Source organism: Hymenobacter sp. HD11105 (genome assembly GCF_054051685.1).
The window spans coordinates 461,373-576,715 of record NZ_JBSWBR010000003.1 but is presented as its reverse complement, the minus strand read 5'-3'; the positions used below and the strand labels follow the sequence as shown (position 1 = coordinate 576,715).

Genomic DNA, 115,343 nt, shown 5'->3' with positions numbered 1-115,343 from the left:
CGCAGCGGTGTTGCTAAGAGCGGAAGTTTCTTGTCCTACTATGGTGCTACGGCGCTCCAGCAGCACCGTGTCGCGCCACACGCCGGCCAGCTTACCAATCCGTTCGCGCCGGCCCAGCACCCGAAATCCTTGAGTTTCGTGCAGATGCAGGCTAGCAATATTCTCGGGGAAAACGCCCGCCTGTAAGGTCCAGATACCGTTCTTCTCCGATTCTGTCACTAAGGCCGATAGCAACTGCCGACCTACGCCCTGGCCTCGGGCGGCATCGGCCACGTACACGCTCACCTCGGCCACGCCTCCATACACGCACCGACCCGACACCGGCGATAGAGCCGCCCACCCCAACACCCGCCCCGCGTCATCGGTGGCCACCAACCGGGAATGAGCCAGGTGGCCGGCATTCCAAGCCTCCCAAGCTGGCGCCTGAGTTTCGAATGTGGCGTTGCCGGTAACAATTCCTTGCATATAAATTTCCTGAACTTCAGGCCAGTGAGCAGCAGTAAGGGGCAACAGTATCATAGTGGCTAATATAGCGCGTAGTTTCAGTTTGCTTTATCTGCAAATAACCTCGCTAGCCAGAAAAAGCCCCCCAGACTTGGTCTGAGGGGCTTTTTCTAATATCATCTGAACCGTTCTAGCTATTCCTCAGCTCCTAGCTGAGCTCCGGGATTCATGCGCTCATCGGTCATGTCAGATGAGTCCGGGTCGGGAGTGGTGCCTTCCAGGGCTTGGCCGTGCGTGGCAGCATCTAGCATGGCAGCTGAGCCGGCGCTTTCGTCGGAGGCAGCATCTACGCGGGGCGCGTCGGCGGGCTGGGGCGATGCGGGGTTAATCTGTTGCTTACCAGCTTGTTCTTCGGGCGTTTTCATAAGCTAAAGCGTTACTAAATGAAAGCAACAGCCGGGCACCGCACTTGGCGATACCCGGCTGCTGCCGTTGAACAACCGTCAATTAGTTGGCGGCTGGCTTGTATTCTTCGTCGGTATCTATGTCCGATTGTTTGGTGCGATTAGCGGGCTCGGCGGTTTCCCAGTTGCGGGTGCCGCTGCCGTAGCGCGGGTCGTCGAGTTTTTCAGCCGCGCGGCGCTCATCAAACTCCTCGTTCATGGTGGCGCGCACGCCGGCCGTGTTCAGGTTCTGAGGAGCGGAGCCACGTTGGTCGGGTGCGGCTGTAGAAGGGGCCGCTGCGCCCCCGGGGTTCGTGCCAGCAGCCACGGGGCCGTTCATCTCCTCATCGGAAAGAGGCGCGTGGCCAAAGTCACCGTAGTTGGGCGTGCTAGAATTCTGGGATGCCACTTTACGGCCGGCCGGCCGGCCTTGGGTCTGCGAATTGGCATCCTCGTGCGCCAGCTCGGCGCCTATTTTCTCGTTTTCTGCCAACGGACGACTGTTGTCGTCGTCGGTATTGGGTTTATCTGATTGTGTTTTCATAGGAATGGTAGAATGAGGATGAGGGTGGGCCAAGGCTAGAGTCAACAAGTAGCCAGTTGGCTAGTACGCAAAATAGGAGGGTAGTGATTAACAAAATGCCATCCATTTGCCTTCAGTCGCGTAGGGGAATCTTCGCGCCTTGCTCTGTTAACTGCGCATCAAGTCAACTGTTTTCGTTTTATCCTCCACTGCTCATGGCCATCTCCGTTATTCATAACCAGGAAGAACAAGCATTTTATGCCACCGTCAACGGCTACGAAGGCGAGCTGACGTACAGCCAGCCCTCTGATAAAGTCATTGACCTAGCGCACACTTTCGTCGACGAAAACCTGCGTGGACAGGGCGTAGGCGAAGAATTAGCGCGTACCGCCCTCGCCTACGCCCGCGACCAACATTTGCAGGTGCTCACCAGTTGCCGCTTTGTAGCTGCCTTCGTAAAGCGCAACCCAGGCGAGTACGACGACATTCTAGCTAAATAATCGGCACTCTTAACCGGCGGTTTATTCGCCGCGGTTATTGTCTTCGAGGCGGCTCGACTGCGCTATTACGGGGTTTATCACGCTGTCGCTGATGCCTGACTTGCCATCTGGCGCGGGCTCATCGAGGAGTTGGCCGTGTGTTTCGCGGTCCAGCATCGACGTCTCGGTGTCGGCAGGCTCGGTGTGTGGCTTACTCTGCGGCTCGGATGGATTGCGCGGCTGTGGCTCCTGCATTTCGGGCAGCGTATACAGGTTTTCACCGGGCCGATGTTCGTCGGAAGTACCGGGGAAGGCCGCGTTGGGGTCAGCCGTTGTAGCTGGCTGGTTTTGGGTGGTACGACGTGGGGGCTTCTCGTCAGGGTTCTGGGGGGCGTTTTTATTTGAATCTTTCATGCGAAGAGGAATTAGAATTAATATCCCACTCGGGATATGGTGCTCTTTCTACGCAAAAGCTTTCTCAGACAACGACGCCCTACCCGAAAAATATTTTGTGGAGCCTGCTTGTTAGCTTTCCTTTCTACGTCCGCGTGAGAAGCTGAACAGCTAAGTAGCGCGTATGTCGACCAAAGTCAACCGTTACAAGTTCACAAATAAAAAGCCCCCAACATGTGCTGGGGGGCTTTTTATTTAGGCCTGACAACTTCTTACTTCGTCGGCATCAATATGGTGTCGATGACGTGGGTGACGCCATTGCTGGAAATCACGTCAGCAGTGGTTACGGTGGCCATGCCGCCTTTCGCGTCTTTTAGCATCACGCTGTTGCCGTTTTTCATCACGGTTAACGTTTCGCCCTGCACTGTAGTCAGGGTCTGACCATTTTGCAAGTCGGCGGCGCGTACGGCGCCCGGCACTACATGGTAGGTGAGGATAGTAGTGAGCTTGCCCTTGTTCTCAGGCATCACCAAGGTGTTTACCGTGCCGGCGGGCAGCTTATCAAAAGCTGAGTTGGAGGGTGCAAACACTGTGAATGGCCCAGCGCTCTTCAGCGTTTCTACCAAGCCGGCTGCCTTCACGGCCCCTACCAGTGTCGTATGCTCCGACGACATAACAGCGTTGTCGACAATGTCTTTGCTGGGCACCATCATCGCGCCGCCTACCATCACGCCCTCAGTGCTGGTCATCGGCAGGTCGGAGGCGCTTACCATCGTTTGAACTCCTTTTCCGGGCTTGCCTTTGGCTTTCATTTTGTCGCCGGCTTCCGTTTTGCCCTTCATCTTCATTTTTCCATCGTCGGCCATCTTGGTCTTGGTCATTGCGTCGCCTTCCTTGGTTTTAATCTTGTCGGCGTCCGATTTGGTTTTGGCCGTTGTTTGTGCTTGGGCGGGGGTAAGCACAGTCAGGGTTAGGGCAAAAGCCAGAGCGGAAAACAGGGTCTTTTTCATCAATCTAAAAGTTGGGGGGATGTATAGAATGACTTCTATACGACTTCCTGGCAGGTATGGATTGTTGGCCCCAGTTATGGATTATATACTAGCCGCCAGACGAGCTTCAGGCTGTTTTTATATTAGCCCAAAGGTCGACTGACGGTTACCGTTTGCCTCGTAGCGTGCCTCCGTCAGCCTACCATTGCAGAGCTTGCTTCCCTAAGCAGAAACTCTATATTTGTCTCAGAAATACAGTCATTTCTGAGTAACGATAACCGTGGGTAGCACGCAGTATTTAGATAAGCAGAACGGCTTCCCCGACGCGCAATTCTGTCAGGATATAAGCACCTTCAAGGGCCTAGTGCTGGCCTCTGCCTTCCACGATCCGCGAGTGCTCACCTACTCCCGCGACACCGATACCCTGCATTATCTGGGCTACCCAGTACGCCAGATTCACTACCGCTTCTTCGATCAGCAACTCTACCGCATCGACTTGCTCGTTACGGGCACCGATACCATTGCCGGTCTACGCCAGGAGTTTATTCAACTTTATGGCCCACCAACCTTAGGTTTGCTGGGTGAGGAATGGCAAGGTCAGCACATTACGGCCTGCATACTGACCTTCCGTACCCAATCCGAAAACGCCTATTTTACCTTGTATAGTCAGGTGTTGATGAGTGCTGCTACCGAATACGTTTATCACCGTGGGCTGGTAATAAGCAAGTAATATTTGTTTAAGTTAGTCGCCATTAATAGCCCTAGCTGCCCATTTCGTTTCGCTTCCTAAATCGTGTTAGTAATACTTGCTATTGCTTCTTATTTTGGTGGAGTAACCAAAAAAGCGTCGCCGTAATTGGACGAAAGTGATAGGCTTACGTTAGAGTTGGCATTTAGTAATAACCAGCAAAGTATTTATCGTGCAGTTGAGTCATACCTTATTCCGTACTCCACCGTGAAGAAAAGCTACCCTTGTAGTTAGGGTAGCCTATAAGTAAGCACTTACTGCTCTGGAGTAGTGAGGCAGACTCACTGTAGCCAACACTGGCTTGATAGTGAGATATTTATATTCTGTTACTAATTAAGTTCGCAGCGGCCCCAAGTTGTTGCCCTCCGGGTTATGCTTTTTAACTCCTTTGAGTTTTTACTCTTTTTTGTGGTCGTCACGACCCTGTATTATTTGTTGCCTCACCGGTATCGGTGGGTACTGTTGCTAGTTGCCAGCAGTGTGTTTTATATGGCCTTCATTCCGGCCTACATTCTGATTCTGTTTTTCACCATCCTCATCGACTATGTTGCGGGTATTCAAATTGAGAAAGCTACCGGCGCCCGGCGCAAACAGTTTCTGATTCTGAGCTTGGTAGCTAATCTGGGCGTGCTAGCGGTTTTCAAGTACTACAACTTCTTTATCGGCAACGTCGATGCCTTACTCGACTCACTGCACATCACGCGCTACAACCTGCCGTACCTGGATATCATCCTGCCCGTAGGCCTGTCGTTTCATACGTTTCAGGCCATGAGCTATACCATTGAGGTCTACCGGGGCAACTATCCGGCGGAGCGTCATTTGGGGCTCTATTCCCTATACGTGATGTTTTACCCCCAGCTGGTAGCCGGGCCCATCGAGCGGCCTCAGAACGTGCTGCCGCAATTTTATGAGGTCAAGCAATTCGACTTTAATGAGGTGGTAATTGGCTTGCAGCGCATGTTGTGGGGACTAGCCAAAAAAGTTGTGGTTGGCGACGCGTTGGCTGAGTACGTCAACTCAGTGTACAACAATTATGAGATGCACTCGGGCTGGTCTCTATTACTGGCTACCTACGCCTTTGCCATCCAGATCTACTGTGATTTCTCCGGCTACTCCGACATCGCGCTGGGCTCGGCCCAGGTGATGGGCTTTCGGCTCATGGAGAATTTTCGGCTGCCTTACTTTGCCAAGAGCGTTACCGAGTTCTGGCGGCGCTGGCATATTTCCTTATCTACCTGGCTGCGCGACTATTTGTACATCTCGCTAGGCGGAAGCCGGTTGGGAAAGCTGCTCACCTATCGCAACCTGATGCTGACCATGCTGCTGGGGGGGCTTTGGCACGGGGCTTCCTGGAATTTTGTGGTGTGGGGCTTTCTCAATGGCTTGTACCTGAGTGTGGAAAAAATGCTCGGCGTGCGCGTCGATCAACCGCTCAGCTGGCCTGTGAAGCTGGTGCGCGTGCTGCTTACATTCCACCTTATCTGTCTTACTTGGGTGTTTTTTCGGGCTGCTACCTTTGAGCAAGCCTTATATATTGTGAGTCACGCCACCGAGGCACTGTACACAACTCCTCCCATTAATATGGAACTGCTAGGCACATTTATGCCCCGGGTGGCCCTACTATTCTTATTGGAATATGCTTTCCTACGCCGACACACCTTCCAGAGCCTGACGCCTGCTTATGGTTGGAGCCGGCCGCTGGCGGTGTCGCTGGGCTTAGTAGTCGTGCTGCTGTGCTTCGGCGTAACCTCCGGGGGGCAATTTATTTATTTCCAGTTCTAACTTATTGACGGAAATATAGTTGTGAGAAAATTTGGCTACTTTTTCGCTCTCTTTATTGGGGGGCTTTTTATAATAGATCGGGGCGGCGCTTGGGTGCTTGACCACATGTACTCCCAGATTCGGACCGGCCAGCGGGGCGGGTTGCTCAATACCTACTTGGAGATGCCACCGCGTTCTATCGTACTCATGGGTGATTCTCGAGTGGTGTATAATATCAACCCAGATAGTTTGCATCCGCAGGCCTTTAGCTTGGCACACGATGGTACTACCCAAATATTCCAAACGGGCTTGCTCGGCGTGTTGCGCGACAAGCAAAAGCTACCGAAAACTATTCTGTTGCACGTAGATATAGATGAGTTTTTACGGCCCAGTCACCCAGAGGACATCCAGTTGCTCAAGTATTACTATTGGCATGTCCCAGAAGTAACCGCTTATACCAATGATTGGGCTTGGCTGTCACCGCTTAAGTTTAGCTTTGCTCTATATAAGCATAATGGTACACTGGCCAGTCTGGTCAAACAGTACATGCGCCGCAAGCAGGCTGGCCCTCCCACTCAAGGCTATTCGCCTGAGGAGCCTACGCCCCAGGATAGCTTACGCACGCTTTATGGATTGGCAAAGCTGAATGATGAGCCCCCATACCTCAACCGCGGCCACTTGCGTTACCTGCGCGACTTTATTGCTATTTGTAAAAAGGAGAAGGTTGAGTTAATCTGCTTTACGGCTACTTACTACCAGCAGCCGCGCCACTTAGCCGCTACCTCGGCCCTAGTCGATTCGCTACTGCGTGCCGAATCTATTCCTTATATCAACTATGCCCAGCAACCGATTGCGGAGCTTTCCGGCAATGTGCGCTATTGGCACGATGCCACCCACCTGAATGTGCGTGGTATACCGTTGCACAGTCAGGACCTAGCGCGTAGGTTGGAAGCTTTGCGTGCTCAGCGTGCGATGGCAACCAAATAACGTAGCTAGTCGTGCCCTGCTTTAGCCTAGTCCTTGTTCCTCAAAAGGCGCTTGGCGGTGAATAGCTGTAATCTGTAATCCGAGTAGATGTGGGCTGCGGTACTGCTCATAGAGGTCGGCAAACAGCTCATTTAACTCTGCCGTCGTGCTCGACAAATGCTCGTCAATCTGGCGGGTGCTAACCACTCGACCGTACCGAAGGTTAGCCAGCGTAAGTTGATAGCATGCCTATACTGCAGCTCATTTCTCATAATAACTAAGAGGAAACCAGTGACAAAATACAGCTACGAAGCCATTAAAATTAGCAAAACATCCAATATAATTAGTAAATATCCTAAGCGTTTACCAGTTTTCCTCTGCCCAAACTAAAAAAGGCGGCCGCCTCAACTATTAGTCGAGACAGCCGCCTTTCATAATATTCATATGCAAATAATTGACCTTTAATAAGTTATCTGATAGTTAACGTAGCCATTCAATTGCTTCCTGTTCAGTTGTGAAGTATCTATAGCGCAGTCCGACCGATAGATTACTACTGATTGAACGGGCCGCTAGCCGACTTACCGGTGCTTCCGCTTCTACTATCGCGCACCGGTCATAGCCAGCCTCCTTAATGGCGCGTGGTATCCATTGTTGAGCAAGCCAATCCTGTAATTGCGCCGGCATCGGTGGGCGCTCCCCGTGTACACTCATTAGCCGAGTGGTGCCATAATAGAGCATTGCCCGTAGCACATGCTCATAAATTGCCTGTAAGTCGGTGATTGAAACAGCGGCCGACTGCCAAGTAATGCGTATGTAACCCATTTTGTGGTGGGTGATAGCCGCGGCTGCATTGTGGAAATATTGGGCGGTGAGAGTCAAAATGGGAAGAAGTAGGAAGGAGCAGAATAACTTTGGTCGTCTAAAAGCTTAGTAACAGCAAAGTTTGGAAAGCGTGTTGCAAGCGTAAAATTTAGAATCAGACTAAACGCGCGGTTGCGGACAAAGCCTCACGCAATCAGCGGGTTTACAATATAGCTAGTATTTACTTTGGCGCCAGCTTACCCTTCACACCTGATTATGTCCTCTAAGATAGAGCCCTGGAAAACAATCAGTTCCGAGGTAGTATTCAGTCACCGCTGGTACACGCTCCGCCGCGACCACGTAGCGCTACCCGGCGGCCAGGTGCTCGACGATTACTTCGTAAGTGTGCGCTCTAATGTGGTGCTCATTTTTGCTGTAACTGAAGATAACCAGGTGCTACTAGTGCGCCAGTATAAGCATGGTCTCGGCCGTATCACCATTGAGCTTCCCGGCGGGGTGATAGACGCAGGAGAAAAGGCCCCCCAGGAAGCTGCCAAGCGCGAATTACTAGAAGAAACCGGCTATGCCTCCGAAGAGATTGAGTTGCTGCTGGAAGTAAGTGATAACCCCACGAAGGACACCAACACGACTCATTTCTTTCTGATGCGCAACGCGCGCCGGGTAGCGGTGCAGAAGTTGGATGCCACCGAAAATATTGAGGTGCTGACGCTGCCACTGCCCCAGTTGGAAAGTATGGTTCTAAACGGCCAAATTCAGGTAACGGGCTCGGTAGCCCTGTGCCTGTTAGCGTTTCGTAAGCTGCAGTAGCCTCGGGTTAAGGTTGTAGTTGCGCTGGGGGGCATTTTCGCGCCCAACTGGCGGGTGCGGTCCACTGTTTATTGTTAAGTTGCGTCTAGCTTACAGCCACTTAGACTTGTGTGCGAAGCTCGACTACACATGCAATTATGTGGACGGATGTAAGGATGTACGTCGAATTTATTTCTATATTCCCTTATGATTCGCCTATTCGTTGTTGATGACCACGCGCTTATCCGCGATGGTATGCGGGCGCTGCTCAGCGGTATCAAAGGGCTTCAAATCGTAGGTGATGCTGCTAATGGGCAAGAGTTGCTCGATCGGCTGCCCACCACGCCCACCGATGTAGTGCTGCTGGATATGAACATGCCCGTGCTTGATGGGTTTGCCACGTTGCCACTGCTGCGGGAGCGTTTTCCGCAAGTAGGAGTGTTGGTGCTTACTATGCTCGCCCACGAGCGCTATGTAGGGCAGGCTTTCGATGCTGGCGCGGCCGGTTACATACTTAAGAGTACCGATCAGTCCGAAATCATTGCCGCTATTCAAGCTGTGGCAGCAGGTAAGCGCTTTTTGTGCAGCGAAATTGGGCTAAGCCTGCTTCAAAAGATTTTGCACCCAGAAGCCGCCGCAACTGAAGCTAAAAACAGCGAGTCCTTATCTTACCGGGAGCTGGAGGTGCTTCGGCTTATTGGTGAAGGGCTCACCAACAACGCTATAGCCGAGAAGCTCTTTGTCAGCCGGCGTACCGTAGAAACTCATCGCCAAAACATTCTGGAGAAGACCCAGATGAAGAATACCGCGGCGCTGGTGAAATATGCCATGGATCATGGCCTGCTGAACTAAAAATGACTTCCGCCGGCTTCCCGCCCTGAGTGAGGCTGTCATTCGGAGAAGGAGGGCGAAGCTAGAAATAAGTCCATGAGGCCACGCCAACAGACTTTAATGCTGGACTGCTGGGGGGCTTTTTTACTATACTTGAGCCGTTCAGCCCATTGCGGCCGGGCGTTGTAACGGGCTTACCATGCATGAATTCACTGATCCTTCGTTGTCTGAAGCTTTTGAAGCATTGCGCAAACAGGCGCTGGAGCGCTTAGGGTATTCCGGCGATGCGCTGCCTGAATCAGCTGAAGAGCCCAGCGCCGAGCAACTCTACCACATGATGCTGGTTTTGCAGCAGGAGAAACTTCACCTAGCTCAGTCAGAACTAAAGACATTACGAGAGGGCATTACCCAGGCCACTGCTCCCACCACCGACAAGTTTCGTCACTTATTTGAGTACAGTGGCGATGCTCTTTTTTTGCTGCTCGATAACCACTTCGTCGATTGCAACGTCGCTGCGCTGACCTTAGTGGGCGCTACACACAAAGACCAATTGCTTAGTCGGCACGCTGCCGAACTAGCGCCCCTTTATCAGCCTGACGGCCACTACAGCCGCGAACAATCGGACGAGTATTATAACCTAGCGGTAGCCCAAGGACAGTACCGCTACGAGTGGGCAGGCCAACGCTGCACAGGCGAAGAGTTTTGGCTGGAAATTTTGCTTACGTCGGTCGAAGTAAACGGTCAAGTGCACGTGCAGGCGGTATGGCGTGATATTACCGCACTCAAGCTTGCTCAGCAGCAGCACGAGAGCGAGCGAAGCCAGCTCCGGGCCTTGGGAGCTGCCGGGGTTGGAACGCTCATATATACCGGCGCCAATAACATGGTTCTGCTCGACGAATGGGCGTTGGCTATTCTGGATTTGCCCCCCGGCAAGCAGGCCATATCTGCCGATGAGGTTCGACAACGGGTGCATCCGGAGGATATAGTAGCTGTTGAACAAGCCCTGATGTGGGGAGCGAAAACCAGCGAACCATTAGTAGTAGAATGCCGGGTAGTATGGACCGACGGAAGCGTGCATCATGTCCGGTTTCGCGGTGAGATGGAAAAGGATACTCGAGGGCGGCCTGTTCAGCTACTGGGCGTGTTGCGCAACATCAGCGGCCAATATGCAGCCCAACAGGAATTGAGCTACAAAACCCTGCTACTTGAGCAAATTATGCAGCATATGCCGGTGATTTTAAGCCGCCTTACCCCAGAAGGTCTTTATCTGGAGATGGTGGGCATGGGATTGCGGCGCTTAAGTCTGCGGGATAATGAGCTTGTGGGGGCCAATTTATTTGAAGCCTTTCCTAACCTGACCGACCCGTCGCGGCGCCCGCTAGGGAAAGAGTCCGTCAGTTTTGTGGGCTCCACCGATCATGAGGGTGAGCGGGTGTACTTCCATAGTTTTGGCTTCTTTAATGAGCAAAAGCAAGAGTCCATCGTTTTTGCTATCGATGTCACCGAGTCTGAACAGATCAAGGAGACGCTGCGCTTAGAGAAGGAATTTACCAAACACTTGCTGAATCACAGCCTCGACGCCTTCATAGCATTAGATCTACACTTACGCGTAACAGCTTGGAACCGAACCGCTACTCTTTACACCACGCTGCCTGAAGAACAGACGTTAGGCCAAAGCTTTTTCGATTTGCTGCCCCATATAGACACACCCGAAATGCGCCACTTGCTGAGCCGGGTATGTCAGGGTATCGCTACCACGCAACACAATGTGCCGTTTAAGAAACGACCTGGGGTATACGATGTCCACTACGTGCCCATGCGCCGCTCTGATGATGGAGAAATAACGGGCATCCTGATCATCATCCGCGACATAACGGAGCGCAACCGCATGTTGGCCGATGCCGCCCGCCTTCAACGTCAGCAGCAGCAAGTAGTATTTCAAGCTATTTTCACGGCCCAGGAAGCGGAGCGTAAGCGTATGGCCGAAGCTCTGCACAATGGGGTAGGACAGTTGCTTTATGTCACGAAGCTCACCTTAGAAAACCAGACTCATGCTGGTAATCCCCCCGATCCGGCTGTGCTAAGCGTGCTCAATGAAGCCATTAAGGCAACTCGCTCTGTTTCGCACCAGCTAACACCTGGCATCCTGGAAGATTTTGGCTTGCAGGTAGCCTTACAGGAGCTCAGCAAGCACATTCCGCCAGAAAAGCTGCGAGTACACCTCCACCTAACGGGACTGCACGAGCTACGTCCCTTGCTACTCGACTTAGCTGTTTATCGCATTGTTCAAGAACTTCTTAGCAACGTCATCAAGCACGCGCAGGCCCGAGAGGTGCACGTGCAAGTAGAGCACGACGATGACCAAATAGTGCTCAGTGTGCAAGATGATGGTGTAGGGTTGCCAGCCTCCTCCGCACCGGCCACCATGCCCGGAATGGGTCTGGCTAGCATCCGCAACCGCGCCGATTTATTAGGCGGGCGCTTTGCCTTGGAGTCGCGCCCTGGCCAAGGAACCGTCGTGCGCGTCGCTCTCCCTATCAATCCAGAAGTGAGTATCTGATCAACCGTTTAACCGTTTGCTCACGCAAATTGCGTCTGGTTGCTCAAAGACCAAAATCTTTAGAAATCCTTTGATTGAGTATAAGTACGTAGAACTGAGGCAACGAATGCGAGAGCAATAGCAGCTTCTATGAGCCCGCTGTCTATACTTTTATACCCGTTTCTAAATCTTTAGTGCTCTTATTGTTCGGGACAAAATTGGCAGCCGTTCTATGTTTATCCCACTCTTGCGTTTCCCATCTCCGCAGGATGGCATTTACTATCAAAAGCGAGATGAGTACAGCAGCTAAGCTTAGAAGCCAGCTCCCATGCGAGATGATCCAAGTAGCCATATAATTATATAGTTAAAGCCCTTCAGTTAAAGCTAATATACGTTCGAATGATGGCTGCAAAAAGTTTATTATCAGCGCTTTGGATAAGTACAAATGTTAGCGCGACCCGTTATGACCAACTTAAACGTTTACGACACATCATTAAAAGTTAATACTGCCACGGGTAATATTTAGATGTTTTCTCCAGCCTACTGGCTTAACAACGAACAATGACTTAATCCTTACCGCAAGGATTTTGAAAAAAAGGACGTCCCAATAGCTATAAATTCTAATTCTTAAAAAACTTTGAAATCAAATAATATATAAAATCTAATATTAAATCGCGAAAATCGGATTTGCAGCATGATTCTTGAAATAAGAACAATTCAGTTTATAGAATTCGTTTTTGTTAAGATTTAACATGATTTCCCTCTGCTCTACCCGTGTAGTTTTACTGTTCTTGTTGCTTAACCTTCTTGGTTGTTCATCTAAGGAAAAAGAAGCTGTAGCTCCTATTAAAGAATTACCAACTCTCACCAAAAGCCTTGTTGGTCGGTGGGATGTCATTGAGGCATCCATATCATATTACGGAGTAGACGGCCAATATCTTAAAACTAGCCTTCTACCAGAGGAGGGAGAGAAGCACTACATCTTCGAAGCCAATGGTAAATTCGAGCGTCATACCAAGAATGGATCATTTGAGACAGGTTCTTACGTTTACACCGATAATAATTTGGTACTAACTTTTAGTCACGGCATTTACCGGTGCACTATTCCTCCCGCCATCAGTAGCTCGGACCTAACATTGATAGAGGATACACGCAACCTGACTACGGTACCAGAGAGGAGAAGAAATAGAGTAATTCTAGCTCAACTAAAAAGGAATATTTGATAGGCTGCTATGATAGCCCCGGCCTTAGTCTTGCCCCGCTACTGGTATGAGTTTGACCTCGGGTCGTATTCCGGTTGGCGCGGTTTTGATCTGGTTGTAAGTGCCGTCGCTGGGTTTATAAATGCGCACGTAATCAATGTCGAAGTCGGCCTGCTCAAACGTTGCTTCGCTCACTTCCAAGGTCAGCAACACCTGCGCGGCTCGACCAAAATAGGTCGTAACGCCCTCCTCTATAAGACGCGGAATAGAGGCATGGTCAGTGCCATGTAAGGTAGCGAGCTCGCGTCCATCCAAAAACCAGCTGATTTGGTCTTCGCTCCAGACAAGCGAATACGTATGAAACGGCTCCTCTAACGGGGGAGGCCCAGGGTATAGCGTCTGGTACTGATGGCTGGCCGTCCACCATTGATGCGCAGGGGCGGAAGGCGAGTTCCAATTGTGGTAGGTTATGGAGAATGGAGTAGCGCCATCATTTCCCTCAAAGACATCGCATTCCATATCATAATTATAGAGCCACAGCGCAGCGGTTGATCCCCCATACGCAGCGGCAAAACCTGCTGGATACGTCGGCGTCTTCGTGTACCTAGGGAGTCGGCACCGAACCTCTATTAGGCCCCGACGGATTGTGAAGGGCTCTCCTCCTGTGTTACCATCCCGGATAGAATCATATTTCAATCGTAGCATCCCCGAGGTATAAGTTCGCAGCACATCATCACACTCGAAAGAATGCGGTGATTTTTGGGCAGTGATGCGCATCATGCTCCGACCTTCTTCCACAACAAGCCTGAGGGCCTGGTTCACTCCTAATGGTCGCGTATCATAGCACTCATGCTTGTTGTTGGCGCGCCGGTTGGGATAATGCGAAAAGCTCCATGAGGCAGTCGTATGGACCGCGTTATCAAACTCGTCAGCGAATACCAAGCGCCACTTGTTGTCGGGCTGGGACGTATCTGGCATCATGAGGAAGCCCTGCGCTTGGCTGGACCCAAAGACAAAGAAGAATAGGGCTCCAAACGCTATGACTACACATTTAAATTTCATACAAGTAGGTACGTGTACACAAGAGGGCCATCGTGTCAGAAGACAGAGTGAGTTTCTTGCTTTCAGGATACTAGCTGGCAGTTAAAAGCCATGTTATTTAGAGATAGGAAGAATGAGCGACACCACTAAATAGGACAGGGGTAGCAAGATTGAATAAATCGCTTTTGTGCCCTGTGTTGTACCCCAAACATAAAAAAGGCCCTTTGCATTGCGCAAAGGACCTTTCTAGTGGTCACGCTAGGAATCGAACCTAGATCAAGAGCTTCGGAAACTCTCATACTATCCGTTGTACGACGTGACCGGATGGTGGGCAAAAGTAGAGAGAAAAATACGCCTAGCCAAACGTAGGGGGCATTTTGCGCGGTTCAGTTCGGGACTATAACCTTAGTGAGCTAAAATCAGTTAACTCTAGCACACAACCCGAACTCTTACCTTATGTCTACTAACGAGAAAAAAACACTGTATACGGCCGATGCTGCGGCCATTGGTGGCCGTAGTGGCCACGTACGCTCCGCTACGGGCATCATTGACTTGGATATGTCGGTGCCCGAAGGCCTAGGGGGCAAAAAAGGTGCAACTAACCCTGAGGAGTTGTTCGCAGCTGGTTACGCCTCGTGCTTCCAGCAAGCCCTCCTAGTAATTGCTCAGCGTGCTGGTGACCGGCTTGACTCGGAAAGTGAAGTGAAATGCTCGGTTACGCTGTTTCAAGAAGGCGAGGGCTATGGACTAAGCGCTGTACTCGACGTAGATTTGAAAAAATTTGATGAGCAGAAAACCATTGATATGGTACGCCAGGCTCACAAAATCTGTCCATACTCGGTGGGAACCCGCGGTAATATGGAAGTGGAGCTGCGCGTGATGGGCAAAGCTATTCCGGTGGACGCAGAAGAAAATGCAGGTGTAGCTCAAAACGGCGGAGTAGAGGGCGGAAACCAAAACTCTACCACTGAAAATACGAGTGTTACTGCTTAAGGTACTGCTTTGAGCACAAAAAAGCCCCCCAGAATATGTCTGGGGGGCTTTTTTATATAATAGTAAGTTAGGACTACGCGTTCTGCGACTCCAGAACTTCTTTCACTTTCTGAGCGGCGTCTTTCAGCAATACAGCCGAGAATACTTTCAGACCTGACTCGTCGATGATGCGGGCACCTTCTTCGGCGTTGGTGCCTTGCAGGCGCACGATGATGGGCACGTGAATGTCGCCGATGTTTTTGTAGGCTTCAACCACACCATTGGCAACCCGGTCGCAGCGCACGATGCCACCGAAGATGTTGATGAGAATGGCCTTCACGTTTGGATCCTTCAGGATGATGCGGAAGCCCGCTTCTACGGTCTGGGCGTTGGCCCCACCCCCTACGTCGAGGAAGTTAGCGGGCTCACCGCCGCTCAGCTTGATGATATCCATAGTAGCCATGGCCAGGCCGGCGCCGTTTACCATGCAGCCCACGTTGCCATCGAGCTTCACGTAGTTCAGGTTCGACTCGGAGGCTTCTACTTCCAAAGGGTCTTCTTCGTTAAGGTCGCGCAGGGCGGCGAAGTCCTTGTGGCGGTAGAGGGCGTTTTCGTCGAGGGTTACCTTGGCGTCAACGGCTAGAATCTTGTTGTCCGAAGTTTTCAACACGGGGTTGATTTCGAACATGGCCGAGTCGGTTTCGTCGTAGGCTTTGTACAGAGCCGTTACAAACTTCACCATCTCCTTTTGCGCCTCACCGGTGAGCCCTAGATTGAAGGCGATTTTGCGCGCTTGGAAGCCCTGCAAACCCACACGGGGGTCAACATGCTCGCGGTGAATCTTCTCGGGATGCTGCTCGGCCACCTCTTCGATGTCCATGCCGCCCTCAGTGGTGTAGATGATAACGTTCTGGCCCGTGGAGCGGTCCAGCAATACGCTCATGTAATATTCTTTGGGCTCCGAGTCGCCAGGGTAGTACACGTCCTGGGCAATAAGCACCTTGTGGACTTTGCGACCTTCGGCACCTGTTTGCTTGGTAACCAGCTGCATGCCAATGATCTGGCCAGCTATGTCTTTCACCTGCTCCAGGTTTTTAGCCAGCTTTACGCCGCCCCCTTTGCCCCGCCCACCGGCGTGAATCTGCGCTTTGATAACGTACCAGCTAGTGCCGGTTTCTTCCGTCAGGCGCTTGGCGGCGGTTACGGCTTCCTCAGGCGTATCGGCCACGATTCCTTCCTGAATGCGTACGCCGTAGCTTTTAAGAATTTCTTTACCCTGATACTCGTGAATGTTCATAGAGGTCAGTTCAATGGGGATGATGGGGTGGTGTTCAGTGCACGAAAGTAGGCAAAAATGCGACGCGCGGTGCTACTTATCCCCAACCTACTTGCCAAACCACTGCGCCATTACCTGCGCAGCTTCCTTATGCTGAGGTGTAAAGTCGGCGTGGCGCCGGGCGGGACCGTCGGGAGCTAAGTTGGGGTACCACTTCCAAACAAAAAGCCCCCCAAACCATTTCTTGGGCCAAAATGTCTCGAACATAGCCGCGTAACAGGCAGCTTGCGTAGCCTCATCGGGCTGGAGAAAGGCGGCCGTGCGGTCAGGCCATACCCAGGGCTCAATGGCCGCATCGGAGGTGCATTTATAGCCTATTTCGGTGAAAACAACGGGCTTGTCGAAGCGTTTTTGTACCCGTTCAATGGCTTTTAGGTGGGGTTGCCAGCCGGCAAGCAGCTCAACTTTCGTAGGCTTGCTGTTTTTGGTAAGAGGAAAATAGGCCTGAATACCAATATAGTCCAGCGCATCCCAGAAACGGATATGCTCATACTCGCCGCTCCAATTGGCGGCGTAGGTGAGCCGGCCGTGGTACACTTGGCGAACTTGACGAATAAGCGCGCGCCATTCAGCTTCGTGGGCCGCAGTGGTGGTTTGCTCTAGCTCGGTGCCAATGCAGAAGCCATCGAGATTCAGTTGCTCAGCGAGCTTGGCGTAGTGTAGAATGAAGGTAGTATAGCTTTGAAACCAAGCTTTCCAGTCGGCGGCGGAAGTCATGCGAATGTCGCCGGGCCAGGTGCCGTCGCCGCGCACCCAGAGGTGGGGTTTAAGCAAGATTTTCTGGCCGCGCTGCCGGGCTAGCATCGTTGTTTGAATAAGGCCCGCGTCGCTTTCACCCCAGTACACGCGGCCGCGGCCAGTGTGCATACCGATGGTGGGGGAGGTGGCGCCGCGCTGCCAACCAAAGGGCGTTTGAGCCAGCCAAGTCACGTTATGCTGCTTTAACGGTACCAACGCGGTATCAGTCACTGAGTCGCCAGCTACCCAACTCACGCCTCGGATCCGATTACTTAGAGTGGCCGAGACAGTAAAGCGGGCGGTAGTAGAAGGCGGGCGAGAAGGAGCAGTACGCGGCCACCACCAGCCGGCCGCCAACACAGTCGCCAAACCCAGAATGGTTAGTAGGGGCACGAAAGTCCACCAGCGACGGAGCAGCATAGCAGTTGGCATAAACAGATTATCAATCAATTATAAGCCGTCGAAAGCGAAAATGGTAGCACCAAGACGGTAATTTACTCCCCAGTGCTCTCCAGCAAGCTACAGATTACAAACCAGTGCCATCTTCTGCGATTCATCCGTAGCTTTGCTTGTTCCCAACTTGCTCACCCAATCCGCTTATCGTTTGCTGCAGGCCATCAATATTCGCAAAAGCTATAACACGCTGGAAGTGCTCAAGGGCATCGACCTGACGATTGAAAAATCGGAAATCGTGTCCATCGTTGGTTCGTCGGGGGCGGGTAAAAGTACCCTGCTGCACATTCTAGGCACGCTGGACAATCCGGATTCGGGCGAAGTGCTGTTTGATGGGCAGTCGGTAAGCTCGCTGGGCCGTTCCGATCTAGCGCGGTTTCGCAACCGGCACATTGGCTTTATCTTTCAATTTCATAACCTGCTGCCGGAATTTACGGCCCTAGAAAACGTGTGCTTGCCGGCCTACCTGGCGGGCCGCTCAGAAAAGGAAGTGCGGGTGCGAGCCCGCGAGTTACTCGGCATGCTGAACCTGGAGCGCCGCGCCGACCACAAGCCCTCCGAAATGTCGGGCGGGGAGCAGCAACGCACCGCCGTAGCGCGGGCGCTGATCAACTCGCCCGAAATCATCTTCGCCGACGAACCCAGCGGCAATCTTGATTCGCAGAATGCGCAGGAACTGCACCAGATCTTTTTCCTGCTGCGCAAAGAGCTAGGTCAAACCTTCGTCATCGTGACGCACAACGACCAACTCGCCGAAATGGCCGACCGCACCATCACCATGAAGGACGGCTACATCACAGAGTAAAGCCTGACGATTTTCTGCTAAAAAAAGCCCCCCAGCAGCGACTCTGGGGGGCTTTTTTGCGTTACGAAATTGGTAGTGTGCAAAGCAAAAAACAGCCTACTTAATTGCTGCGAAACCTCAAATTTTTAGTTTTCTAAAATTTTTAGGAATTGTTACTGTAAGCGACTGATTATCAATGAGAAAATTTACATATAAAAATGTGGTTTTTTGCACCTTTTGCGTACCTATGTAGTTATATACCCAAATAACAAAACGTACTACAGGACACTTATGGAAACCGCCATGAACGAAGTAACCAAACCCGTTAAAGACCAGGCTCGCAAGAGCAAGATTGAGAGCTACGATATTTCGCGCTCCGATGAGACGTTGCACTTGGCTACTGATCTGGCGAAGTTCATCAAAGACAACAAGCTCACGACGACGGTGCAGGGCAAAGAGTTTGTGAACGTGGAAGGCTGGCAGTATGCTGGCTCGCGCTTAGGCATCGTGCCTATCGTTGACCACGTCATTAACGTTAGCACCGAGACGGAGTTAAAATATCAAGCTAAAGTGACCTTGTTCGACTTGCGTTCGGGTCATACGGTAGGCGCTGGCTTTGCTGTATGTTCGAATAAAGAGTCGGGTAAGAAGTTCTACCAAGAGTTTGCCATCATGAGCATGGCACAGACGCGTGCTATTGGCAAGGCGTACCGCAATATCCTTGCTTGGATTATTCGCGCTGCCGGCTACGAGCCCACGCCTGCTGAGGAGATGGAATATGGTGGCAACCAGCCCGAAGTCAAGCCCGCGCTGGCTGTAGCCCCTGCTGCTTCTCCCGCCGCTGTAGCTGCTGAGGCTACGCCTATGAAGGCCGTACCCGCTGAGCCTGCCGAGGCTCCAGCACCAGCCATTGCGTACGCTACGGCTGCGCAGAAGGAGGAAATCATCCGTCTGCTCAACCACCCGGTGATTACGCGCCAGGAGAAGACCAAGATGTTGCTTAACATCAACCGTCTGGACGAGGAGCGTGCCAACCAGGCCGTTGCTAAGTTGCGCAAGGCTATCGAAGACCGTGAGAACGGCGAGTCGGCTGCCGCTTAAGGTTTAACTCACTACATATACAGAAAGCCCGGTTCCGTTTGGAGCCGGGCTTTTTTGTTGATCTGTTAGTTCAGGTAGAACTTACCTTTGCGGTCACATGCCTCTACCTACCGACGACATTCTGCACTTGCTGCACCAACACTGGGGCCACACGGCTTTTCGGCCGTTGCAAGAAGATATTATTCGGTCAGTGCTGGCAGGGCAGGATACGCTGGCCTTGTTGCCCACGGGCGGAGGCAAAAGCGTATGCTTTCAGGTACCAGCGCTGGCGCGGGAGGGCATTTGCGTGGTCGTGTCGCCGCTGATTGCGCTGATGAAAGATCAGGTAGAGCAGTTGCGGGCGCGGGGCATCAAGGCCGAGGCGGTGTACGCGGGCATGAGCCACCAGGAAATCGACCAGACGCTGGATAACTGCGTGTACGGGCCGGTGAAGTTTCTGTACGTGTCGCCGGAGCGGCTGCTGACGGAGATGTTTCGGGTGCGGGTGGCAAAGATGAAGGTGAACCTGCTGGCCGTGGATGAGGCGCACTGCCTCTCGCAGTGGGGCTATGATTTTCGGCCACCTTATTTGCAGATTGCGGAGCTGCGCGAATTGCTGCCCAAAGTGCCGGTTATTGCTCTCACGGCTACGGCTACCAAGCCCGTGAAGGCGGACATTATTGAAAGGCTGCGCTTTGGTCTCAGTCATCAAGTTTTTCAGCAAAGCTTCGCCCGGCCAAACCTGTCGTATTCCGTTCTGCAAACTGAGGATAAGCTACGACGTCTGCAAGAAGTGTTGCGTGGCGTAGGCCCCGACAAAACGGCCATTATCTATGGGCGCACGCGCCGGCAGGTAGAAGACGCAGCGGCGTTTTTGCAGCACCACAAAGTGTCGGCGGCGGCCTACCACGCGGGCTTGCCCAGTGATCAACGCCACCGCACCCAGCAGGACTGGATGCAAAATAAAACCCGCGTAATCGTGGCTACCAACGCCTTCGGTATGGGCATCGACAAGCCCGACGTGCGCCTAGTCGTGCACCTCGACGCACCCGATACGCTGGAAGCTTACTACCAGGAAGCCGGGCGTGCCGGGCGCGACGAGAAATATGCCTTTGCCGTCCTCCTGGCTGGCCCCAACGAAGCCGCCGATCAGCGCCGCCGCGCCGAGCTGGCTCACCCGCCTCTCGATACCGTGCGCCGTGTATATCAGGCCCTAGCTAATTTTTCGCGTACTGCTGTTGGCGGCGGTGAGCTAGTAGCCTTCGATTTTGATATTCAGCAGTTTGCCGAAACCTACCGCATCAAAGCCCTAGACGCGCATAATGCGCTGAAAGCGCTGGCGCGTCAAGGACTAGTGCAGATAAACGAAGCTGTAAACAACCCGGCCCGCGTGCACATTCCCATCGACCACAATGACTTGTACCGCTTTCAGGTAGCCAACGCAGCCCACGATAAGTTAATTAAATCATTACTTCGATTAAATGGGGGCGAAATCTTCGCCGGCTTTCAGAAGATATCCGAAAACAGCTTGGCCCAGCACTTGCGTCTGAGCGTGGTGGAGGTGCGTAAAATGCTGCTGTTTCTGCACCGTTCGGGTATTATTCAGTATCAGCCTCAGCATAATGCCCCCCAGGCGCTGTTCACCACCCCGCGCCACGATGTTGATAAGCTGCCTCTGAACCAGCCAGCTTTGCGCGCCGCTCGTGAATTAGCTCAGCATCAGACAGAAGCCGTCATTCAATATAGCTTAGGTGGCAAGTGTCGGCAGCAGTTATTGCTAGAATATTTCGGGGAGATGGATGCTCCAGCATGCCGCGTCTGCGACTTTTGCCTGGCCAAAAGGAAGGGTCAGCAGCCAACCGCCCAAAGCCCAGCGCTACGGACTCAACTGGTAGAATTGCTTCAAAAAGCTCCCCAGACACCGCGCGAGCTTCTCACTCAATTTGCCCCCCAGCAAGCCGAAACAGTCACTCAGTTGCTGCGGGAACTAGTGGATACCCAGGTGCTGCGCTACGAGCCTAATGGTCAGCTACGGGCTTAGCTGAAAAGGATATTGTAAAAGCCACAGCCAATTAGCTGTGCTGGCTTAAGTCTACCATCACCTACGAGTTGGTGGTGGTGGTCATAGTCACTTCAATGTTGCCACGGGTGGCGCGGGAGTAGGGGCAAAGCTGATGAGCTTTGGCAACCAATTCTTCAGCAGCGGCTTGGTCCATTCCCGGAATGTTTACGCGCAGATCTACCGAGATGTCGTAATTGTCGCCATCCTTGCCCAAGGTGACGTCGGCGGCTACGGAACTGCCGTTAATGGGCTGGTTTTCCTGGCTGGCTACCAACAAAAGAGCGTTATCAAAACAGGCCGCATAGCCCGCCGCAAACAGCTGCTCGGGGTTGGTAGCGCCTAGTTGGCCAACGCCGCCCATTTCCTTGGGTATACTCAGGGTTAAGTCAAGCGCATTGTCGGAAGAAATAGTGCGTCCGTCGCGCCCGCCCGTGGACTTAGCTGAGGCGGTATACAGTTTCTGAATGCTCATCGTAACCTTAGAAAAGAGTAAGCGCCGCCTCCGGATAGCTGATTGCTTAGCAAGCGGTTAAGCCTAAGTACGCAGAAGAAACGGAAGCGTAACCAAATTATATAAATCAATTGAGGCATTGCTATACTCACCCGAAAATTAATTTTCTGCCTTCGAAGCAATTCACTTGGCTGCGCCCAAAACCTGCATTCGTGGCGAAGCCGCTCGTCAACGCTAGCATATAATTCGATGGCCTTTTCTGCACAAAAAAGCCCCCCAGGGCGCTTGATTGGCGCTGGGGGGCTTTTTGATGATATAAATAGCTCGGCTTAAGCGGTTGTGCTTTCAATGGTTTATAGCTGGTATGCGGTAATGCCGCCGATTAAATTGCGCACGTTGCGAAAGCCATTTTGAGCCAGAAATGCCTTGGCTGAATTAGCTCGGCTGCCGCCCTTGCAATGCACAATTACTTCTCCTTCCTTGAAGTCTTCCAGCTCATCGATGCGTTGAGGTAGGGCGCCCAGGGGTATGTGCTGGCTTCCCTCGATGCGTGATTCCTCGTATTCCCAGTTTTCGCGTACGTCCAGGATTACCAACTTTTCACCGGAGGCCTGCCGCTGCTTCAGCTCATCGGAAGTAATATCACTCATAATTTCTAGGGTCTTTTTCGAGGTAGGAGGGTGGATTTGAAGGCGTAGTTTAGGAATAAAAATTAACTACCTCACATAAAGAGGTGTCTTAGTTTCGTCCAGGCTTATTGATTTAATGCCAAACGCTTCGTCACAACTTGCCCATTTGCTAAGGTAAGCTGCACTAAATATACACCAGCAGGCAAGTTCTGCAAGTCTAGCTCAGCTTGGCCGCTTTGTGCTGCTGCCTGCGTCCAAACTACTCGGCCCACGGCATCAAGCACGGTGGCGCGAGCATAACGGCCCTCCACGCGCACCAGACCGGCGCTTGGGTTAGGATAGAGGCTGATAGTGGAAGCTAGGTTAGGCGTTGCGTTGGATGTGACAATACTGCCCGTCATAATAGGGCGCATCATGGGCGCACCCGGAACTGGAGTCACGGTAAAACGCCATGCATTAGCGGTATTTAACAAAAGGTAATTCTCGGGTGGCACGCTGTTCAGGTCTATCCCAAAAGGGATGAAAAAGCCCAATGAGGCCTGACCATAACCCACGTAAAAAGTGCCGTTCACGCTCACTGGTTGGGCAAAAGCTACGTCTACATACTCTTGCCCGGCTGGCAGCGTAGCCGGAATAGTAAAGTTTTGGGATGCTTTGGGTGTAGTAGTAGGAAAATTAGTAGTAGGGTCATGGTCCCACACATTCACCGTGATTACCCGACTTGCATTCATCGGTGCGGCGTACAGCCGCACGCTACGCACCCGGTCGGGTCGGTTCAGATCAATGCGATACGCAAAGTAGCTCGCTGGGCCAGTCGATAGCGCGGGTAGATTCACGGTGGCTTCGGCCGTGCCGTCGTCATAGGCATAATAATCAGCCAGCTCTGTCGTGCGCGATATGGTGTCGTTGGAAAGCGTTCGGGGATTGGTCTCGTTGGTTTGAATGGCAATTCGGTGCGTGACGCGCTTGGCTTCGGGCGTAATAGGCAGCGGCGTAATGCGCACGTTGCCGGCAATAACATCCTGCTGCTGGCTCGCGGCCAGTGATTTGTTGCCGGTCAGAAAGGTGGCACGAGGGCCAGCCGGCAGCACTTGCAAAGTACCATTCCAAGCAATGGGCGTTGGCGCGGGGCCCACATCAAAGTTGTTGATGGTTGTAAACGTGTTCGGATTTAGCTCATCGTTGGCGTTTGCATTAAACTGCTCCACGGGCATAGACGCAAAGCGCCGCAGCAAACTGGTGAGTGGGGCGCTGGTGGCAATGTCGCGGTACGTGTTATCAGTGGCCGAGCGGCCTTGGTCGAGCAGAATATAGTCGAGGCTCCAGGCATCACGCGTAGTCGACAGGTCGCCCGTAGCCCGAAACCGAAACTGGAAACTTGGGTGCAGGTAGCGAGGCTGGGTAACAGCAACAAGCTGTTGGGCAAAGTTGGTCCTCACGCCGGTGCTGGGTTGAACCCAGACCTGCTGCCACAAACCCGTATTATCTAGGAACTCCAGTTCAAAGCGTACTGGTTGCCCAACATTGCTCTTGGGCGGGCCTACTATACTGCCCGCTTGCCAGAAAAAGCTCAGATACACACCACTATTAGCCGTAAAGGCACTTAAGTCAATGGGCTGGGAGGTAAGCGTATCTGTGGTGCCGTAGGCGGTAGAAGCGGTATAAGGTCGGCCATTGGCCCGCAGCCCATCAAAGGTGACTACGCCGCGCGAAGGCGGAGCGACCGGAAAACGGTTGTTTACCAAAGTGCCGCCACCTTTTACCCAATACTGCTCGTTGGGCAAACCTTCGCCCTGGGCCGCAAAATCATCGAATAAGGGCAGTACTATCTGCGTACCGCGCTGTCCCAAGGCCGGCTTCGGCGGAGTGGAAAGCGCTCGGCTCGGGTCAGTGCTAAGTGGGGTTACTGTTTGCGCCTGTCCGGCTAAGGACAAAAGCAGGCTAAGAGCCAGCAGAAAAAGTAAAGGTTTCGGGTAGATCATAGACAGCAATTTACGCAAGGCAAACGGCTGCGGATGAGAGAAAATTTTACCGTGCCTCCTCAACTAACTTTACTTATTGTACGGCCTTTAATGGCTCGTTGCCGGCTACCCACAAATCAACTAGCTGACCCATCCGAATGGTAGCCCCGGGCGCGGCTATTGGCCGCTGTCGCACAACGGTGCCTTCTACCTGCCCTTCCTGGGCTGGTTGGTAGAATATTTCACCTACCTGCAAGCCTTGTCCTACTAGTAGGGTAGAGGCTTCATCGGCGGGCATATTGATGATATTGGGTACCGGAAACTCTTGGTTTCCCTGTCCATCACCTACCACTAAATCTACGCGGGTGCCTTTGGCAATGGGGGAGCCGGGCTCAATTTCTTTGCCGTTTACCAACTGCTTCAACACCGAGTTCTGAGCCAAGTCGGGTACCTTTTTGATGTCGCCCACTACCAGGTCGTAGCTGGCCAGAATCATCTGCGCGTTTTTCACCGAGCCTTCCGTGAGCTTAGGCATTTTGATCACCGGCGGGTTTTTCATGCTCACCGAGATATAAATCTTGCGGTCTTCCTTTACCTGCTCGCCGGGGGCGGGGTCCTGGGTTAGCACCGTGTACGCCGGAATGTTGGGGCTGTAGCTGGAGTCATCAATGAAGTAGCGCAGATTGCGCTCATCCAAGTAATCTTCCAAGTCGCTCTGCCGCATCCCGGTGATCTTGGGCACCACAATAGTTTCGCCGTGATTGGTGGTCATGGGCAGGTATACAAAGAAAAAGCCGAACAGCAGCAATGCCGCCATTAAGCCAATGACCACCAAGTGCTTCAGTACGTCGAATGGGGTGTCAGATTTAAGAAAAGCCATTATAAAAGGAGAAACTAGAAGTCAGGAGGAGCGAAAGTACTGGGAAGAGCGGAAAGAACGATAACTCCCCTCCTCAGCTGAGGAGGAGAGTTATCGTTCTACTAGCTTTTGGTTTCTACTTGTAGTTTGCGCTGGCGCTCTTTGCCAAATTCCAGAATTCGATCAATGAAATCGTAGGGAGTATAGCCGTTGAGAGCCGTTTGGTGGAAGATGCAGGTGGCGGGGGTCATACCAGGTAACGAGTTTACCTCGATAATCAGTACCTCCACCGCGCCCGTTTCGCGCACCCGCACGAAGGCGTCGATGCGGGCGTAGCCTTGAATGTTGAGCACCTCAGCCACGCGGCGCAGCTCTTTTTTTACTTCATCCGAAATGCGCTGACGCTCCTCCGGGTTGGGGGCGTAGCGAGCGGGCGTAATGTTCTGGCCTTCGCCGGCCAAGAACTTTTCCTCTAGGCTCAGCACTTCGCCGGTGGCCAAGGCCTCAGACGCTTCAAACACTTCGATGTTCAAGGTGCCGTCGGGGCGCCAGTGGGTGAGCAAGCCGCCGGTTACTTCGAGGAAGTGCTGGGCGCCATCGCGGCTGATGAGGGTTTCAACCAGGAAGGCATCCTTCTGCGGAAACTCCTCTTTAAAGCCGAGGTTAAGGGTGCGAGCAGCTTCGGACAGCAGGTCTTCCTGGTCGCGGAAAATGAGTTGGCTGAAGGCTTCCAACTCCTGGCGGTTCTTAATTTTCTTCACGGCCGAAGAGCAGCCGTCGTCGGCGGGCTTGGCTATGAAGGGGTAGTGAAACTGCGTTTCCAGCGAGCGATAGAAGCTTTCGGCGTCGGCTTGCCACTCTAGGCGGTTGGCCATGCGGTGCTCGGCTACGCGCAAGCCTGCATCGCGAAGGCGGCGGTTAGTTTCAAATTTGTTGATCGTGATGCTGCTCGACTCGACTCCGGAGCCGTTGTAGGGCAGGCCAAATTGCTCCAGCTCTTTTTGCAAAGCGCCATCTTCGCCGGGACGACCGTGCAAGGCAATGAACACCTCATCTACCATCTCGGCCAACTCCTCAAAGGAAATGCGGCGCGGCTGCGCTGTAGGCTGGCCAGCGTAGGTTCCCGTAATGGCCTCGGCCTCGCGGCGGATGCGCACCAGTACTGGGTGCAGCTCGTGGCCGGCTTCGGCGTACTCAATTTTCTCGCGGATGTCGTCAGCGTTATCCTTGAGCATCACATTGATAGGTAGCACATACAGCTTGTGCTCCTGAGCTGAACCCGTTAGGAAGACGGGAATGGGCTCGTACTTGATAGAGGAACTTAGCTTCTCGTAAATATTACGACCGCTCTCCACCGAGATATGGCGCTCAGAAGAGTAGCCGCCCATAATCACGGCTACTTTGGTACGATGCTGTTCCTGCTGCTGACGCGAAGCCACGGCGGCATCGAGGCGGGCCAAAATGCCCCCCAGGCGCACTGGCTGCATACCCGCGCGGCGGCGCGCGGCAAGCGAAGTCCGAATCAGGTAGGTCAGGAACTGAGACGGATTCAGCCCGATTTCAGCTGCCTGATGGAAGAAGAACGAAGCCGGCAACATACCCGACGTCGTGTTTGGGTCATTCAAGAAAAGGCTGCCGTCGGTGGCTTGAATGAAGCCGTCCAGACGAGCGTAGACCTGAAAGCCGAAGGTGCGGAACATCTCCTGACAAGCTTCCCGAATCTCCTGAATCTTGTCTTCGGGCAGGTCGATGGGCGTGATTTTGCGGCTCAGGCCGGGCAGGTACTTGGAGCGGTAATCGAACATCTCCTCGCCCTTTACAATCTCGGTGGGGGGCAAAGCCAGTGGCTCACCGTTGGGATCTTCCACCACAATGCACGAAAACTCGCGCCCCGCCACGAAGCTCTCTACCAGCACCTGCGACTCCCCATCCACATTGGTCAGCAATACTTGCTCAACCGTCTCAAACTGCTCGTTGAGTGTATTCAGGAGCTTCTCAGGGTGATAAATAAGTTGCGGCTCCTGAGGTGCAATAGTATCAGTTGCTGATTGTTCACCTTTCACTTGAAGCACCACCGGCAGACCAATTCCTTCGCGGATATCGGTGAGCTGCTGTAGCCACAGGAGTTTCTGCTCGTCGCTCTTGCCCTGCCACTCGCTGCGGGTCAAGGTTTTGCGAAACAAGCTGCGCTCAACAGCTGCCACAAACTGGAGGGCATTTTTTTCGCGCAGAATCGAGACGCCAATGCTGGAGCCTTGGCGTGGGGCTTTAAATACTAGTGGCAAGCCCAGCTCACGCACCAAGTAATCAAGCGTAGCTTCTGGGTCGGCGGCGTCCCACTCTTCCGTGCCGATGACGCGGAAAGCAGGCGTAGGCCGGTTCAGCGCGTGCAGAAGCTTTTTCTGGGCGATTTTATCGATGCCGAAAGCCGAAGGCAAGATGCCGGAGCCAGAGTACGGAATGCCGTACCACTCCAGCAAGCCTTGGATGGCGCCATCCTCGCCACCAGGGCCGTGCAGGGCCAGAAAAGCAAAATCCATCAGCTCGCGCAACTCCTGGGGTTGCACGCGTCGGCCCACTTCCGCGATGATGCGGTCTTGTTCCTCCTGGCTTAGTTCGCCGAGGCTTTCCAAGTACACCTGCAAACGGTGCTCGGAGGGTGGCAGAGCTGATACGGGGGGGTAAAAGTCCCGAATGGTGCCTTTATAAATGTAGTGCCAGTCGAGCAAAATGAAGTTGCCCCGGCTGTCCACGAAGATGGGGACGGCTTGAAACAAGCCTTTGTCCAGGTTATCGTACACAGTGCGGCCGCCCGCAAAGGATATTTCCCGCTCACGCGACGGGCCGCCGAAGAAGATGCCTATTTTCATACGTAGCGCAAAGGTACGGGGAAAGTAGAACGGATGCGAAACACGACGGCGTCAAAGCTTCTACTACATTCGTCCCGTATAAGGCCTATCCAAACCCTACTCACTGCTTATGCAAACTCTTGATCAGTACAACTTCGCCGGCAAACGAGCCCTGGTGCGCGTCGATTTCAACGTGCCCCTCGACGATGAACTGCACATTACCGACGACACCCGCATCCGCGCCGCGACGCCTACTATCCGCAAAATACTGGCCGATGGTGGCAGCGTGATTCTGCTTTCCCACTTAGGGCGGCCAAAAGGCGGCCCCGAAAAGAAGTTTTCGTTGCGCAGCCTCGTGCTTCGTTTGCAGGAAGAGTATGGCCGCGAGGTGCTATTCGCCGACGACGTGCTCAGCCCCGACGCCGCTAACAGGGCCGCAAACCTGCAACCCGGTCAGATTTTGCTTTGCGATAATGTGCGTTTCTATAAAGAAGAAGAAGCTGGCGACACTGCGTTTGCAGAGAAACTGGCGAAACTGGGTGATGTGTATGTGAACGACGCCTTTGGCGCTGCCCACCGCCGCCACGCCTCCACGGCTGTTGCTGCTCAGTATTTTGCCCCCCAAGACCGCGTTGCGGGCTACTTGATGCAAAGCGAGCTAGACAACGCCCATCGTGTGCTTACTAAAGCCGAGCGACCTTTCACGGCCATTATGGGTGGGGCTAAAATTTCGGATAAAATTCAGCTTATCGAACAACTGCTCGATAAAGTAGACAACCTGCTCATCGGGGGCGGCATGGCGTACACCTTCTCAAAAGCAGAAGGCGGCGACATCGGCGGCTCTTTGCTGGAAGCCGACAAGCTGGACCTGGCCTTGCACTTGATTCAAAAAGCCAAAGAAAAAGGCGTAAACCTAGTGCTGCCCACTGACTCGCTCATTGCCGACCGCTTTGCCAACGATGCCAACGTAGAAACGGCTCCCAACCATCACATCCCGAACGGCTGGATGGGTTTGGACATCGGTCCCGAGTCGCGCGAGAACTTCGCCAACATCATTCGTCAGTCGCGCACCATCCTTTGGAACGGCCCGATGGGTGTATTTGAGATGTCAAACTTCTCGGCCGGCACCGAGTTTGTAGCCGCAGCTATTGCCGAAGCCACCGCCAACGGCGCCTTCAGCCTCATCGGCGGCGGCGACTCGGCTGCGGCCGTCAACCAGATGGGTTACGCCGACCGTGTGAGCTACATCAGCACCGGCGGCGGCGCGCTGCTGGAGTATATGGAAGGCAAAGAACTGCCTGGCGTAGCCGCGCTGGAAGGCCGCTAGGTTGCGAACAAGACTAGCGCGAAGCTTCGGCTTCTCGTGTCGTTGCAATCAACTGAACGTAACGCCAAGCTAAGTGTCATTGTGAACAAAAAGCCCCCCAGAAGTAATTCTGGGGGGCTTTTTTACTTATTCCTAATTAGCGTAAGGTGCTTCCAATTCCTGTCCCATGCTGAGCAGCGGCGAATCCTCGACGCGGCCGGTAAGGCGGGTGGAGAGGGCGCGGGCTTCTTTGTCGGTGAGGACCTCCAGCTTGTGTAGCCAACGCAGGCGCTGCAACTGGGGCTCGATCAGGCCTAGCGGGTTGATAGTGCCATAGTGCTCGCGGAGGTAATTTTTGGTGCGCTGCTCCAGGTTTTCGGTGAAGCGATAGAGTGCCTTCCGCTGATTAGGACGATCGGCCAGCACTACGCGAGCGTGAGTAGTGTTCAGGATAAAGTGCTGCCACCAGTTGTGGCGGCCGTACCAATACAGAGCTATCAACGCCAGACCTACGCCCAGCAAAATGAATCCATACAATGTCGTGGGCTGCTTGAGGGCGTATTGGGTGCCTATTATCCAGGCATACAGCAGCCCTAGCAATTGCCACCGCGGCGGCATATTGCGGCGGCGCTCCACCTGCACGGGCAAAATTTCTTCGTAAGGCATCTCAACCTCCAGCGTAGTTTGACCCTGTCGGTTTTTTCGGCAGATATATAGCCCGTGGGGGCGAAGGGCCAACTGCGTGGTTTGAGTTAGTTGGCGTTGTTCTATAAGCATAGGAAAAGAAAACAAGCAGCGGTACTCACGCGGGCTTACCCGAAGGGTGAGGGCGTGAAGCAGAGCACAAAAATAGCCAGCATGACCCAGCCCAGCACCTTGCGGCCGGGGCTTAAGGGGCTTTCGTCGGGGGCGGGTGGGTGATAAATGCCCATCACGCGGCCCAGCAAGAAACCAAATACCAACCAGCCCGGATTGCCTTCAATGCCCGGCACCGCCAAGCTTAGTGCTAGCTGCGCCGCCACTACACCCAGCACCAGCATTAGCGCCCGGCGCGGCGTAGGCACGGCCCGCCGAAATACAGTAAATAAATAATACAGATAAATCGGCCCACCATAGAGCAAGGAGTCATCGGAGCTATCAACGGTAAACAGCCCCAGCCCCGCATAAAAGATAAACCCAATAAAGAGCACTGCCGAAACTTGATTGAAGCGCTGAAAGCCCAGCAAGCCGTACAGAATATGCCCCCCATCAAGCTGCCCAATAGGCAACAGGTTGAGCGCCGTAAAGAATAGCGCTAACGAGCCAGCCAGCAGCATAGGGTAGTGCATGAGCTCATTGGGGTGGGGGAGCAATGCCGGATCAGCTAGCCACGATTCTAAGAGTCGATAGATCAGTGACTTACCCAAGACAAGACCATCGCCACCAGCATTTTGGTAGACATACTGCGCATAATCGGCGCCATACGCCCGATATTCTGGGTGAACCTGGAAGATATACTCCAGCGGAGGTAAGTGCGTAAAGCCATACATCAGCACCGGTATGGCCACTAGAAAGCCCGCTAGCGGCCCGGCCAGTCCAATATCGAAGAACTCCTTTCGAGAGAAAATTCGGTCCTTGATGCGAATAACCGCTCCAAACGTGCCAATGGTGTTAAAGAAGCCAGTGAAAAATGGAATGTAATAGGGCAGCGTAGCTCGCACCTTGTAGTAGCGTGCGGTAAAATAATGCCCAAACTCATGCACCGTGAGCACACCCAGAAACGGCAGCGAAAACCACAGCCCGTTCCGAATCTCCGCACGCGTAAGCCAGATGCTCAGCGAGTCGGCATTCGTTAAATCGAAAAAGGTACGCCCCGTCATCCATTCCGCGCCAGCCAGAGTAGTGGTTATCAGCGTGATGACGAACAGCAGCAAGTGTAGCGTGTATACGCGCCAGCGCGGCGTGGGAGGCCTGTAGGCGTTAAACTCGCCACGGTGGCGGCGGAAGTAGCCGCGGTAGCGCGGCCGATGTACGTTATTATCGGGCTGGGGCGCCGGAGCGTCAGGCAGAGGGAGTGAAGGCACGGATAGCGGCAGGCAAAGCTTCGGTGAGCGTGAGCGGCGGGGCCAGGAAGAGCGTATGCAAGCCCAGGCGCTGAGCCGTTTCAATATGTTGAAAACTGTCTTCGATGAAAAGAGTTTCTTCGGCTCGCCAGTTCATTTCGCGCAGTACATGCTCAAAAATTTCCGGGCCGGGCTTGCGCAATCCTACTTCCTGAGAGTAAAACACACGGTCTAGCACATCAGCAATGCCGTGTTCAAAGCCATAAGCGACTTTAAGGCGCCGATTTACTTCCTCAATATGAATCACGTTGGTGTTGCTAAGAAGGGCCATCTGATGGCCTTGCTCGTGCAGTTCGGCCAACAGGGCGAGCCGATCAGCGGGCACATCCAGCAGAATAGAATTCCAGGCCTCGTCCAACTCCTCATCGGAGGCCGTAAGGTTGTAGCTGGTGCGCAATCCTTCCCGAAACTCGGCCGGCGTGATGCGCCCGGTTTCCAACAGATCAAACAGCTCAGACTGGGTTTTTTGGTTGTACTCAATGGTATTGCCTTCGGCTGCAAGGCGGCGCATGGCTTCGATGGGGCGTTGGTAATCAATATTGATCAAGACACCGCCAAAGTCGAAAAGTAGGTTTGGTAAACGGCGCGTAGTAGGGCTGGGGGGCATTTTTGAAGAATAGCGTTGCAAATTGACGGACAAAAGTCGTAGTTTGCACCGCCGAAACCAACCTGTATGGTTGTTTACGCACCGGGCCCATAGCTCAATCGGTTAGAGCAACTGACTCATAATCAGTAGGTCCTTGGTTCGATTCCAAGTGGGCCCACCATATATCCCTGTAACTGCCTAGAAATAAGGTATTTACAGGGATATTTATTTTCACTGGGACAGCTCACGGGACAAAGTTCTGTCTTTGCTCTTTTAAGGGCCCAGGACGCTGCGCATCAGCCCTTCTACCATAGGCCCTACTCTATCTGCCCGCTGTTCCAGTCGCAAAAGCTTCGCATACCATTTGGTCGGCTTGCCCTGGTAGTGCGTTTTGCGGCCTTTCCGATATTCCCTTAACCAGGCGCGGTCAGCTTCGAAGTACACGCCCAAGCCCCGAAACTGTTTGGGCTCCAGTTGTGATTCATAATACAGGCGGGAAGTGAAGGCCAGACGGTGGGCGAACCGGCCCACGCCAGCGGGCATATACAGAATCGTAGCCCGTCGGCCGGTTGAGGGACAGATAAAGTAGTACCGGTGGCCCGCGCCTAGATTGGAGGGCACGGCTTCCAACTGAATCCGGTAATCATAGGCATCGGTATCGTTGACCGTGTAGCGCAGGCGCACGTAGGTTTCCGCCGGGAGAATAACCGCCTCCAATGCTATGCGCCCGGAGGGGCGGCCGTTGTGCGTCCAGTTAAGGGTAGTGGAGTGGAAGCCTGGCCGGAGCAGCCCGATTTTACGCAGGTAGGAAAGCTCCAGGCGGCGGATAGCTTCGGTGGTGTCGGGAAATTTGGGGGTGCGGGGCATGGCTGTATAAGAGTGAACCGGACAGAGGTAGCCGAAATCCTCAAGGAACAGGTGGTAGCTTTGCCCTACCTATTCAGGAGGCGAGTGACTTCACGGCCATTGTTTACCCGATTGGCTTCCTGCTCTTCGGCCGTGCTCCCGCCAATGCGGAGCGTCACTTTGATCGGCCCTTTTTCCTGCTCCGCTGCGAGGGTGGTGCGCTGCATTTTGGGCGTAATGAACTCCGCTAGCTTCACGTAGGCATCAATAAAGTCTTTGCCCTCCAAGGCTGCTAGCTTGGTCCGGAGTGTATCCGCATCGGTGCCGGCTAGCGCGTCGGCGATGACTTCGCGGGCGTGGGCCGTAGCCTTGTTGGGGCTGCCTTTCCGGCGGCCACTAGGATTGCCGCTGTTTCCTTTCTCGTAGGGCATCGGAGTATTCTTTACATCGAATGTAAGTAGGGGCGGCAGGCAGTTTTAGGCCTTACCCCCTTTCCCTTTAATTTTGCACGCAAGAAAATTTTATGAAGACTTACGGTTACTACTTCAAGTAACTATCGGGAAGTTACTACCCCTCCCCTTGGGTTGGGGGCTTTATAATGAAAAAAGCCCCGGCTTAGGAGCCGGGGCTTTTTCTTAGAATAAATAAGGCTTAGAAGCCTAAGCCCACGGTAAAGCCAGAGGGTATTCCACCCAAGTTGACCGTACTAATTATAGGTACCTCGCCTAGTAAGGTGGCTGCGCCCGTTGCTAGGTTAATCGTGTAGAGTTTGGTAGGCCCTGTAGTTGCCCCATTTCGTGGAAGTTCGTATAACAGGGCATACCCCGTATTGCTGGTGCCACTAATATCGAAATGGTAAGTACCCCCTGCCCCATCTACTCCTAAGCTGCCAATAGAGGTGATGGTACCAGCATTGGGTGGGTCTTGCCGCCACAACTGAAGATTAGAAGTGGTAAACAATGACGCACCCCCAATATCGAATAAGGTAGTGCTCGTGGCGCCGGCGAAATTATTTGAATAGGCCGCCGCCGTAATGAACGGGGTGCCTGGATTCAGCAGCGCATCTTGGGTGACCACGCCATTGTCGGGATTCACCCGCCAGTTCTCCGTGTTCCCCTTAATGAGACGAAGCTGGTCGGTGACGGGGTTGAAATCAAAGCCCCCCGAACTCCCATCCCCTAACACAGATAGCGTGACAGCGCGGGTGGCTTCACCCGTAGCTGGATTGATGGTATAAAGGCGCTCGAAGGTGCGCTGAGAAAACCCACGGTCATCCGATTGGCTTTTACCTACCAACGCATAGAGCTGGTTGGTGGAAGGCCGAAAATCCAGCCCTAACACTCGATCAGTAGCGTCTAAGCCCTGGATAGGTTTACTGACCACGTTTGCCGGAATATCGGGATTGAAGATCAGCAAGTTCCCCCCTGCAAAGGTGACGGCATAGGCCACCGGCTGAGTAGGAATAGCAATACCGGAGTAATTCAAGCCCGCGTCGTACTGGGCCAGGGAACGCGCCGCACCAGTCGTCAAATCCACAGCAAACAGAGTAGGCTTGCCGCTCACCGTGTACAGGCCCAGGGCCGTACCAGTCTTGGCATCAATGTCAAAGCCGCCATCGCCGCTGATGTCTAAATTTAGATTGCCAACGGATACGAGTGTGCCCGCGTTGGGTGGATCTTGGCGGTAGAGCCGATCCGTGGCTGGGTCCAAGTCGTAGAGCACCGTGGTACTCACGCCATTGGTATTGTTGCTATACGCCGCGCCCGTAATAGTGGCCCCAGCGGCGCCATTGAGCACCCCATCGGTGGCGGCCACGGCGCCGGTCTCCGGATTCAGGCGCAAGTTCTGTCCGGTCGAGGTCACCACACGGATACGGTCGACCGTGGGGTTGAAGTCAAAGCCCACCAAAGTGCCCGCGACGGCCGGGGTGAAGGCACCCGCGCCGATCGCGCGAGCGACGCCCGTGTTCTGATTGATCACGTAGAGCCGACTAGCACTGCTCACCCCGTAGAGTTGCCCCGTGGCGGGCCGGAAGTCGATGGCTAAGAGCGTCTCCCCACTAGCGAGGCCCGTGATAGTCACGGAGCTGGTGCGAGTAGCGGCATTGCTGGTATTATAGGCATCGAGCCTAGTGCCACCTGAGAGGGCATAGAAGGCAATATCCTGACCCAAAGGCGGAAAGGTGGGGATGGTGGGCGGGGTGGGGTTGGGTTTGGGGAAGTACTTCTCGAAGATGTCTTCGCAGCTCGTGAGCGACGACATAAGCAAGACAGCCACGCCCCATTTGGCGAGGGAAGAGGGTTTTAGCATAGAACGAAGAAAATAGAAGGATGAAAAGAATGAATAGTACAGATCGGATTTGACCACTACGGCCCACCTAGGACTTTAGATACACGCTGTCTCAAATATTATCCAACTTATTCTGCCCTCGCTGGTACTGCCTTTGCTATCCCCTTTTCCCTGCTAGTTGGACGCATGAAAATTTACTGAAGGCATCCGGTTATTTCTTCGAGTCTGTGCTGTCGGCTATCCGCTATCCGCTATCCGCTGACGGCATTTTTATGTTTTGATCACTCGTTATCCCGACGAATCGTATTTCATTGTTGCCAAACCATGCACGAACTGCGCTGCCCTTGGGCTACCCACAAAGACGCTCTGTTGCGTGATTTTCATGATCACGAATGGGGCGAGCCTGTGCCTGAATCGGGCATCCTGTTCGAATACCTCGTACTGCACACGTTTCAAATAGGCTTTGACTTCCCGGTGGTATTGCGTCGGCGCGAAGCCTTCCGGGAGGTACTGGCCGGCTTCGACCCCGACCGGCTAGCCCGCTTCAGCGACGATATCATTGAGGAGCTATTGCAAGACCCACGCATTCTGCGCAACCGCAGGAAGCTGGAAGCTACCCGGCAGAACGCTCAGGCTTGGGTGCGCTTGCGGCAGGAGTTGGGCGGGGAGCAGGAGTTGCTACCCTTTTTTTACGAATATGTTGGTGGAAAGACTTTGGACAATCGGCGGAGCGAAACAAACCCGATACCGTTGACTACACCCATGAGCGAGGCCATGAGTAAAGACCTGAAGCAGCGCGGCTTCATTATGACGGGTCCCGCGACGTGCTACAATATCATGCAAACGGCCGGCTTAGTGAATGATCATTGGGTAGACTGCCCCTCACGTCTTGCCTAGCTCACGCATATACTCCTGAATAACGGGAAGCAAGAGCGGGGCGGCAGCGTCTAGATATTCCCGGTCGGCCGGGGTCCAGGGGCGCGGCTGATCGAACACGCAAGGCTGTAAAATGCCCCACAGCTGCCCTTGCTCAGTGATGTGGGCGTGTACCAGGGCTCGGTGCCCGAAGGTACGGCGCTCAAACTCCTGGTTAAGCACCTCTGGCCCGGCCTTGGTCACATCTTCCACATACACGGAAGGCTGCGCGGCAAGGGCAGCCCGAAATAGCGGATCTTGCTTCGGGAGGTCGTCGGTGTCGTTTTGCCAAGCGTGGCGCGGGTCGGGCACGGTAGCGGCGCGGCGCCAGACGAAGGCAATGCGGCCACGGCCCTGGGTCGGGTCGCGCACATAGAGGAAACAGCGGTCGACGCGCAAGTGGGGGCCAATTATATCCAGCGCACCTTGCAAGCGTTCGGCGGGCGGATTTTTGGTAGCTAGTAGAGCCTGAAGTTCGTGCAGCGGCGAAGCAGTCATAGGTGGTGGGTAAACGTGCAGGAGGTGACGAGCAGCACGTAACAAGACGGCTAAGTCATAAGTTTTTGCTTCGATGACCGGCACCCCAGACAGCCTACGAATTCGAATGAAGTAGGATAATGAACCGAACGCTAGTGCTCAGCGGCGGGGAGCACCAGCACAGGTACGGGGCAGCGACCGAGCACCTGAGCCGTGACGCTGCGGTGGAACAACTCACCCAAGTAAGTGCGGGAGCGAGCCACGACCAGCAGCAAATCGGCCTGGGTGTCGACCAGGGCCTCGAGCAGGCCAGCGGCCGGGCTCTGGTGCAGGTAGCCGCGCAGTTGCACCGTGGGTAGGCCCGTGGCTAGGCCGCTGGCTTCCACGGCCCGCAAGGCCTGAGCGCAGCCCGCGTCATCCTCTACGGTCGAGACGTGGGCTACGGTAAGCTCGGCGCCCAGACCGCGCAGTAGCTCGTTGACGGCAGCAGCCGTCGGCAGGGTGAAGGCTTCCTGGTCGGCCGCGAATAGCACGCGCCGGGGCGGGCTGGCGGCGCGGGTGCCACGGGGCACGACCAGCACGGGCTGCTGGGCGGCGCGCAGCAGCTCCAGAGCCGTGGCGCAGAGGCGCTCGATGGAGGGTGTGTCAGCATCGGAGAGGCCCACTACAAACAGAGCGGCCGGGTAGCGCTGGCCTAGGCCTTGGGCCACAGTGGGCAGCAGATCGGTGGCTAGCTCCACCGTGGCCGGCGTGTGCAGTTGCTTGGCCATCTGATGCAATTGGTTGCTCGTTTGCGCAGCTAATTGCTGCTCTTGCTCTTTCCAAGCCTCCCCAGCAAACGCATACAAGCCATTAACCGAAGACCGATTGATGTGCAATAGCACTAATCGTCCACCCAAGGTACTGGCCAAGTTATCGGCGTAATGGACAGCGCGTTGCGCGGCTGGGTAAAACGTAGTGAGTACGATAAACGAAAACCCCATAGGATGTAGATAGCAAGTAGGTAAGAAGCAGCGTGCCCGGCGACCTTTACTGGCGATGATGCTGCCACGTAGCGAGCAGAAGGTAAAGCAAAATTAAAGCAGCTGCAATGCTACTTACCATTTGACGCCAGGCACTACTGCCTTACTTCTCGCTTGAACTATTGCTAAGTGTTAGTGAAATAGATGGCTATAAATGTGTAGCGTAATCAAACTACAACTGATTGGAATAAGACGGCTCTCCGCAAGCTTGGCGCTTAGTCTTCGGCGGGGAGCAATAGTACCGGAATGGAAATCTCGCGGAGAAGCTGGGCCGTAACGCTACGGTGAAACAGGCTGCCTAATAGGCTATGACGCCGGGCTACTACCACTAAAACATCGGCCTGCTGCTGCGCTGCCTGCTGTAAAATGCCCCCCACAATGCTGGGATGATACACCTCATGCAGACTATCTTCTGGTAAGGGCGGCACTAGGTCGTTGGCCGTAATGGTACGCAGAACGGCCGGGCTATCGGGGCGCACGTGCTCATCATCAGTTACGTGCACTACATCAAGCGTGCCCTGCGTGGCGTACAGCAGTTGGCGCAAAACGTTCTGATGCTGGTACAAGAAAAAGGGTTGGCCATCGACAGCGAGCAGGAAGCGTCGGGGCGGAAACGCATCCCAGCCGGCAGCTGGCACCACTAATAGCGGATAAGGAGCATGGCGTATCAGGTCGAGCACCGTGCTTGTCACTACCTCCTGCGGGATGGAATCGGCGCCGGGCCTGCCTAGCACCAGCATGAGAGGATGGTGGCGCCGAACGGTATCTTTTACAGCATCGGGCAAAAACTCGTCGGAGATGGCAACTTCGGCGGGTACGGGCTGCTCGGCTGCCAAGTGCTCAAGCGTGTGCGTGATCTTTAGCTCGCTCCGTCGGCTATGCTCGTGCTTGTATTCTTCAGGGTCCAGCAGCCGATCTTGGCGCACGTGTAAAAGCACCAGATGAGCCCGTAAGGGAACTGCCAGACCAGCCGCATAGGAAAGTGCCCGGTTGGAAACGGCAAAGAAATCGGTCAGAACAACAAGGGAAGTATCCATGATAATGAGTACAAAAGTTGAGCAGATCGGAAGAGTTTTTTGCTGCGGTTGCGTACCGACCCAGTTGCTGCCCGTGGCCAAGCTTATAGCCAAAATGCCCCCCAAGTGGCTGTAGCCTAGCCGCAGCCATAAACAGGAAAGCGGGCTTGCGCCGAGAGCAACTGCCAGCTAAGGATTGGAAGCCTTATAGCGCCTTTCCTCGGCGCTTGGCGTTTGGCGAATACGTGCTAAGCAACGCTAGTGCGGCCAACAGGAGCATGGGAAATAATAGAGCAGCGGGTATCATGATGTGGGTGGAGAAAAGTGACCAACAGTGGTCTGTGGAAGAAAGAACTACCTCTTAAAATTCGTTGACTGTGGCAGCAAGTGCCTTGACAGGCGTCATTGAGTTGCATGATTCTGGTTATGCTGTCTGCTGGCTTTGGCTTATAAGACGGCCGGAGCTGGAGCACTAGCGGGCGGTGGTGGCCGACGATTCGGTGTTGCTGTCCTGAACGGCGTTCTTAGCTTCTTCCACAAGCTCAGCTAACATGGCGGCGTTGAGCACGCGGCCCCGCAGCACCACGGCGCGCACCCGGCGCAGGTTGTTGATGTTGTCGAGGGGGTTGGCGTCGAGCAGCACCAGGTCGCCGTGAAAGTCGGGGGCAATCTGGCCTAAATCATAGCGGTGCCCGGTGGCGATGGCGGGCAGGATAGTAGCCGACTGCAAGGCCTGCGCCGGCGTGAGACCCGCGGCCACCAAGTAGCTCAGCTCATCCAGCAAGCTAGTGCCATGAATAGAGTAGGGCATATTCCAGCTGGCCCCCGAACCTGCTATGATCGGTACGCCGAGGCGTTGGAACTCCGCTATCATCCGGCGGCGCAGCGACTCCACTTCCGGTACCGCTACCTTTTTATTGGCCGGCTGGGTTTGTTTGGCCCGCGGCGCTAGCTGCGCCCAGCGCTGGCGCACCGTGGCCGGCACAAAGCGCAAGCCCGAACTATCATCGTCGGTGCGATAGCGCAGCAACTCGGGGTTGGCCCCCAGGGTGGGTATCACAAAAGTGCGGGCTTGGGCCAGGGCCTGACCCAGGGCCGTGCAGCGGTCAGCGCTAAACGACGTAACAATGGCGCCTTGCTGCAGTTGGATGCGGGCCTGCAGCGACGTAGCCGATTGGGAAGAAGCAAGGTGCTGTATTCGGGCGGCAGCCAGCTCATTTTCGCGGCTGGAGCAGCCCAATAGCAGCTTCTCCGTGCCTACTATTCCGCGCTGCCGCGGCACGGCCTCCAGGGCTAATACGCTCTCCGGAATACAGCCAATGATAGGCACCTTCCAGGTGTGAGCTACACTAGTTATGCCTGCATAAGCCTCCTGAGAAAGCGTAGGGCCTGTTTGCAGTGCGCGCCACCCTTCGTGGAGCACGTTCTTGGCTTGCTCTTCGCCTTCCGTTTGGGTAGTAGCTAGCCGAAAATTGCCCCCCAGACCAGGTACGCCGTCGATGGCTGGGCCCGCTAGCTCAATTCGGGGGCCTATCCGGGTGCCGGCTTCCACCGCCCGGGCCGTGGCTTGCAGCACGTCCCGGGGGCGCGCCGTGCTTTCATCTCGGATGCTGGTAATGCCATTTGCCAGGTACAAGGGCAGCGCAACGCGCTCCTCAGCCTCGGTAGTAAGGGCCTGCACACGCGCATCCCAAAGACCAGGAACCAAGTATTTGCCCCGGCCGTCGAGGTGCTGCACCGCCCGGCCTGCTGGCGCACGTTTGCCAATAGACTCAATGCACCCATCGCGCACGACCACCATGCGGTCGTACTGGATGTATTCACCCGCCACGTCGACCACATTCACGTGGCTAATGACTAATAATCCGGCTGGGGGAATCTGCGAAGCAGAGCGGCGCGACTTTGCTGCTGTTTGACCTGCTGCCTGTTGCGCGCTCAGGGCTATGAGCAGGAGAAGGATGTAGGATTTCATGGGAAGGTCAAAAGGTGAATGGTAGCTGCTACACTCAGAAGTAGTTGATATTAGCGGATAAAAAGCCCCCCAGGCGTACCCCAGAACTGAGAGCAGGGCAGGCGCAAGGGTTTTCGGAAGCGTTTGCAAGATTAGCCTCGCCGGCCAGCCTTAGCTATGATTAAAATCATGGCAAAAGCTAAACTTGCGCATATGGCTGCTCGGTGTTAAGTGCTTGTTTGCAACCTCATTCACCGGCTACTTTTTATTCTGCTTATGCCCGCTTCCCTACTTATCCTCACCGACTTTTTCCAGGCTTCCAATCGAGCCCTTGACTACGCTACTAACCTAGCCCAGCCGCTCGAAGCCCGCTTGGTGTTGCTGCACGTGCGCCGCGATTCTATTCTGGACCCTGAAATGTTTACGGGGGAGCTATCGAACCTGAGCAAGGAGGCGATGAGCCTGGCGATGAACAGCGTAGTGCGGCAGCTGGCCGTGCCGGTGGTAGCCGAAGTAGGGCACGGGCGGGTAGCCTACGCGGTGGCCGACGCCGTCAGCCGGCACCATCCGGCCCTCATTGTGCTGGGCCGGCCCGACTATTCTGAGATTCCCGAGGAGCTGGTGCATACCACTTCCCTCGATATTCTGCGCGCGGCTCCCTATCCTATGCTCGTTGTGCCGCATTCAGTGACCGTAACCGGACCTCCTCGGCGTGTGCTGCTGGCCGTCGATGGTGGGGATTTTACCCTGGGCGAGCACGCTGGCGCCATACGTCAGGTGTTTAATCTGCTCAAGGCAGAGCTTACGGTGGTGTACGTAGCGCCCCCGGCGCACCCGAACACGCGCCCTGACTTTCTGGAGTCGGTGCTACGGACGGGCCTGACGGTGGATTTGCCGTCGGTTCAAACTCGCACGGTGAGCCATTCCAACCCGGCCGAAGGAATTTTGCAGGTAGCGCAGCCCGCCGACTACGATATGGTGGTGGTCATTGCCCGGGAACGTAGCTTCTTTGGCAGCCTGTTCCACCGCAGCGTCACGACTCAGGTGCTGCTAAACAGCGAGATTCCGGTACTGGTGTTGCCTGCCCAATAATTGCCCCCCAGGCCTGCTTAGGCGCTGATCAGCAGCCAAGCCATGCCTAGTAGTCCCGCTAACAGCGCCGCTAGCAAGGTAGGCAGCAGATTATTGGCCAGGATGGTCTTGTAGTTCTTGATGCCCGCCACCGAGGCGGCGGCAATAATATTGAACAGGCAAATGGCATTACCCAAACTGGCCCCCACTAGCTGCAAAGCTAGTACTACGGTTGTGCTCAGGCCCAAGGAAGCGGCAGTCTGCTGCTGGGAGGCGCCGAATACCAGGTTGGAAATAGTAGTGCTGCCCGTAATAAACGCACCCATCACACCGATGAAGGGCGCGAGTACTGGATAGGCGGAGCCGAGTCGGCTGAGCAGGTCGGCTATGTACTTAATCATAGAAGGCTGCTGCACGCCGGAGTAAATCATGAGCTGGGCAATGGCCACCGACGGAAACAGCACCACAAATACGCTCACCATTTTGCTCAGAGGCTCGCGCAGGTGTAGTGAAGGGCTGCGACGAAAGTAAGCCACGCCCAGACCCACCGCCACAAATGGCAGAAACGGCGACTGCAACGGCTTGAGGCTACCCCGAATACCGGAGCCAAACATATCCGCGAAAGCCAGCTCCCAGCCTAGCAACTCCCGCAATGGGGCCAGCAGTTTGGGCAGCAACAACAACAAGGCTAGCACCGCATACGGCAGCCAGGGCCACAGATTGATAGTAGTACCGCGCTGCCGCAGATACAGCACTGCTAGGCCCAGCATAATTAAGGCGCCAAATACGGTAGCCAGCTCGGGCCCCAGCCAAGCCAGCACGCAAAACGGCACCATGATAAACGCATACAGCACCAGCACCTGACGCCGGTTTTGAAGCGGGCCATGCTGCCGCCCTACCAGCCGAAACACCAGCCCCAGCACGAGCAGCCCTACCACACTGACAAGTCCGGCCGCCATAATACCGATGGTCTGCACCTCCGCGGCCGACAAGCCCAAGGGTAGCTGTAGTCCAATCAGAATAGGAGTCCCCACGGCCCCGAACAGGGCAAACAAGCCATCAAAGAGCAAGACGACCGACACCGACAGCACGGCCTCGAACCCCAGGGCAATCAGAATAAGTGGCACAATAGCGCCGGGAGTGCCAAAGCCCGCCACGCCCTCGAAAAAAGCCGTCAGGCCGATAGCCAGCAGGAAAAACCGTAGCTCCTTCGAGGGGTGAAGCTGATCCAGGGAGTTGGTAAGTTGCCCAATGAGGCCGGTGTGCTGCATGATGGTGTAGAGAAACACCGCCCCCAGTACAATCAGCAGGATATTGATTGTCGTCAGCAACGACATGGCTAGCGCGCCCAGGTAATGATTCAAGCCCGCGCCCCAGTAAAAAAACAGGAACGTCGTAACTACCCAGCCTACTAGCACCGCCGCCTTCACGCCCTTCGTCAGCGAGACGAGAATAAGGAGCAGAATAGGCAGCAGCGCGAGCAGGTAGATCATTGAGGTCAAAAAGGAGAGCGAAGAAACCCGGGAAATTGTAGGTACAGCGCTGCCCCAACTCTTCTGCTATCTGGGGGGCATTTAGCGGCCGTATTAATCGATTGATGGCAACGTCCGAGGCTGCTGATCGCTCCGCACGAGGCTGCGAAACCGCAGTGTCTTCTCCACGCTCACGACAAGCCACAGAATGAGGCCCGCGCCCAGTATGCGCAGCATCTGGGGGGCATTTAGCGGAGCCGAGCTAAACAGTGTGTTCATAAACGGCGCGTAGATAAAGGCGGCTTGCAGGACCAGCATGGCAGCAATACCATAGTACACCCAGAGGTTGGAGAAGTAACCAATTTCCCGCGTGGGCCTTATCAGGGAGCGACAGCTCAGCAGGTAAAACGCTTCCATCACGACCAGCACCGTGGTAGCTACGGTCTGGGCTTCGGCTAGTGAGGCGCCTTGATAACGCCGCTCATATAGGAACAAGCCAAATGTGGCAATCAACATCAGCACACCCACCAGCAGCGTGCGCATAATCAGGTCGCGGGTGAGGATGGGCTCGCCGGCTGGGCGGGGCGGACGGGTCATGATGCCGGGCTCCTTCAGCTCGAAGGCCAGTGTAAGGCCGAGCAGCACGGCCGTGGTCATGTTTATCCAGAGAATATGAATGGGCTGTACGGGCAGCTGAGTGCCGAAGGCAATAGCCATCAAAATCGTGAGGCCCTCACCCAAATTGGTAGGCAGCGTCCAGACAATAAACTTGGTCAGGTTGTCAAACACTCCGCGGCCTTCCTCCACAGCTCCCTCGATGGAGGAGAAGTTATCGTCGGTGAGGACCATATCGGCGGCATCTTTGGCTACGTCGGTGCCGGTGATGCCCATGGCAATGCCAATGTTGGCCTGCTTGAGAGCCGGCCCGTCGTTTACGCCGTCGCCGGTCATGGCCACCACCCGGTCGCGGGCCTGTAGGGCTTTCACCAGCCGCAGCTTTTGATCGGGAGATACGCGGGCAAATACTGAGGTATTTTCGGCTACATCTTCCAAGTGCTTATCGTCGATCTGCTGAAGCTCTTTGCCCGTAATGGCTACTAACTTACCGTTGTGCTTGCGGCCTTTTAACCCAATCTCGCCAGCAATAGCGGAGGCCGTAGCAGCGTGGTCACCGGTAATCATTTTCACGTCAATGCCTGCTAGCTGGCAGAGCCGCACAGCCTCTATGGCTTCCTTGCGCGGCGGGTCGATCATGGCTTGCAAGCCCAAAAACACTAGGTCGCGGCTGGTGTAGTCGTGACTGATGGCATCTAGGCTAGTAGGGGCTTCAGCCGTAGCGAAAGCGAGCACGCGCAGCCCTTCGCTGGCCATAAGCTCCACCTGTTGCATAATCACAGCCTGGTCCAGCGGCTCCAACTCGCCGTCGGCCTGCATGACGGTGGCGCAACGATCCAGCACGGCTTCCACCGACCCTTTTAAATAAATAACCGGCTTAGCGCCGCCGTGAAGCGTAGCCATGTACTGGTACTGCGACTCGAACGGAATAGTATCCAGGCGCGGGTGGGTTTGCTCTAGTTGGGTTCGCTCGAAGCCCGCTTTACCGGCCGTCACGACCAGCGCGCCTTCGGTCGGGTCGCCCTCCACGGCCCATTTACCTTCTTTTTCCCTTACTGTGCTGTCGTTGCAAAGCAGACCGGCGTGCAGGCAAAGCTGCAAGGCTTGGTTGGAAGTCAGATCGGCTACCTGGTCGTTGCACAGAATGTCGCCCTCAGGCCGGTATCCCAAGCCCTTCACCTGATAAATTTGCCCCCCAGCCGCTACTTGCTGCACGGTCATCTGGTTTTCGGTGAGCGTGCCGGTTTTATCAGAACAGATAACGTTGGTACTGCCCAGCGTCTCGACGGCTACCAGCTTGCGAATAATAGCCCGGCGGGCCGCCATTTTCGACACGCCCAGGGCTAGCATAATGGTCACGGCCACCGGTAAGCCTTCCGGAATGGCCCCCACGGCCAGCGCCACGGCTATCATAAAGGTGTCGGCGAGATTCTCCCCGCGCCAGATGCCTATCAGAAATACCACGACGCAAAGCCCCAGAATCACCCAGAGCAGTAAATTGCTGAACTCTTTGATTTTCAAGGTAAGCGGCGTTTCCAAATCCTCGGCGCCGGCAATGGACTGCTGAATTTTGCCTACTTCGGTATGGTCGCCGGTGGCCACTACCACTCCCGTGGCTTGCCCATACGTGACGCTGGTAGAAGCGAAGCCCAGACAAAGCTGGTCGCCTAGAACGTTGTCGGCGGAGACGGCCTCCGCGTTCTTTTCCACAGCTACCGACTCGCCGGTCAGCGCCGACTCATCTACCTGCAAGTCACGAACTCTCACCAGGCGCACATCGGCCGGAAACTTGTCGCCCGATTGTACCAGCACCACATCGCCGGGTACCAGTTGCTGCGCATCTATCTCCTGCCGCTGGCCGCCCCGAATAACCTGGGCGTGGGCGGTCATGCTTTGGGCCAGGGCATCGATGGCGGCCATCGCTTTCGACTCCTGCACGTAGCCAATAATGGCATTGATAAATACGACGGCAAAAATGACAATGGCGTCGGTATACTCTTTCAGAAAAATAGTGACGACCGTGGCCGCCAGCAGAATATAAATAAGCGGCTGGTGAAATTGCAGCAGGAAACGGACCAGTGCACTCTGCTGCTTTTTGGGCGTCATCTGGTTGAGGCCTACCTGCTGCTGGCGCCGTGCTACTTCTTCCTTGCTCAAGCCCTCTTTGGCCGACACCTGCAACCGCTCCAGCACCTCCTCCGCTTCCAGGCTGTGCCACTGCGGAGCCCGATCTGGAGTTAGCTGTAATGGTTTTTCGCTTACTTCTCTTGCTTTTACTACACTCATAGCCAACCTGTTTTTACTACACCGCAAAGGAGAGCCACGCACGCGGCTGAGGCCATGACCTACGTCATGAACTCAGGTAATTATCTGCAATACTGTACGGTACTAGCCTGGCGCCTGGGCCGCCCGAAACAGCTTGCTGCGTCCGTAGTCATAACTACAGTACGTCCGGGGGGCTTTTTTGAACGATACTATCGGGACCGACTGCTGTCTGTTCGCTAGTGCTGCGGCCTTGAGTTAGGCCAGCAACCTGTTCGATTTAGGCCGACAATCCCTTACTTGGCTACCCGCTGTTGAGGGGCCTACTTAAACCCTCACGTTTTTGCTAGCGGCGTTGGAACATCCCTCACGCGGCGTCCGTACACACCACACAAGCTTAACCATGCTATTATTTCCAGAACATGGTATTTGCTTCGGCGGCCCTGCTCTGACACGGCCAGGTCAACGTTTCGCCTAGTTAAGCCTGTCATGAGTAAGAGTGCCCAATTTGTAGATAGCGAGCAACGATTCAGGTCCTTGTTCGAGAATAACCTGGACATTATCCTCTTTCAGGATGAGGCGGGGCTCATCCTGGATGCAAATCGCCCCTTCCTTACGCTCCTTCATCAAGACTTAGCCAACGTCTTAGGACGGCCCCTTACCGATTTTTTGCCCCCCGAGCTGGCTCCTCTCTTCAATGAAAAGCTCCGCATCGCCTTTCAGGGCACTCCGGTTCAGTTCGACGTAGCGGTTCAGTTCAAAGGCGCCGAGCCGAGAGTGTTGAATGTAGCCAAAGTGCCGTTAATCGTAGACGGCGCCATAACGGGCCTGCACATGGTAGCGCGTGATATCACGGACCTCACTGCCTCGCACCAGCTTATTGACCAGCAGGCCAAAAAGCTCAACACTATTTTTGAGAGCATCACGGATGCTCTCTTTCTGCTTGATCGGGAGTGGAACCTCACCTTTATAAACCGCGAAGTAGAGCGGCTCCTGCAAGTAGACCGCCAGCATATACTTGGAAAAAATCTCTGGGAAGTATTCCCGAATGAAGTGAACGGGGAGTTCTACCAGCAGTATCACCGGGCCATGGCCAGCGGCAAAGCGGTGCATTTTGAGGCGTATTATGCCAAGCGTGAGCTATGGTTTGAAGTGAAAGCGTTTCCGTCGCCGGAGGGCTTGTCAGTGTATTTCTCTGATGTCACGTCCCGGCACGAAGCGCAGGCCAGCCAGGAGCGACTTTCCGCCGACCTGTATCGCCACAACCAGGACTTGCAGCAATTCACTTATCTGGTTTCGCACAACCTGCGTGCCCCACTGGCTAACGCTATAGGCTTGGCCCAACTGCTGACGGTAGTGGGGCAGGAGCAAACCACATTGCTGGACCACTTGCAAACCAGCTTGCACCAGCTCGACTCCGTGCTGCAGGATATGAACACCATCCTGACGGTGCGCGATAAACAGGAAGGCACTGAGCAGGCCGAGCAAGTCGTGTTGGCTACCGTTCTGAGCCAAGTAGTGCAAGATTTACAGGAGCCGCTGGAGCAAGCTGGGGGGCAAATTGTGCACAATCTGATGGGCGACTTATATGCCCACGGCAACCGCGCCTATATCTACAGTATTTTCTCCAACCTGCTTTCCAACGCTATCAAATACCGCTCGCAGCATCGCCCCTTAGCTGTTACTATTTCCGGTACGCCGCACGAGGAGCGCGGCACATTACTCACCTTCTCCGACAACGGTTCGGGCTTCGATCAGGAAAAAGCCGGCACCGACATATTTAAGCTGTACAAGCGGTTTCACGCCGCGCCATCAGGGCGGGGTATGGGGCTGTACTTAGTCAAAGCGCACGTACAGTCTATGGGAGGCTACGTCGAAGTGCGCAGCCAAGTGGACGTGGGTACTGAATTCTCCTTATATCTGCCTTGAACGAACAATGCATACGATACTAATTGACGATGATTTTATCAGCGTTTTCCTGACGGAGAAGTTTTTGCGGCGAGAAGAGTTTTCTGAGCAAATCACTTCCTTTCAGTCTCCCGAGCAAGCGCTGGAACATGTGCGGCAGGTCATACCGGACAATGTGCCGGATATTATTCTGCTGGATCTGAATATGCCCTTGATGAGCGGGTGGGATTTTCTGGAAGCACTCAGGCCTCATGAGGCGCAGTTGGCGGGCCGCTGCCTGATTTATATTCTTACCTCGTCTCTTGCCCCCATGGATAAAATAAGGGCGAAAGACTACGGCTTGGTAGCAGGCGTCATTAATAAGCCCTTGGATCGGGCGAAGGTGCAGGCTATTCGGGCGCAGGTAGCCGAAAGCAGATCTTGATGAGGATATTGGGTGAGAGGTAGTTGGCTAATGGGTTGCGTGGCAAGTGTTCTTGCCGATGGAATGGAATCTGGGGCTGGGTGCTAGAAAGAGAAAGTAAAACCATCCGGCCAGCATGGCGCTTAGGTAGGATAAGCACACCCTGCTAATGACTATGCAATTCATAGTCATTGCCACCCACCTTTTAGTTTGCCATGTCCTCGCCTGAACCCACTACCCGCACCATCACCTACCGCCCCGACCTAAAGATTCTAATTGTTCGATGGCATCAGGATGCTGACCCGGAGGTGCTCCAGGCTGATTATCACGCTATGCTGGCCGCCGCGCAAGAACACAGTTGCAGCCGCTGGCTGATCGATGTTCGCCGCCGCGAGGGAAACAATCCCGAGATTAGCGCCTGGGCAAGTACAGTGTTTTACCCATTGGCCGCCAGTCGATTAGCCCCCCAGCGCTTGTTTCTCGCAGTTCTTACTTCCGCTTACATTTACAATCGTTTCCGCGAAGATGCTGAGCAGCGGCAATACGTAGACTATATGCTCGCTTCCGAGCGACCTTTCACAACCAATGTATTCGACGAAGAAGGCCCCGCCACTCGATGGCTAGAAGGCTGCTGAGGTCAGCTGGTGCCATTCGTAGAGGGAGTTGTTGAGGCTTGGGGGGCATTTTTTACTTAAACTCAACGGCGGAAGTTGGTTACTTTCCGTAGCTACTAACTCTCTACCACGAAAACTACCTGCGATGAGCACCACGCCAACAACGCATTCCTTTGGTATGATAGGCCTCGGCACTATGGGCCGCAACCTGCTACTAAACTTAGCCGATCATAACTTTAACGTAGCTGGCTACGATAAAGACGAGAGCAAAATAACGCTGTTGGCGGAGGAGGGTGCTGGTAAGCCGGTGCAGGGCTTCACCGAACTGGCGGCCTTTGTGCAAAGCCTGCAAACGCCCCGGGCCATCATGTTGCTCGTGCCCGCCGGTCGCATTGTAGATAGCGTAATTGAAGAGCTACTACCCTCGTTGACGCCCGGCGACATGATTATTGACGGCGGCAACTCCCACTTCACCGATACCACGCGTCGGGCTGCTGCCTTGGCGTCGTCGGGCTTCCACTTCTTCGGTATGGGTATATCGGGCGGGGAAGAAGGTGCCCGCTTTGGCCCCAGCATGATGCCCGGCGGCGACAAACAGGCATATCGGGCCATGCAACCTATGTTTGAGGCCATTGCCGCCCGCGTCGATGGCGAGCCGTGCGTCACGTATATCGGGCCTGGGGCGGCAGGTCACTTCGTTAAGATGGTGCACAACGGCATCGAGTACGGCCTAATGCAGCTGATTGCCGAAACCTACGAGGTGCTGAAGCGGGGGCTAAACCTGGATAATGCGGCTATCGGGCAGGTGTTTGCACGCTGGAACGCCGGCCGTTTACAATCCTTTCTACTCGATATTACCAAAGACATCTTTATCTTCCGCGCCCCCCACACCAACCACGAGCTGCTCGACGACATCAAGGATGAAGCGCGCTCAAAGGGTACCGGCATGTGGACCTCACAGGTAGCCATGGAACTGGAAATGCCCATCCCGACCATCGACTCGGCCGTGACGCTGCGCAACCTATCCAAGTATAAGAACCTGCGCGAGCAGCTGGCCACTCTATACGCCCCCACCCCAACGCCGCTTTCGGTTGATACCGAAGCTTTTCTTGCCGATCTGGAGCAGGCATTCTACTTCAGCATGGTTGTTACCTATGCGCAGGGGATGCACTTGCTGGCCAAAGCGTCCAAAGATTATGGGTACGAGCTGGAGCTGGCCAACATTGCTAAGATCTGGCGTGGGGGCTGCATTATTCGCTCTGGCTTTCTAGTCGATATTTACAATGCCTATCAGCAAGCTCCTGACCTAGCGCATTTGCTGTTGGATCAGCGCGTAAGTGAACTGGTCAATCAGGCGGTGCCCGGCGCGCGCACGGTAGTGTCGGCGGCGGTAGCGGCGGGCTTGGCTATGCCGGCCTTCGCCGCTTCACTAAGCTACTTTGAATCGTTGCGCAGTGCGCGGATGCCTTCCAACCTCATTCAGGCCCAGCGCGACTATTTCGGGGCTCACACGTACGAGTTGATCGGGCATGAAGGCGTGTTTCATACCCAATGGACGCCCATTCATGAGGATGCGGCCAATAAAATAACCACTCAAGAAGACCCCGAGCGGAAGAGTGAAGAGGAAGTAATTCCTAACAAGTAATAGGCTGCCGCCATTTAGCAACCCTTCGCCACAACCTAGCGCATGAGCTCCAATAAGAAAATTCAACCGACTATCTTCGTCATCTTTGGCGGTACCGGCGACTTGAATGCCCGCAAACTGACCCCCGCGCTTTATCATCTGTTTTTGGATAACTGGTTGCCCGAGCATTTTGCCATCATCGGCAGCGGGCGTTCCAAACTCTCAGATGAAGAGTTTCGGACGAAGCTACTGGAGGGCGTAAATCAGTTTTCGCGCAGCGGCAAAGCCGACAAAGACAAGTGGAGTGCTTTTGCTGAGCACATTGTGTATGAGGGTGCCGATGTGCAGGACCCGGCTAGCTACGAGGTGTTTAGTGAGCGTGTGGAAGCCTACGAGAAAGCCTGGGGGGCAAAAGCGACTATTATTCACTACTTAGCCGTGGCGCCCGCCTTCTTTCCAGTTATTGCGGCCAATCTGGCTCAAAACCACCTCGCCGACGACACCGACCGCACGCGCATTGTTATTGAGAAACCCTTCGGCCATGACCTGGAGTCGTCGCGGGAGCTGAATCAGCTACTGGGGCAAATCTTCAACGAATGCCAGATTTACCGCATCGACCATTATCTGGGCAAAGAGACGGTGCAGAACATCATGGCTTTCCGCTTCGCTAATGCCCTGTTTGAGCCCCTCTGGAATCGTGACCACATCGAGCACGTGCAGATTTCGGTGAGCGAGCAGCTAGGGGTAGGGGAGCGCAGCGGCTATTACGATGGCGCGGGCGCCATGCGCGACATGATTCAGAACCACTTGCTCCAGCTGCTGTGCCTAGTAGCCATGGAGCCGCCCGTCAATTTTACGGCCGACGAAGTGCGTAACCGCAAGGTGGATGTACTGCGCGCCATGCGCCGGTTTGCTCCCGAAGATGTGCGCGAGTCGGCGGTCCGCGGCCAGTATGCGGCGGGCTGGATAGAGGGAAAAAAAGTACCCGGCTACCGCGAGGAGCCCGGTTCTAATCCGACCTCCAATACCGAGACCTTCGCGGCCGTCAAGTTCTTCGTGGATAACTGGCGTTGGCAGGGGGTGCCCTTTTACGTGCGCACCGGCAAGCGCATGCACCGCTCGGCCTCCAGCATTACTATTCAGTTCAAAGACGTTCCGCACTTCATCTTTCCGCCCGAAACGGCCGAGAGTTGGCAGCAAAACCGCCTGATTATTAGTATTCAGCCCGAGATGAGCATTCGCCTACAAGTGCAGGCCAAACGTCCCGGGCTGGATATAATGCTCAATACCGTGGACATGGTGTTTGATTATAAAGGCACTTACACCAGCCAGGCCCCGGAAGCGTACGAGACCCTGCTGCTGGACACGATGCTCGGTGACCAAACCCTATTTATGCGCGGCGACCAGGTAGAAGCTGCCTGGGACCTGCTCATGCCTATCCTCAACTCGTGGCAGGGCCGCACCAGCCAGAGCTTCCCCAACTATTCCGCCGATTCGTGGGGGCCAGAACTGGCTGAAGCCCTAATTGCCCGCGACGGTTTCCACTGGTTTACGCTCCCTTTAAACGGAAAAAAATAGCTTATGCAGTTGCACATTCACGCCACCCCTGACGAAAACCTGGATAGCCTAGCTCGCTATTTTGTTTCCTTAGCCCAGCAGGCAATCATGACGCGTGACCGGTTCGCTGTGGTGCTTTCGGGGGGCAATTCGCCGAAAAAACTATACGAGCTGCTGGCTTCACCGGCCTACCGTCAGCAGCTAGCGTGGGATAAGGTCTTTTTCTTCTTCGGCGATGAGCGCTACGTGCCGCACACCGACCCCGATAGTAATTACCTGATGGCCAAAACGGCTTTCCTAGATTCACTTCAGATCAATCCAGCCCAGGTATTTGCCTTCGATACCGCCCTAGCTCCAGCCGAAGCTGCGCAGCAGTACACCCAAACTATCGAGCGGTTCTTCGCCCCCGAACCCCCTCACTTCGATCTGGTGCTCATGGGTTTGGGTGACGATGCGCACACGGCTTCTTTATTTCCGGGCACTCCGGTGCTTAAGGAAAAGGCGGCTATCGCGAAAGAGGTGTTTGTGGAAGATAAGCAGGTATATCGCCTAACTATGACAGCGCCGCTCCTAAACCAAGGTGAAGCATTTGCTTTTTTGGTACAGGGCAAGAACAAAGCGATGGCAGTCCAGCAAGTGTTGAATGAAGATTATAATCCGCAGCTATTACCTGCTCAGCTTATTGCACCAATCACTGGTGAGTTGCATTGGTTTCTGGATGCGGAGGCTGCTTCACTCTTGCCCGGTACTACTTAATTATAAGTAGGAGATGCCTGTACGAGTACGCTTAGGGTAGCTCCGCAAACTCAGTGGCGGGAGCAGGCTGAGCATTAGCCCTCACCACAACTACCTGCTCACCCTGAGCCAAGACCGCGGCCCGAGCCAAGCCCAGAAACAAGCCATGCTCGACAATACCTGGAATGGCTTGTAACTGGCTGGCCAGCCGCTCGGGATCAGCCAGAGCATTGAAGTGACAATCAACTAACAGATTCCCCTGATCTGAGTGCGCGGGCTGGGGGGCATTTTGCTTGTCTTCTCGAAGAACTGGAGCGCCACCGAGGGCTGCCACGGCATCTAACACCCAAGGCAGCGCAAAGGGTACAACTTCTAGCGGCAGTGGAAAATGCCCTAGCTGAGGCACCATCTTCGATGAATCAGCAATAACCAATAGATAGTCGGAGGCAGTGGCGAGCACCTTTTCGCGAAGTAAAGCTCCTCCGCCTCCTTTGATAAGCCGCAACTGGGAATCCAACTCATCGGCTCCATCCACTGTCAGGTCGAAGCGCAAACCGCGTTGGGGCGCCAACAACGGTATTCCAACCTGCCGGGCTAACGTCTCGCTAGCCACTGACGTGGCCGTGGCCTGTATCCGGCGTTGCCCACTCCGCACCGCCTCACCTAATAAGGTGATAAAATGAGCGGCAGTGCTGCCACTCCCCAGTCCGACGACCATACCATCGCGCACCCAGCGCAAAGCCGCTGTTGCCGCCAACACCTTTTCTTGGTCCAGCTTACTTTCGATAGGAACAGGTGCCATTTACGAGTAGTTTATAGAACTGACCTCAACGGAGCCGAGCGTTGCTTTTCACTAATAGTGTAGCAAACTCGGCTACTGCTGAGGATAAGGCAGAAACTTATTTTACGGAAACAGTCGTGACGCGGCCAGTTTGCTTATCGACATCGAAAGCAGCGGCGTTGGGCATGCGGCCAGCCCAGTCGGTGCGTGGCACTTGTATCTGCCAGTGCGTGTCTACCTCCACTACTCGCATAGAATCAAGTTGGTACAGCGCGGTCTGAGGCAGCCCCTGCACATGGCGTGCAACCATTGTCTGAGCAGCAGTGGCTGTGGGCGCACCATCAGTAGTAACGACAGCAGGTACTGTGGTCGAAGCCGGTTGGTCAGCAGTTGAGCTGGTTTGCTGGCAACTACTTACCAAGCAGACGACTCCAAGTAATGCGGCAACAGATAAGTTGATCATAGCGACAATGAAATTAGGAAGAGGGGATAGGTAACTAGTTGGGGACTTTTTACGAGAGACAGACTTTGTTAAACCCTAGACTCGAAACCGATGGCATAGCCTCACTCGTGGGTAATCATATAAATATATTTATAATAATATACAAGTAATAGTCCCATGTTCTGGTGTAATTTGAGAATAACTTACTCTTAATTTCTAGATCATTTAGTTGACTCGAATGATTGATTGTATTGCTCGATTTTTGACTAAAAAGCGATTTTGCTGACTTTCCATTTTCTTACAGTCAATTGCTTCTCAAATATTTACAAATATTAATCGCCTTCTTACTATATTAGCTAAAGGGATTCAGCTGGCTCATAAATCTCTGTTTTAAGCAGGTATTTTGCCTGATTTTCCCTTCGTGGTATAAACTTTGTCAGAATTAACATGAAACCTTCTAGATCAATTGGAGTAAAAAGCCATAAAATCATTAAATAATATAGAAATAGGCTATATAGAGAGGATTCCGCAAAGACATATCATGGAATATTATTGTTGTGTTAATTATTTATTATCTTTTTTTAGTAAAAAGTCATATAAATTATTGATTTAAGTACAGAATGAATTTACTTTGCATCCGTACAAGACCAACAAACCTCCTTCTGCCTACCGCCTACTTGTACTAACTTATGGAACGCTACAAACACTACACAGATGCCTCCCGCATCATCCTGCCAGTGGTGGACGTCCTCATCATCTTTGGCGCATTCCGTCTTACTGGCTTCTTCTTGTTCGATAACTGGGTATTTAATAGCTATTACCCCTTCTTCTTTGCCATTTTTGGTTTGCTCTGGTGGATTCTGTCGGGCCAGTATGCCAACTTATACAGAATAGACCGCCTTATTACGTACCGGGAGAAACTCCTCTACCTCGTTCGGACCTTCCTGATACACGCAGGTTTGATCATGGCTGGGGCTATGCTCTTCGACACAAACTGGTTGACAGTTCGTTACCTAGTGCTTGTTTATAGCTTATCAGTAGTAGGGGTAGTTGGGGGGCGTTTTCTATTAGCCTTCTTGTATCGGACCTATTGCACTCGTATAGCCCGAGCTCATACGCACTTCGTGATTGTAGGTGCTGGCAATAGTGGTCAAGAACTGTATCGGTTCTTAGCTTCTCATGACCCAGTTGGCAATAAGTTCCTAGGTTTCTTCACGGACGAGCCAGTAGCTGACAACTTAAAGTCGTTAGTAAAAGGCTCCATAGCCGACCTGAAGAAATACTGCTCCCAAACCCAGGTAGATGAGATCTACTTCGCCATGCCGCTTGATAAGCGTGAACTCATCGAAGACTTGTCACGCTTTGCTGATGACCACTTCCTGTCGTTCCGTATCGTACCTGACTTCAGCGGTACAGTTCGCCAAGATGTGAATGTGTACTTCTATGATCACATGCCGATTCTTACTATTCGGCATGAGCCTTTGGGAATGCGCACAAACCAAGTGATGAAGCGCTTATTCGATATTGCTTTTTCCTTCACCATCATTGTTACCATATTCCCAGTGGTAATGGGTTTGCTAGCTCTCATTATCAAGCTAGATTCACCAGGTCCGGTATTCTTTAAACAGTTGCGGCCAGGTAAACGCAATCAGCTTTTCCCCTGCTATAAGCTGCGCACGATGCAGGCCAACCACGGGCAAACGGAACTTCAGGCTACTAAAAACGATATGCGGATCACCCGCGTAGGCAAGTACCTGCGCAAGTACAACCTTGATGAGTTGCCACAGTTCTTCAATGTACTGATGGGGCATATGTCAGTAGTTGGTCCCCGTCCTAACATGCTGTCGCAGTTGGAAGAGTACTCAAAGCATATCCGCACTTATCAGATGCGCCATGCTGTAACTCCTGGTATCACGGGCTACGCTCAGGTAAACGGCTACCGTGGCGAAACTCGCGAAGCTGGTACTATGGAGAAGCGTGTAGAGTACGACCTGAAATATGTGCAGAACTGGTCATTTGGCTTGGATATGAAAATTATTGGCCAGACCGTCTGGAACATGGTTCGTGGTGAGAAAAACGCTTACTAGTTATAGTAGCAAATATAACTTTTATACATAACCCATTTAGTTCTACCTGCAATAACCGTTAAGCCATCAGTTGCAGTCCTAAATTTGGCTAATCTGCAAGATGATGCGATACTAACTTCTTAAGTGATTTTGCTAGGTCAGCTTCTGTGTGGTGGGCAGAATTTTACTGCTGTTACTTATACATATTGAAAGTTGCCGATACTGTACAAGTAAGCGAGTATTTCACAAGTTCATTGTTCAAAGTCCCTGATAAAACAGGATAAATACGAATAAAACCGTTAGGATCTTTTCAAACAGAAGATCCTAATGGTGTTTTCCATATTAGTAGCTATTCAAGTTGCGTAGCTCATAGGTGATAGTCGACTTATACTGCGTGTCCCCTACTACAACAGCTATATAACAGCTGTAGCTAAGCAGGGTAGATGTATCTAGGTCATGACTCTATCTAATGTCAGATAAAAAATAGAGTGAATAATTAAATTATGTCATCTACAAGTTATAAACTTATACAAGGATGTGCACTTATGAAGGCTCTGGGTTCTGAGATGGATTAATATTTGCTGAATTCTGCCTTTGTCTCTTCTAATACATTCCTTATGCAGGCAGTTATACTCGCAGGTGGCTACGGCACTCGTCTCAGTGAAGAAAGTGGTGTTAGACCAAAGCCAATGGTAGAAGTCGGTGGTAAACCCATTCTATGGCATATAATGAAGATTTATGCTCATCATGGCATTACTGACTTTATAATATGTTGTGGTTATAAAGGCCATCTTATTAAGCAATATTTTGCTGATTACTTCCTGCATAATGCAGATGTGACTTTCCGGATGGATCGCAACGAGATGCAAGTGCATCGAAGCCGGGCTGAACCTTGGACTGTAACCCTAGTAGATACAGGTGAGGAAACTATGACCGGCGGGCGCTTGCGCCGTGTGCGCCAATATTTACATGATGATACCTTTTGCCTTACCTACGGCGACGGAGTAAGCGACGTAAATATTAACGAAAGTATTGCTTACCATCATCAACAAGGAACATTAGCAACACTAACAGCTGTCCGTCCCCCGGGTCGCTTTGGGGTATTCAACTTAGTTGATGATAGTAGCTTAATATCAAGCTTTACTGAGAAACCAGAAGGGGGCGAATCTCCTTGGATCAACGGAGGATTTTTCGTGTTGGAGCCACAGGTACTCGATTATATTGAGTCTGATGCAACCATCTGGGAAAAAGGCCCCCTAGAGCAATTAGCTGCCGATGGGCAACTAGCAGCATATCGGCACACAGGCTTCTGGCAGCCCATGGACACGCTACGTGACCGCAATGTATTGGAAGAGATGTGGGCAACTGGCAAAGCCAAATGGAGAATATGGGGTAACCCAAACGATTCTCTTCCCTCTACTTCTATTCACAAGGATACTCCACGAGCAACCCAGTCATCCATCTTAAGCTAAGCAGCTCCGAAAGTGCAGATCAGATGCCAACATGAACTGCACTCAGTAAGCTTTAAAACGAAAATCCACTAGTAAATGAACCCGCAGCGCATCCTTATTACTGGCAACATGGGCTACGTAGGCCCTGGCGTTGTGCGCCACTTGCGTCAAACGTACCCCCAGGCTGAGTTAATTGGATACGATATAGGTTTTTTTGCTCATTGCTTAACTGGCCCTAGTCGTCTGCCCGAATCCCGTCTCAACCAACAGTATTTTGGAGATGTACGCGACATATCTGCTCATTTACTAAATGGAGTTGATGCAGTTGTGCACCTTGCAGCCATTTCCAATGATCCAATGGGCTCAGCCTATGAGGATGTGACATTAGCTATCAACTATCAAGCTGGAATCAAGTTGGCGCAACAAGCCAAAGCAGCGGGTGTACGAGCTTTTGTGTTTGCGAGCAGCTGTAGCATGTATGGAGCTGGTGGAGAGGAAGCTAAAACAGAAAACTCTACGCTCAATCCACTCACTGCCTACGCGCGTTCTAAAGTGTTAAGCGAGCAGGAACTAGCTCAGCTAGCCAGCACAGACTTTCGAGTTACCTGCCTGCGGTTTGCTACAGCTTGTGGCTGGAGCGACCGTTTACGACTTGATCTGGTAGTCAACGACTTTGTAGCGGGAGCTGTGGCTGCCGGTGAAATCAACATCCTTAGCGATGGTACGCCATGGCGTCCGCTTATTCATGTGCAGGATATGGCTCGCACCATTGAATGGGCTATTAGCCGGGAAACTGAAAATGGGGGCAACTTTTTAGCAATAAATGCAGGCTCCGATCATTGGAATTATCAAGTACATGAGTTAGCCGAGGCCGTGGCAGCAGCCATTCCAGGTACTGTGGTTACGCTAAACCCTGCCGCTCCACCCGATAAGCGCTCATATCGTGTTGACTTTAACTTGTTCCGCCAATTAGCCCCTCACCATCAACCCCAACGTACGCTACCCGACACTATTGCTGAACTGCGCGATGGGCTGATGAACATAGGTTTCCGAGACGCTAATTTTCGCTCGTCGCAACTTATACGTCTACAGGTACTAGCCTCTCTGCGAGAGAGTGGGCAGCTTGGTAGCAATTTGGAGTGGCAATCTACGGCTATAGTGCAAGCCATAGCAGAGGAAGCAACTATCTGAATTTCGTGTTGTTCAGAAGTTTAAGCTGTTTGGTTTCTTTGCTTCTAATTCAAACAAGTTATGATCTTCACCCAAACGAAGCTAGCAGGCGCCTTCATCATTGATTTAGAGCGCTTGTCGGATGAGCGAGGATTTTTTGCCCGCTCTTGGTGCGAAGACGAGTTTGCGGCGTATGGAATTCGGATGGCTACTGTGCAAGCGAATGTGTCGTCTAATCCGAAGTGCGGCACTTTGCGCGGCATGCATTATCAAATTGCTCCCTACAGCGAAAGCAAGTTAGTGCGTTGCACGAGGGGAGCTATTTATGATGTAATAGTAGACCTGCGCGAAGAGTCACCAACATATGGGCAGTGGATAGGTGTAGAGCTGACCGCTGATAACTTTCGGATGTTATTTGTGCCAGAGCGCTTCGCCCACGGTTTTATTACCCTGCAGGATGCTACTGATGTTGCTTATCAAATGTCAGCTAAGTATATGCCCGGCGCCGATGGTGCCTTGCGTTGGAATGATCCATCTATTGGCATCGAGTGGCCTATTGAACCTGTGCTGATTTCGCAAAAAGACCGCAGCCATCCGGATTTTCAGCTAACTACTTCTATCATCGTGCCCCGCAAATCTTAGGCGCTGATTAGTAATAACCTTTTTGCTTTGTATATCTCTTCTACTCCATAATATGGACATATCTACTTCTCCTGCCACCGTTGCTACTAATCCATCATCTTCATCTGTCGACCTTGCTCAAGATGTAGAATTTGGTTTGCCGCCTGCTAGTCCCTGTCGGTTCTGCTCTACGCCTCTTACTACAACTTTTGTGAATTTAGGTACTTCGCCTCTGTGCCAAGACCATGTGCGCCCGCAGAATTTCAACAAAGCTGAGCCCTTCTATCCGCTACACGCCCGCGTTTGCAAAGAATGTTTCTTGGTACAGTTAGATGAGTTCGTCAGTCCTACAGAGGTATTCAACGACTACGCCTATTTTTCCTCGTATTCGGCCTCGTGGTTGCGCCACGCTCATCGCTATACTGACATGGTTAGTGAGCGTTTTAGTTTAACAGCAAATAGCTTAGTAGTAGAACTAGCTAGCAACGATGGCTATCTGCTACAGTATTTCGTCGAAAAAGGTATTCCGGTACTCGGAGTAGAGCCCGCTGCCAACGTAGCTGAATATGCCCAAGCAAAAGGTATAAATACAATAGTTAAATTTTTTGGTCATGATACCGCCCAGCATATTGCTAGCACGGTAGGCCAAGCTGATTTACTATTGGGCAACAATGTATTGGCTCATGTGCCGGACATTAATGATTTTGTGAGTGGTATGAAAGTCCTGCTCAAGCCAGAAGGCGTAATTACCATGGAGTTTCCGCATCTATTACGTCTGATAGAAGGCAACCAGTTCGACACTATTTATCACGAGCACTTTTCGTATTTATCGTTCTATACCGTAGAGCGCATTTTTGCGCACCATGGACTCACTCTGTTCGACGTTGAAGAACTGCCAACTCACGGCGGTTCAATTCGTATTTTCGCTCGCCATACCAGCCACGAGGCTCAACCCGTAATCGAGCGCGTAACGAAACTACGAGACCAGGAGGTGCAAGCCGGTATACTCGATTTATCGTTTTATGCTGCTTTCGAGGAGCAGACTAAAGAGACCAAGCGGAAGCTCCTTAGCTTTCTAATTGAAGCTCGTCGAGCCAATAAAAAAGTAGTAGGATATGGTGCTCCTGGTAAAGGGAACACACTGCTCAACTATTGTGGCATTCGCACTGATTTCGTAGAATATACGGTTGATTTGAGTCCTCATAAGCAAGGTAATTTCCTGCCTGGTACCCGTATTCCTATTTGTCACCCTGACCGTATCCGGCAAACTCAACCTGATTATGTACTGATTTTACCCTGGAACCTTCGGGAGGAAATCATGGAGCAAATGGCGGATGTCCGTAGCTGGGGGGGTAAATTTGTAGTTCCTATTCCAGAAGTAAAGGTATACGACTAGCATAGCTTCATCTTGCTGTTGTAAAGTGTTCACTGATTTGTACAGAATGAGTATAGTGACAGCAAGATGAAATATGTGTTGTTGCGCCGATAGCTCACGCGTAAAAAACGCTTTGCTTGCTCTCCATATTTAAGCTCTACAACAGACAGTTTGTAGTATCCGCTTATTCTGTTCTGGTATGACTTCGCCAACGTCAAAAAAAGCCCCCCATGCTCTGTTTGAAAATGAAACTACTGAGCAGCCAATAGCTACGATGCCTGAGCTCATGACTCGGCTATTTCCTATTTGTCGTAGTATTACGGGCGATGGAGTGAGGGCTACATTGGCGATTCTACGTGAGTATTTGCCTGACTTAGTTATTCATGAAGTGCCTAGTGGTACGCAAGCACTCGATTGGACTGTGCCAGCCGAGTGGAACATTCGGACTGCTTGGGTGAAAAATGAGCAAGGTGAACGAGTAATTGATTTCGCTAATCATAATCTCCACATACTGAATTATAGCACTCCTATACATAGTTGGTTTACGCGGTCTGAACTCGACGAGCATCTATTCTCGATACCTGACCAGCCAGATCTGATTCCGTATCGAACTTCTTATTACCAACCGAACTGGGGCTTTTGTTTAGCACACAATGATCGTGTGGCACTGCCTGATGGCCGTTACGAAGTGTACGTTGATACTACCTTAGACTCGGCCGGAAATCTTACCTACGGCGAGCTTTTGCTACCAGGTAGTACTGATGAAGAGGTATTAATATCTAGTCACTGCTGCCATCCATCGTTGGCTAACGATAACCTTTCTGGTATAGTGGTGGCTACGTTTTTGGCTCAACACTTGGCTAGGCAAACGCGTCGGTACTCATATCGTTTTGTGTTTGTCCCGGGTACTATTGGTTCTATCACCTGGTTGAGTAATAATAGGGAGACTGTAAGCCATATTCGCCATGGCTTGGTGGCTACGCTACTTGGTGGACCGGGAGCTTTTACGTACAAAAAATCACGCCGCGATACAGCTGATATAGATCGAGCTGTAGCAGTGGCTTTACGCGATACTGGGCTACCCCACGCGGTACGACCTTTCTCGCCCTATGGCTACGACGAGCGTCAGTATTGTTCGCCCGGATTTAACCTGCCTGTTGGCTGCCTTTCTCGTACACCATTCGGTGAGTTTCCCGAATATCATACATCTGCTGATAACCTCGACTTTGTGCGCCCTGAGCAGCTCGAGGAATCTATGTTGCTATTTAAGCAGGTGTGTTTTATGCTCGAAACTAATGTGCGATACCGTAACCTTAGCCCCTACGGTGAGCCACAGTTAGGCCGCCGTGGATTATACAAAGGTGTTGGCGGTGGTACGGAGGGTGCTGATTGGCAAATGGCACTGCTATGGATGCTCAACCTCTCCGACGGAGAACATTCCCTCCTCGATATAGCCGAGCAGGCCAACTTACCTTACGCATTACTTGAGCGAGCCACTAAAGCTCTCGTTACCAGTGGTCTGCTGGTACAGCTAGCCTAGCTATAGTATAGCGCGTAATAAAAAATGCGAGCTTACTTTCATGACCCTCGTTTATTGCAAAGTCTTAGTCGTATGAACTCTTCCATCAATATCGCCTCAGTGGATAACTCATCTTTGAATCATTATTCAGATGAGCCGAGCTTTGCTCGTTCCATGGCCTTGCAACAGCGGTTTCACGACCTTATCCCTGGAGGCAGCCATACCTACGCGAAAGGCGATGATCAATTTCCGGAGCATATGGCTCCTTACATTGTCCGGGGGGCAAATTGCCGGGTATGGGATGTGGATGGAAACGAATTCATCGAGTATGGTATGGGCTTACGCTCCGTTACACTGGGTCATGCGTTTGCGCCAATCGTAGCGGCTGCCCAAGCAGAAATGACTCGCGGGGTCAATTTTGGTCGTCCAGCAGTATTAGAGCTAGAAACAGCCGAAGAGTTTCTTGATTTAACGCAGGCCGGCGACATGGTTAAGTTTACTAAGAATGGCTCTGATGCTACTAGTGCTGCCGTCAAGCTGGCTCGTGCTTACACTGGCCGCGACTTAATTGCGGTGTGTGCTGACCATCCTTTTTTCTCTGTTGATGATTGGTTTATTGGCACGACACCCGTTAATGCTGGAGTTCCGCAAGTAGTACGCGAACAGTCCCAGCGTTTTCGCTACAATGATATTGATAGTCTGATCACTGTATTTACTGCGTTTCCTGGGCAAATTGCTGCAATAGTAATGGAAGTGGAGCGCGATGTGCCACCACTTCCTGGTTTTTTACTGGCAGTGCGTGCTCTCTGTGATAAAGAAGGGACTGTACTTATTTTTGATGAAATCGTTGCGGGGTTTCGCTCCCATGTAGGTGGGGGACAGGCTGTACATGGCGTTCGCCCCGATTTGAGTGCTTTTGGTAAAGCTCTCGGCAACGGATTCTCTATAGCTGCCTTGGCTGGTCGCCGTGAACTCATGGAGCTAGGTGGCTTACGGCAGTTAGACCACGACCGAGTATTTTTGCTTTCCACGACTTATGGCGCAGAATCGCACTCCTTAGCTGCCGCTCGGGCCGTCATGCAAGTGTACCGCCAAGAGCCGGTTATAGCGCATCTGAATGAGCAAGGTGAGCGACTACGGCAAGGCCTGCAGGCAGCGGTTAGAGACCATAAATTGGAGGACAACGTTCCGATTTTTGGACAAAGCTGCTGTCTGTTTTTCGGGTCGCGCGATGCGGACGGACAACCATCGCAGGCCTTCAGAACCTTGTTTTTGCAAGAAACCCTACGGCGGGGCCTACTGCTCCCATCCTTTGTAATCAGCTATTCCCATACACCTGCCGTAGTAGATACAACTATCGAGCGAGTTCATGCTGCCCTCGCTATTTATCGCCGAGCTATAGACGAAGGCATTGATAAATATTTGATTGGTAGACCAGTACAATCAGTTTATCGCACACGTAACTAAACACAACAGAACAAGCGAGATAGATTGTAAAAAATATCTATACAATTTTTAATGTCGCTCCTCTGGGTATAAATGAAAAACATAACATTTTATTTAGCTGACCAAAATCCTCATCGTGACCGCAGTCTTGGTATTACAACTATTACCAAAACGCTAATGGGTGGTCTGGTAGAAATGCCAAACTACTCTCTTTCACAAGTCGTCTCTAAATCATCTTTTCAGTTTGAGCATCAGGCTGTAAACAAGTATTTGCTCCCTTGGCGTACAGATGAGGGAAAGATTTCACGCATTCTAACCGATAATTTGCACCCACTTTTTGTGCGGACAGCAAAGCCAGATATTTGGCTGTATCCTAAGGGCTATATCTCTTACGTTAGCAGACCCAATGAGCTGGTAGTTAGTGTTATGCATGATGCTCTGCTGCAACATTATGCAGATAAGTACCCCGCTACTCGCTCTAAACTTGATTTGGCGTATTGGTTAGGCCTGATGAAAGCCAGTATTCGTAGGAGTGATCATATTCTCACTGTATCACAAAATGCGAAGCAGCAGATTTTGAATTTTGCTGATAGATATAATATTCCAGTTCCACAAATTCATGTTACTTACGAAGCTTCGGATTTCGAAAATCTGTCTCTAGGTAGCGCAATTAGTAAGGAGGATTATGTACTTCATTTAGCTTCCGACCAACCTCATAAGTGCACACTGCAGTTTTTACAGCTCTGGCAACAATTACAAGCAGTAAAAAAGGAATTAACACCCTTGCATCTAGTGGGTAATTTTACGCCTGCTGTTACACGATTAGCAAACTCTATGAAGGGCGTAGTTCTAAAATCACGTTTAAATCAAGACGAGTTTATTAATACCATTTCCAAGGCTCGTGCTCTAATTTTTCCGTCAGAAATGGAAGGGTTTGGTCTCCCCGCTATCGAAGCCTACTTTCTAAACACTCCAGTTTGCTATGTAGCAAATACAGCTGTAGCTGAAGTGCTAGGCAAAGATGTCAAAGCCGGTCAATATGAAGTAAATGACTTTGATTCATTCGCTCAAGCGGTAGAAGAGGTATTAAACTTAAGTCCCATCATAATAGCCGAGTCGAGAAGCCGGTTATTAGAACGATACTCCAAAAAGAAATACTTACAAACTGTTGATCATGTACTGATGAGTATTTAAGTCACTAAATCTGCTTTAAATAGTGCCTTAACAAAAGTGCCTCCTGGCTTCAGCCAGGAGGCACTTTTGTTAAAGGGAAAGAGTCTAACGAAATTGGTTATGTAGTGGAGAAAACTTGGCTGCTGGCCTGAGGTTCAGACTCCCATTCTGCCAAAGCATATACGGCCGCTATACCTTTATCCAATGGAGTTGAAGCACGCCACCCCATGCTAGATAGCTTGCTGATGTCAAGTATTTTGCGTGGTGTTCCGTCAGGCATAAGGGCATTAAAGCGTAGTTTTCCACGGTAGCCAGTGATGCGCTGGATTAAGCGTGCTAAATCGGCAATAGATATATCCTCACCTGTGCCGACATTAATAGGTTCTAGACCATCGTAATGAAGCATAAGGTGAAGACAAGCATCAGCAAAATCATCTACATGTAAAAACTCACGACGAGGTGTGCCAGTACCCCATATTTCAACAGTAGGCGACTCATTCATGCGCGCCTCATGAAACTTACGTAGTAATGCTGGCAACACGTGCGAGTTTTGCACATGGTAGTTATCATGGGGGCCATATAGGTTAGTGGGAATTGCGGTGATAAAAGAACAGCCATGTTGGCGTCGATAAGCCTGACACTGCTTAACGCCTGCTATTTTTGCTATAGCATAAGGTTCATTTGTTTGTTCCAGAGAACCTGTTAGCAGATATTCTTCTCTTAATGGTTGGGATGCTAAACGAGGGTAAATACAGGAAGATCCTAAAAAAAGCAATTTGTGCACGCGATTCTCATAGCTCTGCTGTAACACATTCGCTTGGATCATTAAATTGTCATATAGGAAATCAGATGGATAATTGCTGTTAGCATAAATGCCACCCACGCGAGCAGCAGCCAAAAAAACGTATTTTGGTTGCTCAGCTGCAAAAAAGTTCGCAACCGCTGATTGGTTGCGTAGATCTAATTCTTGGGAAGTGCGGGTTACTAAGTTTTGATAGCCAGCCGCACGCAGACGGCGTTCAATAGCTGAGCCAACCATTCCGTGGTGACCGGCAATATATATTTTAGCTGATAACTCCATCGGAAAAACGTAAGGCGAAAGAAAAGTGAAGAAGTTTTTGAAGTGTCAAGGTAGAAGACGGAAAAGATTATAAGAGAACTAAATGGTCATCCAAAAGTGATTTGATGTCGTGCTGAACAAGTTGTAAGTCGTGCTGCACCATTTCCTGAATTAAAGCGCAAAGATCGTGACGAGGTTTCCACCCTAATTGGCGTCTGACTTTGCTGACTTCCGCAAGTGGTGGTTCTATTATCTGATTTCGGTAACGAGTAGTATCAATAGCTGTAACTGTTTGACCCGGCATTAAAATAAAATCTGTGTCATGACAGGCAACTACATAACCAACCTCACGGGCGTCCTCGCCTTGGAAGACAATCTCTATTCCTAACTCCGCAAAGACCAGCCGCACAAATTCACGAACCGTGGTAATGACACCAGTGGCAATGACAAAATTTTCGGGCTTGCTTTGCTGCAATATACGCCACATACAATCTGCATAGTCCTGTCCATATCCCCAATCAAGCCGGCTATTAAATGAGTTCAAATACAACATTCCTTGTAAGCCTAAAGCAATTCGGACAACTCCTCGTATAATCTTGTTGATTAATGGAGGCTCACCATAGTAGCACAGATTACGGCCAAACAACATCCCATTACAAGCATACATACCATGAGAGGTACGATAGAAGTCCATAATGTGATAACTGCTTGGCTTAGCTGAGAAGCGAGATATCACTGCCTTATCAAATTGATTCCCTAATACGGGGGGGGCTGATTGATAAACGCGAATACTATGAGTTAATCCAGAAACATAGATTGCTTCCAATAAGCGTAGAGTACAAAGGGCGTTGATTTCGTTGGCGTACTGAAGTGTCTTAGAAGAATCGTTTATATATGATGAATTCCCTAAATGATAGAGTTCATCTGGTCGAACATTCTCTATAAGAGAAGAGAGTTCTTCTACGTTTACTAAGTCAGCACTATGTAAATGGAAACAAGAGTGATTTACAAAGTAGAGGCAATATGCAGTACCTGCACGGTTAATTTCTAACTGGAGATTATGGCTTTTGATGCCATGAACTTCGTAGCCTTTTGCTAGCAGTAGTTCAACTAGATGAAACGCATCAAGTCCGATAATGCCAGTTACTAGGGCCTTTTTCATTCTCCAGATAAGAGGCTATACTGCTAGTTATATCGTTGATCAATAAATGTACTACCAATATTTAAAAGTGCAATAAATTAATGTTAAAATCAAAGAAAATACTAAACATATAAGTGTCATAATTTGATAACATGCTAGTATTAATAGGTTCACATATTATAGTCTGTAATAGCTAACTAAGTAGGAATTTAATTTATAAGCTCTAATTACTACCCTACCTGGCAACACTGCACCATGCAACCTAGTACAAAGTGAGCGTCGAAGACCCAACATAATGAGCTAAGGCATCAAACCGCAGATTAACCACTGTAAACCCCTACTTCTCGCCAACTCACAAAGACCAAGCTCTATGGCAACTTATACCTAATATTTGTAGCCGAATTGCAAGTGCTATTTAATTATGTAGCGTGACAACTGATTCCGATGTATAGCAATTATCCAGTCTACTGCCTAATGGCGCCTTAGTTTTCTTAAAGTCAGGCTTTGCTATTCGATTTATACTTTGATACTTTCTACTGACCCGCGCTGTAGCAAGGTTCATTATGCTAGGTGGAAGCACACGTTGAAATCAGCCTTTTCTACTATCCTATCGGGATTGGCCAGGTTGGCATATATGCAAAATGCCCAACCATATAGGTTGAGCATTTTGCATATAGAACTAACTAATACTTTATTTATTCAACTTCAACATCTTACCAGTCAAAGAGCCAGACAGGAACATCAAATAGTACCTTCCAGAGGGTAAGTTTAAGCTACTCATATCAATGCTGCTTTGGGCGATGCCAGCGTTGAAATGAATGTTACGCCGCTGAATTAATCGACCAACTTGATTAAACAAGGCCACATTCATGGTTTCTGCTGCCTTGAGTTGAGTTGTAATTGTAACTACATCTTCAAATGGGTTAGGAAATGTCTGAGCCGAGACAGTGTTGGTGGCAATAGGCTGGCTAGGAGCATTTACCGTGCTTGGAGCGTTGGCAGGAGCATTCCAAATCTCTATGCCAGAAATGTTAGCTTCACCACCTGTGCTGGCCAAACGAATAGTTCCATCTGTAACGGTTGCAGTTAATGGGCCTACCTTATCCCAGTTACCAGCTGACCCACTCGTGTAGTTGTTGAGAACTGTTTTATTGTTGAGCGACAAGCTAAACCGTTCTGATTTATTATCCTCCCATACATACACATATACATTATATGCTCCATTCGGTAGGTTTGTGAACTGCACCTTTACATTACGTCCACTGACCGATGAACGAATCATCTGTGCCCGTGCATCATCAGTAGTGGAGCGCAGTTTTACATTTTGGTTAGAAAACAGATTACCAGTAATAGTCACATTAGGAGCTGAGTTTCCTGCTTCCCACTGATTACCATCCAAGCGCACGGCGCTGCCATTGATGTTGATGGCCCGGTAAAAGAGGGCATTGGCTGGCGGTGCTGGGGCTGGCGCCGGGGCAGGGGTAGGAGCGGGGGCTGGTGCTGCCAGCACTTGGAGGCTGACCACGGAAGAGGTAGCGCTCAAGCCGGCATTGTCCGTTGCCCGGGCCGTGAAGTCCACCGAGCCAGGGCTAGCAGCGGTCCATGTGAATTGATAAGGAGCCGTGGCCGTTTCACCTACCTTCGTGCTACCTTGAAAGAACTCTACTAGCTTGACGCTGCCATCCGCATCGCTGGCTGTGGCACTCAGCACTTGGCTTTGGCCCACCGTCAGCGTCTGGGGGGCACCTGGAGTGCTCAGCACAATGCTGGGGGGCAAATTAGGCGCCGGGGCAGGTGCAATAGACTTCCATAATTCTACTCCTGATACGTTAGCATTATCTGCTGCGCCAATAGCTCCAATTTTCAATTGTCCATTAGTAACGGCAGCGGTATAAGGACCTAATCTTTTCCAAGTGCCTGCTGATCCACTAACAAGCCCAGCTTGTAATACTTGGCCTTGCACAGTTACATCAAAAACCATTGAAAAATTATCTTCCCATACATAGAGGTAAACTAAGTAATTACCTGGTGCGACCGCGGAGAATTCAATGCCGGCGTTACGGCTTCCTATAGCTGAGCGAATCACTTGGGTGCGTATATCATCAGCAGCGGGATTTAGCGTTGCAGTCTGATTGAAGAAAGGCTCACCAGTAATAGTCACATTAGGAGCTGAGTTTCCTGCTTCCCACTGATTACCATCCAAGCGCACGGCGCTGCCATTGATGTTGATGGCCCGGTAAAAGAGGGCATTGGCTGGCGGTGCTGGGGCTGGCGCCGGGGCAGGGGTAGGAGCGGGGGCTGGTGCTGCCAGCACTTGGAGGCTGACCACGGAAGAGGTAGCGCTCAAGCCGGCATTGTCCGTTGCCCGGGCCGTGAAGTCCACCGAGCCAGGGCTAGCAGCGGTCCATGTGAATTGATAAGGAGCCGTGGCCGTTTCACCTACCTTCGTGCTACCTTGAAAGAACTCTACTAGCTTGACGCTGCCATCCGCATCGCTGGCTGTGGCACTCAGCACTTGGCTTTGGCCCACCGTCAGCGTCTGGGGGGCACCTGGAGTGCTCAGCACAATGCTGGGGGGCAAATTAGGCGCCGGGGCAGGTGCAGCAATCTCTATCAGACCAGGTTTAATGTTATTTTTTTTGGTTTTTTCCAACCAGTAAGTCCACTCTGCTTCTTCAGTCTGTACTGTGATAGGATTAGGTAACGAAACGTTATTGTTATTGAAGTGTATGTTTCGGAACCACATATCATTACGATCCTGCCAGTTACCCTTTTTTACATATCCTATCTGATTGTCGTGAACGGAGATGTTGAAAAAGACATCGTCAGAAGCATCAGTGGGTGTAACTTTGCTGCTATTCCAAGTATACATACCTACGTTGGCAGAGACAAAATACTGACCATCAACGTGGCCACTTGAAACAACACGGTTGTTATAGATTTCGATGTCATGACCATTTGCTAATGCTATGCCATAGTTCATCATGTTAACCACTTGATTATTATAGCATTTAGCAAATCCAGGTGAATTGGCTAAAGACGTAGGGTATCCGTCACCAAGCAAAATACCACCACCTGAATAGCCCTCTGCTGTGGCTGGAGTTGGGTAGCCACCTTTGATAAAGTTATCATGTATTAAAATTGGGCTATCAGCGGTTCCATTTGAATGAAATAAGTTGATGTTATCTTCAACAGCGCTCTTATTAGGAGTATTAATAACTTCATTCCAAGCAATCTCGATACCGCGTAGCCCTTGTAGAGCGTTGAATTGTACAAACTGCACAAACTCTTTTCCTCCATTACGGTAACGCCCATCAATCTCTCGAGCTTGATTGTATAACACTTTTACCGTTTGATTGATACTTCTGTCGCCTGTATAACTAGCCAAATAGATACCTGAAGTTTGCTCCATATAGTTATGCTCTATACGGGCATTCTTAAAGTTATTAGCGTCAAAGAATCTTCCCTGACGGACATTGTCCGCTGTAGGAGTCAGACCATAGCCACGCGTGTTACGAACTGTGACATCATTGCCTTGATAGTGTGCCCATATAAGGATACCTGCACTCCTGATATTCGAGTTTTCAATAACTACAGGTTCAGAAGTTTGAATTGAAATTGCAGGCTTGCTTGAATCCAAGCTTTGCCAGTTACCACTGTATGTGCCGCCTTTGGTAATAACAAGTGGGCCATTGTAGGTGATGCTAGATGATTGAGCATGCGACGGCATGACTCTTAAAGCTACTAATAAGAACACCGCAAGAGCTGAGCTCGACCAATGGCTTGTAATTTTTAAGTACAATTTCTTCATCTGATTTTTATTTAACTTTTTCCAGTATTCCCTTATGAGTAGATGTCGGTAAAATTCTATTTGCTGAGCTGCATTTATCATTTATTAAGCAGATAAGTTCCAGCTAGATTTATGCCAAAGTTATAAACATCTTGTAGAATGTCTGTGTAAGATGGATATGTATATAAATTATACTATATAAAGGCGTTCTTTGGATTGAAGAATATTTATATAATGTGTTGACATTTGTTATAACATTTTTATAAATATAAATTAAAAAACGGCTTTTAGAGCATACATGATGAGTAATAATATAACATTTTACATAGATGCTTAAGGCAAAAAGAACTTTTCGTGTTAGATTTATAATAAATATTATTTTAGCTTAGTTAAAGTTAAAATAATATCAATATAATTATATTATAAAAATCATATAAACGAGCAAGGTTCTGTTAGCTCATGATAATGGTGTAAAATTATGGTGTGTACAAATGATAATTTGTATTATTATAATAACACCATGGTTTGCTATAAATGAGTTTGATGATAATTCAAGAGTCTATCAACTAAATCCGCTTATCACACTCATGCCCTTAAGATCTATCTCAATAAACTATTATGGATGATAGATTATGACATATTAAGTTGCTTCAGTTTGTAGAGGACTGATCTCTTTTTAACAATTAGAGGGAGACCTATATAATCTGGAAAAGACTTTCCCTATTAGGACCGACAGGACAGCTGACGACAGCTTGATTATAACCAGTAATGGTTCAACGGCTAAGCTAATAAAGCTGAATTCGTGAGTCGTGAATTATCGAGACGTGAAATAGAACAGTTTGCTGTGATTAAGGCCTCTAGTTAATTATGCCAAATGTGGATAGTGTTATATCTGGGAGCAAACTGTACTCAATAACACAGAAGGCGAAAGCTAGGAATTGACACATGAACATACAGTACGAGGAAAATATCTATCATACATATCCACAGGTATACTTGTATCGCCTTGCGATGGGTAATTGGTCTTTGTTATAAGTTAACTGGACGCTAATAGAGCATGAGTATAGCTAGATACAACCAATGTTAGGATACGAAAATGAGCTTCCTCCTAAATCTAAATAAGAGGCATGCTTCCTGCAATCGTGTAGCGGCCACTTTAATACTCTCAACTCTGCGCTTAGCGACGAGTGAAAAAGAGACCATGTTCACAGCCAACCATAATTCTGTAAGGCCAAAGCAAAGTCACGGCTCTAAACATCTGGACGCCATTTAAGCCGGTCCAGTGACTGTCGAATTTTCTGCTCTGTCTGCGTCTAAGTGTTCCGATGAAGCATATCAAGAAATAACTTCCTAACTATCACTATTGATCAGGATGCAGAGCTAGTATATCAACTACGTATACCAACAGCCGACCATAGGTTAAAGCAAAAGCCTAATAAACGAACTGTAAGTAGGCAATATTCTGCTCTGGACAAATGATTATATCAATGGGTTGAAGGTAGCTTTTCAACCACTCACCTCTTGCTCCCTACCCTACTTAAAATATCTAAGCACACCATATGATTACCTTGAGTTGAGCAGTTGCGCTCAATCACAGTTTTACTAAAAGTCTAAGCATAACCTAAACATGTAATTTGTTGTTATACAGTTAGTTGAACTTTTATATCGCAATATATTAAAGCCAGTAACCTACTAATCGGCGCATATATCCACTAGCTAAATAAAAAGGAAGAGCAGCTGGGGGGCAATTACGACGAGCAAACTGAGTAAAATCTCGGAGGTTAGCGCCCCCCCTTATGCTAAATAAATGATTATAGTAATTGCGTATACTCCTGAGTTTGCGATTGTGCTGATCACCGCTTTCATCAGGGTACGTTCCCAATTTCGCATCAAAGTTCATGTAAACCTCAAAGCCAGCTAAGCGTGCTTGATGCGTAAAATCATAGTCAGCGTAGTAGTGCGGCAAAATGTCGGCTGCAAACAAACCAATACGATCAAAGACAACGCGAGGAATTAAAAGACCACGTCCAGGCAGATTCTGAGTTGGCCATTGGCCCTGACGCTGATCAGGAGATAAATCATCAATCAACCGACGGAAGCTACCAGTATGCCAATTTAACCATCCACCGCTATAGATGGGTTCTTGAGTGATAGCATCTAATTCGAAAGCCCCATATAAAGCTGGAGGTCGACTAGCCGCTGCTTCCTTCATCCTCATTATAAAATCAGGATAGACTATTACATCGTTATTCATCGTCATTAGCCAATCGGCTCCTTTATCAAGTGCATAACGTAAACCAAAATTTACACCTGCTGTCCAAAATAAAGATCCAGTACCAGCTAAGACTTTTACTTCTGGATAGTATGTTGCCAGCGTGTTTGCCGTATCGTCAGTAGATCCGTCATCCACTATTACTATCTGAAAATCTTTGTCAGTTTGTTTGCGCAAGGAGTCGAGGCAAGCTCGAGTGAAAGAAAGCCGATTGAAAACAGGAATGACAATGTATAGCATAGTAGAAGTGCACAAGGGGCCGCGAGCATATTGGGCCTGAAAAGCTATATAACTGACTGAGGTACCAAAACGTGTTTATTGATTGGGACCCCGTAAAGACGCAGTAATTTGGAAAGAGACGAATTCATCGAATAATGTTGCCGAACAAATTCGCGACCTGCTTCACCATAACGTTGACGTAGAGAAGGCTGCTCAATCATCTCCTGCAAGGCATCAGTAAAGGCCGCAGTATTAGGTGGAACACAACGACCAGTCTGGCCGTCAATTACTAAATCACGTTGCCCATATACATCAAACACCACTGCGGGTAAACCACAACTTAACGCTTCTAGTAGCGAAATGCTTAGCCCTTCAAATAAGGAAGGCATTGCATAAATATCAGCGGCCAATAACGCTTGACGCACATTATGCATTTGGCCCACAAACTTTACTACAGTATTTAATCCTAGCTGTTGAGCTTGTTGCTGTTCTTGTGCATGAGTAACGCCCTCACCTACATGAAGATAAACAAGGTTATGAATGCCCCTCAACTGTAAGATTGGTAAAGACTCTAAAATGACTTTATGATTCTTGATAGTGGAACAGCCCCCTACGGAAATAATAACAATAGCATCATCAGGAATAGCAAAGTGTCGACGAGCGGCAATCCGTTCTTCTATATTGCGCGCGGGTACAAAATGCTGTTCGTCAAGCCAGTTAGGTACTAAAATAGTAGGATTATAATAAGTACGAGCTTCTACTTGAGCAACTGAAGGACCGATAGCGGTAAAAGTTGTTCCAAACAATCGCCTTGCGAGCCATCGATAAATGCTGCGGCGCCAACGTACCTGCCCATAAAAAACAAAGTTGTTATGCACCGTAGATACAAGTCGAGGAACACCTGCCAAGCGTGCTACGAGTAGATACCAGAAAAAATTTTGCTCTGTATGATTATGAACTACGGTAAACTGGTTTTGTCGCAGGAAGTGATATAAACGCCATAAATGTACAATCGACCAAGTGGTATAAGGTCGATGGTGTATTGTAAATCCTGCCTGTTGCAAAGCAGAAGCGTAGTCACCAACTGTGTTGCCGTCGGCAAGCATATGTTGTTCAAAACCGTTTGCTTGTATTGTGGGCATTGCCAACCTAAGCATCACTTCGGCCCCACTAAAGCGTAGAGAATGAAGGATGTGAAGTATTTTAGGCATAGGTAGAGACACTATGTAACAGACTAAAAGCTCGGGCAATAAGGAGTTCGCAATAAGGACTGCTATGCCATTGTTAGCCGCTGAATGGCTTTAACAACATTCCTCCGATAGCTGTAGAGATGATCTCTGTAAAGCAACGTTTGATTAGATGCTGAAATCATTTCAAGGTGGTTACCGAACGTAATCGGGCCATTATTTTATCACGAAGAGTAATTTTTAATAGTTGATAATCAGAAATAGGGTCGCGGAGTACAAATTTGGGGTGTTCTAAAGGTTGGGGTAGTGACGCGGAAGGAAGGTTAGCCCAAGGGTGAGAGGGATTGAACGTATGTGTTGCCTCCCCTCCGAATCCAATATTGCTGATTAGATTAACTATCGGCATTATACTAAGTCCTGACTGTATAATGATTGCAAAAGACCATTGATAATCCCAAGTATCAAGCTGCTTATTATGTGTAGCCCAAAGTGGACGTAATAACATACGCGCTTCAATACCATTGAAAAAGTGCCTCCAAAAATATTTTTTGCGCTCTAACTCAGGTAATAAAGGAGTATCTACATGATAATGCTTCCAGGCTCGGCGCCAACTTGCCCACCCCCAGATAGCAGCATGATGAGTGAAATAGTAGGAATAGTCAGAATCGTGTACCCAGCCACGCATTATATTGTTGCCATTTATATGCATCACTCGTGTATCATCACGGTAATGGTAGAGCAACTCCTCACAATAGGGGAAAAAAGAAGGATTAGGCAAACAATCGTCTTCCAGAATGATACCAGCTTCCTCATGCTCGAAAAACCAATCAATTGCTGTACTCACTGCTTGGCGGCAACCTAAGTTATGCTCCCGGAAAAGTGTATGCACTTTGCATGGCCAGTCAACTCCCGCTTCTACTAACTTTCGGACGGCATCACAAGCCTCTTTTTCGGCGGGCTTATTGGGACGAGCACCATCAGCGGCAATATAAAGACGAGGAGGCTGAGCAGTCCGGATAGCTGCTAGTACTTTCTCAGTGACATCAGGACGGTTGAACACTAAAAACAAAACTGCTACACGGGGAGCTTTACTTGTTGCTACAGTAGAAAAAGAAGAGTCAATCGACATAGAATTAGGCAGAGTAAGGTATCGCCGCAGATGGAGATTCCTTTTCTATTGAATGAGGATGGGCTTGTGTAGAAGCCACATTGAGCTCGGCCAACTGTCTTATACGAACAAGGCCTAAACCTACTATTCCATAAAAGCATGATGGTAAAGCATACGAATAGCCATATAACAGACTAGTAGCAATGAATACTGACCATGCCATCGCTTCAGGATCAATAGCTGGGCTGCGCACCATCTGATACAATATGTGCAGTTGAGGTAGAGAGAGCAATAGTAAGCCAACGACTCCTAAATAGAATAAAGAGTCTATGTAGTAGCTGTGTAGAAAGTGGCCATTACCATCTGGAAAGACAACTAGCCAAGGCTGATCGGGGTCGTAAAACTGTATGGGCAACTCGAACCCCTGGAATCGCATACCAACTACTGGGTTATCTTCAATAAAGGGCCAATAAGATCTAGCTTGCTCAGCTCTCCATCCTCCTGTGCCCTGTTTATCATGGTTTTCAATGTCAGATATATCATCAGCTATTTTGAGTAGAATCTTAGGGTTAGTTGCTGCTAAAGTGGACAACGCTAAGAATATTATGATAGCCGGAATGCCAAACAGGGGAAGTAGGGTTTTGAAGTCTAAGCGCTGTCGAGCCGTACGCAATAGCAACAAGCCGTTAAGCGATAAGGATGCTATTGAAACTACCCAAACAGTCCTATGTTGAAAGAACAATATTAGTCCTGCAACTAAGAAGAATAGCATCAAATGCAAGGACTTACGAGTATGAAGATATGAATTGAAATGAAAGAGCAGAGGCAAAACTAATAAGTAGACAGATGAGGCATGTAAACCACGGTCGTGATCGACGAAAGCCCCCATACTTAAGGAATCTGAATTGACAATAGCTAGGTTAAGAATAAGGCCTACCCAAATTACTCCAACTAAGTCTGTTAAGGTAATGCGCTTCGTTAGCTCATAAATTCCATACAAAGCTGTCAAGGCGAACAAAACCATAACTTTCTGGAACACATGCGGATAGATTGCCGGTACGTTGTATTGCAGATAAGATTCAGCCATTAACAGGCTCATGCCTATCAATGCCAGCCAAAAAACATAGCGAGATATTCCCTTTAGGTATTTGTATAAGAGTATGCTTATGGGTATACAAAGTGCTATCAAAAAGGCTGGGTACGGGCCTGAAGAGAGGCCTTCTGTATTCGTTTTTCCTCCAGCTAATAAGTCGGAGAATAATGGATCCAATATCAGGATAGCCAACAAAGGGACTATGTACAAAAGACGATAGTGGATTTTCATGGTAGTAAACCTATTTAATAAGACACAGCTGTTACTGTCTTAGAAGAAATTTGATTGAGTACTCGATGATACTGTGCCTCGTAAGCCGCAGTGACAGTAGATATCGAAAATCGTCTCTGTACCATATCAATGCCATGAGCGCTTAATTCTTCATACTTCTTGGGCTGTGTAAGTAGTTCACATACAGCATCTGCGATTGCATTAGAAGAATTTATATCCGTCAGAACACCATAGCGGCCATGCTCAAGAACCCATGGAACTGCACCAGATTTGTGTCCCGCCACCACTGGTACGCCAGCTTGCATTGCTTCTACCAACGTCATGCCGAATGACTCTTCACGAGAAGGGTGGAGCATTAGGTCGAACTCAGGCAAAATAGTCATCATTTCAGTATGTGTGGCCTTACCAGCAAAGTGCACGCCTTCAGTCACTCCATGTGCCTCAGCCCAGCGGTAAGCTATGCCATCAGGCGCATAATCAGCACCATATAACCAATATTCTACGTCGGAACCTAAACGCTTACGCACCTCACAAAACGCTAGTAGAGCAGTATCAACGTTTTTACGAGAAGACCACTCGGCAAGCATAGAGATTATTCGTCGCCGAGGGCCTGTTGGAAAGGAATGAACACCACCTGGGGCTGGTCTAAGGGCATTAGGTACTACTACTGGCTGCCGAGTATTATTTTTTAGGCTATTCGCCAAATATGGTGATACGGCAGTGAAGTTTTTACCCCATCGTAGAACTCTGAGTTTTAATAATAATCGAGCTACTCTATATGCATCGGGCATATAGCGTAGGATTAGCCATGGGTCATCGTGAAGAGTAATTAGATGAGGATAGCCGCTAATTAGAGCGCCTAGTGCGAATTCATAGCCCCAATGAGCATGGACGATCTCTGGTTTATCCTGCTGAATAAAACGAGCTAATTCCTTACCTTCTTGTTGAAATAAATCTAAGCAACGGTGACGAGCGCGAGGCCGAAAGTGGCCCAGATATATTGTCAGATGGGGACCGCGCAGTATGACTGGAGTTGTAACCTGAGGATCTAATGAGTAGATAGATACATGGTGACCAGCCTCGAGTAACCCTTGAACTAATGGTGTAATGGCGCTGCCTCCCATACCACTAGGGATGACAGTGTCAGCAACATCTAAATAAGGACGTAACGCATCGACATCAATAGGTGTAGAAAGCCCAAGTTTCATAGCGGTGTGCGTCAACAAAAAAATTAACTAGTGGAAGCGGAACGGTGAAGCAACCGCTTAGCGATTACCAATAGCCGTGGGAGTTTAGTGGCCAAAGTAAGAAGACGACGTGGTCGCCAGACTACATGTGGGACACCTAGATAGCTACCTAGATAATCTGCAAGTGCCTCAGGGGGCAATTTCCAGAATTGGGAATCATGTTTAACTACTTGGCGACTAAGTACAGGTAGTCCTTGTGTTTTCTCGTTAGGAAGATGCCATAAAGGGAGCAAGGCATCGGACTGGCGAACATTCGTCTTATTATAGTTAGTCCAAAGACGGCGAATATAAGGACTAGCGTCAGACCAAGGACGAGGCAGCCGATTACATACGAAACTAGTCATGTACTCATCCCCATCAAAAATGTTTCGGTTATTACGAAATCTAGGAGGAGACGTAGGGTAATCCCTTATTATTTGCTTCCAAGTTGTATCAAGTTCATTCACTACTTCTGCTAAGCGCTCACGGCTTCCACCAATGATTTCACCTCCGAAATGAATTGGTGCCACTACTGGATAAGTTGGATCAAGTTCTCGATACAAGTCGCCCATATCGCGGCGGCTTAGCCCATGAATCTTTGTTTCTGGTAATGATTCAGGCTCCGCATCTAAGAGCAAAAGCGTATCACTTTGAATTAAGTCAGTTAGTGCTAGTGAGGGACGAGTCCAAACGCAATCTGAATCAAGCAATAAGCTGTAGCTGCCAGACTCAGGCATCGATAAACATCTTAGAACGTCAAGCTTGTAAAAAGCATTACGAAATTCGGTGATAAAGTGCTCAGGCGGCCGAAATGATTCAAAAGCTAATAGCCTGATTTCTATACCTAAATTGTTCAAAAATTGCCGGAAATCAGTGCCACCCCAAATAGCTGGCTCTTGGTCATTCGTATACAGAAAGTGACGGGCTGTTGGATTAAAGCGTATTGAGGTAGCGAAAAATACAGCAGTACATTGCCAGTATACCTGACGTCGCTTGCTAGCACTTATATCGCGTAGCTGTGGATACAACGAGTTTGGTGTGCTATTGTCATCTACACAAAGACTAGTTACGATATTGATCATATTCTAGACTTGATAACAGAAACTAGTTTCTTAAAAGATATCTCTTTTGGCGGCTCTTCATCGTCCTCTGTACCTGGCATATAAAATCCTCGTAGAGAGTAATCTATTTGAATACCTTCAGCAGTAAATAAGTCCACCACCGCATCTTTATGCCATTTTCCTCGATAAATACCAGTAACTGGGTTAAATGGAATGATTGCGCAGGTTGGATAGGAATAAATATCGCGGTTGATGGTATAAAATAACTCATTAGTGCCTTTTACCCGGCGATTAACGTAAAATTCTGTTTGCCACGGATTTTCGTGCCGCCTAAAGTAACGAGCCATGCGTCTAATGTTCCACATAGATGCCATAGCACTAAACAAATAGTTGTCGGTGTGATCCACCTCCCACAAATCAGGAAATACGCTTGGATGAAATGGCCCTTGATTACCGCTTTCTACTAGCCCTATATAGCTCATTTGATGCTCCAGCATCGTGTCTACTAACCTTTGAACAGTTTGTTCAGGTACGTAATGATCCAAAAACATGTCTTCATGTAAATAGACAACAATGTCTGTGTCAATCTGCTTGAAGGCTTCTAACAATCGCGATCCATGTGGTGTGTTAGTATTCCCTGTGAAACGAGCGACCCGTGTACATGTGATATCTAGGCCAGGAAAAGAGAAGTCTTTGGTCTCTGTACTTAAAAATATTCTTCCCTTATAGTTAGGCCAATACTTTTTAAATAATGTAAAAAAGGGAATCCAGCAGTCAGAGTAACTATCAGTACTACTAACTAAAATGGAGTAATTGAGTTTCATCAAATGGGTTTAATAAAAATGATGTAAACAGCCACCAGACTGTCTTGATTTGATCAAAGAATGGTGGCCATGCTTGTTGGTTTAGGGGCAACAAGGGTAGCTAAATTGGCTAGAATATCAGGCACCGAAATAGTCCCAGAAGCGCTCCTTCCCTGAGCATGTCCGCTTGTTACATAGTTGTATTGGAAACCCAACTGAATTGATAGCCGTGCATAGCAGTCGTTGAAGTATCCATTTGGAAAAACCTCTAATACCTGCGTTCCCTTAGGAGCCCACACTATATTGCTTAATCCCGCACCATGCAAAGCCACAATATTTCGAGCCTGACTGAATAAATCTACTTGCTCGGCAAAGCTTAATCTTTCACAGTAAATTATTTCGAAGCCTTTTTGACGGAGAGCATTTTCTAATTCCACTTCATTAGCAATAGCTCGTCTAGGCGAAAAACGTCGTGAGATATAAATATCGCGTTGACCCGTTGGTAATTTCGTATAATAGGGTAAATAATTTTTACGCAGCACCTCTATTGCTATAGGTGGTATAAAGCCTGCATCTACTTCCGTTTGCAACAATAGTAAGTTTGGAACTCGAACAGCACCATCGCTTACAAGTACCTGCCGATCAAAATCTTCCCCTAAACGTAATTGCAGAGCTTGACGCACAAAGTTTGGGTACTGTGCTGGAACTAGAATTCTTATTTTAGGCGATAATTCTAATGCAGCTAATAAGTTAGGTAGAGTCTCGAAAATCCAATGGAAAAATGGAGCAGGCGCTGCTGCTATTATTAGCTCGTTTTCAGGTAGAGGAGTAGGGCGGCGAGTATGTAGTAGATGAAGATGCGGCATTAGATTGCCCCAACCCATGAGCCGACGAATGTCACCAATGCTTTCAGATAAAACGTAATCGGCGTTTGGAAGCCAAGTGAGTCCGTTATCTGGAGCAACGCACACATCATGCAGCCAGTAGGCTAATCTTGCTTCAAACGCTTTATGGCGTCGAAAGTATGGCGGATAATGTTCGGGAAAAGAATAATGTTGAGTAGTAGGGGCTGACAAAATACGCATTGTATGCACATGGGGTCTAACTGCATCCCACCCCCACACCTCTTCTAGAGACCTCAAAGCTGTAACAGGTAGGTTACCTACCATCGATCCCAATAATTTAAGTTGGAGAGCTCTGGCGAGTCGTACTCTGACTTTAGCTATTCCTAGTCTTAACCGATTCAGAAACCGCACGCGCTGTAGAAAGGTGACTTTACTCAGCACATGCTCATTCAAGTGCAAAAGAATTGGTCGATTAATGTTTAGCCCTAACAGACTTATTAAAAGGAAGGCACCTAACAGTATATGCACTACTAATTGCATTAGCGCTGGTACCTGTGAATTATCAAAAGCAGTAGTCAAACCATAGGATGCACCTCCAATAATAATGGAGGTAAGAAGAGCTGGTAAATAGCTCATCAACACATCAGTATAGCTATACTTTAGCAATCGTCTTACAGCTATGGTATAAGCACTATGACGTAGCATTTCACCCACTAACATAGCACTAGCCAAACCAATCAAGCCAAATCTGCTAGCGTAAATCATCAGAATGGCTTGAATAACTACATAGCTACCTTGTAATGCTAATTTAAAATCAAGATCAGCTAAGGATTCGCATAAAATACCCCCAAAAGTAGAAAGCATATTAAATCCTACCACAAATGCAACTATTTGTAGAATAGGGATAGCTTCTAACCATTGCTCACCAAGCATTACTCGTACCATTGATTCTGCTGTAGCAGCTATCGCGATACAAGTTGGAAGAACAACATAACTAGTGAGAGATATTGTTGTGAGGTAAGCTTTGCTTAATTGAGTACGATCATTCTGTAGAGTACTAAATGCTGGTAGCAATACCCTTGAGATACTAGTAGTCATGTTGTGGATAGGTAGATACACAAGCATGAATGCGCGATTATAAATGCCTACAACGTGCGCACCTAATAGTCGGCCTATAAATAATTGATCTAAGTTAGCCCCTAGAAATTCAAGAAAACTAATTATTGATACTCTGCCTCCAAAGGCAAACAGTGGCTTGAAAATATGCCAATTAAGTAAAGGCTTAATACTGTGGCGTACATTCCAATAAGATAGTATACACAGTAATACTCCTTGTGTGAGTGTCGCACCTAATAAGCTCCACACACCATACTTCATGAAGGCCATGCCCAATCCTACACCCCCATAAGAGATTACATAGGAGGTAACCTCTATTTTGCTTAATGTCTTAAATGCCATTTGGCGCTTAAGTAAACTGATAGAGGTGGCAGATAAACCCGTTACCATTAAGCCAAAAGCCATAACCCGTAGTACGGGCACAACATTAGAATTGTGAAAGTAGAGTGGAACTAATGGTGCAATGAACCACAAAAGGATCATGCAACTAACACCAAGTAGAACTGAAACTGAAAAGGCAACTCTTATCTCTTCTTTGCTTAGTGTGCTACGTTGAACTAGAGCTTGCTCTAAACCCATTTGTGCGAAATAGCCACCAAAACTTAGTACAACCCCCGCCATAGCTACTAACCCAAAGTCAGCTGGAGTTAACAGGCGCGACATAATTGCACTATAGCCCACCTGCATCGCTGCCGTCGTAAAGGTGGCTGCTGTAGTCCACTTAATACTATGGAGAATACGCGAAGATAAATTCTGACTCATTTATACAGAGTAAGCTGGGAGCAAGGCCTACAGAATAGGTTATGCAAATTGACATTTTAAGCAGTGTAGTAGGCCGATTCACGCTTATAGCGATACTCATAACTAGAGGAAAAATTAACGCCATTCAACAAGACAAAAACTTGTTGGTTATCCATCTGACGTTGTACAAGATCCTGTATCTGAGATAACATCGCACGTTGCGTGTAACTGTGGCGAACCACAAAAATAGTTACATCAATGTATCGATTTAGTACATAGTATTCAGATACTAGCCCTAATGGTGGGGTATCAAAAACTATGTAATCGTATTCCTGACGCAACTGTGACATCAAAGTCGCTAAGCGCTGCGATTCAAGTAACTCTAAAGCATTTTCTGGAATAAGTCCGGCAGTCAGTACTGTTAAGTTAGATATATCAGGGCGCTGAACTGCCTCGTCTAAGCTACATTCCCCGTTAAGGTATGATGAAAGCCCAGTATGGCGGGAGTCAAAACCGAAATACCCAGCCATAGTAGGCTTACGCATATCCGTCTCAATCAAAATCGTGCGTTTTCCTGATAAGGCTAATTCAACTGCTAAGTTTGTGCAACAGAATGTTTTGCCTTCTCCCGAAGTAGATGAAGTGAAGCCGATTACTCGACGGTCGGGACCTGCGGCTACATACTGTAAATTTACACGGACTGTTCTAATAGATTCTGTAACAGCTGAACGTGGCATCTCCATCCGAGCCAGCCTGATTTTGCGACCAGCATCGGCAACTAAGCCCAAAAAAGGAGCATTTGTAGCACGCTTCAGGTCATCAGCACTTTGTACTGTCTGAACTGTACGGTCGCGTAATAGAATAAAGCCAGCAGGGATTATTAAGCCAGCTAATATAGATAATACGTACATCTGCTTACCCTTCGGACTAATTGGCTGTCCACCTGCTTGTTGTGCCCTGTCTACGATCTTTTTGTCGCTCACATTGGTAGCCAGCATAAGGGCCGCCTCTGTTCTTTTCTGCATCAGAAAATTATAATTCTGATCATTCAAAGTACTCTGAGTGCGCAAACGAGCCATCTGTCGTTCATTCTCAGGCATCTGGTTAATAGCTCGCTTAATAGAGGCAAGACGGCTGTTTATATCAGCTAATGTTGCATCGGAGGAGCGAATAAGTCCGTTCAGACTACGTTGAAGCGATTGGCGTCGACTTTGAATTCGACTATCTAGTGCCAATAAAACGGGATTGTCATTATTTGCGCTAACTGCTAAGCCAGCTCTTTGGCTTGTCAATTGAGCTAGGTCACTTAATTGATTATCCAGAACCTGATCGTTTACTCCTGCGCTAGCCCAGGTGCTTACTGCTTCCTCACTTGAATTAGTTCGAAGTGCATTCAATACACTCTCGTAAGTTCGACGGGTAGTTAGAAGCTGTGCTCTTTGATTCTCTAACTCACTAATTTTACCAATTCCTGAACTAGATTGAGTTTCAACATCGACCATTCCACGAGATGCGCGAAACGAGGCTAATGCCGCCTCAGAACGACGGAGTGAATCAGCTACTTTAGTAATTTGAGATTCAATAAACTCAAATGTTTTACTGCCTTTTCTATTCTTATCCGTTAAATCGTTTAGTACATATGTCTCCATGAGGGCATTCAAGAAGCGTGTCTCCTTAGCACCAACAGAACCTTTACTTGATAGTCTAAGTACCCGTGCGAAACGTTCAGTAGGCTCTACCGTCAGCTTACCTTGGTATTCACCTATCAAGGCTTGAATGTTATTCAGTACGAAGTAACGACGTGCCACTTCTGGCATTGTCCCTGTTGAATCAGTAGGGTTAATAGTTAGCGTTAAATTGGGAGTACGAAGTAATTGGCCAGGACGAACAATCTCATTAAGTGTAAAGTCATTAACGGTTCTTAATACAGCTCCTGTGCGCATGTCTGTCACATCCGCTTTTTTTGACTCTCCCTTTATATGATATAATCCATCCGGACGAAGCTCAATAAATAATGGTACACCAGTAATTTGCGGTGCAGTCGTATCCACTTTCACAAGATAACCAGCATCTTGATAACGCTCTTGCACTTTTAAATCTCCAATATTATTAAGCCAATTATCAGGTACATCAAAGTATGATACCTCAAAGTCAAGCTTACGAAGGGTTTGTTCGATAATTGAAGCAGAGGATAGAACACTGACTTCATCTTCAACGCTAGTCTCGTTCCTATTGTCGGTCGGATTAAATGCTTCCTGGGTTTCGCGTGCACCAGGTGTCGCCCTATCTGCTAACTTAATAGTTGAGAGGAAGCTGTAAACAGGAGCAGAAGTCTGAACTACCAGCCATGCAGCTGTTAAAAATATGATTGGTGTGATGACAAATAAATACCAATGACGCCTGCATTTGAAGAGCAAGGTGCTCAAGTGCAGCTCATCCGAAGATTCTTGCTTGTTCATTTCGGTAACAAAAAAAGGAGAAGCTTATTATTATATACAAGATACATACTAGTCGGGTATCCTGTTAAACATGCGTGAAATCAGCACTCAGCATTATCTGTCACCACTATCTGGTGGCAGTGTAAATGAGATTAGCGATCAAGGCCACAGTAGTTAGACCTGCAAATACGAGGCTTAGATTGCTGATGTTTGCGCGCTGAGTAAGTGCTGCTTCAGGTTCTACGTAAAGCGCATCGTTTGGCTTGAGCATATAGTAAGGTGATTTCAAAAGGTTAGGGCTAGTCAGATCCATTAGGATGACTTCCGAGCCAGTAGGCGTTTGACGGATCAATTTTACATTGCGCCGATTCCCAAGCGGGGTCAAGTCGCCTGCTAAGCCTAAACCTTCTAAAATGGTAGCCTGCGGATTCTGCACGTAGAAAAAGCCTGGATTTCTAACCTCGCCAAGGACAGTAACCTTAAAGCTTACGAGCTTTACTGATGCAGTAGCTCCTCTGACATAATTATTAACGGCTGTTTGAACAACCTGCTGAGCCTCGGATACAGTAAGACCTCTTACGGCAAGGCGACCCGCAGTTGGCAGTATGATATTACCCCCTGCATCTATAACGTAGCCACTAACATATTGAGAGCCAGGGTTGCCGTCATTGAAAGAATTTTGGTTAGCATTCAAGTTAAAAACCTGGGTGAGTTCTGGCTGGGCACTCTGTACTGCAATATTTAGGACATCATTAGTTGCTAGTTTATATTCTGAACGCTCATTATTTACAGCTTTAGCTTGCGTCTTCGAGTATTCAGAATCCTGTAGGTAGCTAATGTCCTTGGTAGAAACGCATGAGACTAAGCTGGCCAACATGATAAGGGTGCACGCGTAATAAAGACGGAACATATACTCGGTGTGTAGGGGGTAGAGAATGAAAGACTTTTCAGAGTAAGCAAAGAGCAAGCAAAATTACTTAAGATGTAGTGACTTACTGTACTATATAGTAAAAGTATTGCACTTCGGGTTTTAAATCAAGAAATAATTAAATATTAATTATATAATCTTGTACTTAACAATTCGCAGACCATACGCATTATTAAGATGAAGGTTTTCGCATCATGTTAGCGAAGTCAAAACCATTTAGTCGGATGATCGACTATTCACCCTAGTTAACTGAAGTATAGATCGATCATCTTGGTTGGCGCTTCGTATACTTGTGTATGAAAATTTTGTTGGTAGAAGATGAGCCTAAGGTTGCAGCCTTTCTGCAAAAGGGCCTAACGGAACAGCAGCACACAGTGGAAGTTGCTGCTGATGGCGTAACTGGACTACGGCGTGCGCTAGCCGAACCCTATGATTTACTTATCCTAGACAATCTGCTTCCAGGCCTTAATGGGTTAGAAGTGTGTCAGCAGGTAAGGACCCAGAACACGGGAGTACCAATTCTGATGCTGACGGCTCTGGGCGAAACCGACGATAAGATTCGGGGCCTCGATGCCGGGGCTGATGATTACTTGGTTAAGCCCTTTGCGTTTCAGGAGTTATTAGCTCGTATAAGAGCGCTAGTCCGGCGGCGTCACGAAAGTCCGGCGGCTGATGTAGTGCTACGGTTAGCCGACCTGACCTTGGACCCCGGACGCAAGCAGGTGCAGCGAGCTAATCAGTCCATTCAACTGACAGCCCGGGAGTTCGCATTGCTCGAATACCTGCTGCGTAACCAAGATCGGGTCGTGTCGCGGGTAGATATTTTGGAGCAGGTGTGGGAAACATCCTTCGATACTGGATCCAACGTCATTGATGTATACATTAACTTCTTACGGAAGAAGATTGACCGAGATTTCTCTCCTAAACTCATTCATACGCTTGTAGGAATGGGATACGTAATGCGAGAGGAGTAGATTATCGCTTGTTGAGAAACTGGGTGGCATTTTTTTGTTTAAATACCTATTAGCTGTGTCGGCCGGGAAGTTGGGTTGAGCTTGGAGATTCCGTTAGCTCGCCCCGCATGACCTTAGCGCTATTGTATACCCGAACTCTACAACGAAAGCTGGGAAGTAATAAAAAAGCCCCCCGACCATGCAGGTGCTCCCACACGAGCAAGGGCCATTTCTTTTAATCGCATGACCATCCGAACGCGCTTAGCGCTACAGTTTGCGGCCATTCTGGCAATTACTCTGCTGCTGTTTTCGCTGGTTATTTATTACTTCACTTACCAGTCGCGACAGGAGTTCTTTACCAATAACCTGTTAGCCCGCACGCGGGTAGTGGCTCATGTGTACCTCGACGGCACCAATCGGACCGATGAAGCCAGTCGGGCTTCGTACCGGCGCTATCTACGCCAATTCTACCGCACGCTACCTGAGGAGGAAGCACGCGTATACAATGCTGCTAATGAGGTGGTGTTTCAGGAAGGAGACGGGCGCCGCGAACCGGTGCCAGTAGAAATGCTAGCCGAAGTGCGCGAAAACCGGCAGGTTATCATTAAAGATAAAGACTTACGACAGACCATTGGTGTTTTGTACCATGATGCCCAGCGCGGCGATTTTGTCGTAGTAGCCTCCTCCCTGGATGCAGATAGCCGGCGGCAGCTACGCAACCTGCGGCGTCGGTTGCTGGGGGGCTTTTTAGTCTCTTTGAGTGTGGTAGGGATCGGTGGGTGGTTTTTTGCTCGGCAGGCGTTGCGGCCTATGCAGCGTATTGTGCAGGAGGTAGATTCTATTACTGCCTCCGACTTGCATCGGCGCTTGTCGAAAGCAGATGGGCAGGATGAGGTTTCTCACCTAGCTCAACGCTTCAATAGCCTGCTGGATAGACTCGAAACAGCATTTGCTGGGCAAAGAAACTTTGTGCGCGACGCCTCACATGAGTTGCGCACTCCGCTGGCCGCCCTAATTGGTGAGTTAGAAGTGGCATTGCTTCAGGAGCGCACTCCCGAAGAATATCGCCGGACGCTGAGTAGCACACTTGATGCGGCTCGTTTGCTCAACAACCTCACCAATGGCCTGCTTCAGATTGCCCGTGCCTCTGATGATCCTTCGCAGGTAACGCTAAGCACAATCCGGTTGGATGAACTCCTGCTGCAAGCCCACGAAGAAATGCAGCGGCGGCACCCTACCTGCCGTATCGATCTGGCCTTCAGTGAGCCAGAAAATCATAAGGGCGCATCTGCTTTCGAAGTGCGAGGCAATGAGGCGCTACTTCTAGCTGCTATGCTCAACATACTGGAGAATGCGTGCAAGTTTTCCCGAGGGTGTGATGAGCCAGTGGTGGCTACGCTGGATGCCACAGGCAAACAAGTGAAATTAGATGTGCTCGACAATGGGGTAGGAATGAACGAGGCCGACCGTCAGCAAGTGTTCGTACCGTTTTTTCGGGCCGAAACTGTGCGCAACGTGCCAGGACACGGTATTGGCTTGCCCCTTACAGCCAAGATTATGGAGCTGCATGGGGGCTCAGTCGAAGTAGAAAGCCAGCTACATGTTGGGACGCGGGTTCGCTTGACTTGGCCAAATGTCGCCGCGTAGTCCACTCTATATAATTGTGCTAATACAACCAACTCGAGATACATCCTATTTTAACCTTATTTTAATATAGTTTTAATCGGGTCTTAACGACTGGAGGGTAGGTTTGTATCGTATGAAAGTGTTGTATCAGTAATTGGTGCTGATAGCTACTGTTGTACTTTACGACGCATCTCTCCCCCATGCCAAAAGTTGCTCCAGCTACGCCTTCTACCGACAAGGCGCCTCCCACTAATTATTTGAGTACGCTTTCCAAAGACGCGCCCGCTGGTTTGGTGGTGTTTTTGGTGGCTTTGCCCTTGTGTCTGGGTATTTCGCTCGCCTCAGGCGCGCCGCTGCTTTCAGGTGTTATCACCGGCATAGTGGGGGGCGTTTTGGTCTCCATGCTAAGCGGTTCACAGCTAAGTGTAAGCGGTCCGGCTGCTGGTCTTACCGCCATCATCTTGGCAGCTCTCAGCACGCTAGGCTCTTTTGAGGCTGTGCTTACAGCCACTGTGCTGGCAGGTATTATCCAGTTGATACTAGGCTTTGCTAAAGCCGGTATTATTGGCTTGTACTTTCCTTCGTCAGTCATTCGCGGCATGTTGGCTGCCATTGGTCTGATCCTGATTCTAAAGCAAATACCTCACTTTTTGGGCGCTGATAGCGACTATTTTGAGGATATGAACTTTTTGCAGTTCAATGGAGAAAATACCTTTAGCGCTATCGGTGCAGCTTGGCGTTCTATTCAACCAGGTTCGGCAATAATTGGAGTTATTTCCTTACTCATCCTCCTAGCCTGGGATTCTAAGTTTGTTCGCCGATTGTCTTTTGTAAAACTGGTACCTGGTGCTTTGATAGTAGTAGTGCTATCAATTGTAATGAATAAACTGTTTGGACTAACAGCACCTAGCTTGCAAATACAGTTTGAGCACTTAGTAAAGCTCCCTAATATCTCGTCGTTCAGTGACTTGGTTGCCGAGCTAAACTTCCCGGATTGGAGCTTCCTTAGCAAAGGCTCTACTTATATAGTAGCCTTCACGATTGGCATTGTTGCTTCGCTCGAAACGCTGCTTAGCGTAGAAGCGGTCGATAAGCTTGACCCACACAAGCGTCACACCCCTCAAAATCGGGAGCTTCTGGCTCAAGGTGTTGGTAACATAGTAAGCGGGCTTATAGGTGGCTTGCCGCTTACGGCCGTTATTGTGCGTAGCTCAGCCAACATTCACGCTGGGGGGCAAACCAAGATGTCAGCTTTTATCCATGGCCTGCTTTTGTTAGCGAGTCTTCTGTTTTTGGCTGATTTCCTGAATCAGATTCCGCTTTCTGCTTTGGCAGCCATCTTGTTGATGGTTGGTTTCAAACTCACCAAGCCAGCGCTGTATAGCAGTCAGTGGCGTTTGGGCTGGCCCCAGTTCTTGCCTTTCGTAGTTACAGTAGTCGCTATTCTATTTACTGATTTGCTCAAAGGTGTTTGCGTTGGTTTGGCAGTAGGCGTATTCTATATCCTGAAAGCCAACCTCGAGTCGGCTTATTATTATCATGACGAGCCAAGTCAGGACCCTAACACAGTTCACATTAAGCTGTCTGAGCATGTTACCTTCTTGAATAAGGCTAGCATCGTTACGACCCTCGACCGTATTCCCAATGGAAAGCATGTTATTCTGGACGGGTCCGATTCAGAATACATTGATTACGATGTGCTGGAAGCCATTCAAAATTACCGTATTACGGCTTCCGAGCGCGACATTAATCTAGAAGTGCGCAACATCACCGAAGTACCGATACTCGGCCATTAATTAGTGGCTTCAATCGCTCGCAGTATCTGACCAGAATTAGGTACTGCAAGTATTTCTCACTTACGTTTCAACTTACCTTCTGATGAAAGAGATTCTCGAAAATAATCGCCGTTGGGTAGAGCAAATGCGGAGTCAAGACCCGCAATTTTTTGAAAAGCTTTCTAAAGGACAGAAGCCACGCTACTTGTTCATTGGCTGTTCCGATTCACGCGTGCCTGCTAGTGCCATCACCGGCACTGGTCCCGGCGAAATGTTCGTGCATCGCAATATTGCCAACATGGTGGTGCATACCGATATGAACCTGCTGTCGGTGCTCCAATATGCGGTGGAAGTATTGCAAGTAAAAGACATCATCGTATGCGGCCACTATGGCTGCGGCGGCGTAGCAGCGGCAGCAGCCGGCAAACAATACGGCCTCATCGACAACTGGCTAACTAACATCCGCGACGTAATCCGACTTCATGAGACGGAGTTCTCGGGCATCAAGGACGAAGAGCAGCAACTACGGCGCTTAGTAGAGCTGAACGTGATGGAGCAGGTGCGTAACCTAGCCAAGACTAACATCATCCAAAACGCGATGAAGGGCGACAACCCTCCGCAATTGCACGGTTTGGTATACGATATTAGCGAAGGTCTACTGAAGGACCTGAATGTGAATGAGAGCACGATGTCTGACCTAAAGCACATCTACGGTACTGAGGCCATGGAGCACGCCGAGGAAGTACTGGAAGAACAAACTGGTGTTGACGCTGATGCCGAGTTTGATGATACAAGAGATATTTCTACGGCGAAAGGCAAATAAGACAAGCTAACGGACAGGTCCTCGAATGAGGATAAGTCAAAAACTGCATCAGGTAACTTAAGGGCATCTCAGCGCTTGCGCTGTCGCTACTGTAGGTTATCACTGGCATTTGCCAACCACTGACCGGCGTAAACTGAGGGGGATACGTCGCCAGCTGGTGAACCTCCGTGACCAACTGGTCGCGGAGGTTTTTTATTGCTTAAAAAAATGCCCCAAGCTGTTAACTAGCTCAAGTAAAATAAGGTGATGAATGCTTGCTGTTGCTTGTATAGCCTGCTTACTCCAGACGATGTAGCCGACCTGCGCGGGTTGGCGCCCGTGACAATTATTGGTGCCGAAATAGATCCCTTACAGACTGAAGGCCAACAATTGCGCGACAAACTGTTGAGCGCGGGCGTGGCCGTGAGCTACCAACTCACCCTGGCACCACGCATAAGTTTTTCGGTACCTACGCCGTAGTGCCTAAAGCAGAACAAGCCCAGAACTTTGCGGCCGCGCAGCTGCGAGCCGCTTTTTAGATGATTTTTGCTGCAGCTTTAGATAAGGGACTGGTCGGAGACTCGTCCCTTTTTCTGTGAAATAGACTACCGCGTAGCATGGGCAACCAAACAAAATATTCCCCCAGCGTAACGTCCAGCTACAAGTGTGTCGTATGGAAAGAGATATCAACCGAAACCTAACGCTATGACACCCAAACTAAAAAAGCTTTCTGAACAAGTAATTGTCATTACCGGTGCATCCTCGGGCATCGGCCTTGTTACGGCTCGTATGGCCGCTAAAAAAGGTGCTCGCCTTGTGCTGGCTGCCCGCAGCGAAGAAGCCCTACGCCAACTAGTGTCCGAAATAGAAAAAGATGGTGGCCAAGCTATTCACGTGGTGGCCGATGTAAGCAACCAAGATGATGTGCGCCACATTGCCGAGACAGCAATAAACCGCTTTGGCGGCTTCGACACGTGGATAAATAACTCCGGTGTATCTATTTATGGCAAAATTGAGGAGGTGCCTATCGAGGACATGCGTAAGCTGTTCGAAACCAACTTCTGGGGATTGATTTACGGCTCGCTGGAAGCTACGAAGCACCTGAAGCAGAAGGGCGGGGCCATTATCAACATTGGTAGCATTCTGTCCGAAACGACGGCCATTCTGCAAACCATCTATAGCGCTAGCAAGCACGCCGTAAAAGGCTTCACTGATGGCTTGCGCATGGAATTGGAAATGGACGAGGCGCCCATTGTCGTTACGCTCATCAAGCCGGCTGCCATTGATACGCCCTATCCGCTGCACGCCAAGAACTATATGGAGCGCGAGGCCCAGCACGCGCCGCCTGCCTACGCTCCCGAAACCGTTGCCCGCGCCATTCTGCACTGCTGCGAAGTACCGGAGCGCGAAATAACCGTGGGCGGTGGTGGCCGCGCCATTATGGCTATGAACAACTGGGTGCCAAGCCTGCTCGACAAGTTTATGGAAAACGTATTCGCCAAGCAGGAAAAAGCCGACTACCCTCCTCAGCGCGACTACAACGGCCTCGATGGCGCAATCGGCTCGTTAGAGGAGCGCGGTAACTACCCCGGCTACACCCGCGAAACCAGCTTCTACACGGCCGCCACTACAAACCCGCTCGCGGCCGCGGCTCTAATCGGTTCCGCTGCCGCCATCACAATGGCCTTAGTAAGCTCCGCTAAAAGTAGCAACTCCGCCAAACGGCCCAAGCACGGTACCACTACCTATCCAGACGGTACGCGCGAGGCTCACTAAGTGTAAAAAGAGTCTTGTATTTGAGTGACGGACGGCATCAGATTCCTGTTAGCTCCAACTGCCAAAAAAACCCCCCAGCATTTCCTTGCGGAGAACTGGGGGGCTTTTCTGGTGCGCGTGTTCAAGAATAGCTTTGGGTTGTGGAAAGGGATGGTTAGTTGAGATTTCTTATTCGCCTTGGCCTAGTGAGAAGCCTCGCTGTCCGTCGAATAAATACAGGTTCTCCGTTTTGATGATAGTGAGGCCCGCTGTGGTCAGGCGGTTCATGAGCGCGAGCACCCTTGGGTAGTCGATAACCTGATAAGGCGACTCGGGGCCAGTCATGGCGGCATCCACGAAACGACAGCGCCAGTGGTCGGTGCAGAAGGTTTCTGCGTGGCCTTCCGGGTACACTTTCACGCCGCGGTTGGTGATTATTTTCAGCTTTAGATCAGGCCCCGCCAGCTCGGTTAACTGTTGGCCTAGCTCGTGGGGAACGGCACCGTCGGCTAGCAGGAAAATGTCGCAGCCTACCAGTTCTTGCTGCGGACGGGGGCGAGGGGAAGAAGCGACGGGCACCATGGCCTCCGCTTGACCCGAGCCAGTTTCCGGCTGGGTAGCACCGCGAAGCTGGGTGGGCTGCATACCCAGACGAGCAATAACAGCGTCGGCGAAGGCCATGGTGCCTACTTTTTCCTGACTAATTCCGTCCCGATAAATATCGGCCGTATGCAAGCCGTCTTCGAGCGTGCACAGCCAAGCGTTTTCCACCAGTTGGGCTACCTCATGCTGACCCAAATGGCGTAGCATCATAAGGGCAGCTTGCAGCAGCCCCGAAGGATTGGCAATATCTTGACCGGCAATGTCGGGGGCCGAGCCATGAATGGCTTCAAACAACGCCCCGCTCTCACCAATATTAGCCGAGCCGGCCAAGCCCACAGAGCCAGCAATCTGAGCCACCACATCCGAAATAATATCGCCGTAGAGGTTCATCGTCACCACCACGTCGTAGCGCTCAGGCGTATCAGCTAAGCGAGCCGTACCGATGTCGATGATCTGGTGCTCCTGTTCAATATCGGGGTACTCTCGCCCTATCTCCGTGAACACCCGATGGAACAACCCATCAGTTAGTTTCATGATGTTGTCTTTGGTCATGCACGTCACCTTGCGCCGACCTTGCCGCCGGGCGTACTCAAAGGCGTAGCGCACAATCTTTTCGCAGCCCGACCGCGACACCAGCTTGAGGCATTGCACCACCTCGGGCGTTTGCTGGTGCTCGATGCCGGCGTACAAGTCCTCCTCGTTTTCCCGAATAATAACCACGTCCAGGTTGGGAAATCGCGTAGCTACGGCCGGGTACAATGAGCGGTTGGGCCGCACGTTGGCGTACAGTCCCAGGGTCTTGCGCAGCGTCACGTTCAGGCTTTTGTAGCCTCCGCCCAATGGCGTGGTAATGGGCGCTTTCAGCAATACGCCCGTCCGCCGTAACGAGTCCCAAGCTTCGGGGGCAATGCCTGAGCTGTGGCCAGCCTGGTATTGCTGCTCACCTACCTCAATAAACTCGGGTGCAAGCTGCGCGCCGGCGGCATTCAAAATGCGCAGCGTTTGCGCCATTATCTCGGGGCCAATGCCGTCGCCGTTGGCAACGGTGATGGGCGTAGGCTCGGGCTTAGCGGGACTGACTTGAATTGGGGAGAGCAGGGCTTCCATGCAAGTAGAGAAGTAGAGTTAAGAGTTAAACCAACCAATGGAGGGCAAAATTAAGTATTGCTTTGATATTTAAAAGTATTACTATTAAAATTTGACAAGGTTACTGTTCACTGAGTTTACTATTTCATTGTCGGCCTGATGTAACGTGCATAAGGGATGGCTTCATAAAAATTAGTCCCCAAGCGACTGCAACACTGCTAGCAATCCTTAATACAAAGCCAAAATGCCCCTCATAAGCTGTGTGAATGCTTATGGGGGGCATTTTACGGTTATACTTCTTCTGCTTTTTCAGCTCAGCGCACGTGCAACTACTCAGTCGCCGCCGCAGCCGCCGCAGCCCGAGCAGCCACCGTCACCTCCGCAGCCACTGTCGCCGCCACCTGAATCACCATTGTCTCCGCAATGGCTATCAAAGGAATCACCGTGCGTATTCCAACAGGTGCTGCTGTCGCTGCCACCGCCAAAGTCGCCGTAAGTACTGTAAGTTGGTTCTGGCATTCGTTGTAATTCCCGCTCCAACTGCCGGCCCACTTCTGAAGTAAAGGACGGTAGTAGAAACAGGGTCCCACCGAGCTGTTGCGTAAACAAATGGGCAGCGGTTGGGTCTTGAGTAGCTCTAGCAACAAATTCTTGGTCAAGCCTGATGAGTTCAACCTTGGTCATGGCCCTAAACTGCTCACCAGCAGAAGTTAGGCGACGGAATCCTAATAAACGTCTAAACCATTGCTGAGATAGTAATTGCTCAGTGCGCGGATTAGCTTCAATGAGGCTATAATAGGCGCTGGCCGTGCGCACTTTCTCGAAGAGCGTACGCACATACTGTCTGAGAGGAATGCGCAGCTGCTTTTCGGCTTGGAAGAGTTCAACCAGCACCTTTTCGTGCGCCAGCACTTGGTGAGTTGCTAATGCTGGCCCAGCTACCACAAATTGGTGCCACGAGATAGGGTCGGAGGGGTGAGGCTGCACTTGCACACGCTCAATACTCAGCACTTGCTGGCGAAGCAAATCCAAAAAGGTGACGCGGAAAAGATGACGTCTGTTCGGAGTGTGCCGCTCGTGCAGCAGTACCATCAGCTCGGCAGGAGAGTGTTGGGGAAGACTGGTCATCTAGGGCGTCGAAAATGAAACTTAGGCAGCAGCCAAAAAGCATTGAGGTTTACTCGGCGAAAATTTACTTCCCCAAACCGAGCCTCACTGGCAGGCCATAGATCAGCGGGCGGCTCGGCGTCGAACACCTCCCAGTACAGTTGCTTCGTGCGAGCATACCAGTCCGTGAATTTGCCCCGTTCGGCGTCTCCACCACGCGTGGGGCCATGATGGATGGGGCGGCCAAGGACTTGCTCGCAGAACTCGAGCCAGTAGGAGCGAGTGTAGACTAAATGCAGGTGCCATACTTGGTCAACCTGGTCGGAGGGAGTGAGCGGCTGCTCGCTGAGGCAGAGCAGAAACATGAATTTCTTGTATTCCAGTACCGCCCGCAGCGCGTAGTCCAGGGGCCAACCATTCTCGCGGGCCAACCGATCTGTAAAGGAAAAAGTCGCGGCCGGATCATCTAGCTCAAAACGCCATATGCGGTTCCACAGGTCGGGTTGCCGGGCTGGCATCATGAGGAGAGCAGCAGTTTTATAACCTATAATAACATAACTGCTTGGGGTCTGGCTAGACAATGTTCTTGCCAAGCAGGCCAAGAAATACAGACCATTATCAAAGTAGCAAGAGGTGATAGTTTAACTGAGTTTCTTGCGATAAATATTCTCCAAAAAAGCCCCCCAGATGCTACCGAGTAGCATCTGGGGGGCTTTTTTGCTTTGAACTAAGCAGCGCTTTATTCCGCGTCCTTCAACGACTGCATATCGATGACGTAGCGGTAGCGCACCTCCTTATCGAGCAGGTCGTCGAAGGCTTTGTTGATGTCCTGCATCTTGATCATTTGCACGTCGGGCAGGATGTTGTGCTCGGCGCAGAAGTCTAATACTTCTTGGGTTTCGGCAATGCCCCCAATGATGGAGCCGGCCACCGAGCGACGCTGCATGGCCACATCCATGTTGTTAAGAGGCTTCTTGTACTCGCCCAGCAGCCCCACAGCCACCACCGTGCCGTTGTGGTTGAGCAGGCTTACATAATCATTGATGTCGTACTCATCGGGAATGGTATTGAGAATGAAGCTAAACGAGGCCTCATGTGCTTCCATGGCGGCTGAGTCGGTAGAGATGAGCACCTCGTGGGCGCCCATGGCTTTGGCTAGTTTCACGCCCATGTGGCCTAGGCCGCCCAAGCCCACAATGCCCACCTGGTCGCCGGCTTTCACATTCCAGTGCCGCAAGGGCGAATACGTGGTGACGCCCGCGCACAAAATAGGCGCAGCGGCGCTGATGTCGAGGCCATCGGGAATGCGCAGCACGAAGGACTCCTTCACCGTCATGTTGGTAGAATAGCCGCCAAACGTGTTAAAATCCTGGTTTTCGGGCTTCATGTAGCCGTTATAGGTGGCCGTCCAACTCACCGGGCCCTGGCAGTAGTTTTCCTCGCCGTGCTTGCAAGGCTGGCACTGTCCGCAGGAGTCGATCATGCATCCCACGCCTACGATGTCGCCGGCTTTGAACTTGGTAACGCCGGTTCCGACTTCCGTCACACGGCCTACCACTTCGTGGCCCGGTACGCAGGGATAGATCGTGTTTTTCCAGTCGTTTTTTACTTGGTGTAAGTCGGAGTGACACACACCGCAGTAGAGAATGTCGATGTGCACTTCATCGGCTTTCGGTGGGAAGCGCTCTATTTCCATCGGCGCCAAGCCGTTAAAAATCGAATTGGTTGCCCCGTAGGCTTTGGTTTTAATAGCTTCCATTAAAATCGAATAAAGGTTGGTTTTGGAGGTGGAAAAGAGCGGCGCAATTCCCCATAGCTGAAGCGTACAGGTTACTGATGAGTAACGGCCGCCTAGGCGTAGGGGTTGGTCAGTATAAACCTCAAAAAGAGCTGCCTCTGCCGCCACACGCACAACGACCTTTTACCGCGTTATCTTTGTTGATTCTTCGTTGAGCTTGCTCAGCGTACTTTATATTGTCAGCAAGAAATACCGATTTGAAAGTCTGCATTGCCGAAAAACCCAGCGTAGCCCGCGAAATTGCCAACGTGCTCGGCGCCAACCGGCGCATGGATGGCTATTATGAGGGCAACGGCTACCAGGTCACCTGGACGTTCGGCCACTTCTGCCAGCTGCGCGAGCCCGAGGACTATCGCCCCGAGTGGAAGCGGTGGAGCATCCACGATTTGCCCATGATGCCCGACTCCTTCGGCATCAAGCTCATGCGCCGCGACGATGGCGTAGTGCGCCAGTTCAACGTGATTAAAAACCTGCTGGCCAACGCCGAGGAAGTTATCAACTGCGGCGACGCAGGGCAGGAGGGAGAAGTGATTCAGCGCTGGGTGCTGACGGAAGCCAAATACCGCAAGCCCTTCAAGCGCCTCTGGATTTCTTCGCTGACGGAAGAAGCTATTCGCCAGGGCTTTGCCAATCTGCGCGAAGGCTCCGAGTTTGACCGCTTGTACCAGGCCGGCAAGAGCCGCGCCGTGGGCGACTGGCTGCTGGGCCTGAACGCCACGCGCCTTTTCACGCTTAAATACGCCGCCGGGCAGAAGCAAGTACTCAGCATTGGTCGGGTGCAAACGCCTACGCTGGCTTTGCTCGTCGACCGCTACCACGAGATTCAGAACTTCAAGCCGGAGCCGTACTGGGTGTTGCGCACCGAGTACCGAGGCACCATGTTCAGCCACGTAGCGCCGCCCAAAAAAGGAAAAGGCGACGACGACGAGCCCGACGAAAAAGCTCGCCTCAAAGCGCGCGGTTACTTTGTGAGCCAGGAAGAAGCCGATGCGGCCCTGGCAGCGGTGCGGGGGGCAATTTTCACCGTCACCAACGTAGAAATCAAGAAGGCCCTCGAAACGCCGCCTTCCCTCTTCGACCTGACTTCTTTGCAGGTCCAATGCAACAATCAGTTGGGCCTCTCGGCCGAGGACACGCTCAAAACCGTGCAGAGCCTCTATGAGAAGAAAGTCGTCAGCTACCCACGTGTCGATACCACGTTTCTGCCCGACGACCAGTACCCCAAAATTGCCGGCATCATGCGCGGCTTGGGGGGCTACAAGGGTCTGACTGCGCCGCTATTAGAAGGTAAAATTCGCAAGTCGACGAAGGTTTTTAATAACAACAAAGTCACCGACCACCACGCCATCATCCCGACGGGCGCGAGTGCCGGCGGCCTGGGCGGCTCCGAAAGCAGCGTGTACGACATCATTGTGCGCCGCTTCTTGGCTGCGTTTTATCCCGATTGCGAAGTCAGCAACACGACCGTGACGGGCGAGGCCGCCGCGCATCCTTTCCGCGTGCGGGGCCGCCAGATTCTGAATCCCGGCTGGCGCATCGTGTACGGCGACCCGGAAAAGCAGCAAGCCCCTTCAGCGCCCAAAGCCGCTGGCGAGGGCGACGACGATGTGGTGAGCACCGTGCTGCCGTCCTTCACCCAAGGCGAAAATGGCCCCCACAAGCCCCGCCTCGACCAAAAAGTAACCCAGCCTCCGCGTGAATACTCCGAAGCCATGCTGCTGCGTGGCATGGAAACCGCCGGCCGCAACGTGGACGACGACGAGTTGCGCCAGGCCATGAAGGAAAACGGCATCGGCCGCCCCAGCACCCGCGCCGCCATCATCGAGACGCTGTTTAAGCGCGGCTACATCCGCCGCGACAAAAAGAAAATCCTACCCACACCCACCGGCGTCGAGCTGATTGGTCTTATCCGCAACCCCACCCTGAAATCGGCGGAGCTGACGGGCCAGTGGGAGCAGAAGCTGCGGCAAATCGAAGCGGGCAACCTCGACTCCGAGCAGTTTTTGGGCGAGCTCAAGACTCTGGTGCGCGAAATGGTGCTGGAAGTAAAATCCGACGGCTCGGGCCGCGGTATCAGCGTCAGTGCGCCGGCCGTGGGGGCGGCTGGGGGGCAAAAAGCGGTTGGGGCAGCAGGAAAAATGCTCCCTACAGCCGCCAAGCCTGCCACGCCGGCCGTGCCAGGCAGCTTAGGGGCATGTCCGGCTTGCAGACAGGGCCACGTATTGCGGGGTAAAACGGCTTTTGGGTGCTCGCGCTGGCGTGAAGGCTGCGCCCTACGTTTGCCCGGTCAGTTTGAAGGCAAAAACCTGACGGATAAGCAAGTGTCAGCGTTGGTAGGCAAAGGCCGCACGCCCGTTATCAAAGGCTTTATCGACGACGTAGGCCAAAAATTCGATGCGGCCGTACGCCTCACACCCCAGTACACGCTGGAGCTGGTGCGCGCCGCCGAAAGTAAGCCCGCCACCGCCGAAGCACCTCAGCAGATTCCGTGTCCGGTGTGCCGCCTAGGCACTATGTTGCGCGGCAAGGCGGCGTACGGCTGCTCCCGCTTCCGCGAAGACTGTCAGTTTCGGGTGCCGCTGGAGCTGTGCGGCCGCACGCTTACGGAAGCGCAAATCGCTCAGCTCTTGCGCCGCGGCAAAACGAGCGTGATTCGCGGCTTCACTTCCCAGCGCACTGGGCAGAAATTTGAAGCGGCCTTGCAACTGGCAGATGGGAAGGTGGAGTTTGTGTTTGAGAAGAAATAGTTAGCTCGACCCTAGCAACCCGCGGCTTACAATTCAGTACCTGACACTATGCCTATCGGTAAATTACTTGTACTTCTTGGCCTGGGCCTAGCGTTGCTGGGGGGCATTTTGTGGCTCGGTGGCGGCAGCTGGTTCAACTGGTTCGGCCGCCTGCCCGGCGACGTGCGCGTAGAGCGCCCCGGCTTTCGGCTCTACATGCCGTTCGTGTCGATGCTGCTGCTGAGCTTGTTGTTTAGCCTGATTATGTGGGTGGTGCGACGTGTGAGTTGAGCTTTTTTACAAAAAGGCGGTCATGCAGAGCAGCGCGAAGCATCTCGCGTGCTGACGTAGGATTAGTAATCTAATGGCGCGAGCGAGATGCTTCGCTACCGCTCTGCATGACGTTCTCTTAGGTTTCTATTACCGACTTGCATAACCGCCCTTCGATAAACAATCAGCTGCGCGCTGGGGCTGGCACTGCCGCTACACCAGGCGCGGTGCCGTAGTGCACGATATTCTCGACCATGCCTTTGAAAATAATAAAGTGAAAGGGCACCAGCGAATACCAGTATAGCCGCCCCGCGAGGCCGCGGGGTCGGAAGGCGGCAAGCTGCTCTAGGCGATGGCCGCCCGTAGCCTCATCGGGCACGATGCGAAACTGTAGCCAAGCCTCACCAGGTAGTTTCATTTCGGCGTAAAGCAATAATCGGCGGCCGGGGCGGTCGGCCACAAGCACGCGCCAGAAGTCAAGCTGGTCGCCGGCCCGCAGGTCGGAGGGGGAGCGGCGGCCCCGGCGCAGGCCCACGCCGCCCACAAACTTATCGACCAGGCCCCGCACGCGCCACAGCCAATCTACCTTATACCAGCCCCGCTCCCCGCCGATGCTCCACACGTTGCGCAGCACTTCGTCGGGGTCGCGGGTAAAGGGCATTTCTTGACGGTCGAAGAGCATGCCGTTCTGCGGAATCTGCACGAAGTCCATGTAGTTGCGCTCCATCACGCCGCTGCTCAGGGCATCGGTCCAGCTGCTGATTACCTCGTTTTGCTCAATGCGCGTAAACGCCAGCTTCAGGGCCGCTGCGTAGCCCATGCACTCGTGCTTGATGACTTGGGAAATGCTGCGTTTGGTAGAAACGATGGTGTCGTTGCGCAAGCTCTCGACCAAGCTTTGCGCTAGCGAAAAAGTGGTGCTGGTGACCAGAAAAAGCCACAGCGACGACAAGCGTGGCGTGAGCACCGGCACAGTCATAATATAGCGTCGGTAGCCGCGTACTTCGGCCAGGCCCAGTAGCATTTGCCTGTATGTCAGCACATCCGGCCCGCCAATATCAAAGTTCTGGCCCAGGCAATCGGGGTTGTCGAGCACGGCAGTCAGGTAAAACATCACGTCGCGTACGCCGATGGGCTGACAGCGGGAATTGAGCCAGCGCGGCGTAATCATCACGGGCAGCTTCTCCACCAAGTCCCGAATAATCTCAAAGGAAGCCGAGCCGGAGCCGATGATAATACTGGCCCGCAGCACCGTAAGCGCAGCCTTTTCAGCCTTCTGCAACACCTTTTCCACCGCACGCCGCGAGCGCAGATGCGCCGACAGTCCTCGGTCATTAGCAATACCGCTGAGGTAGATGACCTGCCGAGTCGAGGTACGATTGATGTACTCCGTGAAATGCTCCGCCGATTGGCGCTCGGCTTGCACAAAGTCATGGTCGTCGCCGCTCATGGAGTGCACCAAGTAGTAAGCCACGTCGATATCAAGCGGTAGCCCCTGCAGGGAAGAGGGCTGTAGTAAGTCGCCTTTGGCTACAGTGACCTGGGTGCGCAGGCGCTCGGGTGCGGTGAAGCGGCGCGGGTCGCGCACTAGGCATACCACGTCGTGGCCCGCCTCCAGCAGTAGCGGCAACAAGCGCTGGCCAATATAGCCATTAGCGCCGGTAAGCAGAATCTTCATGGGCGGGGTCGTAAGTGGTACGAAATAAGAACCGCTGAAGCAGTACTTAGTTGTAGAGCCAAGCTTGCCCTACCTTTGGGTTACCGTTGCGGCCACTTTCCCAAATCACATACGTATGCCCCTTCCGCTTACCTCTCGTACCTGGCTTTGGCTCTGGCTGCTAGTTCTCGGGGGGGCTTTTTTTGTAAGCTTGGGCGCCTGGGGCCCATTAGAAAGTAGTGAGGCCCGCTACGCCGAAATTGGGCGCGAAATGCTCGTGAATGGCGACTGGCTACACCCGCGCCTGCTCGGCATTCAGCACTTTCACAAACCCCCGCTTACCTACTGGCTCACGGCGGCGGGGCTGGCTATTTTTGGGCCCCACGCGGCGGGCGTACGCATTTTGCCGGTGCTGGCCGTATTGCTGCAAGTGCTGCTCATGTACAAGCTGGGCGAGCTATTATTCAAGGGCGACCGAGCCCGCGCTCTGGCCGCGGCCGTGGTCTATGGCACTTTGCCAGTCGTGCTCATCTCGGCCCTCAACGTAACCACCGATGCCTACTTGGCCACCTTGGAGCTGGCCGCGGCCTACGGTATTCTGCGCTATTATGCTGGGGGGCAAATTCGTTGGCTCTATCTGTTCTGGGTGGGCCTAGGATTGGCATTTCTAACCAAAGGGCCGGTCGGCTTTATCCTGCCGCTGATGGCCGTTATCAGTCATTATTTCAAACAAGATGCCGAGCAGAAACAAGTTCGCCGACCATTCACGGTGCACCACGCGCTGGGGTTCGGGTTGTTTGTGCTGGTCGGGCTCAGCTGGTATTTGTACCTGATAGCCGAGAATCCAGCCTTTATCCGGTATTTCTTGTTCGAGCACACCGTAGAGCGCTTTGCCAACGCCGACACCTTCAATCGGGCCAAGCCGTGGTGGTTTTATGTGGTGCTGGCTCCGGCCACTAGCTTGCCTTGGTCGGTGGCACTCGTGGCGCTAGCCGTGCGCACCCGTTGGGCGAGCGTGCCCCAGATGTGGCGTAATGTGCTCATCTTCTGGGTGCTGCTGCCTTTGTTTTTCTTCTCGCTGTCCAGCTCCAAGCTATTGCTATATGTACTGCCCATCTTTCCCGGCATGGCCCTGCTCACAGTGTATTACCTAGGGCGGTGCACCGAGGCGGCGCTATTTCGCTGGTACGTAGGAATAGTGGCCTTTTTTGGCTTTTTGCTCGGCGCAATGTGCCTAGCGCCTGCCTTCGCAGGGGTAATGGATTTGCCTTTTGCCCTACGCCCTATGACGGCGGCTATTCCAGCGGCGGGGGTAGTAGTGCTAGTCATTACACTCACGCTCTGGGAGCAGGTACGCGTTGCGCCGCGCCTACTAGCGGCGGCGGTCATGTTCACCATTACGCTGTTGCTGGCCGCTAAGCCCATTCTGCATCAGAATGAACTGGCCGCTAACGGCACGCGCCCCTTGGCCGACATGCTGCGCGAGCAAAAGCTAGCTCAGCGACCCATCCTGGTATATAATGAGTTGCTGCCGTCATTAGCCTTCGAGCTGGGTAAAATTCCTGTTTCCCTCAACGACGGCAACCACAACCTCAACCGCGAAACGCAGTTTGAGTCCGACCAGCGGTGGCAGCAGAATCTAATCTACCTCAGCGACTCCACCCAACGACCTACCCTCGACCGAATGCTCCAGCAGCGCCCTGTACTCATTGTAAAAGGCGAATTGAATCCAGAAAGACAGTGGCTGCTACCGTATTTTAAGCAGCACCAAACCCTAGGGAAGTGGACCGTGTGGTATTAGAAAACCTGCTGATCTGCTTTGTTTTCGATACAATCGACAGACTTAGTTAGGGTCATTAATTACTTCCTGCTTGATATAGCTTTACTCAAAAAAGCCCCCCAGAATAGTTCTGGGGGGCTTTTTTATAGGTTGTAATTTACTTTCATTTAGACATACACTGCTTCGGCTTTCTCCCGCAGGTTGTAAGCCGAGCTCATCACTTCTCCGTACGCTCCCGCTGAGCGCAGCACCACTAAGTCGCCGCGCTTCGTTTCGGGCAAAGGAACTGCGCGGCCAAACGTATCCGACGATTCACAGATCGGGCCGACTACGTCATAAGGCTGAATTTCGCCTTGGCTGCTCAGGTTCTGAATGTGATGGTGGCTACCGTACAAAGCAGGCCGAATCAGCTCAGTCAAGCCCGCGTCGAGGATGGCAAACTGGGTTTGCTGGCTGCGCTTCACGTACAACACCCGACTTACCAACGTGCCGCTTTGAGCTACAATGGCGCGGCCCAGCTCCACGTGTATCTGCTGGCCCGGCCGCCGAATAAGGTGCTGCTCGAACGTGCGGAAGTAGGCCTCAAAGTCGGGAATAGGGTTCGTGTCGGGGTCAGCGTAGTCGATGCCGAGGCCGCCGCCCACGTTGAGGTGCGGCAAGTGGTGGCCTTGCTCTTCCAGCCAGGTTTGCAGCTCGTTCAGCTTCTGGCTAAGCTCCGCGAATACCGCCAAGTCCGTGATTTGCGAACCTATATGAGCGTGCAGACCGACTAGCTCTAAGTGAGGAAGCGTCGCCAACTGCTCTACCACCGTCGGCAGATCACTCAGACCAATCCCAAACTTGTTGGCCTCTAGCCCCGTCGTGATGTAGTGGTGGGTGTGCGCGTCCACGTTTGGGTTTACGCGCAAGGCTACTCGGGCCCGCCGATTTTGCCTCCCAGCCAGCTCGTTCAGAACCACTAGCTCCTCCGCCGACTCCGCATTGAAGCACCAGATATCCGCCGCCAGCGCCCGGTTGATTTCCGCGTCCGTTTTGCCCACGCCCGCAAACACAATGTCTTGGGGGGCAAATCCGGTGTCTAGGGCACGTTGCACTTCGTTGGCACTTACACAATCGGCCCCGAGACCGTGCTTTTGCACGAGACGCAGAACGGGCTCATTTGCATTGGCTTTCAGAGCATAGTGCACATGAAAACCCCGCGGCCGCGCCGCCGCCTGCACCGCTTCGAGCGTACGCGTAAGCAAGGCTAGGTCGTAGTGATAATAAGGAGTAGGACGGGAGAGAAGCTCGTCAGAAAGAGAAAAAGACATTATGAAATCAACAAACAGAAGTTCACAGGAAGTGCACTAGCTCACACCAGCACAAGTCATTATTAGTCAGGATGACAGAGGATGTATTACCGCTGAAACAGCCCTGCGTTCAACGCTTTCAGCGTCCGAGTTTTGTCGGCGGTATGCACCAGCAAGCTGATGTTATTAGGTGAACCACCATAGGAAATCATGCGCAGCGGAATATCTCCCAAGGCATTAAACACCAGCCGCGCCGAGCCGTGGTTTTCCTGAATCAGATTACCAACCAAACAGATGATGGTCTGGTTCTCATCAATCTCGACATTGCCGAAATCGCGCAGGTCAGCTAAGATTTCCGTTAAATGCGTGGGGTCATCGATGGTCAGCGACACCGCTACTTCCGAGGTCGTAATCATGTCGATGGGCGTGCGGTAGCGCTCAAATACCTCGAACACGCTGCGCAGGAAACCGTGGGCCAGCAGCATTCGGCTCGACTTAATTTTGATGGCGACGAGTCCATCTTTGGCCGCCACGGCTTTGATTGCCTCAGAGCCGGTTTTGCTGGAAATAAGCGTGCCCGGCGCCTCAGGCTGCATCGTATTGAGCAGACGCACGGGAATATTATACTGCCGCGCCGGCAGCACGGAGCTGGGGTGCAGAATTTTTGCACCGAAATAAGCCAGCTCGGCCGCCTCATCAAACGACAATTCGCGGATAGGGTAGGTGCCCTCCACCACGCGCGGGTCGTTGTTGTGCAGGCCATCAATGTCGGTCCAGATCTGAATTTCGTCGGCGCCGGCCGCCGCCCCTATGAGGGAGGCAGAGTAGTCGGAGCCGCCGCGCTTGAGGTTGTCGATATCGCCCCTGGCGTTGCGGCAGATGTAGCCCTGGGTTATGAACAGCTTCTGACCGGCGTGGGGGGCTAATTGCTGAGCTAAGTGCTCCCGAATGTAGGCGTCGTTGGGCTCGTCGCTGGCATCGAGGCGCATAAACTCCAGGGCCGGCAACAATACCGCTTCCTGCCCGCGCACGGCCGTCAGGTAGCGGTGAAACAACAGTGTACTCAGCAGCTCTCCTTGAGCCAATATCACCCGCTCGCCGGAAGTCGACAGCGGCTGACGCATCAGGTTGAAGATGGTTTTGAAGCAAGTGTCCACGTGGCTGATGGCCTCGTCGGCTACGGCGGGCTCGGGCAGCAGTTCGCGGGCAACCATTAGGTAATGCTGGCGCAGAATCTCGGTCTGAGACGTAGCGGCCTGAATTTCTCCCTCAAACAGCAGCTTAGCAATGGAAACCAGGGAGTTGGTAGTGCCCGACATGGCCGACAACACTACAATGCGCGGCTCTGAACTTTGAATGAGGTCGGCCACAGAACGCATCCGCGCCGCCGACCCGACGGACGTACCGCCAAACTTGAGAATTCTCATGAAAAATATTGAGCGTAGGAGCCCCCAAGGTACGGCCCAAGTATCAAGATGTGAAATGATGCCTTCGCCGGGGGCCATTTTAAAAGCCTGAGGGCTATAGACACGGCTGAGAGCATTACGATGCAGAAGGCCATTCTCATACAGTATGGGCACGGTAGAAAAGCAACACTTTGCGTCTCTTCGTTGCTAACGTTGCATAGGTGCGGATACATCGTTGGCCGTTCAACCACGACACTCCAACTGTTGCCTCTCTAGCTCGTTGCAGCTGGCCCCGAGTGCTTTAAATAAGTCATTCATCCTGCGCAACCCTTTTAATTCAACCGTTACTATATTTAACCTATTCCCCATCCTAAAAGCTCTCACCATGAAACCACGGCTTCTCCTTATTATTCCTTTCCTCAGTGTGGCCTGTGGGCTGGCGGCCAGCACGCATACCCAGGCCCAGCAGGCGCTCCGTATTCCGGTGGCCAGCCCCGCTGTGCGTATTCATCATGATTTCTCTGTTTCCTTCGTAGAACTGAGCTACTCGCGTCCCTCCAAAAAAGGTCGTGAGATTTTTGGCAAGCTGGAGCCCTACGGCCAAGTCTGGCGCACAGGCGCTAATACCAACACTAAGATTCGCTTCGGGGAAGAAGTGAAATTTGGCGGCCAAACCGTGCCAGCGGGCACCTACGCCTTATTCAGCATCCCTGGCCCCAAAGAGTGGACCTTCATTTTGAATCGAGATACCGCGCAGTGGGGTGCCTACACTTACAAACCCGAAATGGACGTGGTGCGCGTAAAAGCCGTGCCTACTGCCCTGCGCGACCCCGCCGAAACCATGAGTTTGACGCTGGAAAACCTGAAGCCATCCGCCGCCGACCTCACCTTGCGCTGGGACAAAACCCAGGTAAGCGTGCCCCTCACTGCCGACTCCGATGCACAAGTAGAAGCTCAAATCGCGCAGGCTATGCAGGGGGAGAAAAAGCCCTACATCACGGCGGCGCAGTATTATTACAACAACAATAAAGACCTCAACCAAGCCCTCACTTGGCTCGACGCCTCCATCAAACAGCAGCCTAGCTACTACGCCTACTATTGGAAGGCTCGGGTGCTGCAAAAAGCCAAGCGCCCCGACGAAGCCACCGCCGCTGCCAAGCAATCCTTAGAGCTAGTAAAAGCAGAAAAAACTCCCTCAATCAAAGAGGAATATGTTCGTCTAAACCAACAGCTCCTAGCTGATATTGGCGCCAAGAAATAAGGCAATCTGACTATTAACTCTACGAATTCCTGATAACTAAAAAGCCCCCCAGAAATCTTCTGGGGGGCTTTTTCACACTGCTAAGCTTAACGAACGGCAATTTCCAGCTACACCACAGGCGTTTGAGGCGCAGTGGAAGCCGATGGCGCGGGCGGTGCTTCCTGGCGCAAGGATTCGTTATCCCAGCCTTCATCTACTTCCCGCAGATTCTCGTTGGCGGCGTCGAAGTGGAGCAGCTGTTCCAGTTCCTGAATGCGTTGGCGGGCGGTGCTAAAGTATGTTTTCCGGTCTTTGTGCACGGCCGCCAGCTCGCGCATGGCCAGCTCGTCGTGGCGCAGGAAAGTGCGGGCGGCCCGTTGGGCGTGGTAAGCTCGCACCCCCAGCAGGCGCAGGGCATCGACGCCTAGGCGTAGGGAACTGTCCACCGTTTCGCGGTACACGTCGGTCAGGCCGGCTTCAATGAATTCGTAGGCGTCGGGCCGGTCGTGGGCCCGAACCAGGATGCGCAAATGGGGAAAGTGGCGCCGCACCAGCTCCACCAGCTCCAGCGCCCGCTCCGACGAATCGAGGGCAATGATGATGACTTTGGCTTGACTTGCGCCGGCCGCGTGCAGCAAATCGTAGCGCGACGCATCGCCGTAGTACACGCGTAAACCTAGCTGGCGCAAGGTTTCTACCCGGTCGGCGTCAAAATCCAGCACGGTGGTACCGATGTCGTTGGCGCGTAAAAAACGCCCCACAATGTTGCCGTACCGCCCAAAGCCCGCAATAATGACGGGGTTCTTCTCCTCAATAGCATCCGCCTCTCGCTCCGGCGCGGCTGATGGTCCCAGCCGCGGCTGAATCACTCGCTCATTGAGCAAGAAAACCAGCGGTGTAAGCGCCATGCTGATAGCCACCACGGCCGTAGCGATGCTGGTAATGCGTTGATCCAGAATCCCATTCTGATTAGTGAAAGAGAGCAACACAAAAGCAAACTCCCCAATCTGGCTTAGCCCTAGCGCCAAAGTCACGTTCTGCGCCCGGTTGCCAGTGAAGCGTTGCCCCAATACCAACAGCACCGCCGTCTTGACCAGCATAACCGCCACCACAGCCCCCGCTATCAGCAGCGGATTCTCCCGAATCAAGCCGAAGTCAATAGCCGCGCCCACCGACATGAAAAACAAGCCCAGCAACAGGCCTTTGAACGGGTCGATGTCACTCTCAATTTCGTGCTTGTACTCGCTGGTAGCCAGCACCACGCCCGCCACAAAGGCCCCCAGCGCCGGACTCAAACCCACGAGCTCCATCAGCAAAGCCACGCCGCCCACCAGCAGCAACGCCGTAGCAATAAATACTTCGCGCAAGCCGCTCCGGGCCACCAACCGGAATATCGGCCGCATACCGTACTTACCCAGCACCACCACGCCAACTACCGCCAGCACCAAAGCCAAAGCACGCAGCCAACCTGGCGCCGAGGCCAACAAACTATGATTGGCTGCAGCTGCATCGCCAGCAGCGGCGGGCTGCATAGCCAGCAGAGGCAAAATGGCCAGAATCGGGATGACGGCAATATCCTGGAACAGCAGCACGGAGAATGTGCCTTGCCCGGCCGGCGTGCCCAACTGGTTTTGCTCTTTGTAAGTCTGCAACACAATGGCTGTCGATGACATAGCCAGAATAAGGCCCAGCGCCAACGCAGGTTTCCACGCTATGCCCACCACCATAGCTAGTCCCGCCAAAGCTAGCGTCGTCACCACCACTTGCAGGCCGCCGAGCCCAAGAATAGGCGTGCGGAGCTTCCACAGCAAAGCCGGCTCCAGCTCCAGACCCACCAGAAACAGCATAATCACGACACCAAACTCCGCAAAGTGCATCACATCCTGGCCTTCCTCGCCGACCAGCCCGAGCACAGCCGGCCCAATGACCATCCCAGCTAGCAAATATCCCAGCACCGAGCCTAACCCGAAGCGCTTAGCTATCGGCACAAACAGCACCGCAGCCGCCAGATACACCAACGCTTGCAGCAATACAGACTGACTCATAAAGCAGTGACTTAGTTGGCCAAATCCGTAAGAAATGGCGCCTGTACGGTGGCGTATTCGGTAGTCTGGCCCGTAGCCAGCAACGTCAGTAACTCGCGGTACCGGACGCCCGCAGCATCAATTTCCTCATCGTTAATGCGCAGGGAGCCATGCACCACGAAGGGCGGCAGGTATTGCATCTTGCAAAGCCGGGCCGTCTGCTCAAAGGGTGCCAATAGCTGCTGAATTGTATAGCGGTTGGCGCCCGTTTCCTGGTAAGCTTCCTGTCGGCCACCGGTGGTAATGGCGTTCAGCATCTGCTTGCTAGCCAAAGCATTGCCGGTGCGCCCGTAGGCCCAACCGTGTTCCAGCACCAGGTCTTCCCACTGCTTAATTAATGCCGGCGAGCTGTACCAATAAAACGGGTGGTGCAACACGACAACCTCATGAGCCAACAGCAATTCCTGCTCCCGATGCACATCAATGTCGAAGTCAGGATACTGCTCGTACAAATCGTTGACCGTCACAAAGTCAAGCGAATCTACCGCCGCAATGAGCCGCCGGTTCACCCTAGATTTCTCCAAGGCCGGATGCGCAAACTGTATCAGAATACGAGCCATGATCTAGAGATAAGAAGTAGCATAAGTATCGAAGCAAGTTATAAGATTCACGCCAAGAGAGCACAATAGCACCAAAGGCTGTCAGTTTCAATAAGCACTTGATAACTGAGGTTTCTGTAGCTGCACCGCATCAAAAAAGCCCCCAGATGATACTTGGGGAGCTTTTTTGATGAGTTATTGCTTCTTCAGCTTCCGAAGCTCCTCCCGCGTCGCGGGTTTCAGGCTGATGGCCGTGCCGCCTCCGGGAGCCAGTTGCAGCGGCAATTGGGTGCGGTTGTCCACCAGCACTTGCCGGATTTGATAAGCCATAGGATTCTTCTCCCAGTCAGCATCCTTGGCGTCGGCGTAGATGGTGGCGGTGTAGCGGGCGCTGGGGGGCAAAAAGTCTAGCTTCAGGGTCTGGCGGCGGGCCTGCTCGTCGGTGATGGCGCCCAGGTACCATTCGTCTTTGCCCTTGGCTTTGCGGGCCGTAATGATGTAATCGCCGGGCTCAGCGGCCAGAATGCGGGTATCGTCCCAATCTACGGGCACGTCCTTGATGAACTGGAACGCGTCGAGGTGCTGCTCGTAGGCTTCGGGCAGGTCGGCGGCCATTTGCACAGGGCTGTACATCGTTACGTAGAGGGCCAGCTGCTTGGCTAGCGTGGTGTGCACCTGGCGGCCTTTGTTGGCGGTGGGGTTCCAAGGTTCTAGCTTGATCTGGAAGATGCCCGGCGTGTAGTCCATGGGGCCGCCCATGAGGCGGGTGAAGGGCAAAATGGTTTCGTGCTCAGGCGGATTGCCTGTACTCCAAGCGTTGAACTCGTTGCCACGCGCAGCTTCCGACGCTAGCCAGTTGGGGTAAGTACGGTGCAAGCCCGTTAGCCGCACCGATTCGTGCATATCCACCATAATCTGCTGCTGGGCCATGTTGGCGGCCGTGCGATTGTAGTGGTTCACCATCCACTGCCCGTCGTGGTGCTCGCCGCGCGGAATGATGCGACCCACGTAGCCGGTTTTTACGGCGTCGTAGCCGTGCTCTTTCATGAAGCGCAAGGCGGTCTCCTGGCGACGCTCGTAGTTGGTCACGGAACTGCTGGTTTCGTGGTGCATCATTAGCTTCACGCCCTTGCTGGCAGCGTAGCGCTGTAACTCCTGCACGTCGAAGTCGGGGTAGGGGGTCACGAAGTCGAACACTTCCTCTTTCCAGTTGTTGGCCCAGTCTTCCCAGCCCACATTCCAGCCTTCTACCAGCACGCTTTGCAGGCCGTGCTTGGCGGCAAAGTCGATGTAGCGCTTTACGTTGGCTGTGTTGGCGCCGTGGCGGCCGTTGGGTTTTAGCTTGCTCCAGTCGGTTGTCGCCAGCTTGATGTTGCTGGTATCGGCGTAGTTCCAGCTGGCTTTGTTCACGTGCATTTCCCACCACACGCCCACAAATTTCTGGGGCTTTATCCAGCCCGTATCCGTGATTTTGCTGGGTTCGTTCAGGTTCAGAATAAGCTTTGAGGCCAGCACCTCGGGCGCTTTGTCGCTAACTACAATCGTGCGCCACGGCGTGTGCTCGGGCGCTTGCAGATAAGCCTTCGCGCCGGTGGCCGAGGGCACCAGATGGCTGGTAAGGCCGAACGCCTTGGTGTCTACGTCCAGCATCATGGCCGGGTAATTCACCAGCGCCGCCTCATGAATGTTCACGTATAGCCCGTCCTGGGTCTTCAGCATCAGCGGCGTCTGTACCCGCGTGGGGGCCGATTTTAGCTGAATGGGTTCGATGGGCGTGGTATTTACCTCGCTCAGGCGGGTGGTGCTGTAGGTGTACTCGTTCGAGTCGTAGTCGCCCGGAATCCAGAAGGTTTTGTGGTCGCCGGTGAGGTTGAATTCCGTGTTCTCCTCCTGCACAGTAAAATAGGTGAAGCCTGGCTGAGCCGGAAACTCGTAGCGAAACCCCAGCCCATCATCGTACAAACGGAAGCGCACCACCAGCTGCCGATTCTTCGCCGCGGCCTGCTGCAAGGTCACTGCCAACTCCTTGTAGCGGTTGCGAATCTGCTTCACCTCGCCCCACACCGGCGCCCACGTCTCATCCGTCGCCGACGAGTCGATTTTGGCAATGGTAAAGCCCTTGTCGAAGCCCGGCTGGTTTTGGAGCAGAATTGCTAAGCGGCTGGGCTTTATAACGGGCTTCGTGCCGAACCGGAGTTGGTAAATTGGCTTACCTGTAGGGCTGAGCTGGAAGTTCAGCGTGAGCTTTTTGGCTGGAGAGTGAATCGTTTGGGCCAGAGCCGGGATGCTCAGACATGCAGTTAGCAGCAGAAGGGCGGTTTTTTTCATGAGCTACATTATCGCATCCGGTTAATTTGAATTGCGAACTTGACTGGTATGGTTGCTACAGAATAAGTGAAATTAGTTGCGCAATATCAGATACTGATAGGGCTGCAAGTTAAGCTGAGTGGTCATGGACAAAGGCTGTCCACTCAAGGCACTGAGCCAAGGCGAGTTGACGAGGCTTGCGGGTACTTGATAAGTCGTCGCAGTATTGCGAAGATTGACCAGCACCAAGACTCTCTGATTATCGACAGTTTTCGTGAACGCGCATACATCGTCGCTGCTGTAGGAGGTAAGCGCCCCATTGCGCACGGCGTCGCTGCTGTTGCGGAAGCGGAGGATGCTCTTGTACTCCTTAGTCACGGCCGAATTGAGCGACCAGTCAATCGTGCGGCGCGCTCCCATAAACGGCAGCCGGGCCGGAAATCCTACCTCCTGACCATTATAGATCATGGGCGTACCGCGCATATAAGCGGCCACTACAAAGGCTGCCATCGATCCTTGCTGACCATTAAATAGCTCCTGCGGCGTGCCTTCCGAGCTGTTAATATCGTGGTTGGAGGTGTAGCGCAACATACGGGCGCCGGCCGGAGCGTTGGCATAATTCGCCTCGTTAAGATTGTCGAGGAGCTTGACGCTGGCACGTTTCGCGAAAATATCCTTCATGGTGTTCAGAAAATCGAACCCATAGCGGAGCGGAAAACCAGCCTGGAAGTAGTAGGTCTTGTCCGATCCTTCGGCAATCAGGAGCAGCTTGTGGGTGCTGATGGAATTCAGATTGCTGACGGCTTCGGTGAGAAACTCATAGGTTGGGCCGTCGGCGTAATCGATGCGGTATCCATCAATGTTGGCCTGAAAAACCCAGTACCGCATGGCCTGAATCATGGCCGCCCGCATGGAGGCATTGGCGAAGTTTAGTTGGGCCACATCGGTCCAGCCCAGGGGCGGGTTTTTGATATTGCCCGCGGCATCTTGCTGGTACCAATCCTTGTGGGCCGTTATCCAGGCGTGGTCCCAAGCGGTGTGGTTGGCCACCCAATCGAGCACGACGGCCATGCGGCGGGCGTGGGCCCCGTCCACGAGGGTCCGCAAATCGGCCAGCGTACCAAGCTCCGGATTCACCGCCGTGTAGTCTTGCACGGCATAGGGCGAATCAAACGCCTTTACCTTCCCGATAGGATACACCGGCATCAGATACACCACATTGATGCCGAGGGCTTTGATGGAATCCAGCCGAGCCAACACGCCCTTGAAATTGCCTTGCGTACTAAACGCCCGCATATTCACCTGATACACCGTGGCATCCGCAGCATCGGGCACTTCGGTGAAGGGCGTGCCGTACTGAGCCGGGTCGGCCGTGGCTGAGGGAATGACCGGGGTGGAAGGGCTGATTGTTGTTCCTTTACTGCACGAAATGAGTAGTATGGACCAGAATAGAATGACTATTTTTCTAAGACCTTTTTGGTTGTAAGTCATGGGATTAACAGTGGCAGCGGAGCGTAAATTGAAAAATGCCCCCAGTCACTCACCCTTAACCGAGCGACCACAAAGGCGTACTCACAACTAACATTTAGGTCTGCGGGCTTAAAGCAGAAAATCTAATGTCAGCGTCGGAAGAACAAGCAACCTACGACCAACAATGGTCATTTCGCTTGTTGCGTACTCGGCCCGGAAACCATTACCTAGAAATAGGTTCACCCCGCTTCGGAAGTGGTTACTAAAACGGAGATTGGTGCCAAAGGCGGCGCCCACGTTTACGTCGTGAATGGTACCACTGGTACCGTACAAACCCCAGTGATACCACGAATAAATGCCCCCCACGCCCACAACGGGCTCAATAAGTTGATTGTTTGTGGGTATGTAGTAAGTAAGCAGGCCAATGCCGGCCCCACCGTGTTCTCCCGCCCTGCGCTTGTCGTCGAAGGTCAGCGCACCTATTGCCTTCATTGCAAACTGGTTGGAAAATCTAAATTCCGACTGCAAGCCAATAGCCTGGTAAGTGCCTAATACACCAACAGCAACCTTATAGTCGTGATTGGGGGTGTTCGTACCCAGCGTTTGGGACGGCGCTTGGAGAGGTAACCATATGATTGCTAGGAGTAAATATTTTTTCACAAGCAGCTGGAACAGTTAGTAAGGAAGTAATGGTAAGCAATAAGCGAAATCAAATGCTATGGACGGCAGTTGCCTAAAAATCGAAGGTCTCGCAGTGCGTAACGTTTGCCTCGAACTCTAGCAAGTAGCGCGCATCATCGGGGTAATAGCGGGCTTTTTCGTAGTCGTCGCCGGCAAATTGTTTGATGCTGTCGT

General features: G+C 51.6%; 93 protein-coding genes and 2 tRNA genes (2 of these 95 cut by a window edge). 39 read left to right on the top strand and 56 right to left on the bottom strand.

Annotated features, from left to right (window positions below):
- The 3 genes from ACW9KT_RS12970 to ACW9KT_RS12960 all read right to left on the bottom strand — a co-directional run.
- Positions 1 to 519, bottom strand: the 5' portion of a protein-coding gene (locus ACW9KT_RS12970; protein WP_457081015.1) for an N-acetyltransferase family protein. Its footprint begins 6 nt before the window's first position; the window shows 519 of its 525 coding nt (coding positions 1-519); its start codon is at positions 517 to 519; its stop codon lies beyond the left edge, outside the window.
- 119 nt (positions 520 to 638) lie between these two features.
- Positions 639 to 869 carry a hypothetical protein gene (locus ACW9KT_RS12965; RefSeq protein ID WP_457081013.1) on the bottom strand — a complete coding sequence of 77 codons (231 nt, stop codon included), beginning with the start codon at positions 867 to 869 and terminating at the stop codon, positions 639 to 641.
- 82 nt (positions 870 to 951) lie between these two features.
- Positions 952 to 1,431, bottom strand: coding sequence for a hypothetical protein (locus ACW9KT_RS12960; protein ID WP_457081011.1), 480 nt, complete (start codon positions 1,429 to 1,431; stop codon positions 952 to 954).
- Positions 1,432 to 1,625: 194 nt separating this feature from the next.
- Between ACW9KT_RS12960 and ACW9KT_RS12955 the strand changes: the two genes are divergently transcribed.
- A complete protein-coding gene (locus tag ACW9KT_RS12955; protein WP_457081009.1) occupies positions 1,626 to 1,910 on the top strand; it encodes a GNAT family N-acetyltransferase in 285 nt (94 codons plus the stop codon).
- Positions 1,911 to 1,931: 21 nt separating this feature from the next.
- On the opposite strand, the gene ACW9KT_RS12950 is transcribed toward ACW9KT_RS12955, so the two are convergent.
- Both ACW9KT_RS12950 and ACW9KT_RS12945 read right to left on the bottom strand, forming a co-directional pair.
- On the bottom strand, positions 1,932 to 2,303 hold the full coding sequence (locus tag ACW9KT_RS12950; protein WP_457081007.1) for a hypothetical protein: 372 nt from the start codon (positions 2,301 to 2,303) through the stop codon (positions 1,932 to 1,934).
- A gap of 251 nt (positions 2,304 to 2,554) precedes the next feature.
- Positions 2,555 to 3,055, bottom strand: coding sequence for a fasciclin domain-containing protein (locus ACW9KT_RS12945; RefSeq protein WP_457081093.1), 501 nt, complete (start codon positions 3,053 to 3,055; stop codon positions 2,555 to 2,557).
- A 496-nt stretch (positions 3,056 to 3,551) separates the two neighbouring features.
- Here ACW9KT_RS12945 and ACW9KT_RS12940 point away from each other — a divergent pair, with 496 nt between their 5' ends.
- The 3 genes from ACW9KT_RS12940 to ACW9KT_RS12930 all read left to right on the top strand — a co-directional run bounded on the left by ACW9KT_RS12940 (position 3,552) and on the right by ACW9KT_RS12930 (position 6,767).
- Positions 3,552 to 4,001, top strand: a complete 450-nt coding sequence (locus ACW9KT_RS12940) for a hypothetical protein (protein WP_457081005.1) — start codon at positions 3,552 to 3,554, stop codon at positions 3,999 to 4,001.
- Positions 4,002 to 4,391: 390 nt separating this feature from the next.
- Complete coding sequence (locus ACW9KT_RS12935) at positions 4,392 to 5,801, top strand: MBOAT family O-acyltransferase (protein WP_457081003.1); 1,410 nt, start codon at positions 4,392 to 4,394, stop codon at positions 5,799 to 5,801.
- A 186-nt stretch (positions 5,802 to 5,987) separates the two neighbouring features.
- On the top strand, positions 5,988 to 6,767 hold the full coding sequence (locus ACW9KT_RS12930) for a hypothetical protein (RefSeq protein ID WP_457081001.1): 780 nt from the start codon (positions 5,988 to 5,990) through the stop codon (positions 6,765 to 6,767).
- 21 nt (positions 6,768 to 6,788) lie between these two features.
- Here the strand turns inward: ACW9KT_RS12930 and ACW9KT_RS12925 are convergent, their stop codons facing one another.
- A complete protein-coding gene (locus ACW9KT_RS12925) occupies positions 6,789 to 6,953 on the bottom strand; it encodes a hypothetical protein (RefSeq protein ID WP_457080999.1) in 165 nt (54 codons plus the stop codon).
- A 273-nt stretch (positions 6,954 to 7,226) separates the two neighbouring features.
- A complete protein-coding gene (locus tag ACW9KT_RS12920; protein WP_457080997.1) occupies positions 7,227 to 7,625 on the bottom strand; it encodes an STAS/SEC14 domain-containing protein in 399 nt (132 codons plus the stop codon).
- Positions 7,626 to 7,823: 198 nt separating this feature from the next.
- Here ACW9KT_RS12920 and ACW9KT_RS12915 point away from each other — a divergent pair, with 198 nt between their 5' ends.
- The 3 genes from ACW9KT_RS12915 (at position 7,824) to ACW9KT_RS12905 (ending at position 11,745) form a co-directional block, all read left to right on the top strand.
- Entirely contained in the window at positions 7,824 to 8,375 is a 552-nt protein-coding gene (locus ACW9KT_RS12915; protein WP_457080995.1) for an NUDIX hydrolase, read from the top strand.
- A 186-nt stretch (positions 8,376 to 8,561) separates the two neighbouring features.
- Positions 8,562 to 9,206, top strand: a complete 645-nt coding sequence (locus ACW9KT_RS12910; protein WP_457080993.1) for a response regulator — start codon at positions 8,562 to 8,564, stop codon at positions 9,204 to 9,206.
- A gap of 178 nt (positions 9,207 to 9,384) precedes the next feature.
- Complete coding sequence (locus ACW9KT_RS12905; protein ID WP_457080991.1) at positions 9,385 to 11,745, top strand: PAS domain-containing sensor histidine kinase; 2,361 nt, start codon at positions 9,385 to 9,387, stop codon at positions 11,743 to 11,745.
- Positions 11,746 to 12,971: 1,226 nt separating this feature from the next.
- Here ACW9KT_RS12905 and ACW9KT_RS12900 read toward each other — a convergent pair.
- A complete protein-coding gene (locus tag ACW9KT_RS12900) occupies positions 12,972 to 13,988 on the bottom strand; it encodes a glycoside hydrolase family 16 protein (protein ID WP_457080989.1) in 1,017 nt (338 codons plus the stop codon).
- 229 nt (positions 13,989 to 14,217) lie between these two features.
- Positions 14,218 to 14,289: transfer RNA gene (locus tag ACW9KT_RS12895), tRNA-Arg, on the bottom strand.
- A gap of 134 nt (positions 14,290 to 14,423) precedes the next feature.
- Here ACW9KT_RS12895 and ACW9KT_RS12890 point away from each other — a divergent pair.
- Complete coding sequence (locus tag ACW9KT_RS12890) at positions 14,424 to 14,960, top strand: Ohr family peroxiredoxin (RefSeq protein ID WP_457080987.1); 537 nt, start codon at positions 14,424 to 14,426, stop codon at positions 14,958 to 14,960.
- Between the two features lie 73 nt (positions 14,961 to 15,033).
- Here ACW9KT_RS12890 and sucC read toward each other — a convergent pair whose 3' ends face one another.
- Together sucC and ACW9KT_RS12880 are read right to left on the bottom strand one after the other, a co-directional pair.
- Positions 15,034 to 16,236, bottom strand: coding sequence for an ADP-forming succinate--CoA ligase subunit beta (gene sucC, locus ACW9KT_RS12885; RefSeq protein ID WP_457080985.1), 1,203 nt, complete (start codon positions 16,234 to 16,236; stop codon positions 15,034 to 15,036).
- An 87-nt stretch (positions 16,237 to 16,323) separates the two neighbouring features.
- A complete protein-coding gene (locus ACW9KT_RS12880) occupies positions 16,324 to 17,433 on the bottom strand; it encodes a glycoside hydrolase family 113 (RefSeq protein ID WP_457080983.1) in 1,110 nt (369 codons plus the stop codon).
- A 184-nt stretch (positions 17,434 to 17,617) separates the two neighbouring features.
- Between ACW9KT_RS12880 and ACW9KT_RS12875 the strand changes: the two genes are divergently transcribed.
- From ACW9KT_RS12875 to ACW9KT_RS12865, 3 genes are all read left to right on the top strand, one after another.
- Positions 17,618 to 18,271 carry an ABC transporter ATP-binding protein gene (locus ACW9KT_RS12875; protein ID WP_457081091.1) on the top strand — a complete coding sequence of 218 codons (654 nt, stop codon included), beginning with the start codon at positions 17,618 to 17,620 and terminating at the stop codon, positions 18,269 to 18,271.
- A gap of 270 nt (positions 18,272 to 18,541) precedes the next feature.
- The gene (locus ACW9KT_RS12870; RefSeq protein WP_457080981.1) at positions 18,542 to 19,351 is read left to right on the top strand and encodes a hypothetical protein; all 810 of its coding nucleotides are present in this window, start codon (positions 18,542 to 18,544) and stop codon (positions 19,349 to 19,351) included.
- Positions 19,352 to 19,448: 97 nt separating this feature from the next.
- Positions 19,449 to 21,371 carry a RecQ family ATP-dependent DNA helicase gene (locus ACW9KT_RS12865; protein WP_457080979.1) on the top strand — a complete coding sequence of 641 codons (1,923 nt, stop codon included), beginning with the start codon at positions 19,449 to 19,451 and terminating at the stop codon, positions 21,369 to 21,371.
- A gap of 61 nt (positions 21,372 to 21,432) precedes the next feature.
- On the opposite strand, the gene ACW9KT_RS12860 is transcribed toward ACW9KT_RS12865, so the two are convergent.
- The 5 genes from ACW9KT_RS12860 to ACW9KT_RS12840 form a co-directional block, all read right to left on the bottom strand.
- Positions 21,433 to 21,864, bottom strand: a complete 432-nt coding sequence (locus ACW9KT_RS12860; protein WP_457080977.1) for an organic hydroperoxide resistance protein — start codon at positions 21,862 to 21,864, stop codon at positions 21,433 to 21,435.
- Positions 21,865 to 22,196: 332 nt separating this feature from the next.
- Entirely contained in the window at positions 22,197 to 22,493 is a 297-nt protein-coding gene (locus ACW9KT_RS12855) for a rhodanese-like domain-containing protein (RefSeq protein WP_457080975.1), read from the bottom strand.
- A 104-nt stretch (positions 22,494 to 22,597) separates the two neighbouring features.
- Complete coding sequence (locus ACW9KT_RS12850; protein ID WP_457080973.1) at positions 22,598 to 24,454, bottom strand: T9SS type A sorting domain-containing protein; 1,857 nt, start codon at positions 24,452 to 24,454, stop codon at positions 22,598 to 22,600.
- A 73-nt stretch (positions 24,455 to 24,527) separates the two neighbouring features.
- On the bottom strand, positions 24,528 to 25,313 hold the full coding sequence (locus tag ACW9KT_RS12845) for a PASTA domain-containing protein (RefSeq protein ID WP_457080971.1): 786 nt from the start codon (positions 25,311 to 25,313) through the stop codon (positions 24,528 to 24,530).
- A gap of 101 nt (positions 25,314 to 25,414) precedes the next feature.
- Complete coding sequence (locus tag ACW9KT_RS12840) at positions 25,415 to 28,162, bottom strand: D-alanine--D-alanine ligase family protein (RefSeq protein ID WP_457080969.1); 2,748 nt, start codon at positions 28,160 to 28,162, stop codon at positions 25,415 to 25,417.
- 109 nt (positions 28,163 to 28,271) lie between these two features.
- Between ACW9KT_RS12840 and ACW9KT_RS12835 the strand changes: the two genes are divergently transcribed.
- A complete protein-coding gene (locus tag ACW9KT_RS12835) occupies positions 28,272 to 29,468 on the top strand; it encodes a phosphoglycerate kinase (protein ID WP_457080967.1) in 1,197 nt (398 codons plus the stop codon).
- 132 nt (positions 29,469 to 29,600) lie between these two features.
- On the opposite strand, the gene ACW9KT_RS12830 is transcribed toward ACW9KT_RS12835, so the two are convergent.
- From ACW9KT_RS12830 to ACW9KT_RS12820, 3 genes are read right to left on the bottom strand one after another with little or no spacing between them, the layout of a single operon-like run.
- Positions 29,601 to 30,224, bottom strand: coding sequence for a hypothetical protein (locus ACW9KT_RS12830; RefSeq protein WP_457080965.1), 624 nt, complete (start codon positions 30,222 to 30,224; stop codon positions 29,601 to 29,603).
- A 35-nt stretch (positions 30,225 to 30,259) separates the two neighbouring features.
- The gene (locus ACW9KT_RS12825; protein ID WP_457080963.1) at positions 30,260 to 31,510 is read right to left on the bottom strand and encodes a site-2 protease family protein; all 1,251 of its coding nucleotides are present in this window, start codon (positions 31,508 to 31,510) and stop codon (positions 30,260 to 30,262) included.
- Positions 31,488 to 32,156 carry an HAD family hydrolase gene (locus ACW9KT_RS12820; protein ID WP_457080961.1) on the bottom strand — a complete coding sequence of 223 codons (669 nt, stop codon included), beginning with the start codon at positions 32,154 to 32,156 and terminating at the stop codon, positions 31,488 to 31,490. Before ACW9KT_RS12820 ends, ACW9KT_RS12825 begins: the two co-directional genes overlap by 23 nt.
- An 83-nt stretch (positions 32,157 to 32,239) precedes the next feature.
- Here ACW9KT_RS12820 and ACW9KT_RS12815 point away from each other — a divergent pair.
- Positions 32,240 to 32,316: transfer RNA gene (locus tag ACW9KT_RS12815), tRNA-Ile, on the top strand.
- Between the two features lie 92 nt (positions 32,317 to 32,408).
- Here the strand turns inward: ACW9KT_RS12815 and ACW9KT_RS12810 are convergent.
- The 3 genes from ACW9KT_RS12810 to ACW9KT_RS12800 form a co-directional block, all read right to left on the bottom strand.
- A complete protein-coding gene (locus ACW9KT_RS12810; RefSeq protein ID WP_457080959.1) occupies positions 32,409 to 33,002 on the bottom strand; it encodes a hypothetical protein in 594 nt (197 codons plus the stop codon).
- Between the two features lie 65 nt (positions 33,003 to 33,067).
- Positions 33,068 to 33,412, bottom strand: a complete 345-nt coding sequence (locus tag ACW9KT_RS12805; RefSeq protein ID WP_457080957.1) for a DUF5681 domain-containing protein — start codon at positions 33,410 to 33,412, stop codon at positions 33,068 to 33,070.
- Positions 33,413 to 33,632: 220 nt separating this feature from the next.
- A complete protein-coding gene (locus tag ACW9KT_RS12800) occupies positions 33,633 to 35,291 on the bottom strand; it encodes a DUF4394 domain-containing protein (RefSeq protein WP_457080955.1) in 1,659 nt (552 codons plus the stop codon).
- A 303-nt stretch (positions 35,292 to 35,594) separates the two neighbouring features.
- Between ACW9KT_RS12800 and ACW9KT_RS12795 the strand changes: the two genes are divergently transcribed.
- Positions 35,595 to 36,167 (top strand): DNA-3-methyladenine glycosylase I, encoded by a 573-nt coding sequence (locus ACW9KT_RS12795; RefSeq protein WP_457080953.1) that lies wholly within the window; start codon positions 35,595 to 35,597, stop codon positions 36,165 to 36,167.
- On the opposite strand, the gene ACW9KT_RS12790 is transcribed toward ACW9KT_RS12795, so the two are convergent.
- The 4 genes from ACW9KT_RS12790 to ACW9KT_RS12775 form a co-directional block, all read right to left on the bottom strand.
- Positions 36,153 to 36,683 (bottom strand): GAF domain-containing protein, encoded by a 531-nt coding sequence (locus ACW9KT_RS12790; protein WP_457080951.1) that lies wholly within the window; start codon positions 36,681 to 36,683, stop codon positions 36,153 to 36,155. The two genes, ACW9KT_RS12795 and ACW9KT_RS12790, sit on opposite strands and share 15 nt — an antisense overlap.
- A gap of 131 nt (positions 36,684 to 36,814) precedes the next feature.
- Complete coding sequence (locus ACW9KT_RS12785; RefSeq protein WP_457080949.1) at positions 36,815 to 37,645, bottom strand: universal stress protein; 831 nt, start codon at positions 37,643 to 37,645, stop codon at positions 36,815 to 36,817.
- Between the two features lie 254 nt (positions 37,646 to 37,899).
- Entirely contained in the window at positions 37,900 to 38,721 is an 822-nt protein-coding gene (locus ACW9KT_RS12780; RefSeq protein ID WP_457080947.1) for a universal stress protein, read from the bottom strand.
- A gap of 451 nt (positions 38,722 to 39,172) precedes the next feature.
- Positions 39,173 to 40,672, bottom strand: coding sequence for an amidohydrolase family protein (locus ACW9KT_RS12775; RefSeq protein WP_457080945.1), 1,500 nt, complete (start codon positions 40,670 to 40,672; stop codon positions 39,173 to 39,175).
- Positions 40,673 to 40,927: 255 nt separating this feature from the next.
- Between ACW9KT_RS12775 and ACW9KT_RS12770 the strand changes: the two genes are divergently transcribed.
- Positions 40,928 to 41,743, top strand: a complete 816-nt coding sequence (locus ACW9KT_RS12770; protein ID WP_457080943.1) for a universal stress protein — start codon at positions 40,928 to 40,930, stop codon at positions 41,741 to 41,743.
- A 17-nt stretch (positions 41,744 to 41,760) separates the two neighbouring features.
- On the opposite strand, the gene ACW9KT_RS12765 is transcribed toward ACW9KT_RS12770, so the two are convergent.
- Together ACW9KT_RS12765 and ACW9KT_RS12760 are read right to left on the bottom strand one after the other, a co-directional pair.
- Positions 41,761 to 43,215, bottom strand: a complete 1,455-nt coding sequence (locus tag ACW9KT_RS12765; RefSeq protein ID WP_457080941.1) for an L-lactate permease — start codon at positions 43,213 to 43,215, stop codon at positions 41,761 to 41,763.
- A gap of 93 nt (positions 43,216 to 43,308) precedes the next feature.
- The gene (locus ACW9KT_RS12760) at positions 43,309 to 46,095 is read right to left on the bottom strand and encodes a cation-translocating P-type ATPase (RefSeq protein ID WP_457080939.1); all 2,787 of its coding nucleotides are present in this window, start codon (positions 46,093 to 46,095) and stop codon (positions 43,309 to 43,311) included.
- A 465-nt stretch (positions 46,096 to 46,560) separates the two neighbouring features.
- Between ACW9KT_RS12760 and ACW9KT_RS12755 the strand changes: the two genes are divergently transcribed.
- The 6 genes from ACW9KT_RS12755 (at position 46,561) to pgl (ending at position 52,933) form a co-directional block, all read left to right on the top strand.
- Positions 46,561 to 48,000 (top strand): sensor histidine kinase, encoded by a 1,440-nt coding sequence (locus ACW9KT_RS12755; RefSeq protein ID WP_457080937.1) that lies wholly within the window; start codon positions 46,561 to 46,563, stop codon positions 47,998 to 48,000.
- Between the two features lie 7 nt (positions 48,001 to 48,007).
- On the top strand, positions 48,008 to 48,403 hold the full coding sequence (locus tag ACW9KT_RS12750; RefSeq protein ID WP_457080935.1) for a response regulator: 396 nt from the start codon (positions 48,008 to 48,010) through the stop codon (positions 48,401 to 48,403).
- A gap of 194 nt (positions 48,404 to 48,597) precedes the next feature.
- A complete protein-coding gene (locus ACW9KT_RS12745) occupies positions 48,598 to 49,017 on the top strand; it encodes a hypothetical protein (protein WP_457080933.1) in 420 nt (139 codons plus the stop codon).
- Positions 49,018 to 49,141: 124 nt separating this feature from the next.
- Positions 49,142 to 50,641 (top strand): NADP-dependent phosphogluconate dehydrogenase, encoded by a 1,500-nt coding sequence (gene gndA, locus ACW9KT_RS12740; RefSeq protein ID WP_457080931.1) that lies wholly within the window; start codon positions 49,142 to 49,144, stop codon positions 50,639 to 50,641.
- A 42-nt stretch (positions 50,642 to 50,683) separates the two neighbouring features.
- Positions 50,684 to 52,198: a glucose-6-phosphate dehydrogenase gene (gene zwf, locus ACW9KT_RS12735; protein ID WP_457080929.1), complete on the top strand. Its 1,515-nt coding sequence runs from the start codon at positions 50,684 to 50,686 to the stop codon at positions 52,196 to 52,198.
- A 3-nt stretch (positions 52,199 to 52,201) separates the two neighbouring features.
- The gene (pgl, locus tag ACW9KT_RS12730) at positions 52,202 to 52,933 is read left to right on the top strand and encodes a 6-phosphogluconolactonase (RefSeq protein WP_457080927.1); all 732 of its coding nucleotides are present in this window, start codon (positions 52,202 to 52,204) and stop codon (positions 52,931 to 52,933) included.
- A gap of 31 nt (positions 52,934 to 52,964) precedes the next feature.
- Here pgl and rpiA read toward each other — a convergent pair whose 3' ends face one another.
- Entirely contained in the window at positions 52,965 to 53,714 is a 750-nt protein-coding gene (rpiA, locus tag ACW9KT_RS12725; RefSeq protein ID WP_457080925.1) for a ribose-5-phosphate isomerase RpiA, read from the bottom strand.
- 97 nt (positions 53,715 to 53,811) lie between these two features.
- Positions 53,812 to 54,156: a hypothetical protein gene (locus ACW9KT_RS12720; RefSeq protein WP_457080923.1), complete on the bottom strand. Its 345-nt coding sequence runs from the start codon at positions 54,154 to 54,156 to the stop codon at positions 53,812 to 53,814.
- 668 nt (positions 54,157 to 54,824) lie between these two features.
- Here ACW9KT_RS12720 and ACW9KT_RS12715 point away from each other — a divergent pair.
- The 8 genes from ACW9KT_RS12715 (at position 54,825) to ACW9KT_RS12680 (ending at position 64,977) form a co-directional block, all read left to right on the top strand.
- The gene (locus ACW9KT_RS12715; RefSeq protein ID WP_457080921.1) at positions 54,825 to 56,222 is read left to right on the top strand and encodes an undecaprenyl-phosphate glucose phosphotransferase; all 1,398 of its coding nucleotides are present in this window, start codon (positions 54,825 to 54,827) and stop codon (positions 56,220 to 56,222) included.
- Positions 56,223 to 56,818: 596 nt separating this feature from the next.
- Positions 56,819 to 57,673: a glucose-1-phosphate cytidylyltransferase gene (gene rfbF, locus ACW9KT_RS12710; RefSeq protein ID WP_457080919.1), complete on the top strand. Its 855-nt coding sequence runs from the start codon at positions 56,819 to 56,821 to the stop codon at positions 57,671 to 57,673.
- A gap of 75 nt (positions 57,674 to 57,748) precedes the next feature.
- Entirely contained in the window at positions 57,749 to 58,843 is a 1,095-nt protein-coding gene (locus ACW9KT_RS12705; RefSeq protein WP_457080917.1) for an NAD-dependent epimerase/dehydratase family protein, read from the top strand.
- Between the two features lie 60 nt (positions 58,844 to 58,903).
- Positions 58,904 to 59,464, top strand: a complete 561-nt coding sequence (gene rfbC / locus ACW9KT_RS12700) for a dTDP-4-dehydrorhamnose 3,5-epimerase (protein WP_457080915.1) — start codon at positions 58,904 to 58,906, stop codon at positions 59,462 to 59,464.
- Positions 59,465 to 59,516: 52 nt separating this feature from the next.
- Entirely contained in the window at positions 59,517 to 60,839 is a 1,323-nt protein-coding gene (locus ACW9KT_RS12695) for a methyltransferase domain-containing protein (RefSeq protein ID WP_457080913.1), read from the top strand.
- Between the two features lie 178 nt (positions 60,840 to 61,017).
- Positions 61,018 to 62,358 (top strand): DUF4910 domain-containing protein, encoded by a 1,341-nt coding sequence (locus ACW9KT_RS12690; RefSeq protein WP_457080911.1) that lies wholly within the window; start codon positions 61,018 to 61,020, stop codon positions 62,356 to 62,358.
- Positions 62,359 to 62,430: 72 nt separating this feature from the next.
- A complete protein-coding gene (locus ACW9KT_RS12685) occupies positions 62,431 to 63,804 on the top strand; it encodes a glutamate-1-semialdehyde 2,1-aminomutase (protein WP_457080909.1) in 1,374 nt (457 codons plus the stop codon).
- 72 nt (positions 63,805 to 63,876) lie between these two features.
- The gene (locus ACW9KT_RS12680) at positions 63,877 to 64,977 is read left to right on the top strand and encodes a glycosyltransferase (RefSeq protein WP_457080907.1); all 1,101 of its coding nucleotides are present in this window, start codon (positions 63,877 to 63,879) and stop codon (positions 64,975 to 64,977) included.
- Between the two features lie 97 nt (positions 64,978 to 65,074).
- On the opposite strand, the gene ACW9KT_RS12675 is transcribed toward ACW9KT_RS12680, so the two are convergent.
- From ACW9KT_RS12675 to ACW9KT_RS12615, 13 genes are all read right to left on the bottom strand, one after another.
- On the bottom strand, positions 65,075 to 66,037 hold the full coding sequence (locus tag ACW9KT_RS12675; RefSeq protein ID WP_457080905.1) for a GDP-L-fucose synthase family protein: 963 nt from the start codon (positions 66,035 to 66,037) through the stop codon (positions 65,075 to 65,077).
- A gap of 67 nt (positions 66,038 to 66,104) precedes the next feature.
- Complete coding sequence (locus ACW9KT_RS12670; RefSeq protein ID WP_457080903.1) at positions 66,105 to 67,178, bottom strand: GDP-mannose 4,6-dehydratase; 1,074 nt, start codon at positions 67,176 to 67,178, stop codon at positions 66,105 to 66,107.
- A 670-nt stretch (positions 67,179 to 67,848) separates the two neighbouring features.
- The gene (locus ACW9KT_RS12665; RefSeq protein ID WP_457080901.1) at positions 67,849 to 71,049 is read right to left on the bottom strand and encodes an Ig-like domain-containing protein; all 3,201 of its coding nucleotides are present in this window, start codon (positions 71,047 to 71,049) and stop codon (positions 67,849 to 67,851) included.
- A gap of 1,573 nt (positions 71,050 to 72,622) precedes the next feature.
- Complete coding sequence (locus ACW9KT_RS12660; protein ID WP_457080900.1) at positions 72,623 to 73,459, bottom strand: glycosyltransferase family 2 protein; 837 nt, start codon at positions 73,457 to 73,459, stop codon at positions 72,623 to 72,625.
- Positions 73,460 to 73,503: 44 nt separating this feature from the next.
- Positions 73,504 to 74,649 (bottom strand): glycosyltransferase, encoded by a 1,146-nt coding sequence (locus ACW9KT_RS12655; protein ID WP_457080898.1) that lies wholly within the window; start codon positions 74,647 to 74,649, stop codon positions 73,504 to 73,506.
- 157 nt (positions 74,650 to 74,806) lie between these two features.
- Positions 74,807 to 75,754 carry a glycosyltransferase family 2 protein gene (locus ACW9KT_RS12650; protein WP_457080896.1) on the bottom strand — a complete coding sequence of 316 codons (948 nt, stop codon included), beginning with the start codon at positions 75,752 to 75,754 and terminating at the stop codon, positions 74,807 to 74,809.
- Between the two features lie 4 nt (positions 75,755 to 75,758).
- Positions 75,759 to 77,057, bottom strand: coding sequence for an O-antigen ligase family protein (locus ACW9KT_RS12645; RefSeq protein WP_457080894.1), 1,299 nt, complete (start codon positions 77,055 to 77,057; stop codon positions 75,759 to 75,761).
- 14 nt (positions 77,058 to 77,071) lie between these two features.
- Positions 77,072 to 78,265, bottom strand: coding sequence for a glycosyltransferase family 4 protein (locus ACW9KT_RS12640; RefSeq protein WP_457080892.1), 1,194 nt, complete (start codon positions 78,263 to 78,265; stop codon positions 77,072 to 77,074).
- Positions 78,266 to 78,288: 23 nt separating this feature from the next.
- Complete coding sequence (locus ACW9KT_RS12635) at positions 78,289 to 79,365, bottom strand: hypothetical protein (protein WP_457080890.1); 1,077 nt, start codon at positions 79,363 to 79,365, stop codon at positions 78,289 to 78,291.
- Positions 79,362 to 80,168: a hypothetical protein gene (locus tag ACW9KT_RS12630; RefSeq protein WP_457080888.1), complete on the bottom strand. Its 807-nt coding sequence runs from the start codon at positions 80,166 to 80,168 to the stop codon at positions 79,362 to 79,364. Before ACW9KT_RS12630 ends, ACW9KT_RS12635 begins: the two co-directional genes overlap by 4 nt.
- 53 nt (positions 80,169 to 80,221) lie before the next feature.
- A complete protein-coding gene (locus ACW9KT_RS12625) occupies positions 80,222 to 82,870 on the bottom strand; it encodes an oligosaccharide flippase family protein (protein WP_457080886.1) in 2,649 nt (882 codons plus the stop codon).
- 56 nt (positions 82,871 to 82,926) lie between these two features.
- Positions 82,927 to 85,308: a polysaccharide biosynthesis tyrosine autokinase gene (locus tag ACW9KT_RS12620; RefSeq protein WP_457080885.1), complete on the bottom strand. Its 2,382-nt coding sequence runs from the start codon at positions 85,306 to 85,308 to the stop codon at positions 82,927 to 82,929.
- Between the two features lie 106 nt (positions 85,309 to 85,414).
- Positions 85,415 to 86,197 carry a polysaccharide biosynthesis/export family protein gene (locus tag ACW9KT_RS12615; RefSeq protein ID WP_457080883.1) on the bottom strand — a complete coding sequence of 261 codons (783 nt, stop codon included), beginning with the start codon at positions 86,195 to 86,197 and terminating at the stop codon, positions 85,415 to 85,417.
- A 314-nt stretch (positions 86,198 to 86,511) separates the two neighbouring features.
- On the opposite strand from ACW9KT_RS12615, the gene ACW9KT_RS12610 reads away from it, so the two are divergent.
- The 6 genes from ACW9KT_RS12610 to ACW9KT_RS12585 all read left to right on the top strand — a co-directional run bounded on the left by ACW9KT_RS12610 (position 86,512) and on the right by ACW9KT_RS12585 (position 93,147).
- Complete coding sequence (locus ACW9KT_RS12610) at positions 86,512 to 87,189, top strand: response regulator (RefSeq protein WP_457080881.1); 678 nt, start codon at positions 86,512 to 86,514, stop codon at positions 87,187 to 87,189.
- A 222-nt stretch (positions 87,190 to 87,411) separates the two neighbouring features.
- Positions 87,412 to 88,815, top strand: coding sequence for an ATP-binding protein (locus ACW9KT_RS12605; protein WP_457080879.1), 1,404 nt, complete (start codon positions 87,412 to 87,414; stop codon positions 88,813 to 88,815).
- 179 nt (positions 88,816 to 88,994) lie between these two features.
- A complete protein-coding gene (locus tag ACW9KT_RS12600) occupies positions 88,995 to 90,590 on the top strand; it encodes a SulP family inorganic anion transporter (RefSeq protein WP_457080878.1) in 1,596 nt (531 codons plus the stop codon).
- 82 nt (positions 90,591 to 90,672) lie between these two features.
- Positions 90,673 to 91,392 carry a carbonate dehydratase gene (gene can / locus ACW9KT_RS12595; RefSeq protein ID WP_457080876.1) on the top strand — a complete coding sequence of 240 codons (720 nt, stop codon included), beginning with the start codon at positions 90,673 to 90,675 and terminating at the stop codon, positions 91,390 to 91,392.
- A gap of 246 nt (positions 91,393 to 91,638) precedes the next feature.
- Entirely contained in the window at positions 91,639 to 91,851 is a 213-nt protein-coding gene (locus ACW9KT_RS12590; RefSeq protein WP_457080875.1) for an alpha/beta hydrolase fold domain-containing protein, read from the top strand.
- A gap of 225 nt (positions 91,852 to 92,076) precedes the next feature.
- A complete protein-coding gene (locus tag ACW9KT_RS12585) occupies positions 92,077 to 93,147 on the top strand; it encodes an SDR family oxidoreductase (RefSeq protein WP_457080873.1) in 1,071 nt (356 codons plus the stop codon).
- A gap of 168 nt (positions 93,148 to 93,315) precedes the next feature.
- Here the strand turns inward: ACW9KT_RS12585 and ACW9KT_RS12580 are convergent, their stop codons facing one another.
- From ACW9KT_RS12580 to ACW9KT_RS12565, 4 genes are all read right to left on the bottom strand, one after another.
- A complete protein-coding gene (locus ACW9KT_RS12580; protein WP_457080871.1) occupies positions 93,316 to 94,836 on the bottom strand; it encodes an NADP-dependent isocitrate dehydrogenase in 1,521 nt (506 codons plus the stop codon).
- Positions 94,837 to 95,148: 312 nt separating this feature from the next.
- Positions 95,149 to 95,943, bottom strand: coding sequence for a hypothetical protein (locus ACW9KT_RS12575; protein WP_457080869.1), 795 nt, complete (start codon positions 95,941 to 95,943; stop codon positions 95,149 to 95,151).
- Positions 95,940 to 96,443, bottom strand: a complete 504-nt coding sequence (locus tag ACW9KT_RS12570; protein WP_457080867.1) for a glycine-rich domain-containing protein — start codon at positions 96,441 to 96,443, stop codon at positions 95,940 to 95,942. Before ACW9KT_RS12570 ends, ACW9KT_RS12575 begins: the two co-directional genes overlap by 4 nt.
- Positions 96,444 to 96,661: 218 nt before the next feature.
- A complete protein-coding gene (locus tag ACW9KT_RS12565) occupies positions 96,662 to 97,681 on the bottom strand; it encodes an NAD(P)-dependent alcohol dehydrogenase (protein ID WP_457080865.1) in 1,020 nt (339 codons plus the stop codon).
- Positions 97,682 to 97,917: 236 nt separating this feature from the next.
- On the opposite strand from ACW9KT_RS12565, the gene ACW9KT_RS12560 reads away from it, so the two are divergent.
- Complete coding sequence (locus tag ACW9KT_RS12560) at positions 97,918 to 100,467, top strand: DNA topoisomerase 3 (RefSeq protein WP_457080863.1); 2,550 nt, start codon at positions 97,918 to 97,920, stop codon at positions 100,465 to 100,467.
- 48 nt (positions 100,468 to 100,515) lie between these two features.
- Positions 100,516 to 100,737 (top strand): DUF2905 family protein, encoded by a 222-nt coding sequence (locus ACW9KT_RS12555; protein WP_457080861.1) that lies wholly within the window; start codon positions 100,516 to 100,518, stop codon positions 100,735 to 100,737.
- A gap of 163 nt (positions 100,738 to 100,900) precedes the next feature.
- Here ACW9KT_RS12555 and ACW9KT_RS12550 read toward each other — a convergent pair whose 3' ends face one another.
- Positions 100,901 to 102,394 (bottom strand): SDR family oxidoreductase, encoded by a 1,494-nt coding sequence (locus ACW9KT_RS12550; RefSeq protein WP_457080859.1) that lies wholly within the window; start codon positions 102,392 to 102,394, stop codon positions 100,901 to 100,903.
- A 115-nt stretch (positions 102,395 to 102,509) separates the two neighbouring features.
- Between ACW9KT_RS12550 and ACW9KT_RS12545 the strand changes: the two genes are divergently transcribed.
- Positions 102,510 to 104,174, top strand: a complete 1,665-nt coding sequence (locus ACW9KT_RS12545; RefSeq protein ID WP_457080857.1) for an ArnT family glycosyltransferase — start codon at positions 102,510 to 102,512, stop codon at positions 104,172 to 104,174.
- Between the two features lie 146 nt (positions 104,175 to 104,320).
- Here the strand turns inward: ACW9KT_RS12545 and lysA are convergent, their stop codons facing one another.
- Together lysA and ACW9KT_RS12535 are read right to left on the bottom strand one after the other, a co-directional pair.
- Positions 104,321 to 105,463, bottom strand: a complete 1,143-nt coding sequence (gene lysA, locus ACW9KT_RS12540; protein ID WP_457080855.1) for a diaminopimelate decarboxylase — start codon at positions 105,461 to 105,463, stop codon at positions 104,321 to 104,323.
- A gap of 86 nt (positions 105,464 to 105,549) precedes the next feature.
- A complete protein-coding gene (locus tag ACW9KT_RS12535; protein ID WP_457080853.1) occupies positions 105,550 to 106,869 on the bottom strand; it encodes an aspartate kinase in 1,320 nt (439 codons plus the stop codon).
- A gap of 364 nt (positions 106,870 to 107,233) precedes the next feature.
- Between ACW9KT_RS12535 and ACW9KT_RS12530 the strand changes: the two genes are divergently transcribed.
- The gene (locus tag ACW9KT_RS12530; protein WP_457080851.1) at positions 107,234 to 108,109 is read left to right on the top strand and encodes a DUF2911 domain-containing protein; all 876 of its coding nucleotides are present in this window, start codon (positions 107,234 to 107,236) and stop codon (positions 108,107 to 108,109) included.
- Between the two features lie 107 nt (positions 108,110 to 108,216).
- On the opposite strand, the gene ACW9KT_RS12525 is transcribed toward ACW9KT_RS12530, so the two are convergent.
- The 6 genes from ACW9KT_RS12525 to ACW9KT_RS12500 form a co-directional block, all read right to left on the bottom strand.
- Complete coding sequence (locus tag ACW9KT_RS12525; protein WP_457080850.1) at positions 108,217 to 110,133, bottom strand: monovalent cation:proton antiporter-2 (CPA2) family protein; 1,917 nt, start codon at positions 110,131 to 110,133, stop codon at positions 108,217 to 108,219.
- A gap of 11 nt (positions 110,134 to 110,144) precedes the next feature.
- Entirely contained in the window at positions 110,145 to 110,732 is a 588-nt protein-coding gene (kefF, locus tag ACW9KT_RS12520; protein WP_457080848.1) for a glutathione-regulated potassium-efflux system oxidoreductase KefF, read from the bottom strand.
- Between the two features lie 174 nt (positions 110,733 to 110,906).
- The gene (locus ACW9KT_RS12515) at positions 110,907 to 113,039 is read right to left on the bottom strand and encodes a glycoside hydrolase family 97 protein (RefSeq protein WP_457080846.1); all 2,133 of its coding nucleotides are present in this window, start codon (positions 113,037 to 113,039) and stop codon (positions 110,907 to 110,909) included.
- Positions 113,040 to 113,111: 72 nt separating this feature from the next.
- Positions 113,112 to 114,509 carry an alpha-amylase family glycosyl hydrolase gene (locus ACW9KT_RS12510; RefSeq protein ID WP_457080844.1) on the bottom strand — a complete coding sequence of 466 codons (1,398 nt, stop codon included), beginning with the start codon at positions 114,507 to 114,509 and terminating at the stop codon, positions 113,112 to 113,114.
- Positions 114,510 to 114,617: 108 nt separating this feature from the next.
- Entirely contained in the window at positions 114,618 to 114,980 is a 363-nt protein-coding gene (locus ACW9KT_RS12505) for a hypothetical protein (RefSeq protein WP_457080842.1), read from the bottom strand.
- Positions 114,981 to 115,221: 241 nt separating this feature from the next.
- Positions 115,222 to 115,343 carry the 3' end of an antibiotic biosynthesis monooxygenase family protein gene (locus ACW9KT_RS12500; protein ID WP_457080840.1) on the bottom strand. Its footprint extends 199 nt past the window's final position, so only the last 122 of its 321 coding nucleotides appear in the window; its start codon lies off the right edge, out of view — the gene reads right to left on this strand; its stop codon occupies positions 115,222 to 115,224.

What these genes read in the sequence shown, in the direction of transcription:
- ACW9KT_RS12930 (WP_457081001.1), top strand. Translation starts at nt 5,988, where the DNA reads ATGGGTGATTCTCGAGTGGTGTATAATATCAACCCAGATAGTTTGCAT.
- ACW9KT_RS12605 (WP_457080879.1), top strand. Translation starts at nt 87,412, where the DNA reads ATGACCATCCGAACGCGCTTAGCGCTACAGTTTGCGGCCATTCTGGCA.
- pgl (WP_457080927.1), top strand. Translation starts at nt 52,202, where the DNA reads ATGCAGTTGCACATTCACGCCACCCCTGACGAAAACCTGGATAGCCTA.
- ACW9KT_RS12690 (WP_457080911.1), top strand. Translation starts at nt 61,018, where the DNA reads ATGACTTCGCCAACGTCAAAAAAAGCCCCCCATGCTCTGTTTGAAAAT.
- ACW9KT_RS12745 (WP_457080933.1), top strand. Translation starts at nt 48,598, where the DNA reads ATGTCCTCGCCTGAACCCACTACCCGCACCATCACCTACCGCCCCGAC.
- ACW9KT_RS12635 (WP_457080890.1), bottom strand. Translation starts at nt 79,365, where the DNA reads ATGATCAATATCGTAACTAGTCTTTGTGTAGATGACAATAGCACACCA.
- ACW9KT_RS12870 (WP_457080981.1), top strand. Translation starts at nt 18,542, where the DNA reads ATGGAAACCGCCATGAACGAAGTAACCAAACCCGTTAAAGACCAGGCT.
- ACW9KT_RS12615 (WP_457080883.1), bottom strand. Translation starts at nt 86,197, where the DNA reads ATGTTCCGTCTTTATTACGCGTGCACCCTTATCATGTTGGCCAGCTTA.
- ACW9KT_RS12775 (WP_457080945.1), bottom strand. Translation starts at nt 40,672, where the DNA reads ATGAAATCCTACATCCTTCTCCTGCTCATAGCCCTGAGCGCGCAACAG.
- ACW9KT_RS12945 (WP_457081093.1), bottom strand. Translation starts at nt 3,055, where the DNA reads ATGGTAAGCGCCTCCGACCTGCCGATGACCAGCACTGAGGGCGTGATG.
- ACW9KT_RS12750 (WP_457080935.1), top strand. Translation starts at nt 48,008, where the DNA reads ATGCATACGATACTAATTGACGATGATTTTATCAGCGTTTTCCTGACG.
- ACW9KT_RS12550 (WP_457080859.1), bottom strand. Translation starts at nt 102,394, where the DNA reads ATGAAGATTCTGCTTACCGGCGCTAATGGCTATATTGGCCAGCGCTTG.
- ACW9KT_RS12585 (WP_457080873.1), top strand. Translation starts at nt 92,077, where the DNA reads ATGACACCCAAACTAAAAAAGCTTTCTGAACAAGTAATTGTCATTACC.
- rpiA (WP_457080925.1), bottom strand. Translation starts at nt 53,714, where the DNA reads ATGGCACCTGTTCCTATCGAAAGTAAGCTGGACCAAGAAAAGGTGTTG.
- ACW9KT_RS12845 (WP_457080971.1), bottom strand. Translation starts at nt 25,313, where the DNA reads ATGGCTTTTCTTAAATCTGACACCCCATTCGACGTACTGAAGCACTTG.
- ACW9KT_RS12640 (WP_457080892.1), bottom strand. Translation starts at nt 78,265, where the DNA reads ATGAAACTTGGGCTTTCTACACCTATTGATGTCGATGCGTTACGTCCT.
- ACW9KT_RS12645 (WP_457080894.1), bottom strand. Translation starts at nt 77,057, where the DNA reads ATGAAAATCCACTATCGTCTTTTGTACATAGTCCCTTTGTTGGCTATC.
- ACW9KT_RS12830 (WP_457080965.1), bottom strand. Translation starts at nt 30,224, where the DNA reads ATGCTTATAGAACAACGCCAACTAACTCAAACCACGCAGTTGGCCCTT.
- ACW9KT_RS12695 (WP_457080913.1), top strand. Translation starts at nt 59,517, where the DNA reads ATGGACATATCTACTTCTCCTGCCACCGTTGCTACTAATCCATCATCT.
- ACW9KT_RS12620 (WP_457080885.1), bottom strand. Translation starts at nt 85,308, where the DNA reads ATGAACAAGCAAGAATCTTCGGATGAGCTGCACTTGAGCACCTTGCTC.
- zwf (WP_457080929.1), top strand. Translation starts at nt 50,684, where the DNA reads ATGAGCTCCAATAAGAAAATTCAACCGACTATCTTCGTCATCTTTGGC.
- lysA (WP_457080855.1), bottom strand. Translation starts at nt 105,463, where the DNA reads ATGTCTTTTTCTCTTTCTGACGAGCTTCTCTCCCGTCCTACTCCTTAT.
- ACW9KT_RS12570 (WP_457080867.1), bottom strand. Translation starts at nt 96,443, where the DNA reads ATGATGCCAGCCCGGCAACCCGACCTGTGGAACCGCATATGGCGTTTT.
- ACW9KT_RS12670 (WP_457080903.1), bottom strand. Translation starts at nt 67,178, where the DNA reads ATGAAAAAGGCCCTAGTAACTGGCATTATCGGACTTGATGCGTTTCAT.
- ACW9KT_RS12865 (WP_457080979.1), top strand. Translation starts at nt 19,449, where the DNA reads ATGCCTCTACCTACCGACGACATTCTGCACTTGCTGCACCAACACTGG.
- ACW9KT_RS12675 (WP_457080905.1), bottom strand. Translation starts at nt 66,037, where the DNA reads ATGGAGTTATCAGCTAAAATATATATTGCCGGTCACCACGGAATGGTT.
- ACW9KT_RS12860 (WP_457080977.1), bottom strand. Translation starts at nt 21,864, where the DNA reads ATGAGCATTCAGAAACTGTATACCGCCTCAGCTAAGTCCACGGGCGGG.
- ACW9KT_RS12685 (WP_457080909.1), top strand. Translation starts at nt 62,431, where the DNA reads ATGAACTCTTCCATCAATATCGCCTCAGTGGATAACTCATCTTTGAAT.
- ACW9KT_RS12965 (WP_457081013.1), bottom strand. Translation starts at nt 869, where the DNA reads ATGAAAACGCCCGAAGAACAAGCTGGTAAGCAACAGATTAACCCCGCA.
- ACW9KT_RS12600 (WP_457080878.1), top strand. Translation starts at nt 88,995, where the DNA reads ATGCCAAAAGTTGCTCCAGCTACGCCTTCTACCGACAAGGCGCCTCCC.
- ACW9KT_RS12565 (WP_457080865.1), bottom strand. Translation starts at nt 97,681, where the DNA reads ATGGAAGCTATTAAAACCAAAGCCTACGGGGCAACCAATTCGATTTTT.
- ACW9KT_RS12790 (WP_457080951.1), bottom strand. Translation starts at nt 36,683, where the DNA reads ATGACTGCTTCGCCGCTGCACGAACTTCAGGCTCTACTAGCTACCAAA.
- ACW9KT_RS12910 (WP_457080993.1), top strand. Translation starts at nt 8,562, where the DNA reads ATGATTCGCCTATTCGTTGTTGATGACCACGCGCTTATCCGCGATGGT.
- ACW9KT_RS12555 (WP_457080861.1), top strand. Translation starts at nt 100,516, where the DNA reads ATGCCTATCGGTAAATTACTTGTACTTCTTGGCCTGGGCCTAGCGTTG.
- ACW9KT_RS12795 (WP_457080953.1), top strand. Translation starts at nt 35,595, where the DNA reads ATGCACGAACTGCGCTGCCCTTGGGCTACCCACAAAGACGCTCTGTTG.
- ACW9KT_RS12575 (WP_457080869.1), bottom strand. Translation starts at nt 95,943, where the DNA reads ATGACCAGTCTTCCCCAACACTCTCCTGCCGAGCTGATGGTACTGCTG.
- ACW9KT_RS12770 (WP_457080943.1), top strand. Translation starts at nt 40,928, where the DNA reads ATGCCCGCTTCCCTACTTATCCTCACCGACTTTTTCCAGGCTTCCAAT.
- ACW9KT_RS12805 (WP_457080957.1), bottom strand. Translation starts at nt 33,412, where the DNA reads ATGCCCTACGAGAAAGGAAACAGCGGCAATCCTAGTGGCCGCCGGAAA.
- ACW9KT_RS12590 (WP_457080875.1), top strand. Translation starts at nt 91,639, where the DNA reads ATGAATGCTTGCTGTTGCTTGTATAGCCTGCTTACTCCAGACGATGTA.
- ACW9KT_RS12900 (WP_457080989.1), bottom strand. Translation starts at nt 13,988, where the DNA reads ATGAAATTTAAATGTGTAGTCATAGCGTTTGGAGCCCTATTCTTCTTT.
- ACW9KT_RS12855 (WP_457080975.1), bottom strand. Translation starts at nt 22,493, where the DNA reads ATGAGTGATATTACTTCCGATGAGCTGAAGCAGCGGCAGGCCTCCGGT.
- ACW9KT_RS12630 (WP_457080888.1), bottom strand. Translation starts at nt 80,168, where the DNA reads ATGAAACTCAATTACTCCATTTTAGTTAGTAGTACTGATAGTTACTCT.
- ACW9KT_RS12785 (WP_457080949.1), bottom strand. Translation starts at nt 37,645, where the DNA reads ATGGGGTTTTCGTTTATCGTACTCACTACGTTTTACCCAGCCGCGCAA.
- rfbF (WP_457080919.1), top strand. Translation starts at nt 56,819, where the DNA reads ATGCAGGCAGTTATACTCGCAGGTGGCTACGGCACTCGTCTCAGTGAA.
- ACW9KT_RS12545 (WP_457080857.1), top strand. Translation starts at nt 102,510, where the DNA reads ATGCCCCTTCCGCTTACCTCTCGTACCTGGCTTTGGCTCTGGCTGCTA.
- ACW9KT_RS12655 (WP_457080898.1), bottom strand. Translation starts at nt 74,649, where the DNA reads ATGCCTAAAATACTTCACATCCTTCATTCTCTACGCTTTAGTGGGGCC.
- ACW9KT_RS12665 (WP_457080901.1), bottom strand. Translation starts at nt 71,049, where the DNA reads ATGATAAATGCAGCTCAGCAAATAGAATTTTACCGACATCTACTCATA.
- ACW9KT_RS12800 (WP_457080955.1), bottom strand. Translation starts at nt 35,291, where the DNA reads ATGCTAAAACCCTCTTCCCTCGCCAAATGGGGCGTGGCTGTCTTGCTT.
- ACW9KT_RS12760 (WP_457080939.1), bottom strand. Translation starts at nt 46,095, where the DNA reads ATGAGTGTAGTAAAAGCAAGAGAAGTAAGCGAAAAACCATTACAGCTA.
- ACW9KT_RS12905 (WP_457080991.1), top strand. Translation starts at nt 9,385, where the DNA reads ATGCATGAATTCACTGATCCTTCGTTGTCTGAAGCTTTTGAAGCATTG.
- can (WP_457080876.1), top strand. Translation starts at nt 90,673, where the DNA reads ATGAAAGAGATTCTCGAAAATAATCGCCGTTGGGTAGAGCAAATGCGG.
- ACW9KT_RS12835 (WP_457080967.1), top strand. Translation starts at nt 28,272, where the DNA reads ATGCAAACTCTTGATCAGTACAACTTCGCCGGCAAACGAGCCCTGGTG.
- ACW9KT_RS12705 (WP_457080917.1), top strand. Translation starts at nt 57,749, where the DNA reads ATGAACCCGCAGCGCATCCTTATTACTGGCAACATGGGCTACGTAGGC.
- ACW9KT_RS12935 (WP_457081003.1), top strand. Translation starts at nt 4,392, where the DNA reads ATGCTTTTTAACTCCTTTGAGTTTTTACTCTTTTTTGTGGTCGTCACG.
- ACW9KT_RS12880 (WP_457080983.1), bottom strand. Translation starts at nt 17,433, where the DNA reads ATGCTGCTCCGTCGCTGGTGGACTTTCGTGCCCCTACTAACCATTCTG.
- ACW9KT_RS12715 (WP_457080921.1), top strand. Translation starts at nt 54,825, where the DNA reads ATGGAACGCTACAAACACTACACAGATGCCTCCCGCATCATCCTGCCA.
- sucC (WP_457080985.1), bottom strand. Translation starts at nt 16,236, where the DNA reads ATGAACATTCACGAGTATCAGGGTAAAGAAATTCTTAAAAGCTACGGC.
- ACW9KT_RS12755 (WP_457080937.1), top strand. Translation starts at nt 46,561, where the DNA reads ATGAGTAAGAGTGCCCAATTTGTAGATAGCGAGCAACGATTCAGGTCC.
- ACW9KT_RS12610 (WP_457080881.1), top strand. Translation starts at nt 86,512, where the DNA reads ATGAAAATTTTGTTGGTAGAAGATGAGCCTAAGGTTGCAGCCTTTCTG.
- ACW9KT_RS12625 (WP_457080886.1), bottom strand. Translation starts at nt 82,870, where the DNA reads ATGAGTCAGAATTTATCTTCGCGTATTCTCCATAGTATTAAGTGGACT.
- ACW9KT_RS12535 (WP_457080853.1), bottom strand. Translation starts at nt 106,869, where the DNA reads ATGAGAATTCTCAAGTTTGGCGGTACGTCCGTCGGGTCGGCGGCGCGG.
- ACW9KT_RS12810 (WP_457080959.1), bottom strand. Translation starts at nt 33,002, where the DNA reads ATGCCCCGCACCCCCAAATTTCCCGACACCACCGAAGCTATCCGCCGC.
- ACW9KT_RS12890 (WP_457080987.1), top strand. Translation starts at nt 14,424, where the DNA reads ATGTCTACTAACGAGAAAAAAACACTGTATACGGCCGATGCTGCGGCC.
- gndA (WP_457080931.1), top strand. Translation starts at nt 49,142, where the DNA reads ATGAGCACCACGCCAACAACGCATTCCTTTGGTATGATAGGCCTCGGC.
- ACW9KT_RS12515 (WP_457080846.1), bottom strand. Translation starts at nt 113,039, where the DNA reads ATGAAAAAAACCGCCCTTCTGCTGCTAACTGCATGTCTGAGCATCCCG.
- ACW9KT_RS12915 (WP_457080995.1), top strand. Translation starts at nt 7,824, where the DNA reads ATGTCCTCTAAGATAGAGCCCTGGAAAACAATCAGTTCCGAGGTAGTA.
- ACW9KT_RS12820 (WP_457080961.1), bottom strand. Translation starts at nt 32,156, where the DNA reads ATGCCCCCCAGCCCTACTACGCGCCGTTTACCAAACCTACTTTTCGAC.
- ACW9KT_RS12650 (WP_457080896.1), bottom strand. Translation starts at nt 75,754, where the DNA reads ATGTCGATTGACTCTTCTTTTTCTACTGTAGCAACAAGTAAAGCTCCC.
- ACW9KT_RS12660 (WP_457080900.1), bottom strand. Translation starts at nt 73,459, where the DNA reads ATGCTATACATTGTCATTCCTGTTTTCAATCGGCTTTCTTTCACTCGA.
- ACW9KT_RS12680 (WP_457080907.1), top strand. Translation starts at nt 63,877, where the DNA reads ATGAAAAACATAACATTTTATTTAGCTGACCAAAATCCTCATCGTGAC.
- ACW9KT_RS12960 (WP_457081011.1), bottom strand. Translation starts at nt 1,431, where the DNA reads ATGAAAACACAATCAGATAAACCCAATACCGACGACGACAACAGTCGT.
- kefF (WP_457080848.1), bottom strand. Translation starts at nt 110,732, where the DNA reads ATGGCTCGTATTCTGATACAGTTTGCGCATCCGGCCTTGGAGAAATCT.
- ACW9KT_RS12720 (WP_457080923.1), bottom strand. Translation starts at nt 54,156, where the DNA reads ATGATCAACTTATCTGTTGCCGCATTACTTGGAGTCGTCTGCTTGGTA.
- ACW9KT_RS12505 (WP_457080842.1), bottom strand. Translation starts at nt 114,980, where the DNA reads ATGAAGGCAATAGGTGCGCTGACCTTCGACGACAAGCGCAGGGCGGGA.
- ACW9KT_RS12840 (WP_457080969.1), bottom strand. Translation starts at nt 28,162, where the DNA reads ATGAAAATAGGCATCTTCTTCGGCGGCCCGTCGCGTGAGCGGGAAATA.
- ACW9KT_RS12510 (WP_457080844.1), bottom strand. Translation starts at nt 114,509, where the DNA reads ATGACTTACAACCAAAAAGGTCTTAGAAAAATAGTCATTCTATTCTGG.
- ACW9KT_RS12780 (WP_457080947.1), bottom strand. Translation starts at nt 38,721, where the DNA reads ATGGATACTTCCCTTGTTGTTCTGACCGATTTCTTTGCCGTTTCCAAC.
- ACW9KT_RS12950 (WP_457081007.1), bottom strand. Translation starts at nt 2,303, where the DNA reads ATGAAAGATTCAAATAAAAACGCCCCCCAGAACCCTGACGAGAAGCCC.
- rfbC (WP_457080915.1), top strand. Translation starts at nt 58,904, where the DNA reads ATGATCTTCACCCAAACGAAGCTAGCAGGCGCCTTCATCATTGATTTA.
- ACW9KT_RS12765 (WP_457080941.1), bottom strand. Translation starts at nt 43,215, where the DNA reads ATGATCTACCTGCTCGCGCTGCTGCCTATTCTGCTCCTTATTCTCGTC.
- ACW9KT_RS12530 (WP_457080851.1), top strand. Translation starts at nt 107,234, where the DNA reads ATGAAACCACGGCTTCTCCTTATTATTCCTTTCCTCAGTGTGGCCTGT.
- ACW9KT_RS12850 (WP_457080973.1), bottom strand. Translation starts at nt 24,454, where the DNA reads ATGATCTACCCGAAACCTTTACTTTTTCTGCTGGCTCTTAGCCTGCTT.
- ACW9KT_RS12580 (WP_457080871.1), bottom strand. Translation starts at nt 94,836, where the DNA reads ATGGAAGCCCTGCTCTCCCCAATTCAAGTCAGTCCCGCTAAGCCCGAG.
- ACW9KT_RS12525 (WP_457080850.1), bottom strand. Translation starts at nt 110,133, where the DNA reads ATGAGTCAGTCTGTATTGCTGCAAGCGTTGGTGTATCTGGCGGCTGCG.
- ACW9KT_RS12955 (WP_457081009.1), top strand. Translation starts at nt 1,626, where the DNA reads ATGGCCATCTCCGTTATTCATAACCAGGAAGAACAAGCATTTTATGCC.